This window comes from Amycolatopsis sp. NPDC104587, from assembly GCF_055583645.1.
The window spans coordinates 192,281-302,144 of sequence record NZ_JBVJNO010000006.1 but is presented as its reverse complement, the minus strand read 5'-3'; the positions used below and the strand labels follow the sequence as shown (position 1 = coordinate 302,144).

General features: G+C 70.8%; 124 protein-coding genes. 31 read left to right on the top strand and 93 right to left on the bottom strand.

All coding sequences use genetic code 11. The features are described 5' to 3' along the window. Positions 1-14: 14 nt before the first annotated feature. Complete coding sequence (locus ACZ61C_RS20275) at positions 15-923, top strand: DMT family transporter (RefSeq protein ID WP_465308825.1); 909 nt, start codon at positions 15-17, stop codon at positions 921-923. Here ACZ61C_RS20275 and ACZ61C_RS20270 read toward each other — a convergent pair. After that, positions 920-1,600 (bottom strand): response regulator, encoded by a 681-nt coding sequence (locus tag ACZ61C_RS20270; protein WP_465308823.1) that lies wholly within the window; start codon positions 1,598-1,600, stop codon positions 920-922. The genes ACZ61C_RS20275 and ACZ61C_RS20270 overlap by 4 nt on opposite strands. A gap of 7 nt (positions 1,601-1,607) precedes the next feature. Further along, a complete protein-coding gene (locus ACZ61C_RS20265) occupies positions 1,608-2,918 on the bottom strand; it encodes a PspC domain-containing protein (protein ID WP_465308821.1) in 1,311 nt (436 codons plus the stop codon). 126 nt (positions 2,919-3,044) lie between these two features. On the opposite strand from ACZ61C_RS20265, the gene ACZ61C_RS20260 reads away from it, so the two are divergent. Continuing rightward, positions 3,045-4,331 (top strand): PspC domain-containing protein, encoded by a 1,287-nt coding sequence (locus tag ACZ61C_RS20260; RefSeq protein ID WP_465308819.1) that lies wholly within the window; start codon positions 3,045-3,047, stop codon positions 4,329-4,331. After that, positions 4,324-4,563 (top strand): hypothetical protein, encoded by a 240-nt coding sequence (locus tag ACZ61C_RS20255; RefSeq protein WP_465308817.1) that lies wholly within the window; start codon positions 4,324-4,326, stop codon positions 4,561-4,563. Before ACZ61C_RS20260 ends, ACZ61C_RS20255 begins: the two co-directional genes overlap by 8 nt. Positions 4,564-4,629: 66 nt before the next feature. On the opposite strand, the gene guaA is transcribed toward ACZ61C_RS20255, so the two are convergent. Further along, positions 4,630-6,186, bottom strand: coding sequence for a glutamine-hydrolyzing GMP synthase (gene guaA, locus ACZ61C_RS20250; RefSeq protein ID WP_465308815.1), 1,557 nt, complete (start codon positions 6,184-6,186; stop codon positions 4,630-4,632). 124 nt (positions 6,187-6,310) lie between these two features. Here guaA and ACZ61C_RS20245 point away from each other — a divergent pair, with 124 nt between their 5' ends. Further along, entirely contained in the window at positions 6,311-6,862 is a 552-nt protein-coding gene (locus ACZ61C_RS20245; RefSeq protein WP_465308813.1) for a DinB family protein, read from the top strand. A 102-nt stretch (positions 6,863-6,964) separates the two neighbouring features. Then, a complete protein-coding gene (locus ACZ61C_RS20240) occupies positions 6,965-7,378 on the top strand; it encodes a hypothetical protein (RefSeq protein WP_465308811.1) in 414 nt (137 codons plus the stop codon). Between the two features lie 30 nt (positions 7,379-7,408). On the opposite strand, the gene ACZ61C_RS20235 is transcribed toward ACZ61C_RS20240, so the two are convergent. Continuing rightward, a complete protein-coding gene (locus ACZ61C_RS20235) occupies positions 7,409-8,011 on the bottom strand; it encodes a rhomboid family intramembrane serine protease (RefSeq protein ID WP_465308809.1) in 603 nt (200 codons plus the stop codon). A 66-nt stretch (positions 8,012-8,077) separates the two neighbouring features. On the opposite strand from ACZ61C_RS20235, the gene ACZ61C_RS20230 reads away from it, so the two are divergent. Together ACZ61C_RS20230 and ACZ61C_RS20225 are read left to right on the top strand one after the other, a co-directional pair. Next, a complete protein-coding gene (locus tag ACZ61C_RS20230; protein WP_465308807.1) occupies positions 8,078-9,112 on the top strand; it encodes a zinc-dependent alcohol dehydrogenase family protein in 1,035 nt (344 codons plus the stop codon). A 55-nt stretch (positions 9,113-9,167) separates the two neighbouring features. Continuing rightward, positions 9,168-10,613, top strand: a complete 1,446-nt coding sequence (locus tag ACZ61C_RS20225; RefSeq protein ID WP_465308805.1) for an aldehyde dehydrogenase family protein — start codon at positions 9,168-9,170, stop codon at positions 10,611-10,613. Here the strand turns inward: ACZ61C_RS20225 and ACZ61C_RS20220 are convergent. From ACZ61C_RS20220 to ACZ61C_RS20210, 3 genes are all read right to left on the bottom strand, one after another. Beyond that, the gene (locus ACZ61C_RS20220) at positions 10,610-12,130 is read right to left on the bottom strand and encodes an FAD-binding oxidoreductase (protein WP_465308803.1); all 1,521 of its coding nucleotides are present in this window, start codon (positions 12,128-12,130) and stop codon (positions 10,610-10,612) included. The genes ACZ61C_RS20225 and ACZ61C_RS20220 overlap by 4 nt on opposite strands. Before the next feature lie 127 nt (positions 12,131-12,257). After that, positions 12,258-12,968, bottom strand: a complete 711-nt coding sequence (locus ACZ61C_RS20215; RefSeq protein WP_465308801.1) for a maleylpyruvate isomerase N-terminal domain-containing protein — start codon at positions 12,966-12,968, stop codon at positions 12,258-12,260. Between the two features lie 10 nt (positions 12,969-12,978). Beyond that, positions 12,979-14,691, bottom strand: a complete 1,713-nt coding sequence (locus tag ACZ61C_RS20210) for an FAD-dependent oxidoreductase (RefSeq protein WP_465308799.1) — start codon at positions 14,689-14,691, stop codon at positions 12,979-12,981. 163 nt (positions 14,692-14,854) lie between these two features. Between ACZ61C_RS20210 and ACZ61C_RS20205 the strand changes: the two genes are divergently transcribed. Further along, positions 14,855-15,046: a DUF397 domain-containing protein gene (locus tag ACZ61C_RS20205; RefSeq protein ID WP_465308797.1), complete on the top strand. Its 192-nt coding sequence runs from the start codon at positions 14,855-14,857 to the stop codon at positions 15,044-15,046. Between the two features lie 24 nt (positions 15,047-15,070). Here the strand turns inward: ACZ61C_RS20205 and ACZ61C_RS20200 are convergent, their stop codons facing one another. The 7 genes from ACZ61C_RS20200 to guaB form a co-directional block, all read right to left on the bottom strand. Beyond that, positions 15,071-15,691, bottom strand: coding sequence for a DUF3558 domain-containing protein (locus tag ACZ61C_RS20200; protein ID WP_465308795.1), 621 nt, complete (start codon positions 15,689-15,691; stop codon positions 15,071-15,073). Then, entirely contained in the window at positions 15,691-16,098 is a 408-nt protein-coding gene (locus ACZ61C_RS20195; RefSeq protein WP_465308793.1) for a hypothetical protein, read from the bottom strand. The genes ACZ61C_RS20200 and ACZ61C_RS20195 overlap by 1 nt, the downstream gene beginning before the upstream one ends. A 56-nt stretch (positions 16,099-16,154) precedes the next feature. Next, entirely contained in the window at positions 16,155-17,288 is a 1,134-nt protein-coding gene (locus ACZ61C_RS20190; protein WP_465308791.1) for a GuaB3 family IMP dehydrogenase-related protein, read from the bottom strand. A 45-nt stretch (positions 17,289-17,333) separates the two neighbouring features. Further along, the gene (locus ACZ61C_RS20185; RefSeq protein ID WP_465308789.1) at positions 17,334-17,522 is read right to left on the bottom strand and encodes a hypothetical protein; all 189 of its coding nucleotides are present in this window, start codon (positions 17,520-17,522) and stop codon (positions 17,334-17,336) included. Position 17,523: 1 nt separating this feature from the next. Further along, complete coding sequence (locus ACZ61C_RS20180; protein WP_465308787.1) at positions 17,524-18,051, bottom strand: hypothetical protein; 528 nt, start codon at positions 18,049-18,051, stop codon at positions 17,524-17,526. 74 nt (positions 18,052-18,125) lie between these two features. Further along, a complete protein-coding gene (locus ACZ61C_RS20175; protein ID WP_465308785.1) occupies positions 18,126-18,572 on the bottom strand; it encodes a DUF3574 domain-containing protein in 447 nt (148 codons plus the stop codon). Positions 18,573-18,623: 51 nt separating this feature from the next. Further along, on the bottom strand, positions 18,624-20,135 hold the full coding sequence (gene guaB / locus ACZ61C_RS20170) for an IMP dehydrogenase (RefSeq protein ID WP_465308783.1): 1,512 nt from the start codon (positions 20,133-20,135) through the stop codon (positions 18,624-18,626). Between the two features lie 148 nt (positions 20,136-20,283). On the opposite strand from guaB, the gene ACZ61C_RS20165 reads away from it, so the two are divergent. After that, positions 20,284-20,679, top strand: coding sequence for a DUF5319 domain-containing protein (locus tag ACZ61C_RS20165; RefSeq protein WP_465308781.1), 396 nt, complete (start codon positions 20,284-20,286; stop codon positions 20,677-20,679). A 52-nt stretch (positions 20,680-20,731) separates the two neighbouring features. Here the strand turns inward: ACZ61C_RS20165 and ACZ61C_RS20160 are convergent, their stop codons facing one another. From ACZ61C_RS20160 to ACZ61C_RS20140, 5 genes are all read right to left on the bottom strand, one after another. Beyond that, entirely contained in the window at positions 20,732-21,673 is a 942-nt protein-coding gene (locus ACZ61C_RS20160) for an anti-sigma-D factor RsdA (RefSeq protein WP_465308780.1), read from the bottom strand. After that, the gene (locus ACZ61C_RS20155; RefSeq protein WP_026468912.1) at positions 21,674-22,246 is read right to left on the bottom strand and encodes a sigma-70 family RNA polymerase sigma factor; all 573 of its coding nucleotides are present in this window, start codon (positions 22,244-22,246) and stop codon (positions 21,674-21,676) included. A 385-nt stretch (positions 22,247-22,631) separates the two neighbouring features. Beyond that, on the bottom strand, positions 22,632-23,228 hold the full coding sequence (locus ACZ61C_RS20150) for a response regulator transcription factor (protein ID WP_003073605.1): 597 nt from the start codon (positions 23,226-23,228) through the stop codon (positions 22,632-22,634). A gap of 131 nt (positions 23,229-23,359) precedes the next feature. Beyond that, positions 23,360-24,220: a hypothetical protein gene (locus ACZ61C_RS20145; protein ID WP_465308777.1), complete on the bottom strand. Its 861-nt coding sequence runs from the start codon at positions 24,218-24,220 to the stop codon at positions 23,360-23,362. A 61-nt stretch (positions 24,221-24,281) separates the two neighbouring features. After that, positions 24,282-25,226 (bottom strand): MerR family transcriptional regulator, encoded by a 945-nt coding sequence (locus ACZ61C_RS20140; RefSeq protein ID WP_465308775.1) that lies wholly within the window; start codon positions 25,224-25,226, stop codon positions 24,282-24,284. A gap of 191 nt (positions 25,227-25,417) precedes the next feature. On the opposite strand from ACZ61C_RS20140, the gene ACZ61C_RS20135 reads away from it, so the two are divergent. Further along, the gene (locus tag ACZ61C_RS20135; protein WP_026468909.1) at positions 25,418-25,738 is read left to right on the top strand and encodes a WhiB family transcriptional regulator; all 321 of its coding nucleotides are present in this window, start codon (positions 25,418-25,420) and stop codon (positions 25,736-25,738) included. A gap of 114 nt (positions 25,739-25,852) precedes the next feature. On the opposite strand, the gene groL is transcribed toward ACZ61C_RS20135, so the two are convergent. Further along, positions 25,853-27,466, bottom strand: coding sequence for a chaperonin GroEL (gene groL, locus ACZ61C_RS20130; RefSeq protein ID WP_465308773.1), 1,614 nt, complete (start codon positions 27,464-27,466; stop codon positions 25,853-25,855). A gap of 98 nt (positions 27,467-27,564) precedes the next feature. Next, positions 27,565-27,858, bottom strand: coding sequence for a co-chaperone GroES (gene groES, locus ACZ61C_RS20125; RefSeq protein WP_004559922.1), 294 nt, complete (start codon positions 27,856-27,858; stop codon positions 27,565-27,567). A 260-nt stretch (positions 27,859-28,118) separates the two neighbouring features. Between groES and ACZ61C_RS20120 the strand changes: the two genes are divergently transcribed. Beyond that, positions 28,119-29,984, top strand: coding sequence for an N-acetylmuramoyl-L-alanine amidase (locus ACZ61C_RS20120; protein WP_465308771.1), 1,866 nt, complete (start codon positions 28,119-28,121; stop codon positions 29,982-29,984). Positions 29,985-30,003: 19 nt separating this feature from the next. Here the strand turns inward: ACZ61C_RS20120 and ACZ61C_RS20115 are convergent, their stop codons facing one another. Beyond that, on the bottom strand, positions 30,004-31,380 hold the full coding sequence (locus ACZ61C_RS20115) for a glycosyltransferase (protein WP_465308769.1): 1,377 nt from the start codon (positions 31,378-31,380) through the stop codon (positions 30,004-30,006). Further along, a complete protein-coding gene (gene xrtP, locus ACZ61C_RS20110; protein WP_465308767.1) occupies positions 31,377-31,916 on the bottom strand; it encodes an exosortase P in 540 nt (179 codons plus the stop codon). Before xrtP ends, ACZ61C_RS20115 begins: the two co-directional genes overlap by 4 nt. Before the next feature lie 331 nt (positions 31,917-32,247). Between xrtP and ACZ61C_RS20105 the strand changes: the two genes are divergently transcribed. The 3 genes from ACZ61C_RS20105 to wecB all read left to right on the top strand — a co-directional run bounded on the left by ACZ61C_RS20105 (position 32,248) and on the right by wecB (position 34,450). Continuing rightward, entirely contained in the window at positions 32,248-33,012 is a 765-nt protein-coding gene (locus tag ACZ61C_RS20105) for a choice-of-anchor P family protein (protein ID WP_465308765.1), read from the top strand. Positions 33,013-33,023: 11 nt separating this feature from the next. Beyond that, on the top strand, positions 33,024-33,203 hold the full coding sequence (locus ACZ61C_RS20100) for an LPXTG cell wall anchor domain-containing protein (protein ID WP_465308763.1): 180 nt from the start codon (positions 33,024-33,026) through the stop codon (positions 33,201-33,203). Positions 33,204-33,298: 95 nt separating this feature from the next. Next, the gene (gene wecB / locus ACZ61C_RS20095; protein WP_465309421.1) at positions 33,299-34,450 is read left to right on the top strand and encodes a non-hydrolyzing UDP-N-acetylglucosamine 2-epimerase; all 1,152 of its coding nucleotides are present in this window, start codon (positions 33,299-33,301) and stop codon (positions 34,448-34,450) included. 151 nt (positions 34,451-34,601) lie between these two features. On the opposite strand, the gene tsaD is transcribed toward wecB, so the two are convergent. The 3 genes from tsaD to tsaB are packed head-to-tail and all read right to left on the bottom strand — an operon-like array spanning position 34,602 to position 36,789. Next, positions 34,602-35,648, bottom strand: a complete 1,047-nt coding sequence (gene tsaD, locus ACZ61C_RS20090) for a tRNA (adenosine(37)-N6)-threonylcarbamoyltransferase complex transferase subunit TsaD (RefSeq protein WP_465308761.1) — start codon at positions 35,646-35,648, stop codon at positions 34,602-34,604. Then, on the bottom strand, positions 35,648-36,127 hold the full coding sequence (rimI, locus tag ACZ61C_RS20085; RefSeq protein ID WP_465308759.1) for a ribosomal protein S18-alanine N-acetyltransferase: 480 nt from the start codon (positions 36,125-36,127) through the stop codon (positions 35,648-35,650). Before rimI ends, tsaD begins: the two co-directional genes overlap by 1 nt. Next, on the bottom strand, positions 36,124-36,789 hold the full coding sequence (gene tsaB, locus ACZ61C_RS20080) for a tRNA (adenosine(37)-N6)-threonylcarbamoyltransferase complex dimerization subunit type 1 TsaB (protein WP_465308757.1): 666 nt from the start codon (positions 36,787-36,789) through the stop codon (positions 36,124-36,126). The genes rimI and tsaB overlap by 4 nt, the downstream gene beginning before the upstream one ends. A 201-nt stretch (positions 36,790-36,990) precedes the next feature. Here tsaB and ACZ61C_RS20075 point away from each other — a divergent pair, with 201 nt between their 5' ends. Genes ACZ61C_RS20075 through ACZ61C_RS20065 form a run of 3 tightly spaced genes read left to right on the top strand, consistent with a single transcriptional unit; the run spans position 36,991 to position 40,754 of the window. Next, positions 36,991-38,415, top strand: coding sequence for an acyl-CoA synthetase (locus tag ACZ61C_RS20075; RefSeq protein ID WP_465308755.1), 1,425 nt, complete (start codon positions 36,991-36,993; stop codon positions 38,413-38,415). Continuing rightward, positions 38,408-39,736 carry a carboxyl transferase domain-containing protein gene (locus ACZ61C_RS20070; RefSeq protein WP_465308753.1) on the top strand — a complete coding sequence of 443 codons (1,329 nt, stop codon included), beginning with the start codon at positions 38,408-38,410 and terminating at the stop codon, positions 39,734-39,736. The genes ACZ61C_RS20075 and ACZ61C_RS20070 overlap by 8 nt, the downstream gene beginning before the upstream one ends. Positions 39,737-39,791: 55 nt before the next feature. Then, positions 39,792-40,754: a serine hydrolase gene (locus ACZ61C_RS20065; RefSeq protein ID WP_465309419.1), complete on the top strand. Its 963-nt coding sequence runs from the start codon at positions 39,792-39,794 to the stop codon at positions 40,752-40,754. A 53-nt stretch (positions 40,755-40,807) separates the two neighbouring features. Here the strand turns inward: ACZ61C_RS20065 and tsaE are convergent, their stop codons facing one another. From tsaE to glmS, 8 genes are all read right to left on the bottom strand, one after another. Next, positions 40,808-41,266: a tRNA (adenosine(37)-N6)-threonylcarbamoyltransferase complex ATPase subunit type 1 TsaE gene (gene tsaE / locus ACZ61C_RS20060; RefSeq protein ID WP_465309417.1), complete on the bottom strand. Its 459-nt coding sequence runs from the start codon at positions 41,264-41,266 to the stop codon at positions 40,808-40,810. 2 nt (positions 41,267-41,268) lie between these two features. Next, on the bottom strand, positions 41,269-42,366 hold the full coding sequence (locus tag ACZ61C_RS20055; RefSeq protein WP_465308751.1) for an alpha/beta fold hydrolase: 1,098 nt from the start codon (positions 42,364-42,366) through the stop codon (positions 41,269-41,271). Next, positions 42,363-43,493 (bottom strand): alanine racemase, encoded by a 1,131-nt coding sequence (gene alr / locus ACZ61C_RS20050; RefSeq protein WP_465308749.1) that lies wholly within the window; start codon positions 43,491-43,493, stop codon positions 42,363-42,365. Before alr ends, ACZ61C_RS20055 begins: the two co-directional genes overlap by 4 nt. A gap of 29 nt (positions 43,494-43,522) precedes the next feature. Next, the gene (locus ACZ61C_RS20045; RefSeq protein WP_465308747.1) at positions 43,523-44,611 is read right to left on the bottom strand and encodes an ABC transporter ATP-binding protein; all 1,089 of its coding nucleotides are present in this window, start codon (positions 44,609-44,611) and stop codon (positions 43,523-43,525) included. 3 nt (positions 44,612-44,614) lie between these two features. Further along, entirely contained in the window at positions 44,615-46,045 is a 1,431-nt protein-coding gene (gene xylB / locus ACZ61C_RS20040) for a xylulokinase (protein ID WP_465308745.1), read from the bottom strand. Continuing rightward, positions 46,035-46,868: a DeoR/GlpR family DNA-binding transcription regulator gene (locus ACZ61C_RS20035; RefSeq protein ID WP_465308743.1), complete on the bottom strand. Its 834-nt coding sequence runs from the start codon at positions 46,866-46,868 to the stop codon at positions 46,035-46,037. The genes xylB and ACZ61C_RS20035 overlap by 11 nt, the downstream gene beginning before the upstream one ends. An 83-nt stretch (positions 46,869-46,951) precedes the next feature. After that, positions 46,952-48,388 carry an NAD(P)H-hydrate dehydratase gene (locus tag ACZ61C_RS20030; protein ID WP_465308741.1) on the bottom strand — a complete coding sequence of 479 codons (1,437 nt, stop codon included), beginning with the start codon at positions 48,386-48,388 and terminating at the stop codon, positions 46,952-46,954. A gap of 23 nt (positions 48,389-48,411) precedes the next feature. After that, positions 48,412-50,274 (bottom strand): glutamine--fructose-6-phosphate transaminase (isomerizing), encoded by a 1,863-nt coding sequence (gene glmS / locus ACZ61C_RS20025; RefSeq protein ID WP_465308739.1) that lies wholly within the window; start codon positions 50,272-50,274, stop codon positions 48,412-48,414. Positions 50,275-50,623: 349 nt separating this feature from the next. Here glmS and ACZ61C_RS20020 point away from each other — a divergent pair, with 349 nt between their 5' ends. Beyond that, entirely contained in the window at positions 50,624-51,448 is an 825-nt protein-coding gene (locus ACZ61C_RS20020) for a dienelactone hydrolase family protein (protein ID WP_465308737.1), read from the top strand. Positions 51,449-51,490: 42 nt separating this feature from the next. Here ACZ61C_RS20020 and ACZ61C_RS20015 read toward each other — a convergent pair whose 3' ends face one another. The 5 genes from ACZ61C_RS20015 to ACZ61C_RS19995 form a co-directional block, all read right to left on the bottom strand. After that, positions 51,491-51,949: a hypothetical protein gene (locus ACZ61C_RS20015; protein WP_465308735.1), complete on the bottom strand. Its 459-nt coding sequence runs from the start codon at positions 51,947-51,949 to the stop codon at positions 51,491-51,493. A gap of 19 nt (positions 51,950-51,968) precedes the next feature. Continuing rightward, positions 51,969-54,524, bottom strand: coding sequence for a WXG100 family type VII secretion target (locus ACZ61C_RS20010; RefSeq protein ID WP_465308733.1), 2,556 nt, complete (start codon positions 54,522-54,524; stop codon positions 51,969-51,971). Next, positions 54,524-54,835 carry a hypothetical protein gene (locus ACZ61C_RS20005; protein WP_465308731.1) on the bottom strand — a complete coding sequence of 104 codons (312 nt, stop codon included), beginning with the start codon at positions 54,833-54,835 and terminating at the stop codon, positions 54,524-54,526. The genes ACZ61C_RS20010 and ACZ61C_RS20005 overlap by 1 nt, the downstream gene beginning before the upstream one ends. Before the next feature lie 143 nt (positions 54,836-54,978). Further along, positions 54,979-55,236: an acyl carrier protein gene (locus tag ACZ61C_RS20000; protein WP_465308729.1), complete on the bottom strand. Its 258-nt coding sequence runs from the start codon at positions 55,234-55,236 to the stop codon at positions 54,979-54,981. Further along, positions 55,229-56,776 carry a fatty acyl-AMP ligase gene (locus tag ACZ61C_RS19995; RefSeq protein WP_465308727.1) on the bottom strand — a complete coding sequence of 516 codons (1,548 nt, stop codon included), beginning with the start codon at positions 56,774-56,776 and terminating at the stop codon, positions 55,229-55,231. Before ACZ61C_RS19995 ends, ACZ61C_RS20000 begins: the two co-directional genes overlap by 8 nt. A gap of 30 nt (positions 56,777-56,806) precedes the next feature. Here ACZ61C_RS19995 and ACZ61C_RS19990 point away from each other — a divergent pair, with 30 nt between their 5' ends. Then, positions 56,807-57,685 (top strand): cytochrome P450 family protein, encoded by an 879-nt coding sequence (locus tag ACZ61C_RS19990; RefSeq protein ID WP_465308726.1) that lies wholly within the window; start codon positions 56,807-56,809, stop codon positions 57,683-57,685. Positions 57,686-57,716: 31 nt separating this feature from the next. Here ACZ61C_RS19990 and glmM read toward each other — a convergent pair whose 3' ends face one another. From glmM to rplM, 3 genes are all read right to left on the bottom strand, one after another. Continuing rightward, complete coding sequence (gene glmM, locus ACZ61C_RS19985) at positions 57,717-59,051, bottom strand: phosphoglucosamine mutase (protein ID WP_465308724.1); 1,335 nt, start codon at positions 59,049-59,051, stop codon at positions 57,717-57,719. Positions 59,052-59,230: 179 nt separating this feature from the next. Beyond that, positions 59,231-59,746, bottom strand: a complete 516-nt coding sequence (gene rpsI / locus ACZ61C_RS19980) for a 30S ribosomal protein S9 (RefSeq protein ID WP_465308722.1) — start codon at positions 59,744-59,746, stop codon at positions 59,231-59,233. A gap of 14 nt (positions 59,747-59,760) precedes the next feature. Further along, complete coding sequence (gene rplM / locus ACZ61C_RS19975) at positions 59,761-60,213, bottom strand: 50S ribosomal protein L13 (protein WP_465308720.1); 453 nt, start codon at positions 60,211-60,213, stop codon at positions 59,761-59,763. Positions 60,214-60,472: 259 nt separating this feature from the next. On the opposite strand from rplM, the gene ACZ61C_RS19970 reads away from it, so the two are divergent. After that, complete coding sequence (locus tag ACZ61C_RS19970) at positions 60,473-61,366, top strand: hypothetical protein (protein WP_465308718.1); 894 nt, start codon at positions 60,473-60,475, stop codon at positions 61,364-61,366. Positions 61,367-61,388: 22 nt separating this feature from the next. Next, the gene (locus tag ACZ61C_RS19965; protein ID WP_465308716.1) at positions 61,389-62,069 is read left to right on the top strand and encodes a DUF4333 domain-containing protein; all 681 of its coding nucleotides are present in this window, start codon (positions 61,389-61,391) and stop codon (positions 62,067-62,069) included. Positions 62,070-62,213: 144 nt separating this feature from the next. Here the strand turns inward: ACZ61C_RS19965 and ACZ61C_RS19960 are convergent, their stop codons facing one another. From ACZ61C_RS19960 to eccCa, 5 genes are all read right to left on the bottom strand, one after another. Beyond that, entirely contained in the window at positions 62,214-62,507 is a 294-nt protein-coding gene (locus ACZ61C_RS19960) for a WXG100 family type VII secretion target (RefSeq protein WP_465308714.1), read from the bottom strand. A gap of 61 nt (positions 62,508-62,568) precedes the next feature. Then, complete coding sequence (locus tag ACZ61C_RS19955) at positions 62,569-62,886, bottom strand: WXG100 family type VII secretion target (protein ID WP_465308712.1); 318 nt, start codon at positions 62,884-62,886, stop codon at positions 62,569-62,571. 252 nt (positions 62,887-63,138) lie between these two features. Next, positions 63,139-63,492, bottom strand: coding sequence for a hypothetical protein (locus ACZ61C_RS19950; protein WP_465308710.1), 354 nt, complete (start codon positions 63,490-63,492; stop codon positions 63,139-63,141). Between the two features lie 14 nt (positions 63,493-63,506). Beyond that, positions 63,507-65,525, bottom strand: coding sequence for a type VII secretion-associated protein (locus tag ACZ61C_RS19945; protein ID WP_465308708.1), 2,019 nt, complete (start codon positions 65,523-65,525; stop codon positions 63,507-63,509). Positions 65,526-65,731: 206 nt separating this feature from the next. Next, the gene (gene eccCa, locus ACZ61C_RS19940; protein WP_465308706.1) at positions 65,732-69,748 is read right to left on the bottom strand and encodes a type VII secretion protein EccCa; all 4,017 of its coding nucleotides are present in this window, start codon (positions 69,746-69,748) and stop codon (positions 65,732-65,734) included. Between the two features lie 314 nt (positions 69,749-70,062). On the opposite strand from eccCa, the gene eccD reads away from it, so the two are divergent. Together eccD and ACZ61C_RS19930 are read left to right on the top strand one after the other, a co-directional pair. Beyond that, on the top strand, positions 70,063-71,427 hold the full coding sequence (eccD, locus tag ACZ61C_RS19935; RefSeq protein ID WP_465308704.1) for a type VII secretion integral membrane protein EccD: 1,365 nt from the start codon (positions 70,063-70,065) through the stop codon (positions 71,425-71,427). 20 nt (positions 71,428-71,447) lie between these two features. Then, entirely contained in the window at positions 71,448-73,070 is a 1,623-nt protein-coding gene (locus ACZ61C_RS19930) for a S8 family serine peptidase (RefSeq protein ID WP_465308702.1), read from the top strand. A 7-nt stretch (positions 73,071-73,077) separates the two neighbouring features. Here the strand turns inward: ACZ61C_RS19930 and ACZ61C_RS19925 are convergent, their stop codons facing one another. The 3 genes from ACZ61C_RS19925 to eccB all read right to left on the bottom strand — a co-directional run bounded on the left by ACZ61C_RS19925 (position 73,078) and on the right by eccB (position 76,209). Next, positions 73,078-74,187 (bottom strand): WXG100 family type VII secretion target, encoded by a 1,110-nt coding sequence (locus ACZ61C_RS19925; RefSeq protein ID WP_465309415.1) that lies wholly within the window; start codon positions 74,185-74,187, stop codon positions 73,078-73,080. Continuing rightward, positions 74,187-74,504, bottom strand: a complete 318-nt coding sequence (locus ACZ61C_RS19920) for a hypothetical protein (RefSeq protein ID WP_465308700.1) — start codon at positions 74,502-74,504, stop codon at positions 74,187-74,189. Before ACZ61C_RS19920 ends, ACZ61C_RS19925 begins: the two co-directional genes overlap by 1 nt. Before the next feature lie 67 nt (positions 74,505-74,571). After that, positions 74,572-76,209, bottom strand: coding sequence for a type VII secretion protein EccB (gene eccB / locus ACZ61C_RS19915; protein ID WP_465308698.1), 1,638 nt, complete (start codon positions 76,207-76,209; stop codon positions 74,572-74,574). A gap of 257 nt (positions 76,210-76,466) precedes the next feature. Here eccB and ACZ61C_RS19910 point away from each other — a divergent pair, with 257 nt between their 5' ends. From ACZ61C_RS19910 to ACZ61C_RS19900, 3 genes are read left to right on the top strand one after another with little or no spacing between them, the layout of a single operon-like run. Further along, complete coding sequence (locus tag ACZ61C_RS19910) at positions 76,467-76,820, top strand: hypothetical protein (protein ID WP_465308696.1); 354 nt, start codon at positions 76,467-76,469, stop codon at positions 76,818-76,820. Positions 76,821-76,837: 17 nt separating this feature from the next. Further along, complete coding sequence (gene eccE, locus ACZ61C_RS19905) at positions 76,838-78,019, top strand: type VII secretion protein EccE (RefSeq protein WP_465309413.1); 1,182 nt, start codon at positions 76,838-76,840, stop codon at positions 78,017-78,019. Beyond that, complete coding sequence (locus tag ACZ61C_RS19900) at positions 78,016-78,735, top strand: hypothetical protein (protein ID WP_465308694.1); 720 nt, start codon at positions 78,016-78,018, stop codon at positions 78,733-78,735. Before eccE ends, ACZ61C_RS19900 begins: the two co-directional genes overlap by 4 nt. Positions 78,736-78,767: 32 nt before the next feature. Here ACZ61C_RS19900 and truA read toward each other — a convergent pair whose 3' ends face one another. The 39 genes from truA to ACZ61C_RS19705 form a co-directional block, all read right to left on the bottom strand. Further along, on the bottom strand, positions 78,768-79,607 hold the full coding sequence (truA, locus tag ACZ61C_RS19895; protein WP_465309411.1) for a tRNA pseudouridine(38-40) synthase TruA: 840 nt from the start codon (positions 79,605-79,607) through the stop codon (positions 78,768-78,770). 65 nt (positions 79,608-79,672) lie between these two features. Further along, on the bottom strand, positions 79,673-80,344 hold the full coding sequence (gene rplQ / locus ACZ61C_RS19890) for a 50S ribosomal protein L17, sunset domain variant (protein WP_465308692.1): 672 nt from the start codon (positions 80,342-80,344) through the stop codon (positions 79,673-79,675). A gap of 41 nt (positions 80,345-80,385) precedes the next feature. Continuing rightward, on the bottom strand, positions 80,386-81,456 hold the full coding sequence (locus ACZ61C_RS19885; RefSeq protein WP_004558887.1) for a DNA-directed RNA polymerase subunit alpha: 1,071 nt from the start codon (positions 81,454-81,456) through the stop codon (positions 80,386-80,388). Positions 81,457-81,547: 91 nt separating this feature from the next. Then, complete coding sequence (gene rpsD / locus ACZ61C_RS19880; protein ID WP_285482339.1) at positions 81,548-82,153, bottom strand: 30S ribosomal protein S4; 606 nt, start codon at positions 82,151-82,153, stop codon at positions 81,548-81,550. A gap of 23 nt (positions 82,154-82,176) precedes the next feature. After that, positions 82,177-82,584: a 30S ribosomal protein S11 gene (rpsK, locus tag ACZ61C_RS19875; RefSeq protein ID WP_004558885.1), complete on the bottom strand. Its 408-nt coding sequence runs from the start codon at positions 82,582-82,584 to the stop codon at positions 82,177-82,179. Between the two features lie 18 nt (positions 82,585-82,602). Beyond that, positions 82,603-82,788, bottom strand: a complete 186-nt coding sequence (locus tag ACZ61C_RS19870; protein WP_020643221.1) for a hypothetical protein — start codon at positions 82,786-82,788, stop codon at positions 82,603-82,605. Further along, positions 82,785-83,165, bottom strand: coding sequence for a 30S ribosomal protein S13 (gene rpsM / locus ACZ61C_RS19865; RefSeq protein WP_004558883.1), 381 nt, complete (start codon positions 83,163-83,165; stop codon positions 82,785-82,787). The genes ACZ61C_RS19870 and rpsM overlap by 4 nt, the downstream gene beginning before the upstream one ends. A gap of 295 nt (positions 83,166-83,460) precedes the next feature. Beyond that, positions 83,461-83,574 carry a 50S ribosomal protein L36 gene (gene rpmJ / locus ACZ61C_RS19860; RefSeq protein WP_004558882.1) on the bottom strand — a complete coding sequence of 38 codons (114 nt, stop codon included), beginning with the start codon at positions 83,572-83,574 and terminating at the stop codon, positions 83,461-83,463. 34 nt (positions 83,575-83,608) lie between these two features. Next, positions 83,609-83,830: a translation initiation factor IF-1 gene (infA, locus tag ACZ61C_RS19855; protein ID WP_004558881.1), complete on the bottom strand. Its 222-nt coding sequence runs from the start codon at positions 83,828-83,830 to the stop codon at positions 83,609-83,611. A gap of 263 nt (positions 83,831-84,093) precedes the next feature. After that, complete coding sequence (gene map, locus ACZ61C_RS19850; RefSeq protein ID WP_465308689.1) at positions 84,094-84,870, bottom strand: type I methionyl aminopeptidase; 777 nt, start codon at positions 84,868-84,870, stop codon at positions 84,094-84,096. A 44-nt stretch (positions 84,871-84,914) separates the two neighbouring features. Continuing rightward, on the bottom strand, positions 84,915-85,469 hold the full coding sequence (locus ACZ61C_RS19845; RefSeq protein WP_465308687.1) for an adenylate kinase: 555 nt from the start codon (positions 85,467-85,469) through the stop codon (positions 84,915-84,917). Next, positions 85,466-86,773, bottom strand: coding sequence for a preprotein translocase subunit SecY (gene secY / locus ACZ61C_RS19840; RefSeq protein WP_465308685.1), 1,308 nt, complete (start codon positions 86,771-86,773; stop codon positions 85,466-85,468). Before secY ends, ACZ61C_RS19845 begins: the two co-directional genes overlap by 4 nt. 593 nt (positions 86,774-87,366) lie before the next feature. Next, the gene (locus ACZ61C_RS19835; RefSeq protein ID WP_465308683.1) at positions 87,367-88,080 is read right to left on the bottom strand and encodes a hypothetical protein; all 714 of its coding nucleotides are present in this window, start codon (positions 88,078-88,080) and stop codon (positions 87,367-87,369) included. Positions 88,081-88,737: 657 nt separating this feature from the next. Next, the gene (rplO, locus tag ACZ61C_RS19830; RefSeq protein ID WP_465308681.1) at positions 88,738-89,184 is read right to left on the bottom strand and encodes a 50S ribosomal protein L15; all 447 of its coding nucleotides are present in this window, start codon (positions 89,182-89,184) and stop codon (positions 88,738-88,740) included. Then, entirely contained in the window at positions 89,181-89,366 is a 186-nt protein-coding gene (rpmD, locus tag ACZ61C_RS19825; protein ID WP_020643215.1) for a 50S ribosomal protein L30, read from the bottom strand. Before rpmD ends, rplO begins: the two co-directional genes overlap by 4 nt. A 1-nt stretch (position 89,367) precedes the next feature. Then, a complete protein-coding gene (gene rpsE, locus ACZ61C_RS19820) occupies positions 89,368-90,015 on the bottom strand; it encodes a 30S ribosomal protein S5 (protein WP_465308679.1) in 648 nt (215 codons plus the stop codon). A 31-nt stretch (positions 90,016-90,046) separates the two neighbouring features. Beyond that, positions 90,047-90,445: a 50S ribosomal protein L18 gene (rplR, locus tag ACZ61C_RS19815; RefSeq protein ID WP_465308677.1), complete on the bottom strand. Its 399-nt coding sequence runs from the start codon at positions 90,443-90,445 to the stop codon at positions 90,047-90,049. A 2-nt stretch (positions 90,446-90,447) separates the two neighbouring features. Then, positions 90,448-90,987 carry a 50S ribosomal protein L6 gene (gene rplF, locus ACZ61C_RS19810; RefSeq protein ID WP_465308675.1) on the bottom strand — a complete coding sequence of 180 codons (540 nt, stop codon included), beginning with the start codon at positions 90,985-90,987 and terminating at the stop codon, positions 90,448-90,450. A gap of 16 nt (positions 90,988-91,003) precedes the next feature. Continuing rightward, positions 91,004-91,402 carry a 30S ribosomal protein S8 gene (rpsH, locus tag ACZ61C_RS19805; RefSeq protein WP_155548873.1) on the bottom strand — a complete coding sequence of 133 codons (399 nt, stop codon included), beginning with the start codon at positions 91,400-91,402 and terminating at the stop codon, positions 91,004-91,006. A 94-nt stretch (positions 91,403-91,496) separates the two neighbouring features. Next, positions 91,497-91,682 carry a type Z 30S ribosomal protein S14 gene (locus ACZ61C_RS19800; protein WP_004558870.1) on the bottom strand — a complete coding sequence of 62 codons (186 nt, stop codon included), beginning with the start codon at positions 91,680-91,682 and terminating at the stop codon, positions 91,497-91,499. Positions 91,683-91,686: 4 nt separating this feature from the next. Then, entirely contained in the window at positions 91,687-92,250 is a 564-nt protein-coding gene (gene rplE / locus ACZ61C_RS19795) for a 50S ribosomal protein L5 (protein WP_465308672.1), read from the bottom strand. Then, positions 92,250-92,564 (bottom strand): 50S ribosomal protein L24, encoded by a 315-nt coding sequence (gene rplX / locus ACZ61C_RS19790; RefSeq protein WP_086675498.1) that lies wholly within the window; start codon positions 92,562-92,564, stop codon positions 92,250-92,252. Before rplX ends, rplE begins: the two co-directional genes overlap by 1 nt. After that, the gene (rplN, locus tag ACZ61C_RS19785) at positions 92,564-92,932 is read right to left on the bottom strand and encodes a 50S ribosomal protein L14 (protein ID WP_004558867.1); all 369 of its coding nucleotides are present in this window, start codon (positions 92,930-92,932) and stop codon (positions 92,564-92,566) included. Before rplN ends, rplX begins: the two co-directional genes overlap by 1 nt. Before the next feature lie 80 nt (positions 92,933-93,012). After that, a complete protein-coding gene (gene rpsQ / locus ACZ61C_RS19780) occupies positions 93,013-93,291 on the bottom strand; it encodes a 30S ribosomal protein S17 (RefSeq protein ID WP_086675499.1) in 279 nt (92 codons plus the stop codon). Continuing rightward, complete coding sequence (rpmC, locus tag ACZ61C_RS19775) at positions 93,288-93,533, bottom strand: 50S ribosomal protein L29 (protein ID WP_086675500.1); 246 nt, start codon at positions 93,531-93,533, stop codon at positions 93,288-93,290. The genes rpsQ and rpmC overlap by 4 nt, the downstream gene beginning before the upstream one ends. Next, entirely contained in the window at positions 93,533-93,952 is a 420-nt protein-coding gene (gene rplP, locus ACZ61C_RS19770; RefSeq protein WP_004558864.1) for a 50S ribosomal protein L16, read from the bottom strand. The genes rpmC and rplP overlap by 1 nt, the downstream gene beginning before the upstream one ends. A 3-nt stretch (positions 93,953-93,955) precedes the next feature. Then, positions 93,956-94,777, bottom strand: coding sequence for a 30S ribosomal protein S3 (gene rpsC, locus ACZ61C_RS19765; RefSeq protein ID WP_395920633.1), 822 nt, complete (start codon positions 94,775-94,777; stop codon positions 93,956-93,958). After that, on the bottom strand, positions 94,777-95,196 hold the full coding sequence (rplV, locus tag ACZ61C_RS19760; RefSeq protein WP_086675501.1) for a 50S ribosomal protein L22: 420 nt from the start codon (positions 95,194-95,196) through the stop codon (positions 94,777-94,779). The genes rpsC and rplV overlap by 1 nt, the downstream gene beginning before the upstream one ends. A 29-nt stretch (positions 95,197-95,225) precedes the next feature. Beyond that, positions 95,226-95,507: a 30S ribosomal protein S19 gene (gene rpsS, locus ACZ61C_RS19755; protein WP_003102083.1), complete on the bottom strand. Its 282-nt coding sequence runs from the start codon at positions 95,505-95,507 to the stop codon at positions 95,226-95,228. A gap of 18 nt (positions 95,508-95,525) precedes the next feature. Next, positions 95,526-96,362 carry a 50S ribosomal protein L2 gene (gene rplB, locus ACZ61C_RS19750; protein WP_465308668.1) on the bottom strand — a complete coding sequence of 279 codons (837 nt, stop codon included), beginning with the start codon at positions 96,360-96,362 and terminating at the stop codon, positions 95,526-95,528. Between the two features lie 15 nt (positions 96,363-96,377). Further along, a complete protein-coding gene (gene rplW / locus ACZ61C_RS19745; RefSeq protein ID WP_003102087.1) occupies positions 96,378-96,689 on the bottom strand; it encodes a 50S ribosomal protein L23 in 312 nt (103 codons plus the stop codon). After that, entirely contained in the window at positions 96,686-97,375 is a 690-nt protein-coding gene (rplD, locus tag ACZ61C_RS19740) for a 50S ribosomal protein L4 (protein WP_465308666.1), read from the bottom strand. Before rplD ends, rplW begins: the two co-directional genes overlap by 4 nt. After that, a complete protein-coding gene (gene rplC / locus ACZ61C_RS19735; RefSeq protein WP_465308664.1) occupies positions 97,372-98,028 on the bottom strand; it encodes a 50S ribosomal protein L3 in 657 nt (218 codons plus the stop codon). Before rplC ends, rplD begins: the two co-directional genes overlap by 4 nt. A 33-nt stretch (positions 98,029-98,061) precedes the next feature. Further along, a complete protein-coding gene (gene rpsJ, locus ACZ61C_RS19730; protein WP_003102098.1) occupies positions 98,062-98,367 on the bottom strand; it encodes a 30S ribosomal protein S10 in 306 nt (101 codons plus the stop codon). 406 nt (positions 98,368-98,773) lie between these two features. Continuing rightward, positions 98,774-99,967, bottom strand: coding sequence for an elongation factor Tu (tuf, locus tag ACZ61C_RS19725; protein ID WP_465308662.1), 1,194 nt, complete (start codon positions 99,965-99,967; stop codon positions 98,774-98,776). 132 nt (positions 99,968-100,099) lie between these two features. Further along, the gene (gene fusA / locus ACZ61C_RS19720) at positions 100,100-102,199 is read right to left on the bottom strand and encodes an elongation factor G (protein WP_465308660.1); all 2,100 of its coding nucleotides are present in this window, start codon (positions 102,197-102,199) and stop codon (positions 100,100-100,102) included. Between the two features lie 63 nt (positions 102,200-102,262). After that, positions 102,263-102,733, bottom strand: a complete 471-nt coding sequence (gene rpsG, locus ACZ61C_RS19715) for a 30S ribosomal protein S7 (protein WP_003102106.1) — start codon at positions 102,731-102,733, stop codon at positions 102,263-102,265. After that, the gene (gene rpsL / locus ACZ61C_RS19710) at positions 102,733-103,107 is read right to left on the bottom strand and encodes a 30S ribosomal protein S12 (RefSeq protein WP_003102113.1); all 375 of its coding nucleotides are present in this window, start codon (positions 103,105-103,107) and stop codon (positions 102,733-102,735) included. Before rpsL ends, rpsG begins: the two co-directional genes overlap by 1 nt. Before the next feature lie 451 nt (positions 103,108-103,558). After that, positions 103,559-103,714 carry a hypothetical protein gene (locus tag ACZ61C_RS19705; protein ID WP_286000134.1) on the bottom strand — a complete coding sequence of 52 codons (156 nt, stop codon included), beginning with the start codon at positions 103,712-103,714 and terminating at the stop codon, positions 103,559-103,561. 166 nt (positions 103,715-103,880) lie between these two features. Here ACZ61C_RS19705 and ACZ61C_RS19700 point away from each other — a divergent pair, with 166 nt between their 5' ends. The 4 genes from ACZ61C_RS19700 to ACZ61C_RS19685 are packed head-to-tail and all read left to right on the top strand — an operon-like array spanning position 103,881 to position 106,630. Then, positions 103,881-104,429, top strand: coding sequence for a YbaB/EbfC family nucleoid-associated protein (locus tag ACZ61C_RS19700; protein ID WP_465308658.1), 549 nt, complete (start codon positions 103,881-103,883; stop codon positions 104,427-104,429). Continuing rightward, positions 104,429-104,776, top strand: coding sequence for a hypothetical protein (locus ACZ61C_RS19695; RefSeq protein ID WP_465308656.1), 348 nt, complete (start codon positions 104,429-104,431; stop codon positions 104,774-104,776). The genes ACZ61C_RS19700 and ACZ61C_RS19695 overlap by 1 nt, the downstream gene beginning before the upstream one ends. A gap of 10 nt (positions 104,777-104,786) precedes the next feature. Further along, positions 104,787-106,013: a hypothetical protein gene (locus ACZ61C_RS19690; RefSeq protein WP_465308654.1), complete on the top strand. Its 1,227-nt coding sequence runs from the start codon at positions 104,787-104,789 to the stop codon at positions 106,011-106,013. Between the two features lie 2 nt (positions 106,014-106,015). Continuing rightward, entirely contained in the window at positions 106,016-106,630 is a 615-nt protein-coding gene (locus ACZ61C_RS19685) for a hypothetical protein (protein WP_465308652.1), read from the top strand. 1 nt (position 106,631) lies between these two features. Here the strand turns inward: ACZ61C_RS19685 and ACZ61C_RS19680 are convergent, their stop codons facing one another. Beyond that, positions 106,632-106,856 carry a hypothetical protein gene (locus tag ACZ61C_RS19680; RefSeq protein ID WP_465308650.1) on the bottom strand — a complete coding sequence of 75 codons (225 nt, stop codon included), beginning with the start codon at positions 106,854-106,856 and terminating at the stop codon, positions 106,632-106,634. Positions 106,857-106,914: 58 nt separating this feature from the next. Here ACZ61C_RS19680 and ACZ61C_RS19675 point away from each other — a divergent pair, with 58 nt between their 5' ends. After that, positions 106,915-107,394 (top strand): GNAT family N-acetyltransferase, encoded by a 480-nt coding sequence (locus ACZ61C_RS19675; RefSeq protein ID WP_465308648.1) that lies wholly within the window; start codon positions 106,915-106,917, stop codon positions 107,392-107,394. A 168-nt stretch (positions 107,395-107,562) separates the two neighbouring features. Here the strand turns inward: ACZ61C_RS19675 and ACZ61C_RS19670 are convergent, their stop codons facing one another. Genes ACZ61C_RS19670 through ACZ61C_RS19660 form a run of 3 tightly spaced genes read right to left on the bottom strand, consistent with a single transcriptional unit; the run spans position 107,563 to position 109,728 of the window. Next, positions 107,563-107,793: a hypothetical protein gene (locus ACZ61C_RS19670; protein ID WP_465308646.1), complete on the bottom strand. Its 231-nt coding sequence runs from the start codon at positions 107,791-107,793 to the stop codon at positions 107,563-107,565. A gap of 16 nt (positions 107,794-107,809) precedes the next feature. Then, positions 107,810-108,016 carry a hypothetical protein gene (locus ACZ61C_RS19665; protein WP_465308644.1) on the bottom strand — a complete coding sequence of 69 codons (207 nt, stop codon included), beginning with the start codon at positions 108,014-108,016 and terminating at the stop codon, positions 107,810-107,812. 26 nt (positions 108,017-108,042) lie between these two features. Next, positions 108,043-109,728, bottom strand: coding sequence for a hypothetical protein (locus ACZ61C_RS19660; protein WP_465308642.1), 1,686 nt, complete (start codon positions 109,726-109,728; stop codon positions 108,043-108,045). Positions 109,729-109,864 lie beyond the last annotated feature (136 nt).

Below are 109,864 nucleotides of genomic sequence, written 5' to 3'. Positions count from 1 at the left end.
AAGGAGGACATGGGGTGGGCGAGACGAAGACCCTGCTCAGGATCGCCGCGCTGGCGCTGATGTGGGGTTCGAGCTTCTTTTGGATCAAGCTGGGGCTGGGGATGTTCTCGCCGGTGCAGCTCGTGCTGGCGCGGCTCGTGCTCGGCGCGGCGATGCTGCTGGTGCTGTGCCGCCTGCAGCGGGCGCGCCTCCCGCGCGACCGGCGGCTGTGGGGGCACCTGACGGTCGCGGCGTTCTTCCACAACGCGCTGCCGTTCCTGCTGTTCGCGGTCGGTGAGACGACCGTCGACTCCGGGATCACCGGCGTGCTGAACTCGACCACCCCGCTGTGGGTGCTGCTCGCGGCGCCGATGATGGGGACGTCGTCGCGGATGACCGGGACGCGGCTGGCGGGGCTCCTGGTGGGGCTCGGCGGGATCCTGCTGATCTTCGCGCCGTGGCAGGCGTCGGGCCTGCTGAGCTGGGGCGCGCTGGCCTGCCTCGCGGCGGCGGCGAGCTACGGCTTCGCGTTCGTCTACGAGGGCAAGTACCTGTCGGCGACGTCGACGTCGCCGTACGCGCTCTCGGCCGGGCAGATGCTGCTGGCCAGCGGGTTCCTGCTGCTGGCACTGCCGGCGGGCGGGTTCACGCCGGTGCACTTCCAGCTCGGGCCGCTGCTGGCGATCCTGGTCCTCGGCATCGGCTCGACCGGCATCGCGTTCGCGCTGAACTACCAGCTGCTGGCGAGCGAAGGCGCGGTCGCGGCCTCGGTCGTCGGGTACCTGCTGCCGGTGGTCTCGGTGCTGCTGGGCGCGGTGTTCCTCGGTGAGCAGCTGAACGCGCGGGTGATCGCGGGCATGGTGGTCGTGCTCGGCGGGGTCGCGCTGACCCGGCTGCAGAAGACGGCGGTCACGGCGCCGCCGCTGGTGGAGGAGCGCGTCTAGACGAGACGGCGGTCGGAGGCCCAGCGGGAGAGCTCGTAGCGGTTCGAAAGCTGGGTCTTCCGCAGCACGCTCGACACGTGCGTCTCGACGGTCTTCACCGAGATGAACAGCTCCGACGCGATCTCCTTGTACGCGTACCCGCGCGCCAGCAGGCGCAGGACGTCGCGCTCGCGCGGCGTCAGCAGGTCGAGCTCCGGGTCGTTGATCGGGGCCGAGCCCGGGCGGTCGGCGAACGCGTCCAGCACGAACCCGGCCAGCCGCGGGGAGAACACCGCGTCGCCGTCCGAGACGCGGACCACCGCGCGGACCAGCTCCTTCGACGAGATCGTCTTCGTCACGTAGCCGCGCGCACCGGCGCGGATGACCGCGATGACGTCCTCCGCCGCGTCGGACACCGAGAGTGCCAGGAACACGACGTCCGGCAGCTCGGGGCGGACGCGGCGCAGCACCTCGGCGCCGCCGCCGTCGGGCATGTGGACGTCGAGCAGCACCACCTGGGGCTTCGTCCGGGCGATCCCGGCGACCGCCTCGGCGACCGAACCGGCCTCGCCGACCACGCGGACCTCGTCGGTGATCGAGTCGAGCTCGGTGCGGACCCCGGCGCGGAACAGCGCGTGGTCGTCGACGAGGAACACCTTGACCGGTTCGCGCTGGGTGTCAGTCACGACTTCGAGCATAGCCGCCTCACGCTGCCCCCTTGCCCGCTTTCACCGGCATGGCGAGCTGCACTTCGGTGCCCTCCCCCGGCGCGGTGCGCACCTTGCACGTGCCGCCGTGGCGGGTCATCCGCCCGCGGATCGAGTCGGCGAGGCCGTGGCGGTCGTCCGGGACCAGGTCGGGGTCGAAGCCCTTGCCGCGGTCGCGGACGAACACCGTGACCGACGTCGGCTCGACCTCGGCGAAGACGCTGACCTCCTCGACCCCGGCGTGCTTGGCGGCGTTGACGATCGCCTCCCGCGCGGCCTGGACCAGCGCGACCAGGGACTCGTCCAGCTCTGCGTCGCCGACGACCACCTGGCCGACTGAGATCGCGAAGGTGTCTTCGACCTCGCCGCACGCCGTCGCGAGCGCTTCGGACAGCTGCCCGGCGGCCTGGGTCTCCTCGGCCTTCTCGACGGGCTTGCCGTAGCCGTTGGGGCCGTAGAGCCAGCCGCGCAGCTCGCGTTCCTGGCTGCGGGCCAGCCGCGCGACCTCGCGCGGCTGCTCGCTCTGCTTCTGGATCAGCGCGAGCGTCTGCAGGACGGAGTCGTGCAGGTGCGCGGCGATCTCGGCGCGTTCGTCGGTGCGGATGCGGGCCTTGCGCTCGTCGGAGAGGTCGCGGACCAGCCGCAGCCAGAACGGCACGGTCAGCACGGCGACCCCGATGAGCGTCGCGATGACGGCGATGAGCGCGAACTGGACCTGGTCGAGGGTGCCGCTGCGCAGCACGACGACGGTGATGCCGGTGATCACCAGCGCGACGCCGGCGACGATCCGGATCGCGGCCGACCAGCCGCCACCCCCGAGGAACGCGCCCGCGAAGCCGTCCTTCGCGCCGACCCGCCAGCGGCGGCGCTGCGACTCGTCGGCCTCCCGCCAGACGACGGCGAGACCGAGCATCGCGACCGCCAGCGGCACGGCGACCCAGCCGCTGATGAACCCGGTGAGCGTCCCGCTGGCGACGGCGAGACCGACGCCCAGCGCGATCAGGCCGAACGCCTGCTGGCGCTCCTTCGGCTTGGGCTCTTCCGCGGCTTCTTCGGACTGCTGCTGGACGAACACCCAGAGCAGGCCGTAGGCGAGCAGGCCGGCGCCGTTGAGCGCGGCCAGCAGCGCGAACGCCGTGCGCACCCAGAGGACCGGCACGCCGAGGTGGTCGGCGAGACCACCGGCGACCCCGGCGATCGCGCGGCCGGACCGGCGCCGGAACATCTTGGGCGCGGCCTGGCCGGCCGGGACCACCGGCTGTTCGGCGGTGACCTTTTCGAGGGACTCCTGCACGTGACCCATCGTCACACGCGGGCACGAGGGGTTCCATCGGGGAAACCCCTGAACCGCCGCTGACCCCGGGAACCCGGCTCCGGGAAACCTCAGGGACCATCCCGGATGTCCCCGCGGACGCCGTCCAGCAGACTTTTCGGCATGAGTGGTGCGAGCGAAACGCGGTCGTCGAACGCCTTGAACGGCTTCGAAGAGACCGTCAAGGACTTCTGGGCCAGCCGGCCGCGGCGGCCGCACGCCGGGCGCAAGGTCGCCGGTGTCGCCGCGGGGATCGGCCACCGGTACGGCATCGACCCGGTCGTGGTGCGGATCGCGCTGGTGGTCGCGACGATCTTCGGTGGTTTCGGGCTGACCTTCTACCTGCTGGCCTGGCTGTTCCTGCCGGGTGAGAGCGACGACGTGTCCGGCTTCGAAGGCCTGATCGGCCGGGGCCGCTCGTCGGTGTCGCCGGCGTTCGCCGCGGTGCTGGCGATCCTCACCGTCGCGAGCGCCGGGGGCACGTTCAGCTCCACCTGGTTCGACGGCGGCGGGCTGATCGGTTTTGCGCTCATCGCCACCGCTCTCTATCTGCTGCACCGCAACCGCGGCCACCTCAACCGGCCCGCGCCGGTCGTCGCGCGGTCGCGGTCCGGGGCCTTCACCGGGAACGGAGCCTTCACCATGACCGACACCGCGACCGCCGAGGCGAAGTCGCCGGCGCAGGGCTGGGACCCCCTCGCCGCCGACCCGGCCGGCTGGGACCTGCCCGAGGCGCCTGCTGCGCACGAACCGCCGCCGCCCGTGCCGCCGCCGTCCTACCAGCGCCCGGAGCGGCGCCGGAACTCGAAGGTGGGCTCGGTGACCTTCGCGCTCGCCGTGCTGACCGCCGGCGGCGGCGTGCTGGCGAACCTCAACGGCGCGGGCTGGTTCTCCGCGCAGCACGTCATCGGCCTGGTGCTCGGGGTGGTCGGGATCGGCCTGGTCACCGGCGCCTTCGTCCGGGGCGGGCGCGGCCTGATCGGGCTCGCGGTGCCGCTGGCGATCGCCGGGATGATCCTGACGACCGCGCCGTTCCAGAACTTCGACGTCCGCGGCGGGGTCGGCGACCTCAACGAGACACCGCGCGCGGTGACCGAGCTGAAGCCGCTCTACCAGCACGCGGCAGGCGACATCGACCTCGACCTGACCAAGCTGCCGGCCGGGCTGCCGATCACCACCAACGTGGTCAACGGCGCGGGCGACACCACCATCACCGTGCCGGCGACGGCGGACGTCACCTACGACTGCCACACCGGCGCGGGCAAGACCGAGTGCTTCGGCCGCTCGACCGACGGCATCAGCCAGGAGACGCTGTCCGGGACCGACAACGGCGCCGACGGCGCCGGCGGCCAGAAGATCACCCTGCACGTGTCGAACAGTGTGGGCAACGTGGAGGTGCGGCGTGACTGACCAGAGCCCTTACGCCTACGACAACCCGGCCGAGAGCCGGCCCGCCAAGCGCGGCGGTCTGGACGTCTTCACCCTGATCGTCGGGGTCGCGACGCTGCTGATCTCCGCCTACGTCCTCTCGGACGGCGCGAGCTGGCTGCCGCACTTCGACTTCCGCTGGGTGGTCGCGGGCGGCGCGGTGTTCGTGGGGCTGCTGCTCCTCGGCGCGTCGTTCGGCAAACGCCGGCGCTAGAACCGAAAACCACCACTCTCTCGAGGCCCTGGATCCCACGCCAGGGCCTCGAGTCCTGTCTAGGCCTTACTCCCACTCGATGGTGCCCGGCGGCTTGGACGTCACGTCCAGGACCACCCGGTTGACCTCCGCCACCTCGTTGGTGATGCGGGTGGAGATCCGCTCGAGGACGTCGTAGGGCAGGCGCGTCCAGTCCGCGGTCATCGCGTCTTCCGACGACACCGGGCGCAGCACCACCGGGTGACCGTAGGTCCGGCCGTCACCCTGGACGCCGACACTGCGGACGTCGGCGAGCAGCACCACCGGGCACTGCCAGATGCTGCGGTCGAGCCCGGCCGCCGTCAGCTCCTCGCGGGCGATCAGGTCGGCCGAGCGCAGGGTCTCGAGGCGTTCGGCGTCGACCGCGCCGATGATGCGGATGCCCAGGCCGGGGCCGGGGAACGGCTGGCGCTGGACGATCGTCTCCGGCAGCCCCAGCTCCAGGCCGACGCGCCGGACCTCGTCCTTGAACAGCAGCCGCAGCGGCTCGACCAGCTCGAACTGCAGGTCGTCCGGCAGGCCGCCGACGTTGTGGTGGCTCTTGATGTTGGCCGTGCCCTCGCCGCCGCCGGACTCGACGACGTCCGGGTACAGCGTGCCCTGGACCAGGAAGCGGTAGTCGCCCTTCGCCTTGAGGTCGCGCTCGGCCTGCTCGAAGACGCGGATGAACTCGCGGCCGATGATCTTGCGCTTCTGCTCCGGGTCGGTGACACCGGCGAGCGCGTCGAGGAACCGCTCGCGCGCGTCGATGGTGACGAGGTTGACCCCGGTGGCGGCGACGAAGTCGCGCTCGACCTGGGTGCGCTCCCCCGCCCGCAGCAGGCCGTGGTCGACGAACACGCAGGTCAGCCGGTCGCCGATGGCGCGCTGGACGAGCGCGGCCGCGACGGCCGAGTCGACCCCGCCGGAGAGGCCGCAGATCGCGCGGCCGTCGCCGATCTGGTCGCTGATCCGCCGGACCTGCTCCTCGACGATCGACGACGTCGTCCACTGCGGCTTGATGCCGGCGATGTCGTGCAGGAACCGGCGCAGCACCTCCTGGCCGTGCGGCGAGTGCGCGACCTCCGGGTGGTACTGGACACCGGCGAAGCGGCGCTCGACGTCTTCGAAGCCGGCGACCTCGGCGCCGTCGGAGGACGCGGTGACGACCGAACCCTCCGGGGCCTTGGTGACGCTGTCGTTGTGGCTCATCCACGCGGGCTGGTGCGCGGGCAGGCCGGCGTGCAGGACTCCGCCGTCGCCGGTCACGCGGACCTCGGTGCGGCCGAACTCGCGGACGCCGGTCGGCTCGACGACGCCGCCGAGCGCGCTGGCGAGCAGCTGGTGGCCATAGCAGATGCCGAAGATCGGGACGCCCGCTTCGGTGAGCTTCGGGTCCATGCCCGGGGCGCCTTCGGCGTACACGCTGGAGGGGCCGCCGGAGAGGATGATGGCCGCGGGGTTCTTCGCGAGCAGCTCCTCGACGGACGCGCTGTGCGGGACGACCTCCGAGTAGATCTGCGCCTCCCGGACGCGCCGGGCGATCAGCTGCGCGTACTGCGCCCCGAAGTCCACGACGAGAACCGGACCGGTGGGGTTGGGCACCTGAGGACCTCCTGGCAGCGGCGGGATTCCCCTTCATCGTCCCAGGTGGGCCGGGTCACCCGGGTCCCGGCCCCGGTTGCGAACGAGGACAGCGGCTGTCCGCGACGGGTCCTACGGTCACGGTATGGCTGTGAACTGGACGAAGGAACTGACCGACCAGCTCGACTTCCACTGGACGGTGCACACCCGACCGAAGCTCGACGGCCTCACCGACGACGAGTACTTCTGGGAGCCGGTCCCGGACTGCTGGACGGTGCGGCCCCGGAAGTCGGACGACGAGTTCGGCACGGGCCCGTTCACCATCGACTTCGCCTTCCCGGAGCCGGTCCCGCCGCCGGTCACGACGATCGCGTGGCGGCTCAGTCACATCCTGGTCGGCGTCCTCGGCATGCGGACGGCGTCGCACTTCGGCGGCCCGCCGATGAGCTACGACGACTACCCGTACCCGGGCACGGCGGCGGAGGCGATGGCCCTGCTGGACGAGTACTACGCCCGGTGGCTCGAAGGCGTGCGCTCACTCGACGACGAAGGCCTCGCGCGGGCGTGCGGACCGGCGGAGGGCCCGTACGCGAAGGAGCCGATGGCGACGCTGGTCCTGCACATCACCCGCGAGATGATCCACCACTGCGCCGAGCTGCTCCTGCTGCGCGACCTCTACCGCGCCCAGTCGGTGTAACACCGAGTCACGATCAGTCCGACTCACGGGATGAGGCCTGACCAAGGCCGACTGCCGCCGAGGGGACCGTGGATGCTCTACCGACTCTGCCCTCCTGGCCGCGTGACCTGGTGCGACGTGCCCGGGTACGCGGTCTGCCGCGCCGACGACCAGCCGCTGCCGGACTGGGAACGGCTGTCCTGGCTGCCCGCCGAAGCGCGTGCGTTCAGCAACGACCTGCTGCGGATCGCCGTGCGCTACGGCGTGCGGTCGGACCGCGGGATCGTCCTCGACGCCCGGCACACCGTGGACCTGGGCCGCGCCGACGAGCTGCGCTGCGACCTGATCGCGGCCGGCCACGCCCGGACGGGCGCCGGCGCGCGGGTGGCCGTCGAGGCGGACCTCCGGGCCTGGGAACGCACCGAGGCGGCGGCCCGCGCGGCCGAGGAGGACCTCGCCGAGCTGCTCGCGGTGCCGGTGCAGCCCCACCTGGTCGAGCACTGGCACCGCCTCGGCGGCCACCCCACCCGCCCTTGACGTCACTTTCCCCGTGAAAGTGATCCGGTGTCACGACCTCCGGTTTGGGGCGCTGGTGGGTGAACGGCGCGGGAGGAGCACCAGGCCGAGGGCCACGCCGAGCAGGCAGGGCAGGCCGTGGTTGTCGTGCAGGACCGTGTCGACGACGGCCAGCACCGGCGCGGCCCACGCCCACACCCGCAGCCGCGTCGGCAGCACGATCCCGCGCCGGCCCGCGGTCAGGAGCACCGTCGTCAGGCCGCCGACGAGCCCGGCCACGCACATCGAGTTGCCCGCGCCGACCGGGTTGAGCCAGACGTAGCTCATGACCTGGCCGAACAGACCGCAGCCGAAGTAGAGCACCAGCCACGCGACCCGGCCGAAGACGCGCTCCGCGAGGAACCCGGCCACCGCGAGCGCGACCAGGTTGAAGACCAAGCCGGACACCCAGCCGTCTTGGAAGAACATGCCCGTGACCAGGCGGTACCACTGGCCGTCGTTGATGCGGGCCGCGTCACGGACGACTGCGTCGTACAGCGGCCGGTGGACCAGCTGCGCGATGCCGCACGCCAGCGTGACCGCGAAGACCACCACCGTCAGGAGCGGGGTCCGGTTCCCGGTGAACAGGTCGCGGGGTGCGGTACGCGCCGTCATGGACGAAAATCTAGGCGCGCCACCGGCGTCGCACCCCCGACGTTTGTCACGAAGAAAGGCCCTGCCATGCGAGCGACAGTCATCTACGGCGCCGGCGACGTACGGGTCGAGACCGTCCCGGACCCGAAGCTGGCGGAGCCGACCGACGTCGTCCTGCGGGTCGTGCGGTCCTGCATCTGCGGCAGCGACCTCTGGCCGTACGCCGACATGCCGCCCCGCGAGCACGGCCGCCGCATCGGGCACGAGTTCCTCGGGATCGTCGAGGAGACCGGCGCCGAGGTCACCACGGTGAAGAAGGGCGACCTCGCCGTCGCGCCGTTCGTCTGGTCCGACAACACCTGCGAGTTCTGCCGCGAAGGCCTCCAGACGTCGTGCCTGCACGGCGGCGGCTGGGGCGCGAAGGGCGTCGACGGCGGCCAGGGTGAGGCCGTGCGCGTCCCGCAGGCCGACGGCACCCTCGTCAAGCTCCCGCACACCGAGGACGACGACCTGCTCGCGTCGATGCTCACGCTGTCGGACGTCTTTTCGACCGGGCACCACGCCGCCACGAAGGCGCGGGTCAGCGAGGGCCAGAACGTCACGGTCATCGGCGACGGCGCGGTCGGCCTCTCCGCCGTGCTCGCCGCGAAGCGCCTCGGCGCCGACCGGATCGTCCTGATGGGACGCCACCAGGCACGCACCGACCTCGGCCGCGAGTTCGGCGCGACCGACGTCGTCGCCGAGCGCGGGGACGAAGGCATCGAGAAGGTCCGCGAGCTGACCGGCGGCCAGGGCACGCACGCCGTCCTCGAATGCGTCGGCACGAAGGGCGCCTTCGAGATGGGCGTCGGGGTCGTGCGCCCGGGCGGCGCGGTCAGCCGGGTCGGGCTGCCGCAGTACGAAGAGGGCCCGATCGGCGTGTCCGTGTTCCGGCGCAACGTCACCGTCACCGGCGGGGTCGCGCCCGCGCGGCACTACATCCCCGAGCTGCTGCCGGACGTCCTCGAGGGCAAGTTCCAGCCCGGCCGGGTGTTCGACCGGACCATCGACGTCGAGGGCGTGCCGGACGGCTACCGCGCGATGGCGGACCGCGAGGCGCTGAAGGTGCTCATCAAGCCGTGACCCGTCCGGGTGGGGGTCCCACGCCCGGTCCGCCACCCGGATTACGTTGGTACACATGGACATGATCACCCCCGAGCCGCGCCCCGCCTGGATCGCCGGCCGCCCCGAGCCGGGCGCCACCACCCTCGTTGTGCACCACCCGTACGACGGCAGCGAGGTCGCCACGGTCGCCGTGCCCGGGCCGGAGCAGGTCGAGCGCGCGGTGGCCGCCGCGGTCGCCGTCGCCCGTGAGCTCCGCGGCACCCCCGCGCACGTCCGCGCGGGCGCGCTCGACCACGTCTCGCGCACGCTCGCCGCGCGGGCCGAGGAGATCGCCGAGGTGATAACGGCGGAGAACGGCAAGCCGCTCAAGTGGGCCGAGGCCGAGGTCAACCGCGCGGTGTCGGTGTTCCGCATCGCCGCCGAGGAGGCCCGCCGCTTCACCGGGGACGTCCAGCGGCTGGACACGGACCCCGCGGGCGAGGCGCGGCTGGCGCTGACCCGGCGGGTCCCGCGCGGGCCGGTGCTCGGCATCGCGCCCTTCAACTTCCCGCTGAACCTGGTGGCGCACAAGGTCGCGCCGGCACTGGCGATCGGGACGCCGATCATCGTCAAGCCCGCGCCGCGGACCCCGCTCTCGGCGCTGGTCCTCGGGGAGATCCTGGCCGAGACGGACCTGCCGGAAGGCGCGTTCTCCGTGCTGCCGCTGGGAAACGAGGAGACGCAGGCCCTCGTCGCCGACCCGCGGCTGCCGGTGGTGTCCTTCACCGGGTCCGGGCCGGTCGGCTGGTCGCTGAAGGACGCCGCGCCGCGCAAGCACGTCGTGCTCGAGCTCGGCGGCAACGCGGCCGCCGTCGTCCTGCGGGACTGGCCGGACCCCGAAGGCGCCGCGCACCGCATCGCGACCTTCGGCAACTACCAGGCGGGGCAGTCCTGCATCGCCGTGCAGCGCGTGATCGTCGACGCCGCCGTCGCGGACGAGTTCGTGCCCGCGCTGCTGGAAGCCGTGGAGGCGCAGCGGACCGGTGACCCGTACGACCGCGCCACCGACGTCGGCCCGGTGGTCGACGAAGCCGCCGCCGAGCGGATCATCGCGTGGGTCGACGAAGCCGTCGAGGCGGGCGCGAAGGTGCTCACCGGCGGCACCCGCGACGGCGCAACCGTCGCGCCGACCCTGCTCACCGACGTCCCGGCGGGCACGAAGGCCTGGGACGAGGAGATCTTCGGGCCGGTGCTCGCGGTGTCCGTTGTGGACGGTGTGGACGCGGCCTTCCGGTCGGTCAACGAATCCGCGTACGGGCTGCAGGCCGGCGTGTTCACCGCCGACGTCCAGCTGGCGTTCCACGCCTCGGCCGAGCTGGAGGTCGGCGGCGTGATCATCGGCGACGTCCCGTCCTACCGCGCCGACCAGATGCCCTACGGCGGCGTCAAGGGTTCCGGCGTCGGCCGCGAAGGGGTGCTCGCCGCGATGCACGACCTCACCGAGGAGCGCGTCACGGTGTTCACCGGCATCGACCTCTAGATCTGGACGCTCTGCCCGAACCGGAAGACGTTCAAGGGGTCGTACTTCTTGCCGACGTCCCCGAGCCGCTTCACGTTGTCGCCGTAGTAGGCGGTCTTCCAGTCGGGCAGAGCCGGGTCGATGTAGTTGACGTACCCGCCGCCCGCGCCGGCCGCGTTGAGGCCCGCGACGACGTCGGCGACCGACTGGGCCGCCTTCGCCCGCGTCTTCGCCGTCGCCTGTGTGTAGACCTGCACGCTCGCCAGCGCGTCGCGGTGCCAGAACGCCGTCGCGTCCTTCGCCGGTTCGCCGACCTTCCCACCGAGGCCGTCGATGAGCAGGTCGGTGCCGGTGCGGCCGTCGGCGACCGCGACGATCTTCGCGGCGTCGACCGGGGCCGTGATGATCCGCGACGACCCGAGGAAGGTCTGGCGGGCCGAGCTGCCCTCGAAGTACTTCATCGCGCCGAGGTAGTCGAGGCTCTTCACGGTCCGCTGGGTCGGGCGCGCGCCGGAGTTGGTGGTCAGGTTGTTCAGCAGCGTGTTCAGCCCGGAGGCGTTGCCGACGTAACAGCCGCCGACCCGGCACTGCACCGGCGAGCCGCCCGAGAGCACCAGGTTCGCCCAGAGCTCCGGCGGCATCGCGGGCAGCCACTGCTGCCACGCGGCGAGCACGTCGGCGCCGGAGCCGGCCGGGAAGCGCAGCGAGAACACCGTGAGGTTCGGCGCCGGATCGGTGTCGAAGGTGAACTCGGTGACGATGCCGAAGTTGCCGCCGCCCCCGCCGCGCAGCGCCCAGAACAGGTCCGGCTCGGACGTCGCGGACGCCGTCAGCAGCTTGCCGTCGGCCGTGACGACCTGGGCCGAGCTCAGGTGGTCGCAGGTCAGGCCGTACTTGCGGGCGAGCACGCCGATGCCGCCGCCGAGGGTCAGCCCGGCGATCCCGACCGTCGGGCAGGACCCGGCGGGCAGCGCGCGCCCGGCGCCGCCGAGCGCGGCGTAGACGTCCTTGAGCTTCGCGCCGGCGCCGATCACCGCCTTGGTGCCCTGGATGTCCACTTTGTTCAGCGCGGCCAGGTCGACGACCAGCCCTCCCTCGGGCGCCGAGTAACCGGCGTAGCTGTGGCCGCCGCTGCGCGCGGCGATGGTCACGCGGCCCGCGGCGGCCTGGACGGCCGCCTGGACGTCCTGCGGTGTCGACGCCGTCACCACGGCGACCGGGTTGTTGCCGTCGAAGAGCGGGTTGAAGGCGCGCTTGGCGGTGTCGTAGGTGTCGTCGCCCGGCCGCAGCAGGCTGCCGGTCAGCTTGCTGCGCAGGTCGTCCCAGTTCGGCGGGCCGGTGGGCAGCCGCGTCGAGGGCGGCGCGGAGCTGGTCGGCGCGGACGTCGCGCTCGAGGCCACGGGCGAGGTGGGGCCGCCCGGCCCGCACGCGGCGGCGACGGCGCCGGCGGCCGACACCCCCGCGACCCGCAGGAACGTCCTCCGGTCCAGGTCCATACGGTGGGGGACGTGCGGCCGTCCGGCGGGTTGCCCGGTCATCGGGCCGGCCTGCTCACGTTGTCCACATCGGACTCCTCGCTGCCGGGGACGCCCAGTCTAGGTCGGCGGGCCGTCGTCAACATCTCGACCGGCCCTACGACCTACACGGCGGCGGCGCGGGCGGCGTTCAGGACCAGGCGGGGATCCGCGGCACGGCACCGTCCAACGCGGACCCGTCGGTGCGGCCGCTGAGCCAGGCCAGCAGCTGGCCGGCGGTCCCGGAGACGGTCGCACCCGGCGCGGCGCCCATCGTCCACTCCCCGGTGCCCTCGGCGACCAGGCGAAGCGCGGGCAGGTGCGCGCCGCGCGAGGTGATGGCGTGCTGGACGACGTCCTCGGCGAGCGGGCCGAGCAGGCCGAGCACGCGGTCGAGGTCGTACCCGCGATCGAGGTCGGCGAGGTGGATGGTCAGCTCGGACAGCCGCATCCGTGCGACGACGGCCCCGGTGACGGGCGCCCCCTGCCGGTTGCGGGCCTCCCGCGCCCAGCCGTCGTCCGGCATCGCGGCGGCGTACTTCTCGAACCGCGCGGCCGAGGCGACGAAGTCGGCGAGGAGGTCGGCGGCCCCGTGCCGGGAGGAGGCCTCGATGTCGGTTTCGCGCGCTTCGGCGCTGGCGTACATCTGCGTCTCGACCCCGGTGTTCGCCCAGACGAGCAGGTTCCGCAGGCCATCGGCGTTCCGGGCGACGTGGGCGAGAACATGCGCCCGCGTCCAGTCCGGCAACGCACTGGGCGCGCGCAGCTCGGGTTCCCCGAGGCCACCGATGGCCCGGGCCCATTCGTCGTCGAGCTTCCGTACCCCGCCGAGCAGCGCGTGCGCCTTCTCGAATGCCGTCACGGCCTCGAGTCTAGGAGGTCCGGCGCAGGGCGGCGGGCGCGTCGGCCGGAACCGCCGGGTTCTTCGGGGCGATCGGCGCCAACCGGACATACGACGCGTCCTGCGCGGGGCGTTCGTCCGTCTCGCCCTTGTTCGGCCAGAACGAGAACGCCCGCTCGGCCTGGGCCGTGATCGTCAACGACGGGTTCACGCCCAGGTTCGCCGTGATCGCCGCGCCGTCGACCACCGACAGGCCCGGGTAGCCGAACACCCGGTGGTACGGGTCGATCACGCCCTCCTCGGCCGTCGCGCCGATCGGGACGCCGCCGATGAAGTGGGCCGTCAGGGGGATGTCGAAGATCTCGCCCCACGTGCCGCCCGCGAGGCCGCCGATGCGCTCGGCCGTGCGCTCGTTCGCCTCGTGGCCCGCCGGGATGAAGCTCGGGTTCGGCTCGCCGTGGCCCTGCTTCGACGTGTACTTGCGCCGGCCGAACAGCCCGCGCCGCGTGTACGTCGTGATCGAGTTGTCCAGGCTCTGCATCACCAGCAGGATCACCGTGCGCTCGCTCCAGCGGTAGCCGTTGAGCAGCTTCGCCGTCTGGACCGGGTGCTTGACCATGAAGCTGACCGCCTGCCGCCAGCGCGGCACCGGCGACGCGCCGTCCGTGGCGATCGTCTGCAGCAGGCTCATCGCGTTGCTGCCCTTGCCGTAGCGGACCGGCTCGATGTGGGTGTTCTCGTCCGGGTGGATCGACGACGTGATCGCGACACCGCGGCTGAAGTTCCGGCTCTCGTCGACGTCGGTCCGGGCCGCGCCGATGATCGCCTCGGAGTTCGTCCGGGTCAGCTCGCCGAGCCGGCGCGAAAGCGCGGGCAGCGTGCCGGTGTCCTTGAGCTTGTGCAGCAGGTTCTGGGTGCCCCAGGTGCCGGCGGCGAAGACGACCTTCCCGGCGGTGATCGTCGTCCGGAAGCGCCGGGACGTCGTGCCCGTCTTCTTCAGGTCGACTTCGTACCCGCCCTCGACCGGCCGCACAGACGTCACCGTTGTCAGCGGGATGACCTTCGCGCCATCCTGCTCCGCGAGGTAGAGGTAGTTCTTAACCAGCGTGTTCTTCGCGCCGACGCGGCAGCCGGTCATGCACGAGCCGCACTCGGTGCAGCCGGTCCGCTCGGGGCCCGCGCCGCCGAAGTAGGGGTCTTTCTCTCGCTCGCCGGGCTTGCCGAAGTAGACGCCGACGGGCGTCGCGTGGAAGGAGCCGGCGACGCCCATGTCCTTCGCGACGTCGCGCATCACGACGTCCGACGGCGTGATGGTCGGGTTCGTGACCACGCCGAGCATGCGGCTGGCCTGGTCGTAGTGCGGCGCGAGCTCGGACTCCCAGTCCGTGATGTGCGACCACTGGCGGTCGGCGTAGAACGGCTTCAGCGGCCGGTACAGCGTGTTCGCGTAGACGAGCGACCCGCCGCCGACGCCCGCGCCCGCCAGCACCATGACGTCGTTGAGCATGTGGATGCGCTGGATGCCGTAACAGCCGACCTGCGGCGCCCAGAGGTAGCGCTTGAGGTCCCAGGACCTCTTCGCGAACTCGTCGTCGGCGAACCTCCGACCGGCCTCGACGACGGCTACCCGGTAGCCCTTCTCGGTGAGCCGCAGCGCCGCGACGCTGCCGCCGAACCCCGACCCCACCACGACGACGTCGTAGTCGGGTTCGCCTGCACTGGTGGTGGTGTTACTGGCAGTCACACCTTGAGCGTAACCCGGGGTTCCCGTCCTGACCAGAGGTAAGTTACTGGCCAGTCACCCTTCCGGACGCATCTTCCGGGGCTTTTGTGGGTAATTATCGAAGTGCTCGATGTCCACGTCGGCGAGACCCGTCGGCGGGACACGATTTCCGGGAGGGACCGAGATGGGCCCCCAGCAGCTCACCGGTTGGCGCAAGTCGAGCCACAGCCACTTCGAGGAGAACGCCTGCGTCGAGATCGGCGCCGGCCCCGGCGTGGTCGGGGTGCGGGACACCAAGCAGCCGGCGCCCCGCCCGATCCTCGTCTACTCCGAAGAGGCTTTCGGCGCGTTCCTCGCGCACGTCACCGGGCAGTAGTCCACTCGGCCGGGAGCTGACCCGTCAGCTCCCGGCCTTCGCGTTGGCCAGCACCATCGCTGTGACCTGACGCGCGGCCTCACAGGGGTCGCTCTTGCCGATGTTCTTTTCAGAGCGATCAACGCTGATGTCGATGGTTTGCGTGTCACTGGTCCCCACAGCGACCATGCATTCTTCCCCCTTGATTCTCGGGTCCTCAAGGCCGTAGGTGGCCAGCGGGTACCCATCAACGGGCTCCAGCGGTTCGACGAAGGGGTAGACGTTGCCCTTCGCTTTGTAAACTCGGGTCAGGCCACGCTTGTCCAACTTGCCAAAAATTACACCGACACCGGCCCTTCCGGGCGCTTCCCAGTTACAGGTCGGACCGGCGGGGGCGTCGGGCTCCGGTTTCGTCTCCACCTGTGAACCGAGCAATCCGGCGACCTGATCCGCCGTCAAGGCCCCACACGGCGCCTGCTCGAGCCTCGTGATGTCGATCGGATTCACCACCCTCGGCACCCCCGGACCAGGCACTTCGTCCGCAGTCGCAGAGGACGACGGAGCACTCGACACCGATGAAGCCGGAACCGGGGTACCCCCGTTCGTGGTGCCGCAAGCGCCTAGCGCCAGCAACGCGGCGCACAGCGGAACGATCACGCGGCGCATCACAGACTGCCTCCAGTCTCGCCGATCTCGGCGCGATGAGCGTCTTCTGTGGCAGCGTACTTACCCAATGCAGCCCGGAACTTGTCTGCCATCGCCCGGCAATGCTTCTCACGCGCAGTCAACGTCTCAAGCAATGCTCTACCAGAATCCCGAATTTGCTTGGCGTTACCTTCGCTGGCGTACTCCAGTCCCGGCGCCTGAGCGCTGGCAATGTAGAACGCCTGCCTGAGATCTTCCTTGAACTCGTCGGCGAGGTCGTCCCATTCCTTGGCCAGCTCACGGAGCGTCGCCTCGTCGTAGGCGAACCCGGCACCCGGACCGGCCGGCTCCCCATACGAACCCGCCACCGGAACACCGTTCGGCCCCCGCAATGACCAATCCGCACCCGGGTCGTACACGGAACCCATTGTCGCCCTCCCCGGCCACGCAGTGTTCTACGTCAGACACTCTGTGTCGTATAACACTAGCGGCGGACGGTGAGCCCCACCCGCTGGAACTCCTTGAGGTCCGAGTAACCCGTCTTCGCCATCGCACGGCGGAGCGCCCCGAAGAGGTTCACGACGCCTTCCGCGTCGGACGACGGCCCGAACAGCAGGGTCTTGAGGTCGACGGCGTAGTCCGGCCCGGCCGCCACGCGCGAGCGCGGCAGGGACGGGTGCGCGGCCGCCGCCGTCCAGTAGAGGCCCTGGCCGGGCGCGTCCGACGCGGCGGCCAGCGGGGAGCCCAGCATCACGGCGTCCGCGCCGCACGCGATGGCCTTCGCGATGTCACCCGAGGTCGTCATGCCGCCGTCGGCCAGCACGTGCACGTAGCGGCCGCCGGTCTCGTCGAGGTAGTCGCGGCGGGCGGCCGCGGCGTCGATGATCGCCGTGGCCATCGGGACGCCGATGCCGAGCACGCGGTCGGTGCTCGTCACGCCCGGCGTGTACCCGTGGCCGACGATGACGCCGGCCGCGCCGGTGCGCATGAGGTGCATCGCCGTGCGGTAGTCGCTGACGCCGCCGGCGATCACCGGCACGTCGAGACGGCCGATGAAGTCCTTGAGGTTCAGCGGCTCCGCGTCGCGCACCACGTGCTCGGCGGAGATGATCGTGCCCTGCACGACCAGGATCTCGACCCCGGCCGCGATCAGGTCCGGGGTCAGCTCGGCGGCGTGCTGCGGGCTGACGCGCGCGGCCACCGTGACGCCGGACTCGCGGACGGTTTTGATCGCCTCGGTCAGCAGGTCGAGCCGGATCGGCGCGGCGTGCAGCTCCTGCAGCACCCGCCCGACCGCCGTCGGGTCCTCGAGGTCCTCGGCCGCGCGGACCAGCTGGAAGATGGCGTCCTCGACGTTCGGGTGCCGCGCCCAGAGCCCTTCGGCGTTGAGCACGCCCAGCCCGCCCAGCTCGCCGACGGCGACCGCGGTGCCGGGCGAGACGATCGCGTCGGTCGGGTGCGTGACGAGCGGCAGGTCGAAGCGGTAGGCATCGATCTGCCAGGAGGTGGACACCACTGAAGACGACCGGGTCCGCCGTGACGGCACGATCTCGACGTCGTCGAGGTCATACGCCCGCCGCGCGGTGCGGCCCATCCCGATCTCGACCAGGTCCCGCACGTGAAGCCTCCTCCGACGACGACAATCTGCCGTGCCCCATTGTCGCTAGTCCGCGTGGGTGACCCGCGCACGGGGGTTAGAACAGCAGCAACAGCCCTTCTCGGAGGCCTCGGCCTCGAAGTCCGCGGCGCCGAGGGCACCGAGGACAGCGACCAGGCGGGCGAGCTCGGCGAAGGTGAGCCCCGCTCCGGCGGCGACGCCCCACACCGCCGGTGCGGCCAGGCTGCCGGGCACCTCACACCCGCACGAAGACGACCACGGGCGCCAGCAGCGCGCCGAGGGCGAGCGCCAGCCAGGTGGCCAGTGGTGGATACACATTCAGCCGGACCGCGCCGAAGTACACCGCGCCCAGTGCGAACAGCGAGGCGACGATCAGCAGCACCGGCCGGATCACGCCCGGCCGGAGGTCGATCACGCCGCCGCCGGCGCGGAGGTACGCGATGCTGCCGTCGGCCGTCGAGACGTCGAGCGCGACCGGCTGACCCGTGGGCAGGTCGAGGTCGGGGCCGACCGCCGTCACGCGGTAGAGGTGGTTGCCGGCGTCGACCGCGATCGTGTGGCTGACCGCGTCCTCGTCGCCGCCGACCGGGAGCGCGCCCTGCTCGTGGGACACGATGTGCCCCTCGACGCGGTAGGTGGGCGCGTCACGGCCGGCGAGCACCTGGCACATCAGGCAGACGATGCCGCCGAGGAAGAGCGAGATGATCGCGACGGCCGTGAAGAACACCGTGCGCAGCACGCGCGTGAAGCGGCTGACCGTCATGCCGTTCAGTGCACACCAAAGTGGCCACGCAAGGCGATAGGCCGATTACCGTAAGCACTCTAGGTCACGAAAACTCAGAAAGAGACCTTCTCCACTGAGTCCGAACGCAGTACGGACTCCTGGTGGAACTGCTTTTTGTAGTCAGCGCGCAGCCCTTCGATCTCCCGCTCGGCGTCGCGGTCGGCGAACGGGTAGAGCAGTACGACCACATGGGTGTGTTCCCGGACGATCGTCCCGGACCCGCCGCGCCACTGGCCGCTGCCGTCGAGGCGGGTGAAGCCGTCCGGGAACGCCGGGGTGATCTCCCGGTCGGAGAAGGCGGCGAACTCGCGGTCGGTCACCTCGGTGCCGTCCGGCTTGCCGGTGCCGAAGTAGAGGTCGGTGCGCTTCCAGATCTCGCCCGGCGGCTGCTGGACCTGCGGGGCCGGGGCGTCCGACGCCGAGGCCGCCACCCCGCCGCCGAGTCCGAGCAGCGCCGCCGCGAGGGCCGTGGTCGCGAGTGTCCGCTTGGAGAGGGTCATGGGCCGAGTTTCACGGCCCATGACCCACCGCGGAACGAGCGAAAGGGCGGACTAACGCGTCGTGTAGTTCGGGGCCTCGACGGTCATCGTGATGTCGTGCGGGTGGCTCTCCTTCAGCCCGGCCGCGGTGATCCGGACCAGCTGCGCGTCCTGCAGCTCGGCGATCGTGTTCGCGCCCGCGTAGCCCATGCCTGAGCGGAGGCCGCCGACGAGCTGGTGCACGACGTTGGCCAGCGGCCCGCGGAACGGGATCCGGCCTTCGATGCCTTCCGGGACCAGCTTGTCCTCGCTCAGCACGTCGTCCTGGGCGTAGCGGTCCTTCGAGTACGACTTCGCCTGGCCTCGCGACTGCATCGCGCCGAGCGAGCCCATGCCGCGGTAGACCTTGAACTGCTTGCCGTTGACCAGGATCAGGTCACCGGGCGACTCCGCGGTGCCGGCCAGCAGGCTGCCCAGCATCACGGTGGACGCGCCGGACGCGATCGCCTTCGCGATGTCGCCGGAGTACTGGATGCCGCCGTCGCCGATCACCGGGACACCCGCCGGGCGGCACGCCTGGTCGGCCTCGAAGATCGCGGAGATCTGCGGGACGCCGACCCCCGCGACGATCCGGGTGGTGCAGATCGAGCCCGGGCCCACACCGACCTTGACGCCGTCCGCGCCCGCGTCGACCAGCGCCTGCGCGCCCGCCCGGGTCGCGACGTTGCCGCCGACGATGTCGACGGCGTCGCCCAGCTCCTTCTTGAGCAGCGAGACGGTCTCGACGACCGCGCGGGAGTGCCCGTGCGCGGTGTCGACCATCAGGACGTCGACGCCCGCGTCGGCCAGCGCCATCGCGCGCTTGTGGCCGTCCGGGCCGACGCCGACCGCGGCGCCGACGATCAGGCGGCCGTCCGGGTCCTTCGTCGCCTTCGGGTACTGCTCGGTCTTCACGAAGTCCTTGACCGTGATCAGCCCGCGCAGCTTGCCCGCGCCGTCGACGATCGGCAGCTTCTCGATCTTGTGCCGGCGCAGCAGGCCGAGCGCGGCGTCCGCGGACACCCCGACCTGCGCGGTGACCAGCGGCGCCTTCGTCATGACCTCGGACACCGGGCGGCTGTGGTCGACCTCGAACCGCATGTCGCGGTTGGTGATGATGCCCACCAGCGCGCCGGACGCGTCGGCCACCGGTACCCCGGAGATGCGGAACTTCGCGCACAGCGCGTCGACCTCGGCCAGCGTCGCGTCGGGCGAGCAGGTGACCGGGTCGGTGACCATGCCCGCCTCGGACCGCTTCACCACCTCGACGGCGGCGGCCTGCTCGTCGATCGGGAGGTTGCGCTGGAGCACGCCGATGCCGCCCTGGCGGGCCATGGCGATCGCCATCCGCGCCTCGGTGACGGTGTCCATGGCGGCGGAGACCAGCGGGATGCCGAGGGTGATGTTCCGGGTCAGCCGCGTGCTGGTGTCCACCGCACTGGGCACGACGTCGGATTCGGCCGGCAGCAGCAGCACGTCGTCGAAGGTCAAGCCGAGCATGGCGAACTTGGCCGGCATGGGGGTGGTGATGCCGTCGCTGGTCATAGCGGGTGAAGGGCCTTCCTGGCGCGGGGTGAGCGGGGTCGCCGTGTTCGACCGAAGATCAACTGGCGACTCGGAGCCTTCCCCTCATGATATCCGTCGTCACGCCCTGCCCCGGGCGGTGGGCGAGGCGCCGGGAGCGCCCGGTACCGTGCAGGCCGTGGCGCATGATGTATTGCCTCCAGACCCGTTCGCGGACGACCCGGACGACCCGGCCCGCGCCTTCGGTGACGACGAGGACCGGCTCGACGAGCCGATCAGCGACCAAGAACGCACCGAGCTGCTGGCCGACCTCTCGGATCTGGCCGTCTACCAGGCGCTCCTCGAGCCTCGCGGGGTCCGCGGGATCGTCGTCGACTGCGGTGAGTGCGACGAACCGCACTACCACGACTGGCACCTGCTGCGGGCCAGCCTGGAGCAGCTGCTGGCCGACGGGCGGATGCGGCCGCACGAGCCGGCCTTCGACCCGAACCCCGGCGACTACGTGAGCTGGGACTACTGCCGCGGCTTCGCCGACGGCGTCACGGCCAACGAAAGCGCCTACTGACTCCACCAAAAAGCCCTGGTGAGCTTGCTCACCAGGGCTTTTTGGTGGGTTCTTACTGGCCTTCGCCGACGCTCTGGCCACCGACCGAGGACTCGCTGCGGCCGGTGTTCGTGCCGGGGTCGTTGCCGCTCGCGGCCGTGCTGGTCGGCGGCGGCTCGGTGGTCGGCGGCGGCAGCGTGGTGGTCGGCGGCGGGGGCGTCGGGGTCGGCGTCCCGCTGCCCGGCAGGCTGGTCGTGCCGCTGCCACTGCCGGGGATGGACGTCGCCGAGCCGGCCGGCGGCACCTGCGACGACGTGGCGCCGCCCGGCGGCACCTGCGGCGAAGAGGTCTGGATCGGGCCCTGGACCGGCGCTTCCGGGTTCTGGAGCTGGGCGGCGAGCTGCCGGTGCTGCTCCAGCAGCTGGTCGCGGTTGTCTTCGTCGCTGACCTGCGACAGCGCGGCCTGCGCGGCGTCGAGGGCTTCGCGGGCGGCGTCGAGGTTGCCGCCGGCGATGGCCAGGTTGGCCTTCTCGAGGTCGAGCTTCGCGTTCGCGGCCGCTTCGACCGAGCGCGTGTGATCGGAGTAGAGGACCTTCGCGAGACCCCAGAGGGTGTCGCCGGGTTGCGCGGAGCGCGCGGCCAGCCCGGTCCCGGTGAACGCGATCGCCAGCACGGCGGCGGCGACGGCTACGGGGACGAGCAGCCTGCGGCGGCGTCCGCTCGAAGAATGCCGCCTCGCGAGAGCGGCGGTGTTGACGGTCCGCACGGCGGTGTCGACGTCGACGAGTTCGGCCAGAGGCTCACTGTCGATGTCTCTTCGCCACGCGACCAGCAACGCGTTGAGCTCCTGGTCGCCGAGACCGTCGGCCAGCGCCGGGTCGGACCCGCCGAGCGCGTCGAGCAATGCGTCGTCGGCTTGCACCGCCGACAGATCGGCGGCGAACTCCGCCTCCGACGACGACAGGCCACTGCCGAAGACGTCGTCCGGGTCGTAGCTCTTCTCAGGACCGGTCACTCAGATCACCTCCTCCGCGGCCAGGACCTTTCTCAGCCGCGCGAGGGCACGGTGCTGGGCGACGCGGACCGCGCCGGGCGTCGAGCCGACCGCGTCCGCGGTCTCCTCCGCCGACAGGCCGACCACCACGCGCAACACCACGATCTCCCGCTGCTTGTCCGGCAGCACCTGCAACAACTGGGACATCCGCTCGTTGAGCTCACCTTGCAGCGCCCGCTGCTCGGGACCGACCCCGCCTTCGACCTCGTCGGGGATCTCGGCCACCGGTTCGGCTCGGTTGCGCGCCGCCGCGCGGTGCGCGTCGGCCACCTTGTGCTGGGCGATCCCGTAGACGAACGCCAGGAACGGGCGGCCTTGGTCGCGGTACGAGGGCAATGCCGTTAGCACCGCGAGACACACCTCCTGCGCAACGTCGTCCGCCGAAGCGAAGGATCGCTCCTGCCTGCCAACCCGGGCGCGGCAATACCGCACTACCAGTGGACGGATAGCAGCCAGCAGCCGCTCCACTGCCTGGGGATCTCCCTCGACAGCAGCGGCGACCGGTTCATCCAGTCCATCCCCCACATTGGCCATCGCAGACAACAGTCCCAGTGTTACGTGTAGGCGTGCAAAGAGTCCGGTTCGTGGTTGCCCTGCACCGCGCGCCGGTGACCGTTACCGTACCTGCGGCCGGCAACGAGGCGACGCGCGCGGTGTTCCCCGGCGCGCCGCGGCTGCCGAAGCCGCAAAAATGCGGGTCGTCCTGCGGAGCCGCGGTCGACTTCGTCGTTCAACGAGCGAGCGGCGTCGCAGGTACGAGGTTCGCCGGGTGCCGAGGCTGAGAACCGCCGTGAGGCTGCCCCAGCGGGCGCCGGAGTGTGATGGGGACCACACAGGTACGGGCCAGGGCGGGTGCGCCCTGGCCCGAGTCACCTGTATTCCGGCCGTGTCAGGAACGAGGAGAGTGCCGTGGGACGGGTCAGCTGACCAGGCCGCGGCGGAAGCCGTGCGCCACGGCCTGCGCGCGGTCGCGCACGCCGAGCTTGCGGAACAGCCGCCGGGCGTGGGTCTTGACCGTGTCCTCGGACAGGTACAGCTCGCGGCCGATCTGGCCGTTGCTCTTGCCCTGGCTCATCCCGCGGAGCACCTGAAGCTCGCGCTCGGTCAGCTGGACGCCCGGGTCGGACGGCTGACGGGGCGCGGGCACCGAGGTGCTCGCGAGGGTGTGGGCCAGCGCGGCGACCAGCTCCGGCCGGGACGCGTCCCAGCGGAGGTAGCCACGGGCGCCGCCGGCGATGGCGGCGGCGATGCTGCCCGCGTCGTCGGGGGCGCCGAAGACGATGACGTTCGCCTGGGGGTTCGCGGAGACGAGCCGCCGAGTGGCTTCGACACCTGTCGGGACCGCGCGTTGCGTCCCGACCAGCACGACGTCGACGGGCTGACGGGAGTACCGGGCCAGCAGCTCGTCACCGTGCGCTACGCAGTCGATGCGACTGACCCCAGGGACCGCGGACATCACTCGGGTGAGCCCTTCACGGACACTGCGTCGGTCATCGCAGATCAAGACCGTCGTCACGGGGTTTCCTTCCTGCAGCCGGGTGACATTCCACTTCCCCTATCGGACGCTTTAGCCCGAACCTTGACACGATCCGGTGGCTTTTTTTGAAACTTCTTAGCCCGGATGCCGGAACACCCCATTCCGACGGCTCAACCACCCGGGGCGGGCACCCATGGGGATTCCCCCGCGATCCTCCTCCCGCAAGGATCTGCGCTTCGTAACACTGCGTGCAACACCTGGGCGGCTCTGAATCGATACTCCTCGGCGTGTCCTGGGCGCAGATCGGCCGCGACGAGGGCCGCGGGCCACAAAAGTGAAAGCAGTTCGCATTCCTCGGCGGTCGCCATTGCCTTTCCGACAAGGTCGTCCGAAATGTTCCGGTGATCGGGGGCGCCGGCCGCCCGCAGGGCGACTGCCAGCACAATCCCGGATTTCACGGCGTGCCGCCGCGCACCACGGGCCTGCGCGGTTTCGAAAGCGCGTTCGGCATGGGGCACGGCGTCGGCGCCCTGACCTGCGGCGAGCTCGATTTCGGCGCCGACCCACCCGCCCCGGACGCGGGTTCGCCAGCGGTCGTCCTCGGCTCCGGCCCTGGCGGCGAGCCGCCTCGCGGCTTGGAGGCGCCCGAGGGCGAGGTTGTCGGCGGCGAGGCCGAGGTAGGCGTCCGCTCTGGCTCCCCGGGCGTCGAGGCCGTCGGGGTCGGGGGGCGTGTCGAGGCCGGCGGCCTTCGCGAGGGCTTCGCCGTCGAGGGCGCGGGCCTGCCGGTGGCCGCCCAGCTGCCGCCGGTGCGCGCCGAGGGTGCTGGCGGCCAGCGAGGACAGGAGGGGGTCGCGGTGCCGCCGGAGAGCCACCAGGAGCGTCGCAGCGGCGGCGTAGCGGCCGTGGGCGCCGAGGACGATCGCGGCGAGCAGGGGGGCTTTGGGGGTGTCGTTGCCGCCGGTTCGGAGGGCGGCCGGGTCGGGCAGCGGGTCACTCCCGAAGGCTGCGGTCCGGAGGGCGGGTTCGTGCACCCGTCCTTTCTAGCGGTTCCCACCGACAGAATCATGATCGAACTCGCCGGGCGAACCGAGCTCAGTGGCGTCCGCCGACGAGGACGTGCTCGATGCGGTCCGCCGCTCCCGGCAGGTCCGTCAGCAGCTCCACCTTGTCCGGCAGCCCCGCCGGATCCCACCCCGGCCCGCACGCGAACAGCCGGCTCCGCTGCCGCCCGCGCGAAACCCGCGCGAACAGCCGAGTGTCCGCCACCCCCCGCCGGTGGGCCCACAGCACGACCGCCGCCGGCGCACTCCTCCGGACCGCCACCGCCAGCACCTCCGCCGGCAACGCCACCCCGAACAGCTGCGCCCCGATCCGCCGGCCCGCCAAGGACGCCGCCAGTGCGTACATCGGCATCGTGTCGCGCTCCTCCGGGACGCACCCCAGCAGCACCGGGCGAGTGTTGCGAGGCTCGTCGAGGACCGGGGTCGCGCGGACCAGCGCCGCGAAGACGCACTCGGCCAGCAGGTACTCCACCTCCGCTCCCGCGCTCGCGCCTCGCCAGCGGGCGCCCAGCGCCGAGAGCACCGGCTCGACCACGCCCGTCCACGCCGGCAGGACGCCGAGCTCGGCGATCGTGTCCGCGAGCATGCGCTGGACCGCACCCACGTCCATCGCGAGCGCCGCCGTGCTCAGGCGGCGGGCCAGGCGGGAGCGGACCTCGAGGCCGTCGTCGGCGCCGGGCACTCCCGGGGGCTCGTCGGGCTCCTCCGGCTGGGGCGGGCCGGACCGCGGCATCTGCTCCAGCGCGTAGCGGGCGGCCTCGGCCGTCGATGCGCCGCTGAGGAGCGCGCGTTGCATGAGTTCCAGACGGCCGATGTCAGAAGTTCCGTAGCGGCGGTGCCGGCCGTCGGTGTGGCGGCTGGGGCCGAGCCCGTAGCGCCGGTCCCAAGTTCTGAGGGTGGACGGCGCGACCCCGAGCCGGCGGGCGACCGAGGCCACCGGCAGGGTGGGTTCTTCGGTACCCGACCCAGCTCCCACGAGCCTCAATATCCAGGCACTCAGCGCAGTCGGCAACCGGAGGCGAAACCCCAGCTCACACATCCGGGGGATGCCTAACGGCTGAATCGAACCGAATCGCTTGAACAACTATTGGCGCGCTTCTAACGTTACCGCCGTTGCACCGAATGGAGTATCGGCACCACAGCAGAGCAGCTAGCGGCATCGACCGAATGACGGAGGCGGTCAGGATGGCAGACACGCGCAGGCTCCCAGGACCCAACGCCGACATGTGGGACTGGCAGCTCGAGGGGTCGTGCCGGGGGATGGACAGCGCGTCCTTCTTTCACCCGGACGGCGAGCGCGGCCCGGCGCGGGCACGGCGGGAGGCCAGGGCTAAGGCGGTCTGCCTGAGCTGCCCCGTCCTGGAGATGTGCCGCAGCCACGCGCTGGCGGTGCACGAGCCCTACGGCATCTGGGGCGGCCTCTCGGAGTCCGAGCGGGAGCACCTCATCAAGTCCGACAAACGCGCGCTCAGCATGTCCGGCGGCTGAGCGGCCCCACAGACATCGAAGGGCGGCACCGGGTGGGGTGCCGCCCTTCGTGCTGTCCGGACACGGGAACGGGGCGGCACTCCCGAGGGAGTACCGCCCCGCTTCCGTCGAAAATCAGTGCGAGTGGCCGTGGCCCGCCGCGGCGGGCTCTTCCTCGGCCGGCTTCTCGACGACCGACGACTCCGTCGTCAGCACGAGACGCGCGATCGAGGCGGCGTTCGCCACCGCGGACCGGGTCACCTTGACCGGGTCGACGATGCCGGCGGCCAGCAGGTCGGTCAGCTCGCCGGTCGCGGCGTTGAAGCCGTGGCCCCAGCTCTGCTCCCGGACCTTGTTGACGATGACCGCGCCCTCGTGGCCCGCGTTGGTCGCGATCCAGAACAGCGGGGCGGACAGCGCGTCGCGCACGATGCGGACACCGGTCGCTTCGTCGCCCTCGAGGCCGAGGCCGTCTTCGAGCTCCTTGACCGCGTGCACCAGCGCCGAACCGCCGCCGGGCAGGATGCCCTCCTCGACGGCCGCCTTGGTCGAAGCCACGGCGTCCTCGATGCGGTGCTTGCGCTCGTTCAGCTCGGTCTCGGTGGCCGCGCCGACCTTGATGACCGCGACGCCGCCGCCGAGCTTCGCGAGCCGCTCCTGCAGCTTCTCGCGGTCCCAGTCGGAGTCGGTCGTCTCGATCTCCTTGCGGATCTGCGCGACCCGCCCGGCGATGGCGTCCTTGGTGCCGTCACCGTCGACGATCGTGGTGTCGTCCTTGGTGACGACGATCCGGCGGGCCTTGCCCAGCGCGCCGAGGTCGACGTCGGCCAGCTTGCGGCCGATCTCCGCGGAGATGACCTCGCCACCGGTGACGACCGCGAGGTCGTCCAGGAACGCCTTGCGGCGGTCGCCGAAGAACGGCGCCTTGACCGCGACGGCGGTGATGGTCTTGCGCAGCGAGTTCACCACGAGGGTGGACAGCGCTTCGCCGTCGACGTCCTCGGCGATGATGAGCAGCGGCTTCTTGGCCTCGACGACCTTCTCGAGCACCGGCAGCAGCTCGGCCAGCGACGAGACCTTCTCGCGGACGAGCAGGATGTAGGCGTCCTCGAGGATCGCCTTCTGCTCCTCCGGGTTGGTCGCGAAGTGCGCCGAGAGGAAGCCCTTGTCGAACTGGACACCCTCGGTGATCACCAGCTCGGTCGCCAGGGTCGACGACTCCTCGATGGTGATGACGCCGTCTTCGCCGACCTTCTCGACGGCTTCGCCGAGCAGGGCGCCGATGTTGGCGTCGCGGGAGGTCACGGTGCCGACCTGGGCGATGCTCTCGCGGCCCTTGACCGGGGTGGCCTTGCTCTTGAGGATCTCGACGACCTTCTCCGCGGCGGCCTCGATGCCGCGGCCGATCGAGGTCGGGTTGGCGCCGGCCGCGACGTTGCGCAGGCCGACCTTCACCAGCGACTGCGCGAGCACGGTCGCGGTCGTGGTGCCGTCCCCGGCGACGTCGTTGGTCTTGGTGGCGACGCTCTTGGCGAGCTGCGCGCCGAGGTTCTCGAACGGGTCGTCGAGGTCGATCTCACGCGCGACGGTCACGCCGTCGAGGGTGATGGTCGGGCCGCCGAACTTCTTGTCGAGCACGACGTGGCGACCACGCGGGCCGAGGGTGACCTTGACCGCGTCGGCGAGCTTGTTCACCCCGCGCTCGAGCGCGCGACGAGCGTCCTCGTCGAAACTGATCTGCTTGGGCATAGCGTTTTCCGCTTACCTTTCGGTGGGTCCAGAACGCAAGAACGCCCCGCTCCCCGGCGTTGTGCGGGGCCCGGGGCGTCATGCGCTGCGAGCGGACGTCAGTTGATGACGGCCAGCACGTCGCGGGCGGACAGGATGAGGTAGTCCTCACCGTTGTACTTGACCTCGGTGCCGCCGTACTTGGAGTAGATGACGACGTCGCCGACGTTCACGTCCAGCGGGACGCGGTTGCCCTTGTCGTCGATCCGGCCCGGGCCCACGGCCAGAACCTTGCCCTCCTGGGGCTTCTCCTTGGCGGTGTCGGGGATGACGAGGCCGGAAGCGGTCGTCTCCTCGGCCTCGCTCGTCTGGACAACGATCTTGTCCTCGAGCGGCTTGATGTTCACGCTCACCGGGTTGACCTCCACGGTCGTCGAAAGCGTTGGCAGGATGTGGTTACGGCTCTACCACCCCCGCCGTCGCGGGTGCCGGGGCTGTCGGGCCGTGCGATTAGCACTCTAGCCACGGGAGTGCCAGCCGTGCAACCAGGGTCTGCCCGATCGACTGGCCCCGACCCGCGCCGTTCACGCATCGGCAGGTCAGCGGCCCCTTTACCCCCAGCGTGAGTTTCTGGTTAGGTTCTCACCACCTGGCACCTGAACCCTGGGGGTTTATGCCCATGTCCCTCCCGAGATCCGCAGCGCTCATCGCCGCGGCCACCCTCCTCACCGGCCTCGCGGCAACACCCGCGCACGCCGACACCACCAGCCGACGCCAACACGACTTCACGGCGGCCGCGAAGGAGTTCGGCGTCCCCGAGAACGTCCTCCTCGGCGTCTCCTACCTGGAGTCCCGCTGGGACACGAACGCGGGCACACCCAGCGCCGCCGCCGGCTACGGCCCGATGCACCTCACGGACGTGCGCGAAGCGGGAGTGGCGACCAGCCACCACGACGAGGGCGCCGAGGACCCGCGAGGCGACGACGCGCGCCCGGCACTGCACCCACAGGCCGGGCCCGCCGCCCCGCCCCAAGGCCTGCAGACCATCGACGAAGCCGCTCAGCTCACCGGGCAAAAGGCCGAGACGCTACGGACCGACCCCACGGAGAACATCCGCGGCGGAGCCGCCCTCCTCGCGAAGTACCACGCCGCGAAGCCCGACTGGTACGACGCGGTCGCGCAGTACAGCGGCTCCACCGGCGACGCCGCCCAGACGTTCGCCGACGAGGTCTTCGACACCATCAAGACCGGCATGAGCCGCACCACCGACGACGGCCAGCAGGTCACCCTCGCCGCGACGCCGGACGCCGCCACGAGGCAGCACCCCGGGAACCCGGCGGACGTCGAGTGCCCCCGGACCGTCACCTGCGAGTCCGTCCCGGCCCCCTACCAGGAGCTGCCGAACGACGACTACGGCAACCACGACCTCGCCAACCGCCCGGTCAGCCAGAAGATCGACCACATCGTCATCCACGACACCGAGGGCTACTGGGACAGCGTCCTCAAGCTCGCCCAGGACCCGACGTACGTGAGCTGGCACTACACCGTCCGCTCGAACGACGGCCTGATCGCGCAGCACGTGCCGACCAAGGACGTCGCCTGGCACGCCGGGAACTGGTACGTCAACGCGAAGTCCATCGGCGTCGAGCACGAGGGCTTCGCCGCGAAGGGCACCTGGTACACCGAGGCGATGTACCGCTCGAGCGCGAAGCTCGTCGGTTACCTCGCGCGCAAGTACGACATCCCGCTGGACCGGGCGCACATCATCGGCCACGACAACGTGCCGGGCACGATCCCGTCGACGATCGCGGGCATGCACTGGGACCCGGGCCCCTACTGGGACTGGTCGCACTACTTCGACCTGCTGGGCGCGCCGCTCGGCGGGTTCGGGCTGCCCGGCTCGTCGCTGGTCACCATCAAGCCGGACTTCGCGAAGAACCAGCCGATCTTCACCGGCTGCGACACCGCCGGAACGCCCTGCGCCGCCCGGGGTTCCGAGGCCGTCGTGCTGCACTCGGAGCCCAGTGAGACGTCGCCGCTGCTCGTCGACGTCGGCCTGCACCCGAAGGGCACGGCGTCGACCATGGACGTCGCCGACGTCGGCAGCCGGGCCGCGACCGGGCAGCAGTACGCTGTGGCCGAGGTCCGTGGTGACTGGACGGCGATCTGGTACCTCGGCCAGAAGGGCTGGTTCCACAACCCCCGGAACGCCCGCGTCGCCAAGCCCGCGATCGGCTGGGTCGTCACGCCGAAGCCGGGCCTCGCGACGGTGCCCGTCTACGGCCGCGCCTACCCCGAGCCCGAGGCCTACCCGGCGAACCTCACGCCGCAGGCCATCACGCCGCTGCCGTACACGCTGGCAGCCGGGCAGAAGTACTCCTCGGCCGGCACGGTCGGCTCGGAGTACTACTCGGCGACCACGTTCGACGCGGCCGACCACGTGGTCGTGAAGGGCAAGCTCCGGTACGTCCAGATCCAGTTCGGGCACCGGATCGCGTTCGTCAAGGCGGACGACGTCCGGATCGTCCCGGCGTTCTGACCGCGGGCGGAGGTCGCGCTCACGCGTCGAGCGCGACCTTCGCCCCCGCGGCCTGTTCGGTGTTGCGGCGCGTCTTCGCCCAGCCGTTGCGGCCGCGGACCAGCCGGAACAAGGCCCGCCACGACGTCACGTAGAACGTGTAGATGTACGCCGCGTAGGCGAAGCCCAGCCCGATCCCGCGCAGGATGTTCTTGCTGCGCAAGCACTTCAGCTGGTAGACCGGGCCCCAGACGAGGAACGGCAGCAGCCCGAACGAGCCGTAGATGGCGAAGAGGATCCACGCACCGCCGGTGAACCACGTCCACATCTGCGCGGGGTCGCCCGCGGTGCTCACCACCAGCAGGACGAACGGGATCGGGTACAGCAGCGAGCCGAGCAGCTGCAGCCACGGCTGGGCGAGGTAGTACATCATCTCCGCCGCGCCGAGCGTGCTGACGTGCGGCGAGTCCCAGATCCGCCGCAGGTACCGCGCGCACTGCATGGTGCCCTGGCCCCACCTCGTGCGCTGCACCAGGAACCGCCGCAGGCTGTACAGACCTTCCTGCGCCACGTGGGAATCCGGCGTGAACCCGGTCCGCCAGCCCTCGGTGAGCAGGTGCACGCCCAGCTCGAAGTCCTCGAGCAGCGAACCGCGCCACGGCTCTTCGCCCGGGCCGGCGATGGAGTCGAGCGCGGTGAGGCGGGTGAACTGGCCGTTGCCGCCCATGGAGATCGTGCCGGTGAAGCCGCGGGACGTCTGGATCGCCGCGATCGCCGTCCGGAACTCCAGGTCCTGCAGCTGGGCGAGCTTGAGGCCGAACCACCGCCCGACCGGGTTGCGTGACGGCGGCGGTGTCCCGACGTTGCTCATGCGGACGTCGAGCTGGACCGCGCCGATCTCCGCGTCGCCGAAGAGGTGGTCCGCCGCGCAGACCTCCAGGCAGTTCGGGGCCGGGCGGCCGTCGGCGTCCACGACCACCACGACGACGTCGTCGCGGGTCGCGTCCGGGCCCATCCAGTCGTTCAACGCCCGGTAGGCGGCGTTGAGGGCGTCACCCTTGCCGGTGCGGGCTTCGGGACGGACGCGCGGCACGAGGTGCAGGTACGGGTCGTAGCCGCCGTGGCGCCGCCACAGCATCCGGACGACGCGGGCGGTGCGGTCGTCGGAGTCGTCGTCGACGACCCAGACGTGCGCCTTGCGGAACGTCGTGCGCAGGTAGCGCACGGTCTCGCGGATGACGGTCTGCTCGTCGCGGCAGGGCACGAAGAAGTGCCACGTGAAGTCCGCCGGGTCGCCGACCGGGCCGGGCTTGCGGCGCAGGTACGGGACCACGATCACCACGACGTAGACGAGGAACGCCACGCTCATCGTGAGCGCGAACGCCTGGGTGACGGCCAGCAGGACCTGGACGCTCATGCCTTCTTCTTCCGCGTAGCCAGCCAGACGAACAGGACGAGCGAGACCGCGCCGCCGAACACGCTGACCATCGAGCCGAGCAGCGTGTGGCCCCAGTAGTACCCCTCGTCGGTGCCGTACCCGTGCACCAGCCCGACGATGGTGAGAATGCGCAGCTGGTTCACCAGCACGACGACGAGCGCGGAAATGCCGAGGGAAAAGAAGAGACGTTTCGCATTGGCCGGCCGGAAGTACAGCATCGCCATCGTCACAACGAGCAGTGGCAGCAAAAGGAACGCGGAAGAACATTCCGGGGTCATTCTCAACCCGAACGGAGTAGCGCTGCCCAACCCAAAGTAAACGGACTCCCGATCCGGGGCCACATAAACACCCGATGTAGTGATGACGTCGAGGATCGCACCGGCGAGCCGCACTTCCAGTTCCCGGTAGAACCGCTCGGCCAGCACCACCGCCGCCCCCGCGGCGGCCAGCGCACTCAGCGCGACGACCAGCGGAAACCGCGTTGTACCTGGGTTCGGAGCGCTCGCTACGGCCACGACGTTCCTCTCGGTGTCGATTCTCGGATCAAGCTGCGGACCCCGGGCGAGCGTAAGACACAACCCGCCTGTTGTTCCACCCGGAGGTGTGGTTTAGCCGCCCTTTCGGCAGAAATGACTGCCGACTTGCTAGGCCGTCCGGGTGATTCGCCGACGACCTGGGGAAACTTCGCCGGGGAATACCCGATCCGGTGATTCGGGAAATTTTGTGTGCTATTCGAGCCACCGTTCGCGATAGTCGATTCGCGTGCCGAGTCGAGGCAAACCGGTTGATCCGCGCCGCCGTCACGCGAATCTCCAGGGAAACCCAGCGAATTCGGAGGATCAGTTGATGAAGAGCTCCCTCGTGCGCCGCGGCGGCCTGCTCGCCGCGGTCGCGGCGAGCGTTGTGCTCGCCGGCGCGACCCCCGCTTCGGCGGCGCCCGGCGACGGATCCGCGTACGGCGTCAAGGTCGACGTGACGCTGCTCGGCCAGCCCGCGGTGCACGTGGGGCCGCTCGCGGCCGCCAGCACCGCCGGGCCGACGACCAGCACGTTGGCGAGCGCGACCGCGCCCGGCATCCTCACCGCCGGCGTGATCAAGACCGAGGCCACGCGCGACGAGAACTCCGGCGCCGTGACGGCGAAGGCCACCACGGCCGACGTCGGCCTGCCGCTGCTCAAGGTGCTCGGCACCGTCGGGGTCAAGACCGTCGAAGCCGTCTGCACCGCCACCCAGGAAGGCGTCAAGGGCAGCAGCACGCTGGCCGACGCGAAGCTGGGCAGCATCGGCGCGGTCGACGCCAACCCGGCGCCGAACACGCAGGTCAAGGTCGCGCTCGCGGGCATCAACATCGCGACGGTCATCCTCAACGAGCAGATCCCGAACAAGGACGGCAGCCTCACGGTCAACGCCCTCCACGTGAAGCTGCTCGGCGGGGTCGTCGGCTCGCTCGGCTCCGGGGACGTGATCGTGTCGTCGGCGACCTGCGGCCCGGCCGCGCCGCCGATGCCGCTGGCCTCCGGCCCCGGCCTGTGGATCGGGCTCGGCCTGCTCGGCGCGATCGCCGTGCCGGTCGGGACGCGCATCTACCGCCGCCGCGCGGCCCAGGCCTGAGCGAGGTCCGGATGTACAAGATGCCGGGCGCGGGCGTCGGCGTGGCCGGTGGCGGGGTGGGCACCCTCGCCGCCACCGGCGCCGACGTCGGGTGGTGGCTGGCCGTCGGGCTGCTGCTGGTCCTGCTCGGGACCGTCGCGCTGATCGCCGTCCACCGCCGCAACCGCCGCCTCTCCCGGGCGCGGGAGTGAGCTGGGGCCGCCGGCGTGTGCCCCTCGCACGCCGGCGGCCGCCGCGGTCAGGAATTTCCGGGAGACTGGACTATGTGGAGAAGGGGCACCGCGAGGTGGATGTGATGTTGCTGGCCGGGACGCGCCCGGAAGCCCTCAAGCTCGCGCCCTTGGCCCTGGCGCTGGAGGAGCACCCGGCGCTGCGGCCGGTCCTGGTCCACAGCGGCCAGCACACGGGCATGGTCGAGCAGGCGCTGGCGCCGTTCGGCCTGGTCGTGGACGCCTGGCTGGACGTGCCGCCGCGCGTCACCGGCGGTCAGGCGGAGCTCGTCGCGGGGCTGCTGCCCGCGCTCGACGACGTCCTGCGCCGGCACGCGCCGGCCGCGCTCGTCGTCCAGGGCGACACGACGACGGCGCTCGCCGGCGCGCTCGCCGCGTTCTGGCTGGGCATCCCGGTGGTGCACCTGGAAGCCGGGCTGCGCACGCACGACCTCACGGCGCCGTTCCCGGAGGAGGGCGCGCGGCAGATGGTGTCGCGGCTGGCCGCGCTGCACCTGGCCCCGACCCTGGGCGCGGCGGCCGCGTTGCGCTCGGAAGGCGTTGCGCGGCAACGAATCGCGGTCACGGGCAACACGGTCGTCGACGCGGTGCTGGAGATCGCGGCACGCGACCTCCCGGCGCGTGACACGGCACTGGCGCTACTGGAGATGGAGATCGCGGAGGCGGGCGAACGGCTGGTGCTCGTCACGTCGCACCGGCGCGAGTCGTGGGGCGAGCCGCTGGAGCGGACGCTGGCCGCGGTGCAGCTGATCGTCGCCGAGCACCCGGACGTGCAGGTGCTGTTCCCGGCGCACCCGAACCCGCAGGTCCGCGGCCAGGTGGAGGCCGCACTGGACGGCGTCCCGCGAGTGACGGTGACGGACCCGCTGGAGTACCCGGACCTGGTGCGCGCGCTGCGCCTGGCATCGCTGGTGCTGACGGACTCGGGCGGCATCCAGGAGGAGGCGCCGACGTTCGGCACCCCGGTCCTGGTCCTGCGCGACGTCACCGAGCGCGTGGAGGTCGTGGAGGCGGGGTGCGCGTGGCTGGTCGGCACGGACACGGCCCGCATCGCAGACACGGCGGCCCGCCTGCTGACCGGCGAGCTACGCCCGGCGCAGGTCGGAAACCCGTACGGCGAGGGAGATGCGGCGGCGTTGGCAGTCGCGGCGATCGAGGAACTGCTGGGTGTCGGCACCCCGGCCCACAAACACGCCGCGGCTTCCTGAAACGCGCCCCGGCAGAAACGGGACCCAGACCCCCCGCAACCCCGATCCGAAGCCAGAACACGGCCGGCGACGCCGGGTCAAGGCATCTTTCCCGCCTTGACGCGGCGCCGCCGGCCGTAGTCACAATGGGCGAGCGGGGTGGCGGACGAGCCTAAAGCGAGACCACCGAAACCGGCAACGCCGGATTCGCACTGAAGTCCAGAGCAGCCGTCGGACGCTTAGCCGCCACCACATGCGCACCAAGGGCCGCGATCATCGCCCCGTTGTCCGTGCACAGCCGCGGCCGCGGCACGCGCAGCTCGATCCCGGCCGCCGCACAACGCTCGGCCGCCAGCGAAGACAACCGCGAGTTCGCCGCCACCCCGCCGGAAATGACGATCGTGCCGATTCCCTGCTCCTTCGCCGCGCGGATCGCCTTCATCGTCAGCACATCCGCGACGGCTTCCTGGAACGACGCAGCGACGTCGTCCACCGGGATCTCCTCGCCACGCCGCACGGCGCCTTCGACCCAGCGCGCCACCGACGTCTTCAAGCCGGAGAACGAGAAGTCGTTCTTCGCGTCGCGCGGGCCGGTCATGCCACGCGGGAACGCGATCGCCGCCGGGTCGCCGTTCTTCGCCGCCTTGTCGATCGGCGGCCCGCCCGGGTAAGGCAGGCCGAGCACGCGCGCGACCTTGTCGTACGCCTCACCCGCCGCGTCGTCCACAGTGGACCCCAGCTCAGTGATCGACGACGCGATGTCGTCGACGCGCAGCAGCTGCGTGTGCCCGCCGGAAACCAGCAGCGCCAGGCACGGCGTGGGCAACGGCCCGTGCTGCAGCGTGTCCACCGCGATGTGCCCGGCCAGGTGGTTGACGCCGTAGAGGGGCACGTCCAGCGCCGTCGCGTACGCCTTCGCCGCGGAGACGCCGACGAGCAGCGCGCCCGCCAGGCCCGGCCCGGCCGTCACCGCAATGGCGTCCACATCGGACAGTGCGAGCCCGGCTTTCTCGAAGGCGCGTTCAGTCGTCGGGACCATCGCTTCGAGGTGCGCGCGGCTGGCGACCTCGGGAACCACGCCGCCGAAGCGCGCGTGCTGCTCGACGCTGGAGGCGACCTCGTCGGCGAGCAGCTCCACCGCGCCGTCGTCGTGCAGGCGGACCAGGCCGACGCCGGTCTCGTCGCACGAGCTCTCGATGCCCATGATGATGCGTGACATCAGCCCGCCACCTCGTCTCGCGTCCGCGCCGGGCGGACCATCGTGTACGCGTCGGCGCCGGAAGGCTGGTAGTAGCGTTTCCGGATGCCGAGCCGTTCGAAGCCGTGGCTCTCGTACAGCGCGAGGGCCGAGTTGTTGTCCGTGCGGACCTCGAGGAACACCGGCGCCTCGAACTCGTCGGCGCGCTCCAGCAGCGCCCGCAGCAGCGCCTTGCCGATGCCCTGGCGCTGGTGCTCCGGCGCGACGCCGATGGTGTGCACGGTCGCCTCGTACTCACCGCGGCGGCGCCCGACGACGGCCAGCCCGGCGTACCCGAGCAGCTCGTCCCCCTCGTCCGGGCGCGCGGCGAGGTAGAAGTTGCCCAGGTCCAGCTCGGAGTGGAAGGCGCGGGAGCTCCACGGGTCGTCGCCGGGGAAGAGGATCTTCTCGATCTCGACGCACCGGGCGATGTCCCGTCGGCGCAGCGGCTCGAGTCTCACGGCGTGGTCACCCGCTTCGGCGCCGTCGGCTCGGCGGCGTCGGGACGGCGCAGGTAGAGCGGAGTCAGCGGCGCGGGGGTTTCCTTCGCCAGCAACGCGCTCCGAGCGGCCTTCACCAGCCCGGCGGGCGACGGGAAGCGCGGCTCGACCGGCCGGACGTCGAGCGCGGCGGCGTACAGCACCGCGCCGTCGCCGGCCGCGACCTTGACGTCGGTCTCGAGGTCGGCCGGGCGCTGCACGTGCGGGCCGTCGGTCCGCTCCCCCGCGGCGTCGTAGGCGGCCCAGTAGACCTCGCGGCGGCGCGCGTCGGTGAGGACGAGGAAAGCGCCCTCTCCCGCGGCGACGTCGGCGGCCAGCGCGTCGAGGCTGCACACGGGGTACACCGGGATGCCGAGGGCGTGCCCGAACGCGGCGGCGGTCGCCATCCCGGCCCGCAGGCCGGTGAACGGGCCGGGCCCGACCCCGACGACGATCGCATCGAGGTCCTTGAGGGACACTCCCGCGGCTTCGGCGGCGGCCAGCGCGTGCGGGGTGATCAGCTCGCCGTGGGCTCGGGGGTCGACCGTGACGCGGTCACCGCGCGTCTCGACCCCGCTGTCGTCCACCGTGACGACGCCCGCGGTCACGGCCGGGGTCGAGGTATCGATCGCCAGTACCAACACGGTGAGCAAGCGTACGACCTGCGTCTTCCACGGCTTGCTGCAGGGGACTGATCCGCACGGTGCTGCGCCGTTTGTTACCAAGTCAACCGCAGTCACGGCGGATATCGGCGCCTCGCGCTCATCGGTTGCGGAACGTATCCGCCTACTTTTCGGCCGACTTGGTAACGTGCCAGACGAGTCCGACACTGGGAGGTCCCCGCGGTGCCCGACCCGTTGTTCCCCACCCTCACGTCAGGTTCGGGCAAAGAGGCCCTCCGCTTCGGCGAACAGGCCTTGACCTACGCGGAACTCGCCGCGGTCGCCGGGAGTCTCGCCGCCGGGCTTCCCCGTGGCCGGGTCGCGGTCTGGGCGACGCCGACCCTCCACACGAGCGTCGCCGTGGTCGCGGCTCTGCTCGCCGGTGTTCCCGCGGTGCCCGTCAACCCGAAGATCGGTGAACGCGAGCTGGCGCACATCGTCGCCGACAGCGAGCCGGAGCTGGTGCTGGCCGAGCCGGGTGCCGAGCTGCCCGAAGGCCTGGCCGGGCTGCCGCGCCGGGACATCCCGCTGACCGGGTCCGCCGCCGGTCTCGCCGAAGAGCCGGACGCCGAGGCGCCCGCGCTGATCGTCTACACCTCGGGCACCACCGGCCCGCCGAAGGGTGTTGTTCTCCCCCGCCGCTCGATCGCCACCACGCTCGACGCCCTCGAGGACGCCTGGGGCTGGACCTCCGGCGACGTCCTCGTGCACGCCCTGCCACTGTTCCACGTGCACGGCCTGATCCTCGGCATCCTCGGCCCGCTGCGTCGCGGCGGCTCGGTGCGCCACCTCGGCCGGTTCTCCACCGACGGCGTCGCCCGTGAGCTGTCCGCGGGCGCGACGATGCTGTTCGGCGTCCCGACGATGTACCACCGGATCGCCGGTGAGGTCGGCGCGGACCCCGCCCTGGCGGAGGCGCTGCGCAAGGCGAGGCTGCTCGTCTCCGGGTCCGCGGCCCTGCCGGTGCACGACCACCAGCGGATCACCGCGGCGACCGGCCAGCAGGTCGTCGAGCGCTACGGCATGACCGAGACGCTGATGAACACGAGCGTCCGCGCGGACGGCGAGCGCAAGCCCGGCACCGTCGGCGTCCCGCTGCGCGGCGTCGAGCTCCGGCTGGTCGGCGACACCGGGGAGACGATCGACGACACCGACAACGTCGGCGAGATCCAGGTGCGCGGGCCTAACCTGTTCACCGAGTACCTCAACCGCCCGGACGCGACCGAAGCCGCGTTCGACGGCGGTTGGTTCCGCACCGGCGACATGGCGACCCGCGACTCCGACGGGTACGTGCAGATCGTCGGGCGCAAGGCGACGGACCTGATCAAGAGCGGCGGGTACAAGATCGGTGCCGGGGAGATCGAGAACGCGCTGCTCGAACACCCCGGTGTCGCGGAAGCGGCCGTTACGGGTGAGCCGGACGACGACCTCGGCGAGCGGATCGTCGCGTGGATCGTGCCGTCGGGCGAGCCGCCGACGGCCGAGGAGCTCGCCGACCACGTCGCCCGGCTGCTCTCGCCGCACAAACGGCCGCGGGTCGTCCGGTACCTGGACGCGTTGCCGCGCAACGACATGGGCAAGGTCATGAAGCGGGCGCTCGGTGCCTAGGCGTCCGGCGCGCGAAGTCGTCGAGGCGATTTCGAGCGGCTTCGAGGAGTTCACGACGCCGTTGCGCGACGAGCCGGCCGACGGTCCGATCGCGTGGCCCGGCTACCGCTACGCCCGCGCCGCGGCCGAAGAGCGCACCGGCGAGCGGGAGTCGGTCGTCTGCGGGACGGCGAAGATCGGCAACGTCGAGGCCGTGCTGATCGCGTTCGAGTTCGGCTTCCTGGGCGGCTCGCTCGGCCAGCGCACCGGCGACCGGATCGAGGCGGCGTTCGCGCACGCCCGCGACGCACGGCTGCCGGTGGTTTCGCTGATTTCGACCGGCGGCAGCCGCATGCAGCAGGGGATGCGCGCGTTGATGCAGCTCCAGCGGGTCGCGCGCGCGGCGGCGCTGACGCGGTCGTCGGGGATCCCGCAGGTCTCGGTGCTGCGCGACCCGACCACCGGCGGCGGCTGGGCGACGCTCGGCGCGGGCGCCGACGTCATCCTCGCGCTGCCCGAGGCCCAGGTCGGCTTCGCGGGCTCGCGGGTGCGTCCACCGGGCTCGCCGGAGGCGTACACGGCCGAAACGAAGTACGAATGGGGTCAGGTCGACGCGCTCGTCTCCCCGGACGAGCTCGGCGCGGTCCTGGAACGGTGGCTGCGGCTGTTGACCGCGCGCTCCTCGGCGGCCGCTCCGCCGCCTTCGGCGCTACGAGCGGCTTCACTGCCTTCGACGGGCTGGGAAGCGGTCGAGGCGGCCCGTTCGCCGCGACGGGCCCGGGCGGTGGAGTACCTCGACGCGTACTTCGACTGGCGCGAAGACATCAGCGGCGACCGCTGCGGCGGCGTCGACCCGGGTGTCGCGTGCGGCTTCGGCTGGCGCGACGGCCGGACGATCGCCTACGCCGCCCAGTGCGGCACCCCGACGTCACCAGCGGGCTTCCGGACGGCGGCCCGTCTGGTGGACCTGGCGTCCCGGCTGGCGATCCCGGTGCTGACGCTGGTCGACACCCCGGGCGCGGCCAACGACGCGGCCGCGGAACAGGCGGGAGCGGGCGGCGCGATCGCGGCGATGTTCGAGGCGGTCGCGACGGCGTCGGTCCCGGTGACAACGCTGGTGATCGGCGAAGGCGGCTCCGGCGGAGCGCTGGCGTTCGCGGCCCAGGGGTCGACGTGGGTGGCGCCGGACGCGTACTTCTCGGTGACATCCCCGGAAGCCGCGGCAGCGATCTTGAAGCGGCCGGCTTCGGAGGTGCCCGACATCGCGAACCAGCTGCACCTGCGCCCCCAGGACCTGGTGGACCTGGGAGTGGCCCGGGCGGTCGTGCCGCCGGCGGGGTGATTCGTGGTTGGATCTTGCGATGGGGTACCGACTCAACAGGCGGGCGGCGTTCGGTTTGGGAACCGCCGTCGCCGCTGGAAGCATTCTGGCCGGCTCTCCCGCGTACGCGCAGGAGGCAGACATCGAGGCCAGCCCGGCCACACCGGACCGGGCCAGGCAGAAAGTGAAGCGCGTCTACGACACCGAGGCCGCTGAGGCGGGCGGCATCTGGAACTCCTACATCAGCGTGGCCGACCAGGTGGCCGTCGACGTGGCGTCCGACGAGATCGTCGAGGCGTACAGCGTCAACAAGGTGGCCGTCGCGGTCACCTTGATGGACAAGATCGACCGTGGTCTGCTCACGCTGGACCAGCAGGTCCAGGTGCCGGCGGACATCGTCGTGCCGGGCGGTGACGGCATCATCATCCTGGACAAGGCGTACCCGAGCGCGTTCACGCTGGGCCACGTCCTGTCGCTGTTCCTCACCGTTTCGGACGACACGTGCGTCCGGCTGGTGGGGCTCGTGGTCCCGGCGGCCGAGATCAACCAGATCCTGGTGGCCAAGGGCTTCCCCAAGACCCAGGTCACGCCGGTGGCCAACCCGAACCGCTACTTCCTCGGCCAAACCACTCCGCGCGAGACGCACGACTTGCTGAAGGCGCTGGTCGCGGGCACTTTGCTGAGCCCGGCGTCGACGGAGTACCTGCTGTCCATCCTGCGGTCGCAGGTGGCGTTCACCGACGGTGTCCGCCGTGAGATGTCGTCCGTCGACCGGGCGAGGATCGCCACTAAGGCGGGCTGGCTGAACGACGGCCGCAACGAGGCGGGCATCATGTTCGACGCCGCGGGCAAGCCGGTGGTGATCTACTCGATGTTCGCGCACGGCCAGGCGAACCCGGAGGACTTCGGGGCCACGCACCCGGTCCGGCAGGCCACCGCCAAGATGGGGCCGAAGTTCCTGCGCGCGGTCGACAAGATCGCGGGCGCCGGCACCAGGACCTTCCGGGCACCGGCCTACCAGCAGTACAACGGCGGCTGAGAGCTGCTACCGCGGTCGTGAGTGGCAATTCGGGTTAGAACCCCAATTACCACTCACGACAGCTTGGCGAGCTCCGGAGTCCGGTCGGCCCAGGTGCCGTGCGGTTCCAGGGTCACCTCGCGGACGTCGTCCTCGCGGCGGTCAAGGCGCACCACCAGGTAGTCCTCCGACAAGCGTTCCGCCGACCCCTCGCCCCACTCGACGACGATCGCCGAGCGCTCCAGGTCCGTGTCGAGGTCGAGGTCGTCGAGCTGGGACAGGTCGCCGCCCAGGCGGTACGCGTCGACGTGCACCAGCGGGACTCCCGCGGCCCCCGCCGGGTGGACGCGGGCCAGCACGAACGTCGGGCTGCTCACCCGGCCGCCGACGCCGAGGCCGGCCGCGATGCCGCGCGTGAGCGTCGTCTTGCCCGCGCCGAGCGGGCCGGCCAGGAGCACCAGGTCACCGGCGCGCAGGGACTCACCGAGCACCTGCCCGAAGTCCATCGTTTCTTCGGGCGTCGGGAACACCATGGTCAACGGGGCCACCACCAGTTTCGCTGAGTCGAGGTTTCGCCGTCCACACCGGAACAGCGTTGCAGGAGATCGATCAGATGGCTGTTCACCAGCTCGGGCTGCTCGAGCTGCACCATGTGCCCGGCGCCGCGCACCCGCACCAGCTCGGCGTCCGGCAGCTCGGAGGCGATCCGCTCGGCGTGCGCGAACGGCGTGAAGCGGTCCGAATCACCGCCGATGACCAGCACTTCCGCGTGCTTCAGCCCGGCCAGCGCGGCGTAGCGGTTGTGGCTGCCGAGCGTGTCGACGAAGTTGACGAGCCCCTTCACCGGGGTCACTTCGAGCATCTCGAGCATGAAGTCGACGAGCCTCGGCGCGACGTCGCGGCTGCCGAACGCCAGCCGCCGCACCGCTTGGCGCGTCAGCTGCCCGCCGGCCGCGCGCACGAACTCGACCAGCCCGGGCTGCCAGCCCGCGAGACCGCCGGCGGCGCGCGTCAGCGGGTTGTACTTCGAGAGCAGCGAACGCGGCAACCCGCGTGCGCCCACTTCGCCCGCCGCGGTCGCGATGAACGCGACACCCGCGACGCGGTTTTCGAAGAGCGAAGGGAACTCCGCGGCCAGCTCCATGATCACCATGCCGCCCATCGAGTGCCCCATCAGCACGATGGGCCCCTCCGGCACCACGGACCGCAGCACCACGTCCAGGTCGCGCGCCAGTTGCTCGATGGTCGACGTCTCCGCCGAAGCCGCGCCGGAAAGGCCGTGGCTGCGGTGGTCGTAGTACACCTGACGCACCCGTGGCAGCCGAAGCGACGCGAGGTCGCGACGCTGGAAATGCCAGCAGCGCCGCGAAAGCGCGAAGCCGTGCACCCCCACGACGGTCAGTTCGGGCTTGCCGCCGTCCTCCGGGTCGATCTCCTCGACCGAAAGCGGCGTGCCGTCGTCGGCCGCGACCGTGGACGTGCGGTCCGGCTTCAGCTCCCCCAGCGGCTCGTCCACGTACGGATCCTCACTGTGCCGCCGCTGCTGCGCGGCGACGATAGCGGCGGCGGCGGTCCCGGTGGCGAGGGCCCCGACCCCGCCGGCGATGGCCAGCAGTCGACGTGAGGGTGTCACGAGCGCTCTCCCGGATACCGGCGCCGCACCCGCGGGCGGTACATCGAGGTGACGATCTCGTAGTCGATGGTGCCCAGCTTGTCGGCCCATTCGCGGGCCGTCGGCTCGCCGCGCGTCCCGGCGCCGAACAGGACGACCTCGTCGCCGACGGCCGGTTCGAAGTCACCGCAGTCCACGACCAGCTGGTCCATGCAGACGCGCCCGGCCACCGGCCGCCGCTGCCCGCCGAGCCAGACGTCCATCCGGCCGGACAGCGACCGCGGCACGCCGTCGGCGTACCCGGCCGGCACCAGCGCGAGGTTCGTGTCGCGCGCCGCGGTCCAGGTGTGCCCGTAGGACACCGACTCCCCGGCTTCGACCCGCTTGACCAGCGCGACCGCCGACCGGAACGTCATGGCCGGGCGCAGGTCCTCGGCCTGCGGCACCGGGTTGAGCCCGTACATCGCGATGCCCGGCCGGACGACGTCGAAGTGCAGGTCCGGCCGCGTCAACAGGGCCGCCGAGTTCGCCAGGTGCCGCTTCGGGTCGAGCCCGGCGGCACGCGCGACGTCGTAGGCCTCGGCGAAGCGCTTCGCCTGCGCGTCGATGGAGGGGTGGCCCGGCTCGTCCGCGCACGCGAGGTGGGACCAGATCGCGACGACCTCGACCCGCGGCTCGGCGGCCGCCGCTTCGACCAGCTCGGCCCAGCGGGCGGGCGGGCAGCCGTTGCGTGAGAGCCCGGTGTCGATTTTGAGGTGCACACGAGCCTGAATACCCGCGGGGACGGCGGCCGCGATGCGACGTAGCTCACCCAGCGAGCTGGCGGCGAGGTCGACGCCGGCCTCGATGCCCGCCGCGAAGTCGACCTCCGGGACGTCCAGCCAGCTGAACAGCCGCGTCGTGATCCCGCCTTCGCGGAGGGCGAGAGCCTCTTCGAGGGAGCACGTGCCGAGCCAGCTCGCGCCGGCCTCGACCGCGGCGCGCGCCACCGGCAGCGCGCCGTGGCCGTAGGCGTCGGCCTTCACCACGGCCATCACCTCGCTGCCGGGCGCGCGGGCGCCCAGCAGGGTGAGGTTGTGGCGGATGGCGTCGAGGTCGATGTCGACCTGGGCCCGCGGGCTGCGCTCATGGGAAGAACTGGAAGGCATAACGCCCTCCAGTTTCCCATGACCCGAGGTCAGGGCAGGCGCAGCCCGGACGTGGCGGAGAACACGTGCAGCTCGTCGGCGCGGATCCGCAGGTTGAGCGTGTCGCCCATGGCAGGCGGCGTGCGCGGGTCGACCCGGGCGACGACGTTCGACTTGTTGTCGGCGGCGTCGGTCTCGGCGAGCTTGCCGTAGACGTAGGCGTCCGAGCCGAGCTCCTCGACCAGCTCCACCTTGATCGGCAGGGTGCCGTCACCGGTGGCGACCTCGAGGGCCTCCGGCCGGAAGCCGAGGGTCACGGTGTCGCCGTCGGCCGCGGCGATGGTCTCGCGGGTCAGCGGCACGCGCGCGCCACCGACCTCGGCGCCGTCCGCCGTCAGCTTCGCGGTGACGAGGTTCATCGCGGGCGAGCCGATGAACCCGGCGACAAAAGCGTTCGCGGGTCGGTCGTACAGCGCGCGCGGGGTGTCGCACTGCATGAGCAGGCCGTCCGACAGCACGGCGACGCGGTCACCCATCGTCATAGCCTCGACCTGGTCGTGCGTGACGTACACGGTCGTGACGCCGAGGCGGCGCTGCAGCGCGGCGATCTGCGTACGCGTCGAGACACGCAGCTTCGCGTCGAGGTTCGACAGCGGCTCGTCCATCAGGAAGACCTGCGGCTCGCGCACGATCGCGCGGCCCATCGCGACGCGCTGGCGCTGACCACCGGAGAGCGCCTTCGGCTTGCGGTCGAGGTACTGCTCGATGTCCAGCAGCTTCGCGGCCTCGAGGACCTTCTGCTTGATCTCGGACGCGGGGCGGCCGGCGATCTTCAGCGCGAAGCCCATGTTCTGCGCGACCGTCATGTGCGGGTACAGCGCGTAGTTCTGGAACACCATCGCGATGTCGCGCGAGCGCGGCGGCAGCTGCGTGACGTCGCGGTCGCCGATCCAGACGGCGCCGTCGTCGATGTCCTCGAGGCCGGCGAGCATGCGCAGGCTGGTCGACTTGCCGCAGCCGGACGGGCCGACCAGCACCAGGAACTCACCGTCGGAGATCTCCAGGTCCAGCGCGTCGACCGCGGGGCGCTCGGAACCCGGGTAACGCCGGGTCGCCTTGTCGTAGGTGATGGAAGCCATCGGTCAGTCCTCTCCGAAAGTCCGCCGGACCCCGTAAGCCGCTTCGCGGGCTTCGAGGTGGCGCTGCTGGATCCGGTGGCCCTCGGCGCGCTGCGCCTCGGTCGGCTCGTCCAGCTCGAGCCGCGTCTGAGTGTTTTCCTGCCAGGACGGGGGTTCCGCACTGGAAGCCAGGGCCCAGGCCGCCTGCCGCGCCGCGCCGACGGCGACGTACTCGGCGACTTCGGGCAGCTGCACGGGCACGCCGAACACGAGCGGCGCGATCGCCTGGACTGCCCGCGACTGCGCGCCCCCGCCGATCAGCAGCACCCGGCGGACGTCGAGACCGTGCGCGCGGACGGCGTCGAGACCGGCGGCCAGGCCGCACAGCATGCCTTCGACGGCGCTGCGCGCGAGGTTCTCCGGTGTCATGTTCGCCCGGGTCAGGCCGGTCAGCGAACCGGTGGCGTCCGGCAGGTTCGGGGTGCGCTCGCCGTCCAGGTAGGGCAGGAAGGTGAGGCCGCCGGCGCCGGGCTCGGCCCGCAGGGCGAGCCGGTCGAACTCGCTCAGCGTCGCGCCGAGCATCGCGGCGGTCGAGGTGAGCACGCGGGCCGCGTTGAGGGTGCAGGCCAGCGGGAGGAAGCGGCCGGTGGCGTCGGCGAACCCGGCGACCTCGCCGGTCGCGTCGGCCGCGCCGGTCTCCGCGACGCCGAACACGGTGCCGCTGGTGCCGAGCGACACGACGACGTCACCGGGCTGGAGCTCGAGGGCCAGTGCGGCGGCCATGTTGTCGCCGGTGCCGGCGGACACGAGCACGCCGTTCGCCGTGGGGCCGGCGGTGTCGGCCGGGCCGAGCACGGTCGGCAGCTCCGGCGTCCGGCCGCCGAAGGCGTGGGTCAGGACATCGAGGCGGTAGGCGTTGTCGGACGGCGAGAAGTAGCCGGTGCCGGACGCGTCACCGCGGTCGGTGACCGGGTCGCCGCCGGTGAGCTTCCAGGTCAGCCAGTCGTGCGGCAGCATGACCCGGGCGACGCGGTCGGCGAGCTTCGGCTCGTGGTCGGCCAGCCAGCGCAGCTTCGTGACCGTGAAGCTCGCGACCGGCACCGAGCCGACGGACTTGGCCCAGACCGACGGCCCGCCGAGCTCGGTGATCAGGTCGAGGGCCGACTGCGCCGAGCGCGTGTCGTTCCAGAGCAGCGCGGGCCGGACGACCTCGTTGTCCTCGTCGAGGGTGACCATGCCGTGCTGCTGGCCGCCGACCCCGATGGCCTGGACGTCGTCGAGCAGGCCCGTGGTCGCCTCCTGGAACGCCCCCCACCAGGCGGCGGGGTCGACCTCGGTGCCGTCCGGGTGCGGCGCGCGGCCGCTCCGGACGATCTCGCCGGTGCGCGCGTCGCACACGACGACCTTGGACGACTGCGTGGACGAATCGATGCCGGCCACCAGCTCAGCTGTCATAGGGCTGACCCTCCTCGACGTGTTCGACGATCTCGATCGTGGTGCCCGCGTTGAGCGCGGCCTCGATCTCCTCGGTCGGCGTGGTCTCCCCGGTGATGAGCAGGTCGTAGTCCCCGACGTCGCCGTGCGCGTAGGTCGCGGTGCGGCCGAACTTCGAGTGGTCGACCACGAGGACGGTCCGGTTGGCGACCTTCAGCGCGGCCTTCTTGAGCTCGGCGTAGTCGCGGTCCGGGTGGTAGAGCCGCCCGACGGCGACCGCCGTGACCGACACGAACGAGACGTCGGCGCGGATGGAGTCGAGCAGGCCGAGCACCTCGGGCCCGGCGCAGGAGTCGTACTCCGGCGAGTAGCGCCCGCCCGCGAGGACGACGTCGGTCTTCGGGCCGAGCAGCCGCGCGGCGTGCAGCGAGTTGGTGACGACGGTGAGGGCGTCGATCTCGGCCAGGCGCTTGACCAGCGGCAGGAGGGTGGTGGAGTCGTCGACGAAGACGGTCTGCCCGGGCTGGACGTGGTTCGCGGCGGCTTCGCCGAGGGCCTCTTTCTCACCGTGGTGAAGGGTGTCGCGGAAGCGGGCGGCGGTCTCGATGGTGAGCGCCGGGTAGGCCTCGACCTTGCCGCGGAGCTTGCGCAGGAGCCGGCGTTCGGCCAGGTCGTCGAGGTCGCGGTGGATGGTCATCAGGCTGACGCGGAACTTCGTCGTCAGGTCGTCGATGCGGACTTCGCCCTGCTCGATGACGTGGTCGAGGATGTCCTGCCGCCGCTGCTCGACCACGGCATCGGACGGCCGGGTCTTCCGGTCTCCAGGTGCTGTGCCGCCGCTCACACGGCATTCTTACCAGATTTATCGCCCGGAGTTAACAGGCAACTCGATAACTCTGTCGCCGCACTTTCACGTGAAAGTGCGGGTCAGGATGTGAGGGAGCGGATCGCGCGGATCGCTTCCGGGATCGCGTGGACCAGGGCCGAGGACGACGTCGGGGCGTTCTGGGCCGCGATCGCGCCCGCCAGGGAGTGCACGTGGGCCGCCGTCGCCGCGGCCAGCCATGGGTCCAAGCCTGCCGCCAGCAGCGAGCCGAGCAGGCCCGACAGGACGTCGCCTGAACCCGGGGTCGCCAGCCACGCGCCGTGGGGCTTGTTGACCGCCACGCGGCCGTCCGGGGCCGCCACCACCGTGACGTGCCCCTTCAGCAGCACCACCGCGTTGTACTTCTTCGCCGCTTCGCGCGCCGCCGTCACGCGGTCCGGCCCCGGCCTGCGGCCCATCAACCGCTCGTACTCGCCCGCGTGCGGGGTCAGGACCAGCGGCGTGTCCGGGTCGCGGGCGTCGAGGACCTCGGGTGACTTCGCGATGATCGTCGTCGCGTCGGCGTCCGCGCACACCGGCAAGCCCTGGCCGAGCACGTACCGGACGACGTCGCGGCCTTCCGAGCCGATGCCGATGCCCGGGCCGACCGCCCACGCCTGCACGCGGCCGGCGTCCGCGACCGTGCCCGTCGCGATGACCTCCGGCCACTGCGCCCGGACAACGTCCGCCGCGTGGCCCGCGTAGCGGACCATCCCCGCCGTCGCGCGGACCGCCGAACCCGCCGTCAGGACCGCCGCGCCCGGATACGTCGCCGAGCCCGCCGCGACGCCGACGACGCCCTGGCTGTACTTGTCGTCGTCGGGCCCGGGCACCGGCCAGGCCGCGGCGATGTCGGTGATGTCCAGCCGCTGCAGCGAAGGGTCGGCCAGCTCGAGGCCGATGTCGACCAGCACGACCTCGCCGCACCACGACGGCGCCAGCACGTGCACCGGCTTGAGCGCGCCGAACGTCACCGTCCGGGTCGCGCGGACCGCCGGGCCGTCGACCGCGCCGGTGTCCGGGTCGACACCGCTGGGCAGGTCGACCGCCACGATCGGCGCTTCCACCAGCGAAACCAGCCGGGCCGCGTCCGGGCGGAGGGAACCGGACGCCGAGATGCCGACGATCCCGTCGACCACGACGTCCGCCCGGGAAATCCACTGTGGACCGTCCTCGGCGGACACCACCCGCCCCTTGGCCCGGCGCAACGCCCTGAGCCCGGCTTCGTGCGCCCGCGAGCCCAGCAGGACGGCCGTGACGGCGACTCCGCGCCGCCGCAGGAAAGCCCCCGCCCAGAGCGCGTCACCGCCGTTGTCGCCGGAGCCCACGAGCAGCACGACCCGGCGACCCGAGACGCCGCCGGTGTGGTCTTCGAGCAGGTCCGCGATCTGCACCGCGAGCCCGAACGACGCCCGCCGCATCAGCTCGCCTTCCGGCGTGACGGCGAACGCCCGCGCCTCCGCCTCGCGAATCCGTTCCGTGGTCCAGATTCCCTGCACGGCGGCGACCCTTCTACGCTGTGTTATTCCACAGTGACGGACTTCGCCAGGTTACGCGGCTTGTCGACGTCGTACCCGCGGGCGCGGGCGATCTCCGCGGCCAGCACCTGCAGCGGCACGGTGGACACGAGCGGCTGCAGCAGCGTCGGCACCGCGGGGACCTCGATCAGCTCGTCCGCGAACGGCCGCACCGTCTCGTCACCCTCTTCGGCGATCACGATCGTGCGGGCGCCGCGGGCCTGGATCTCGCTGATGTTCGACACGAGCTTCGAGTGCAGCACCGCGCGTCCCTTGGGTGACGGCATCACGACGACGACCGGCAGGCCCTCTTCGATCAGCGCGATCGGGCCGTGCTTGAGCTCGCCGGCCGCGAAGCCCTCGGCGTGCATGTACGCGAGCTCCTTGAGCTTCAGCGCGCCTTCGAGGGCGACCGGGAACCCGACGTGGCGGCCGAGGAACAGCACCGCCTTCGAGTCCGCGATGCGGCGGCCGAGGTCGCGGACCTGGTCCACAGTGGACAGTACCTTCTGGACGGCCGCGGGCATGGCCTCGAGCTCGGCGAACTCGCGCGCGACCTCGTCCGGGTACTTCGTGCCGCGGGCCTGCGCCAGTGCCAGGCCGACCAAGTAGTTCGCCGCGATCTGGGCGAGGAACGCCTTGGTCGAGGCGACGCCGATCTCGGGGCCGGCGTGGGTGTAGAGAACCGCGTCGGACTCGCGTGGGATCTGCGCGCCGTTGGTGTTGCAGACGGCCAGGACGCGCGCCTTCTGCTCACGCGCGTGCCGGACGGCTTCGAGCGTGTCCGCCGTCTCGCCGGACTGCGACACGGCGACGACCAGCGTCGCGCGGTCGAGCACCGGGTCGCGGTAGCGGAACTCGCTGGCCAGCTCGACCTCGACCGGGAGGCGGCACCAGTGCTCGATGGCGTACTTGGCGACCAGCCCGGAGTGGTAGGCCGAACCGCACGCGACGACGAAGACCTTGTCGACGTCACGGAGGTCCTGGTCGGAGATGCGTTGCTCGTCGAGGATGATCCGGCCGTTGTCGAAGTGCCCGCGAAGGGTGTTCGCCAGCGCCTCCGGCTGCTCCTCGATCTCCTTGAGCATGAAGTACTCGTGGCCGCCCTTTTCGGCGGCGCTCAGGTCCCAGTCGACGGTGAACGGCTTCGCCTGGGCGGCGTCGCCGTGGAAGTCGGTGACCTCGTAGCCCTCGCGGGTGATCACGACGAGCTGGTCCTGGCCCAGCTCGACGGCCTCGCGGGTGTGCTCGATGAACGCCGAGACGTCGGAGGCGACGAAGTGCTCCCCCTCCCCCACGCCGACGACCAGCGGCGACGACCGCCGCGCGGCGACGATGGTGTCCGGGTGGTCGGCGTGCGTCACGACGAGCGTGAAGGCGCCTTCGAGCCGCCGGCAGACCCCGGCGACGCTCGCGACGAAGTCCCCCCTGGTGTCCCCGTCGGCGTAGGCGCGCGCGATCAGGTGCGCGGCGGTCTCGCTGTCGGTGTCGCTGGTCATCTCGACACCGTCGGCCTCGAGCTCCGCGCGGAGGGCGGCGAAGTTCTCGATGATGCCGTTGTGCACGACGGCGACCCGCTGGGAGGTGTCCCGGTGCGGGTGCGAGTTCCGGTCGACCGGCGCGCCGTGGGTGGCCCAGCGGGTGTGCCCCATGCCGGCGGTGCCGCCGAAGCTGTCCCGGCCGACCTTGTCGAGCTCGGCCTCCAGGTTGGCCAGCCGGCCCGCCTTGCGCTCGACGGTCAGCTCGCCGGCGCCGTCCAGCACCGCGACACCGGCCGAGTCGTAACCGCGGTACTCCATGCGCCGGAGCCCGCCGAGGACGACGTCCAGAGCCGGGCGGTGCCCGACGTATCCCACGATTCCACACACGCGGACAAGCCTAACGAGGGATTTTGGGTGAGTTGACGGGGTCTGTGAACCGGTCCTGACCTGCGTGGACGCTGGTGGACGTGGTCCGGACCAATGCCGTTTCACCCACACGTGGGGCTTTGTTGCCCGCCACCCCGACGCCTGATTGTGACTACGGACGGCAGCGCCGCGTCAAGGCGGGAAAGATGCCTTGACCCGTCGCTACCGTCCGTGTTCTGGCTTTGGATCGGGGTGGGGGGAGGGGTCTGGGTGGAGTGCCGGTCCTGCTTTCGCCTTCCGGTCTCATTGCTTTGCGCCCGCCGGGGCGGCGAGCGAGCCGTCGGAAGGGGCGCGCAGTAGGGTTCGCGTTATGGCCAGCAAGCCCAAGCAGCTGCTCGCGGAGTTGACGCACCCGGGTCCGCATGAGGTCCTGCGGGGCGATCTTGCCCTGGTCGGGCTGCCCGGGGTGGTCTTCACGCCGCGCTCCGGTCTCGGGTTGCCCGCCGTTGCCTTTGGGCACGGGTGGCTGCAGCCTCCCCATCGGTACCGGCAGCTTCTCCACCACCTCGCCAGCTGGGGCATCGTTGCCGCCGCTCCGGCCACCCAGCGCGGCCCGCTGCCGTCGCACCGGCTGCTCGCCGCCGACCTCCTGACCACCCTCGACGTCGTCACCACCGTGCGGCTGGGGCCGGACGGCATCAGCGTCGATCCGGCCAAGCTCGGGCTCGCCGGGCACTCGACCGGGGGTGGCTCCGCCGTCCTCGCCGCGGCGCAGGACGCTCAGGCCGAGACGCCGCGGATCAAGGCCGTTGCCACCATCGCCGCCGCGCAAACGCTTCCGCCGGCCACCGAGTCGGCCAAGGCCATCACCGTGCCCGGGCTGCACCTGGCCGCCGAGGAAGACCTCGTTGCTCCCAAGATCGCGCACGCCGAGGCGATCACCGATGCCTGGGGCGGCGAAGACGTCCAGCTCCGGACCCTCGGCAAAGCGACGCACCTGGGGGTCACCGAGGGCAAGCACTGGTCGCAGCTGGTCATGCACGGCAAGCCGCACCGGGGCACCCAGCGGCTCACCCGCGCGCTGTTCACGGCCTTCTTCCTGACCCACCTCACCGGCACCGACAAGTACCGGTCCCTGCTCGACGCGGACGTCAAGCGCGCCCCGATCGAGCGGGAAGAAGAGCCCGCCCACTGACGCGCGAAAGGCCCGGCCGAAGCCGGGCCTTTCGACGGAACCTCAGACCAGCCAGCTCGTGCTGGAGAAGTCGTCCTCGTCCTCCACCGGACGCGCGTGCCGCCCTCGCCGCGGCTGCTCCGCGACCGGGGGCGCCGGCGGCGGTTCCGGGGCCGGCTCCGGGCGGGGCGGCGCCGCGCTGGGTGCCGAGTAGCCGGCGAAGCTGCTGGTCGGCTCGGTCTCCTCGTCGTGGACGCCGAACTCCATCAGCGACTCGCGGTTCTTGTCGGCCAGCGCCTTCTCCGTGGCCCAGCCGCCCGCGCTCTGCTTGCGCTTGTTGAGCTCGTCCATGTGCTCGGCGTACTTCTGCGCGGCGGCCATCTCCTGCTTCAGCCCCTCGCGCGCCTGCGCCTCGGCCTCCGCGACCCGGCGTTCGCGCAGCCCCCGCTGCTCGTCCTGCTCCCGCGCCGCGGCGTCCATTGTGGACACCGCCGCGCGGTACCGGTCTTCGGCGCTGCTCATCGGCCCTCCTCAGCCCTCGTCACCGGTCGTACCGGATCGAGCGGTCACCCTCGTCGTCCAGCGAGCCGCTGATGCGGCCCTTCGCGCCGCTCGTCTCGAAGACGTTGCCCTCGACGCGGTACTGGCTGGCCCCGCGCTGCTGGTCGCCACCGCCGCCCCCGCCCGGCGCGCCACCCATGCCGCCCATCATCCCGCCCATGCCCCCCATGCCGCTCATCCCGCTGGCGGAGCTCGCGGCGGCCTGGTGCGCGCCCGGGTCGACCGGGGTCGCGCCGAGCCCGCCGCCGTCGGACATCGGGACCGCCGCGTCACTGGCGCCCGACTGGGACCCCGGGTCCAGCGACACCGCGCCGGCGAAGTCCGCCGAGCCGCCGCCGGTGACCGCGGAGCCGAAGTCGCTCGCGCCGGCCGTCGACGTCGCATCGGCGCCGGCCCCGCCACCGCCGGCGCCCGCGTCGGCCGTCGCGACCGCCGGTTCCGCGCCGGCGGAGCCACCGAAGTCACCGGAGAAGTCCTGCCCGCCCGGCGTGCTGAACCCACCGCCGCCGCCGCCCGAAGCGGACGCGGCCTCGCTGTGCGTGAAGCCCGGGTCCGGGTTGGGCGGCGCCGGGTCCTTCGTCAGCGGCGACTCGGCGTCCGTGTCGTGGTGGACGGCGGAGCCGTTGCCGGTCGACGAGGCGTCCTTCTCGGTGCCCGGTGCCGGGTCGTTCTTCAGGTCGCCGGCCTTGGGGTCGTCCTTCTCGTCGAGCGTGTACGTCGTCGGCTCGCCCTTGCCGTCGTCGACGGTGACGATCGTGGGGCCGTCCGGGCCCTCCGGCCGCTCGGCCGTGATCTCGAGGTTGCCGTCCTTGATGTGGATCTTGCCGTCCGGGCCCGGCTTGTAGGAGCCGTCGGCCGAGGGCTGCCCGTCCTTCCCCGGCTGCTGGCTGCCCTGCGGGCCGAAGCTGCCGTCCTTGGCGGCGTCGGCGCCCTTGCCGTCGGCGTCCTTGGCCGCGTCGGCCTTGTCGTCGTCACCCCAGTCGAGGTGGTAGTCCTTCTTGTTGCCGTGGCCGTCGTCCACGGAGATGTCCTGCTTGCCCTCCTTGTCGGGCTCGGACATCTCGATCGTGTTGTCGCCCTTCTTCACCGACACGGTGTCGGTGTCGTCGGTGTCCTTGATGGCCTCGCCGGTCGTCGGGTCGATCGGGTACGGCTTGCCGGTGTCCGGGTCGACCTCGAGGGGCTGCCCGGTGATCGGGTTCTTGCCGTCCTCGGGCTTCGCCGGGTCCTCGGCCTTGGGCGGCTCCGCGGTCGCCGACGGCGTCGTGGCCCCGCCGCCGCCCGTGCTGCCCCCGCCGCCGGTCGAACCGCCGCCCCCGGTGGACCCGCCGCCGCCGGTGTCGCCGCCGTTGCCGTTGTGCGTGTCACCGCCGCCGGTGTCGTCGCCGCCCTTGCCGTCGCTCTTGGCCTCGGTCAGCTGGTTGCGGTAGCCGTCCATGAACCGCGCGAGCGCGCCGAACTGCTGGTCGATCGTGTCCTTGGCGGACTTGCAGGAGCCGTCGAACGCCTTGATCAGGCTCTGGAACTCGGTCGTGAACGCGCCGTCGCGCCAGTAGCGGCAGACCTGGCGGCCGTAGTCCTTGTTCTCGTCGTTGAAGCCGCAGTCGTCGTTCTGCAGGCGCTCGGCGAGGTTGGTCTGGTTGCCGTTCTTCGCGTTCACCGCGTCGACCCAGCCGGCGACCTTCATGAAGTCGTCGAACTCTTCGGTCTCGCCGTTCGCGATCTTGAGGACGTCGCGGGCCATGTTGATGTCGGCCTGCGCGATCGTCGTGCGGTGCAGCGCGAGGACCTCGTCGACCTTCTTCTTGACAGCGTCGTAGACGTGCGTCACGGTCTCCGGGATCAGCTTCGCGGCGCCGTCGATCTGCTGCGACAGCTCCTTGGCGTGCGGCTTGATCGTCTCGTCGTACTTGATCTCGGCCGCGTTCGCGCCCTTGCCCTTCCACTCCCCGAAGAGGGTCTGGAGCTCGGTGTCGCTCTTGGCCAGCGTGTCCTCGACGACCTTGTGCGCCTTGCCGAGGTCGTCGGCCTCGGTGAGGAACTTCTGGAACTGGATCCCGCGGTTCTCGTGGAACTTGTCCTTGAGGTCCTTCTGCGCGTCGAGCTGGCCGGTGCCGCCCTTGATCTTGTTCCAGATGTCGTTGGTCCACAGCACCAGGAAGTCGACGGTGACGTTGCCCTGGTCGAGCATTTCGTCCGAGCTCTTCGCGCCGGCCCCCAGCGTCGGCGCGGCGATTCCGTCGAGGTTCTTCTTCGCGTCGTTCTTGCGATTGGTCTCGCGCTGCTGTTCCTGGCCCTTGGCGGCCGATTCCTGCTTCGCGCGGGCGACGATCTCGTCGGTGTCGTCGTTCTCGAGAACGCGGTAACCGTCGTTGTCGCCGTCGGAGTAACCCTCGACATACTCCTTCGCGTACCTTTCTTCTTCGTCGTTGAAGTTGAAGGTGTTGCGGTCGTACTCCTCCATGAGCTCTTGCTTCGTCGCCATGGAGACGTTCGGGTCGTCGAGGACCTTCTTGATTTCCGCCCAGTCGGCCATTACTTGCTCCCCGCCGACTTCGCCGTCGAGCTGGCGTTCTGTTCCTGAGCGGTGTACTTCGAACCGGCGGTGCCGATGCCGCTGCCGAGGTTCATGAGCGCGTTCGACAGCCCGGTCATGCCGGCGCCGATCTCGTCGATCCCGGACTTGTACTTCGGGAAGCCCTCACCGTGGACGCGCCCGAAGTCCGCTTGCGCGATTTCGGTCGGCGCGACCTTCTTGGCTTCCGCGGCCGGGTCGTCGGCGGCGTCGTTGAGGCGGATCTGCGCCCGCGTCATCGCCTCCGAACTCGCTTCGTAACCGTTTGGCATGGTCGGCTTTCCCCCTTCGATCCACGGCCCCTGTTCCGGGTGTCAAGACTGTGACGCACCCGGTCGCGATTCGGTGCCGTCGCAGATGCACACAGAGTCTAGCGTTCGGCCGCCCGCCCGACCTGGGCTTCGGCGAAGAGCACTCACCCGGTGGGGCGCTGCGCCGCGATCGACTCGGAAACCACTTCGGCGACCCCGCGGACGTCGACGAGCCGGTCGAGCTCGTCCAGGTCGACCGAGACGCCGAAGCGCACCTCGACCCGCGCGAGCAGCTGGACGCGCTGCCGGGACGTCATGCCGATGTCGTCGAACGGCGTGGTGTCGGTCAGCTGCCCGGGCTCGAGCTGCAGGGCGGTGCCGACGATCTTCCGGATCTCCTCGGCGAGGGCGGCGTCATCCATGGCGCCCATTCTCGCCCCACCAGCGGTCGCGGGCGGCGGCGCGGGACACCTTGCCGCTGGAGGTCCGCGGCACCGCGCCGGGCCGGACCAGCCACAGGGCGCGCAGCGGGAGGTCGTGGCCGGCCGACACCGCGCGCCGCACGGCCGTCGCGACCGCCTCGTCGTCCGGCGTGGCACACCCGGCCACCACCGCGACGCCCTCGCCGTGGCCGTCTTCGACGGCGAACGCGGCGACCCGGCCGGCGCGGACCGCCGGGTGGGCGGCCTCGACGGTCGCCTCGATGTCCTGGGGGTAGTGGTTGCGGCCGTCCACGATGATCAGGTCCTTGCGCCGGCCGGTGACGTAGAGCAGGCCGTCGTGGACGAAGCCGAGGTCGCCGGTGCGGAGCCAGCCGTCCTCGGTGAAGGTCTCGCCGCGGTCCGGCCGGCCCCAGTATCCGTCGGCGACGTTGGGACCCGCCACCCAGATCTCTTTGTCGACAATGCGGACGCGCTGACCGTACGGACGGCCCACCGAGACCAGCTCGCCGTGGTCGAAATCCGTGACGGTCGGGCCCTCGTCCCCCGCGCTCGCGACGAACACCGTCGCCTCGGCCAGCCCGTAACACGGCTTGAGGGCGGCCCGCGGCAGCCCGAACGGCGCGAAGGCGCGGTGAAAGGCGTCGAGGCTGGCCGCGCGGACCGGCTCGCTGCCGTTGAGCACCGCGTTGACGTGCGAAAGGTCGACGTCCCCCAGCTCCCCCGCCGCCTCGGCGGCCAGGTCGAAGGCGAAGTTCGGCGCCGCGGTGATCGCGCCGGGGTGCTCGGCGAGCAGCCGAACCCAGCGCAGCGGGTCGCGCACGAACTCCATCGGTGTGCAGAACACCGAGTGCGCGCCGAGGAAGACGGGCGTGCCGATCAGCAGGACGAGCCCCATGTCGTGGAAGAACGGCACCCAGCCGGCCAGGTGGGTCGACGCGTCGGCGTGGTAACACTCGGTCGTCTGCCAGCAGGCGGCCACGAGCGCGCGGTGCGAGATCACCGCGCCGGCCGGGCGGCGCGTGGAACCCGACGTGTACTGCAGGTAGGCCGGGTCGGTCATCGCCACGTCAGCGGGCGGCTCGGTGGTGTCCGGCTCGATGTCCTCGACGGCCAGTGCGCTGCCCGGCGGGATCTTGTCCAGCAGGTTCTTCGAGGTCAGGCAGGCCGCCGGGGTGGCGTCCGCGAAGGCCGACTCGATCCGCGCGCGGCCGGTCCGCCCGGTCGGGACCGACAGCGGAACGGCGACGCGCCCCGCGTAGAGCGTGCCGAGGAACGCGATGACGTAGTCCAGGTCCTGGCGGGCGACGATCGCCACCCGGTCGCCGGGCCGGGTCGTGCGCCGCAGCTCGCGGGCGACCCCGCGGACCCGGTCGAGCAGCCGCGGCCAGCTCAGCGTGTGGTCGACGGGTCCCGGGTACGTGCGGCAGGTGAACGCGGGCCGGTCGGTGGCCGCGTTGCGGAGCAGGTGGGCCGTGAACGGCGTGCTCAGGACCTCGTCCGGGACGTCTGCGGGCGGCACGGCCCCATCCTGCCCTACCGTGGGCAGGCGATGGACGAGTTCGAGCGGCACGGGATCCGGGTGGTCTCCGGTCGCGACGCGTGTGTGCACGCCCTGCGTTCCCCCGACCTGACCTCCGACCCCGGCGGCGGCTCACCGAGCGTCCTGCTGCGCGACGGCGAAGGCCACACGCGGGTGCGCGGAGTCCTGCGGGAGATCATCGCCGGGCTCGAGCCGCTGCCGGAGTCGCTGCGCGCGTCCATCGAGACGGTCGTGAGCGAGCTCGGGACGTCGTTCGACCTGGTGCGCGACTTCGCCCGGCCGATCGCGGGCGCCGTCACGGCGGCGGTGCTGGGGGTGCCGCTCGACGACGTCTTCCTGGACCACCTGGAACGGACGACGGCGAACCTCGACGTCCTCGGCGGCGCCGACCGGGCGGCCCAGGCGTCGGCATTCCGGCTGTCGGTGCAGCTCAGCCGGGCCACCGCCGGGCCGGGCGGGCTGACGGCGTTGCGGGCGGCGCACGCGGCCGGGCGGATCGACGACGACGAGCTCGCCATCAACCCGGTCGTCCTGGCCCACGCGGCCTACGAGAACTCGCTGAACTTCCTGGCCTGCGCCGGGCTGGAGCTGGCTTCTTCGCACCCGCGCGGTGTGCGTGACCTGGTCACCACGATCTGCCCGGCCCGGTACGTCCTGCGCTTCGGCCCGGACGGGCCGGTGGCCGTCTCACTGGCCGACGGCCTGCCGTTCGGCCTCGGGCGGCACGCGTGCCCGGGCTCCGGCGTCGCGGTGGCCGAGGGTGAGATCGCGCTCGGCGCGCTGGCGAAGCTCTTGAGCGGCGGGTGCCGGGTGGGCGACGTCCAGTGGAAGACCCACCCGGTGTTCCACGGCCTGGTCTCGGCGCAAGTTGTCGTGAGTGGCAATTAGGGTTCTAACCCGAATTACCACTCACGACGGGTTACGAGACGGCTGAGACGACGCCGGCCAGGCGGTCGGCCGCCGCCTGCGCCGTGGCCTGGGCCGGGGCCTCCACCATCACACGGACCAGCTGCTCGGTCCCGGACGGCCGCAGCAGCACCCGGCCCTCCTCGCCCAGCTCGGCCTCGACCTCGTCGACGGCGTCGCGGACCTCGGTCGAGCCGGCCACCGCCGCCTTGTCCGCGACCGGGACGTTCACCAGCACCTGCGGCAGGCGGTTCATCACGGCCGCCAGGTCGGCGAGGGACTTGCCCGTCTCGGCCATGCGGCTCATCAGGCGCAGCGCGGTGAGCAGGCCGTCACCCGTGGTGGCGTGCGCCGGCAGGACGACGTGGCCGGACTGCTCGCCGCCGAGGGCGAAGCCGCTGGCGCGGAGCTCCTCGAGGACGTAGCGGTCACCGACCGCCGTCGTGACGACGTTGATGCTGTGGGCCTTCATGGCCAGGTGCAGGCCGAGGTTGCTCATCACGGTCGCGACCAGCGTGTCCTTGTGCAGCTCACCGGACTCGGCCAGCGCCAGGGCCAGCACCGCCATGATCTGGTCGCCGTCCACGAGCTCGCCCGCGGAGTCGACGGCCACGCAGCGGTCGGCGTCGCCGTCGTGGGCGATGCCGAGGTCGGCGCCGTGCTCGACGACCGCCTTGCGCAGCTTCTCGGGGTGGTTCGAGCCGCAGTGGTCGTTGATGTTGACGCCGTCCGGCTCGGCGAACAGCGCGACGACCTCGGCCCCCGCCCGGCGGTAGATCTCGGGGGCGGCGGCCGACGACGCGCCGTTCGCGCAGTCGACGACGATCTTCAGCCCGGCCAGCGAGTGCGGCGTCGCAGCGAGGAGGTGGGTGGCGTAGCGGTCGAGGGCGTCGTCGACGTCGTGGACGCGGCCGACGCCGGTGCCGGTCGGGCGGACCTTGCCGTCGGCCAGGCCGGCTTCGATCTCGTCCTCGATGCCGTCGGGGAGCTTGTGCCCGCCCGCGGCGAAGAGCTTGATGCCGTTGTCGGGCATCGGGTTGTGCGACGCGGAGATCATCACACCGAGGTCGGCCTCGAGCGAGCCGACCAGGTACGCGACAGCCGGCGTCGGCAGCACGCCGACGCGGAGCACGTCGGCCCCGGCGGAGGTGAGGCCCGCCACGACGGCGGCCTCGAGCATCTCACCGCTGGCGCGCGGGTCGCGGCCGACCACCGCGACCGGCCGGTGCGAGCGGTCGTGCGCGGCCAGCACGCGGGCGGCGCTGGCCGCCACCGCCAGCGCCAGCTCCGGCGTCAGCTCGGCGTTGGCCAGGCCACGGACCCCGTCGGTACCGAACAGGCGTGCCATCGATGGACCTCCTCAGTGCGGTTACGACAGTGCAACCACCACGACAACGTAGCGGCCCTCCCGGGCCGCGCTACCCCTGGATGTCGCTCCGGACCCCGGAAACGACACAGTCTGTGAAAACGCCGAAGCGCCCATCCGATGGACGGATGGGCGCTCCGGTGGTTGCGCCAGGGGCGCGATCAGCGCTTGCTGTACTGCGGGGCCTTGCGGGCCTTCTTGAGGCCGTACTTCTTCCGCTCCGTGGCGCGCGCGTCACGGGTGAGGAAGCCGGCCTTCTTGAGGGCCGGGCGGTCGTCGGCGTCGACCTCGATGAGCGCACGGGCGATCGCGAGGCGCAGCGCGCCCGCCTGGCCCGAGACGCCGCCACCGTGGAGGTTGGCGAAGATGTCGAACGAGTCCGGCTTCTCGACCAGGACCAGCGGCTCACGGATGAGCTGCTGGTGCACCTTGTTCGGGAAGTACTCCTCGAGGGTGCGGCCGTTGAGCTTGAACTCGCCGGTGCCCGGGACGACGCGCACGCGGACGACGGCTTCCTTGCGGCGGCCGACGGTCTGCGCGTTGCCGCCGGCGGCGCGCGAGGGACGCGGGGCGGCCTCGGACTCGCTGGTGGCGACGGGGGTCTCGCTGGTCGCGACGGCGCCGGTCTCGGTCGCCTCGGTCGTGACCTCGGCGGTCTCGGTCTCGGTGCTGGTCACAGACTGTTCCTCACTCACTGCGCGACCTGCGCGATCTTGGTGATCTCGCGCACCTGCGGCTGCTGCGCGGTGTGCGGGTGCTGCGGGCCGGCGTAGACCTTCAGCTTCTTCGCCTGGGCGCGGCCGAGCTTGTTCTTCGGCAGCATGCCCTTGACGACCTTCTCGAGAAGGTGTTCGGGCTTGGAGTCGAGCAGCTCGCCGAACGAGCGCTTCCGCAGACCGCCCGGGTAACCGCTGTGCCGGTACGCGAACTTCTGCTCGCGCTTGTTTCCGGTGAGCGCGACCTTCTCGGCGTTGACGATGATGACGAAGTCACCGGTGTCCACGTGCGGGGCGTAGGTCGGCTTGTGCTTGCCGCGCAGCAGCGTGGCGACCTCGGTCGCGAGCCGGCCGAGCACGACATCCTCGGCGTCGATCACGTGCCAGGCACGAGTGACGTCGCCGGGCTTGGGGCTGTACGTGGGCAAGGGTCTACCTCGTCGTCAACATTGCGTGTGGGTTCTGTGCGGGCCTAGCGCTGATGCGCCGCAACGCACAACGACATATGAAGATACCCCCACGTCCGCCGCGGCCACGCATCGGGGGTGGGTCCAGGGGCCGGAACAGTCCCGGCCCGCAGCGACTGTACCCGGTTTTCCGGCCGAAGTGCCTGCACTCGCCGCCTCGACACGCGAGGATGAGACGATCCGGGCGACACGGTGCTTTCCATCGGAGCGGGGGACGGCGATGAGCAGACGACCGACGGCGATCTTCGTCCTGGCGGCCGTCCTGGCCCTGGTCAGCGCGTGCGGCACGGCCAAGGCCGGCACGGCGCTGCCGAAGGGCGACGACGCGGCGGACTACGTCGGCGGCAAGTTCGAGCAGGTCATCGGCAAGCTCGGCGACGCCATCACCGACACGCGCGACGTCACCAACTCGCTCGACGCCTACTTCAAGTTCGACGACAAGTGGATCCACAGCACGGTGACGTCGGCCCGCACCGGCAGCCCGGAGAACCGCGTCGTGCGGCACCGGTCGCAGAAGAACCCCGACGAGATCATCGACACATACACCCCCGCGGACGGCGCGGTCGAGTACACCTACCTCGGCCCGATGTACGTGAACGCGGGCGTCTCGCCGACGGCGTGGGTGTCGATGCCGAAGCCGGAGGCCGGGCTGATCCTGCCGTGCGCCTGGGGCGGGGTGCTGACGCCGTGCCGGATGGCGGACTCGACCGTCGAGGCCTACAAGGCCGACAAGCGCGCGGTCCGCGGGGCGAAGAGCCTCGGCGACGGGAAGACCGCGCTGACGGTCAACGTGCCGTTCGAGATCTTCGTCAAGGACAAGGTCGAGATCCTGCCGCAGAGCATCGTCGGCCAGGTGGGCCCGGAGCTGAAGAAGGCGATGGTGCCGACGACGATCACGCTGAACCCGGACGGCAGCCTCGCCTCGTTCGCGATGGAGGCCAAGTTCGCCGGCGACGGCCACCAGCTCGAGCTCAAGTACGACTTCCGGTTCACCGGCAAGGCGAGCCTGCAGGACATGCCCAAGCTGCCGGACCCGGCGCAGATCACGGTGCTGCCCGACCGCGCGGCCATGGACGAGTTCTACCGCCGGCTCGGCGAAGCGCAGGGCCAGTGACCACGACCCGAGGTGAACACCGATGACCCAGCCGCCCGACCCGCGGCAGCCCCAGTGGTGGCAGCCGCCGGCGAACCCGCAGCAGCCGAACGCGCCGGCGTGGCAGCCGGAGCAGCAGCCGACCGGCCAGCACGCCGGCCAGTGGCAGCAGAACCCCGAGCCGCCCACCGGCTCGTACACGGGCCAGTGGAACCCGGCCCAGCCCGGCACGACCGGGTCGTTTTCCGGGCCGTGGCAGCCGAACGCCACTCCCGGCGGCGGCTGGCCGGCCCAGCCGGGGACACCGCCCGGCGGCGGTCCGGCGCAGGGGCAGCAGCAGTACGGCGGCGGGTTCCAGCCGACGCAGTACGGCGGCCTGGGCGCGTTCACGCCGGAGCCGGCCCGGAAGCCGAAGTCGAAGAAGCCGTTGCTGATCGCGGGGATCGCGGTCGTGGTGCTGGTGCTCGGCGGCGGCGCGGCGTGGCTGCTGGGCGCGTTCCGCGGCGACGTGCTCGACCAGCAGTCCCTTGAGGACGGTGTGGTGAAGGTCCTCAACGAGAACTACGGCGAGCCGGACGTGAAGAACGCGCAGTGCCCTTCGGACCAGGCCGCTCGCAACGGGACGACGTTCGACTGCACGGTGCAGATCGGCGGCCAGGAGAAGAAGGTGACGGTGCGGGTGCTGAACGACCGGCCGGAGTACGAGGTCGGCGCGCCGCACTGAGTTTTTGTTGCGGGTGAAGCGGAAGCGATCGAGCAGAACATGCAGCCCGCGGCACCCGCGTCCGCACTTCCCCGCCGCACCAACGAAAACGGCGGGCCCTGCACCGAAGTGCGGGCCCGCCGGTGTGTTTCCGGGGCTAGCGGCTCAGAACAGGCCTTCGACGGCGTTGTCCGTGGCCTGGTAGCCGTCGGCGATCTGCGGGAGGGCGGCGGCGATCTGGGCCAGAACCTGCTTGAGGTCCTCGAACTTCTGGTCCCAGGTGCGCTGGGCCGCGTCGTAGGACTCCTTGGCCGAACCGGTCCACGTGGTGACCAGCGGCTTGAGGTCGTCCTTCAGGCGGTCGAACGCCTGCTGCAGCTCGCCACCGGTGCTGTTGCAGTCATCGGCGGCCGCGTGGATGGTGGCATAATTGACGACAATGCCGGCGTCGCTGGGCATATTCGCTCCTTCGGTGCTGAGAAAGTTTTGGTGTACGGGAAGAAAAGTTCAGGGGTGAAGCTCAGCCGAGCGCTTCGAAGCCCTTGTTCAGGGCGCCGATGGTCTCCTGCTGCTGCTGCTCGGAACGCGCGTACTTCGAACCGGCCTCGCGGAGCAGGTCGGCGATGCGCTGCAGCGCCTGGTTCATCTGGCGCGCGTCGTCGTCGAACCGCATCATCACGTGGTCGAACGCCTTCTGCGCCTCGCCCTTCCACCCGGCGCGGGTGGCCTCGATGCGGTCGCGGAGCGTCGCGAGGTTCTGGTCCATGCCGGTGCGGACCTCGGTCACGCGGCCTTCGGCTTCGGTGAACTGCTGCGGTGTTCCCTGGAATCCACTCATGGTGGAACCCCCTTCGTAAGTGTTGTCGTCCGTACCGGGCTTGTTCGTTTGTACGGCCCTACGACGCAGACATTGCCATGTCCGGTTCCCCCTTGTCGTGGTTTGCCGGCAAGTAGTTGCTTGCGGGAACGCTCGCGTCCGGAACCGGTCGCCGCCGGTATTGGCCGCGTGCCACGACACGGCGATGCGTCACCCGGAAATGCGCTTCCTACCAGGGGAGTTAGCACACGCACAGCGATCACTCGCCGAGGATCAGCGATCCCGATTCATGATTCGCATCTGGGAAAAGTCCTCCTCGTCGTCACCCGTTCGAGGGGGCCGGGCGGGAGATTGCGAACGCGAAGGAACCGAATCGGCGGGATCGGGAACCGGAACGGACAGTCCCCGGGCGCGGCGGAACCGTTCGGCGGCGGCGCGCAGCGTGCCCGGAGTCGGGTCGCCGGACTTCACGCCGCGGCCGCTTTGCTTGAGCAATTCGACGTTTTCGCTGTGGTGACGCCGGTTGCGCGCCACGGCGTTCCCCGCGACGCGCCGGGCGTGCGTCACCGCGTCCTGGCCGATCCGTTTGAAGGACGCCGCGGCGCTTTCGAATTCCTCGGACGGCACCGCGCGCCCTCCTCTCAGTTCACGATTTCGGCGGTGCGCACGGCCTGCGTGCACGCCGCGTCGACCCGGCCCTTCAGCTGGTCCGTGGCGTACTGGCAGCCGACGTGGACGCGGACCCGGCCCTTCGCCACGACGTACCAGTCGACCTGGATGTCGGGGCGGTCCGGCTTGACCTGGTGGTAGAAGATCACCGTCCGGCCCGCGTACGACGCGCTCGGGTTGTACGCGCTGTACTGCTGCCGCGAGTCGGTCTCCACACCCCGCCGGAGCTCGTCCGCGAGCTTCTGCGGGTCGGCGGTCGCGTCGTAGTCCATGACGTACTCCTGCGCGACCAGGAGGTCGTTGCCGTCGCGGGACTCCTGCGGATGGATCACGACCTGGCGCTCGGCGACGCGGTCGTCGGTCTGGACCCAGTCCTCGGGTGCGACGAACTTGAAGTCGTACTGCGAGAGCGTCCGGCCGCTTTCGGGCTGGGCGCCCGAGTCGCTGAACACGAAGATCCCCCCGACGACGAGCGCGGCCACGACGACCACCGCGCCCGCGACGATCCCCCACAGCTTCCGGCGGCTCTTCTTCTCCGGCGCCGCGGAGGAGCCGCCGGGGCGGTTGCCGCCCGGGGCGGGCTGCCCCGCGGGCGGGGTCCACGGCGGCCGGGCGACCGGCTGGCCGTGCGGTGGTGACGGCGGCGGGCCCCCGCGGTTCGGGAACCCGTTGGCGGCCGGCGGGCCCGGTGTGCGCGGCGGCGCCGGACGTTGGCCGGCGTCGGCCGGGCGCGGGGCGGCGTCACCGGGCCGGACGACTTCGGTGCGCTGCGCCGCCGGGCCGAGGGCGCCGCCCGGGACCGCGCCCAGCCGGGCCATCGCCTCGCCGGGGAGCGCGCCGGTGCGGTCCGGGTCCACGAGCACGGCCCGCAGCGCGCCGCGCGCGACGACCGTCTCGGGCTGGTCCAGGCTCGTCGGCACGACGCCGGTGCGTTCGTGCACCAGGCGCGAGATCATCGGGATCCGGCTCGACCCGCCGACCAGGAAGATCGCTGTGAGCTGCTTCGGGCGCAGGCCCGCGTCGCCGATCGCCGCGACCGTCAGCTCCACCGCGCGCCCGAGCGGGGCCGTGATCAGCCGCTCCAGGTCCTCGCGGGTGACGTGCGCGTCGGCGAACGGCGGCGGCATCGGCACGTCGGTGTAGGCGTGCCGGGAGAGGGTTTCCTTCGCGCCGCGCACGTCCTGGCGCAGCACCCGGCGGCGGCGCCGGTCGACCAGCTCACGCCCTTCGACGAGCTGGCGCCACGCGTCCTGGTCGGCCCCCGCCACGAGCGCGCCGACGTGCTCCAGCAGCGCCTGGTCGATGTCCGCGCCGCCGAACGCCGGGTCACCGCGGGTCGCGAGCACCTGGAAGCCGCCGCGCTGGGGACGCCCGGAGCGGTCGCGGGCGGGGTCCGGCGGGAGCCGGCGGACCACACTGACGTCGACCGTGCCGCCGCCGAGGTCCAGCACCGCGAGTGCGTCCCCCGGGCGGCCGCTGAACTCCACGGTGCGGTCGTTGGTGACGTCCTGCGGCGCGAACGTCGCCGCGTGGTAGACCGCCGCGGCGACCGGCTCCGGCACCAGCGCGACCTCGCGCGCCAGCCCGCCCGCGGCCTGCCGCAGCAGCCGGGTGCGGATGGCGCCCCAGTCCGCGGGGTGGGTCAGCACGAGCAGGTCGACCTCGGCCTCGCCGGCGAGACGGCGCGCTTCGGCGACCGCCCGGCCCAGGACCGCGTGCACGACGTCGGTGACCCGCAGGACGCTGTCGCCGAGCAGCAGCTCACCCTCGTCGATCCGGCGTTTCGGGTTCGGCTCGTAGCGCGACGGGTCGACGGCCGCCTGCCGCTCGGCCTCCTGGCCGACGAACAGCGTGCCGTCCGCCGCCGCGAACACCGCCGAGGACATCAGCGGCTGGCCGTCGATCACCACGACCTGCGGATCGCGCCCGTTCACCGAAGCGACAACGCAGGTGCTCGACGTCCCGAAGTCCACCGCAACCCGGACCGTCACCAGCAGCTCCCGAAACAGTTCTTGTCGCGTTCCCCCGCGCCCGGCCGACGGGGCGATCCCTCGCGGAGGAACCTACCCTTCGCCACCGGGCGTTCCGCGGGGCGTTCCCGATCCGGCCAAAAGAAGGCCGCCGCCCCGCGGAACGTAACCGTTCCGCGAAACCGTTCGGCCGTGACTGTGGTCGGATCGGGAACAAACAACACAGCTCAGTCGGGGTTGATCCACGACACCTGCATGAGCTGCTTGCCGTACTTCCGGGTCAGCATCATGCCCCGGCCCGGCGGCATCGCGCTCGCCTTGATGTTGCCGACCAGCGCACCCTCGTCGCGGGAGCCGTTCATGACCATGCCCGGCGCCGCGATCTCCTTGAGCTTGCCGATGATCGGGTCGTACATCGCCTTCGACGCGCCACCGGTGCGTCGCACGACCACCAGGTGCAGGCCGACGTCCTTGGCCTGGGGCAGGAAGTCGGAGATCTTGCGCAGCGGGTTGTTCGTCGACGTCGCCACCAGGTCGTAGTCGTCGACCAGGACGAACAACTCCGGGCCCTTCCACCACGAACGGGTCTTCAGCTGCTCCTGCGTGACGTCCGGGCCGGGCAGGCGCCGGGTCATCGAGTTGAAGACGTCGCTGACCATGCTCTCCAGCTGCGCGGCCGACACCGCGTACCCCAGCAGCGAGTCACCCTGGACGAACCCGAGCATCGTGCGCCGGTAGTCGACCAGCAGGATCAGCGCCTCCTTCGCGGAGTAGCGCTCGGAAATGCCCCGGGCGATCTGCCGCAGCAGGTTCGTCTTGCCCGACTCGCCGTCGGCGAACGCGTAGAAGTGCGGCTCGGCGTTGAAGTCGAGGTAGATCGGCTGCAGGTCCTCTTCGTTGACGCCGATCGGGATCAGCTTCGAGTCCCGGACCTGGTCGAGCTTGAGCACCTCGTCGTAGGTGATCATCTCCGGCAGCAGCCGGACCTGCGGCGCGATCCGGCCGCGCCAGGCGCCCTTGACCTTCGCGACCGCGTCGGCCACGCCGGAGGCGATCGTCTCCGGGTCGCTCGAGCCGTCGATCCGCGGGAGGCCGCCCAGCAGGTGCAGCTTCTCCCGCGTCAGGCCCCGGCCCGGCCGCCCGGCCGGGATGTTCACCGCGACCCGGCGGTCGATGTCGGACTCGGTCGGGTCACCCAGGCGCAGCTCGAACCGGGTGCCGATCATGTCCTTGATCGCCGGGCGGATGTCCGCCCACCGGTTGGCGGCGATGACGACGTGCACGCCGTAGGACAGACCCTGCGTGGCCAGCCGGGTGATCGTCGTTTCCAGCTCTTCGAAGTCGTCGCGCAGCGCGCGCCAGTTGTCCACGATCAGGAACGCGTCCCCGAACGGGTCCTGGTCCGCGCGGATCTCGCCGCGGCGCTTGCGGTTGCGGAACTCGGTCATCGAGTCGATGCCCATCGCCCCGAACCGGCCTTCGCGCTCGGTCAGCAACGTGGTCAGCTCGGCCACGATCCGGCGCGCCTTGTCCGGCTCCCGCCGCGCCACGGCCACACCGCCGACGTGCGGCAGGTCGGCCAGACCGGCCAAGGTGCCACCACCGAGGTCCAGGCAGTAGAACTGTGCCTCTTCCGGGGTGTGGGTCAGCGCCATCGACATGATCAGCGTCCGCAGCATCGTCGACTTGCCCGACTGCGGACCGCCGACGATCACGCCGTGCCCGGACGCGCCGGAGAAGTCCGCCCACAGCGGGTCACGGCGCTGCTCGTACGGCCGGTCGATGATGCCCAGCGGCACCTGCAGCCGTCCGTTGCCGAAGAAGCCGACCGGAGACAGGCCGCGGTCGTCGGTCGGGTTCAGGTTCGGCAGCAGCGTGTCGAGCGAGCTCGGGTCCTTCAACGGCGGCAGCCACACCTCGTGCGCCGGCGGGCCCTGCCCGATCAGCCGCGAGACGATGACGTCCAGCTCGCTGGGCTCGACGGCCTCTTCGGACTGCCGCTCCTCGACCTTCGGCGCCGCCTCGAGCAGCTCCGGTTCCGGCTCCTTCGGCAGCTCGACGAAGTCCGGGACGAACAGCTGCGGCCGCTTGTCCGCGCGGACCACGGTCGCCGCCGGGCCCGCCGCCTGGATGCCGGCCGGCCGGTACGGGCCCGAGACGTAGGACGCCTTGAACCGCACCAGCGTGGAGGTGTCGAACTTGAGGTACCCGCCGCCGGGCACCGACGGCAGCTCGAACGCGTCCGGCACGCCGATCGCGGCGCGGGACTCCGCCGCGGAGAACGTCTTCAGGCCGATCCGGTACGACAGGTGCGAGTCCAGGCCGCGCAGCTTGCCCTCTTCCAGGCGCTGCGAGGCGAGCAGCATGTGCATCTGCAGCGACCGGCCCAGCCGGCCGATGGCGACGAACAGGTCGATGAAGTCCGGCTTCGCCGCCAGCAGCTCGGAGAACTCGTCGCAGACGATGAACAGGGCGGGCAGCGGGTCGAGGTCCGCGCCGTTCTCACGGGCTTTCTCGTATTCCCAGACGTTCTTGAAGTTACCGCCGTTCTTCAGCGCCTCCTGGCGCCGGTTCATCTCGCCGGCCAGCGCGTCCTTCATGCGGTCGACCAGCGTGACTTCGTCGGCGAGGTTGGTGATGACCGCGGAGACGTGCGGCGCCTTGTCGAGGCCGAGGAAGGTCGCGCCACCCTTGAAGTCGACGAGGACGAAGTTGAGCGTCGACGACGAGTGCGTCGCCAGCATGCCCAGCACCAGCGTGCGGAGGAACTCCGACTTGCCGGAACCGGTCGCACCGATGCACAGGCCGTGCGGGCCCATGCCTTCGGCGGCGGCTTCCTTGATGTCCAGCTCGACCGGCTGCCCGTACTCACCGACCCCGAACGGGACGCGGTAGCGGTCACGGATCGGGCGGGGCCGCCACGCCTGCTGGACGTCGAAGGTCATCGGGTCGCCCGGGATGCCGAGCAGCTCCAGCAGCGACGGGTTGGACAGCAGCGGCTCTTCGTCGCTGACGTCCTGCCCCGCCGCGCCACCGACGCGGTAGGGCGAGATGAGCCGCGCCAGCGACTCGGTCTCGACCAGGCTCAGGGTGTCCGGGCGGCCGAACCACTCGACCCCGCCGGCGCTGCGCGCGCCGAGCCGGTCGGCCTCCACGACCAGCCGGAGGCCACGGCGGGCGGCGAGGTTGCCGATGGAGTCGGAGAGGTCGATCAGCGTGACGCCGACCAGGCCCTCTTCGAGGATGATCTGCTCTTCGCGGGTGACCTCGGCGTCGTCGACGATGATCACGACGTGCGGCTGGTCCGGCGCCGGGGTGGCGTTGCGGGAGAAGCGCTGGCGGTCACGCAGCTCTTCGTCGAGCCAGTTTTCGATCTGGGCCAGCGAACCGGCCATCATGCGGAGCTGGCCGATGCCGTCCGACAGCGTGGGGTGCTGGGCGTGCGGCAGCCACTTCGCCCACTCCCACTCCTCCTTCGCGCGGCCCGCGGTGGCGACCGCGATCAGCACGTCGTCCGGGCTGTGGAAGGTGACCATCTGCGCGAGCATCGCGCGGGTCAGGCCGCGGGTCAGGGCGCGGTCGCCCTGCATGCTCACCGCGGCGAACCCGCGGAGCGTGATCTGGGTGGGAAGGTCCGGCACGATCGAGTGCGCGCGCACGAACCGGCGCAGCGCGAGGGTGGCGATCGGCTCCAGCTCGTCGACCGGCCCGGTCTGCGGCGGGACCAGCCGCGTCGCGAGGCGGTGCGAGCTGCGCCCGACGCGCAGGTGCAGGAAGTCCTGGTCGTTCTGGCGGCGCTCCCACATCCGGCGGCTGGCGGCCAGCGACCAGAGGGACTGGGGGTCGGGGTGGACCCACTCGAGCGCGGCGCGCTGGTCGACCATCGCCTCGCGGGCGCGGTCGCGCATCTGGCCCAGGTACCGGAGGTAGTCCTTGCGGTCTTCGTCCATCTCGGCGCGCTTGGCGCCACCGCCCTTGCCGCCCCCGCCGCCGGCCATCATCCCGAGCGTGCCGACGACCATCATGCCGCCCATGGCCATCATCATCGGGTTCCGGTTGCTGGCCTGGAACATGAAGACCATCATCCCGAGCGACGCGACGATCATGACGATCGGCAGCGCCTTCATGACGATGTTGCCGGGGATGACACGCGGCACCTCGGGCGGCGGCTCGAGGTGCACCTCACCGCCCGGCGGGCGCGGTGCCGCCAGCCGCGGCGACTTCTTGAACTGCAGCGTGCTCATCGAAGGACCCCTCTTCAAACTCGACGATGGCGGCCACCGTTTTAGTGCACAAGGTGCGCGGACAACCTATCGAACGTCCCGGCGGAATTCCGGCGGATGCCGGATCCGTCTGCCGGGCCCGCCCTGACCTCGCCTGACGAGTGTAGGGCCCGCCACCGACAGTAATGCCGGGCTCCGGCCGCCGACCAGCGGATGACGGTGAATTTCGGACGTTCGGTGATGTCCGCGCCCGGGTCCGGTATAAGTTCCCCCGGGAGCAGTCTCATCAGAGCGGGGGCAGTGCAGTGGCTACGGGCACGACAGTTTTCAGCAGGGTGACGGTCGTCGCGCCTTCGACCCGGATCGACGTGGCGCTGCCCGCCGACGTCGCGGTGGCCGACCTCCTCCCGATGCTGCTGGACATGGCGAAGGAGTCGTCGCCGGACGGCGGCGCCCGCCACGGCGGCTGGGCGCTGGCGAAGCTCGGTGACGCCCCGCTCGACCCGAGCCGCACGCTGGCTTCGCTCGGCGTCGTCGACGGTGAGCTGCTGCAGCTGCGCAAGCGCAACGAGAACCCGCCGCCGCCGCTCTACGACGACGTCGTCGACGCGATCGCGGAGTCCTCCCCGGACAGCTTCCGGCCCTGGACCAAGGAAACGGCGAACCGCTTCGGGCACGTCGCAGGCGGGCTGGCGCTGGTCGCCGCCGCCATCGCGCTGTTCATGAGCGGGTCGTTCTACGGCGGCAGCGCGCTCGGCGCGGCCATCGCCGGCGGCATCGGCGCGATCGCGTGCGTCGCGGTCGGCGCGACGCTCGCCAAGGCCTACCAGGCGGAGGCGACCGGGGTGCTGATCGCCGCGGCCGGCGGCCTGCCGCTGGCGTTCGTGAGCGGCTTCTACATCGTGCCCGGGTTGTCCCTGCGGGCGAACCTGCTGCTCGGCGCGGTCCTCGTGATCATCGTCGCCTCGGTCTGCATCATGGTCATCGGCGCCGGCATCACGACGTTCATCGCGGCCGCGACCGCGGGCACCTTCGGCGCGCTGGCCTTCCTCTTCGGCACGCTCGTCGCGCACCCGGGCGCCGGCATCGCGGCCGGCACGGTCGCCGTCGCCCTCGCCTGCATCTCGGTCCTGCCGCGCGCCACGATCTGGCTCGCGAAGCTGCCGCTCCCGCACGTCCCGGGCAGCGCGGAGGAGCTCAAGGAGGACTCGGGTTTCCCCGACTACCGGGCGATCGAGCGCCGCACGGCGATCGCGCACAACTACATGACCGGCCTGATGATCGGCTGCGGCGCCACGGTCGCGGTGGCCGCGATCATCGCCGCCACCGCGCCCGGCGCGTTCGGGATCATCCTGGGTGTCGTCGCGAGCCTCGTCCTGATGCTGCGCGCCCGCGCGTACGCGAACGGCAGCCAGGCGATCGCGCTGCTCACCACGGGCCTGGTGTCGGCGACCGGGATCGCCGCCGGCTGGCTGGTTTCGGCGAGCGCCCAGAACCGCCTGCTCTACGTCTTCGGGGTGCTGGTCCTGCTCGCCGCGGGCGCGCTCGTGGTCGGCGTGATCTTCCCGAACCAGCGCTTCTCGCCGCCGCTGCGGCGCACCGTGGAGATCATCGAAGCGCTCTGCATCGCTTCGGTGCTGCCGCTCGCCCTGGGTGTGATGGACCTTTACACCACCCTGCGGCACCTGAACTTCAAGTGACCGGATCGGGTGACTCTCGGATGGTGGTAGGACGGCGTTTCGGCGCCACTCGGCGCACCACGACCGCGGTGCTGGCCGGCACGCTCGGCGTGCTGGCCCCGCTGGGCGCCGCGGCCCCGGTCGCGGCCCAGACGACACCGGCCGACGGCTACTTCGCGAGCCCGCCCCCGGTGGACATGAGCAAGCTGATCCCCGACTCGCGTCAGCCGGACAAAAAGTACAAGCCGTCGAAGGGGTGCGTCCAGCGCAGCACCCTCGGCCAGAACATCGTGCTGAAGAACCGGCCGTGGGGGCAGGACTACCTGCAGATCTCGGCGGCCCAGGCCATCGTCAAGGCGGCCACCGGCGGCATCGGCACGGGCGTCCGGGTCGCCGTCGTCGACACCGGCGTGACGCGGCACCCGTGGTTGCAGGACCGGATCAAGTCGGGCGGCGAGTACGTCGCGAAGCCGGCCAACGGCCAGCCGGACGGGCTCGAGGACTGCGACGGCCACGGCACCGAGGTCGCCGGGATCATCGCGGGCAAGCCGGACAACCCGGAGGTCGGGTTCACCGGTGTCGCACCGGACGCGACGATCGTGTCCTACCGCCAGCTGAGCGAGAACTACGAGCCCGACACGTCGACCACCACGCCGCCCGCGAGCAACACCGCCGGCGGCACGCCGTCATCGAGCACCAACCCGCCTTCCGGGAGCGAGACCTCGCTTCCGCCCTCCGGCGGTGGTGGCGGCAGCGGTGAGGGGGACCAGACGTCGCCCGGGCAGACGAACGGCGGGCGCCAGCTGGAAAAGGCCGGCACCGCGGGCACCCTGAAGACGCTGGCCGAGATCATCCACGGCATCGCCGAGCGGGGCGAGGCCGACATCATCAACATGTCGGTCGACAACTGCCGGGCGGCCACCGGCGGGATCACCGACGGCGAGCAGCAGGTCCAGGCAGCCGCGCACTTCGCGGCGGAGAAGGGCGTCGTGATCATCGCCGCCGCGGGCAACGCGACGGACACCTGCCCGCAGAACGACCAGCCGGACGCGAAGCGACCCAAGACGATCGTGACTCCGCCGTGGTTCGCCGACGACGTGCTGTCCGTCGGCGCGATCGACGAGAACGGCGGTGTGGCGCCGTTCAGCGTCCACGGGCCCTGGGTCGGCGTCGCCGCGCCCGGGACCAAGATCACTTCCCTGGACCCCGCCGAGGGGTCGGACGGGCTGGCCAACCTGACGTTCGAGAGCGGCGACAAGGCCAGCGAAATCCAGGGAACGAGCTTCGCCGCGCCGTACGTCGCCGGGCTGGCGGCGCTGGTCAAGGCCAAGTTCACGAACCTCGACGGCCGGGGCATCGTCAACCGGATCAAGCAGACCGCGCAGCACCCGGCCGCCGCGGGCGGTCGTGACAACTTCGTCGGCTACGGGGTGATCGACCCGGTGGCGGCGCTGACGGCGAGCCTGCCGTCGGAGGTGGGCGGCCTGGCGCCGATCCCGCCGCCGCAGCAGGCCCAGCTCCCGCCGGCCAACGACCGCGACTCGACCCCGATGATCGTGGCGCTCGCCGGCACCGGCGGCGGCGTCGCGGCGCTGCTGATCACCCTGTTCGTGATGCGCACCATCCGCCGCAACCGGCCCGAGGAAGCCGCTTCCCGGCGCTGATCCGGCGTCACGATGCCGGGGGTTTCTTCGGCTTCGGGGCGTTTTCGTCTTCGCCGATCACCGGGGGCGCCACCAAGCCCGGCTCCCCCAGCAGTTCCGACGACTTCACGATCGGCCGGTTCTTCGACGGGCGGCGGCCGCCCTGGCCGCCGCCGAACGAGCCGAAGCCCATCATCGGCATCATCGGCATGCCCGACGCATTCTGGTGCGCCGCACTGTCTTCGGCCGGCTGGGACGGCGGCGCGGCGGCGGGCTGTGCCGCGTCCGGGGTGCCCGCGCCCGTGTGCTTGGGCTCCGCCGGGTCGCCGTCTCCGCTCGCCGACGACGGTGTCGTCGGCTCGTCGGCCGAGGACGGTGTCGTCGCATCGGCCGAAGAAGGCGAACCGCCGGCGGACGCGGTGTCCTCGTGCAGCGCGAAGCGCTCCTCGGGGTACCGGTGCGCGATCTCGATGCTGCGCGCCGTCGCGTCGGGATCGTCGACGCCGTCACACAGCCGGTCGAACGCCTCGAGGACGTCCCGCGCCGTCTCGTAGAGCCCCTTCGCCGACTCCTGCGTCTCCCGCAGCTGGGTCCGCGCCCGGTTGGCGCCGCCGCTCGGCAGCGTCATCGTTTCGGAGATCAGGTCCGCGGCGTCGATCAGGACCTCGACGAGGTCGACGACGACGTGGCGGAGCGTCGTCACGAGTTCGTCGAGCGCGCCGGCGAGGACGGTCAGCGCCTCCTGGAGGTCACCGCCCGCCGCGCCGATCTCCCTGATGTACGCCACGAACGCGTCGGCGTCCCGGCCCTCCCAGCCGCCGTCGAGCCGGCCGAGGCCCTCGTCGAGACGGGTAGACACCTCGGCCGCGGCGCTCGCCGCCCGGCGCAGCCGTCCCGCCTCGGCGCCGAGGTCGGCCCAGCGGCCGACCAGCGGGCGGAAGTACGTCTCGACGGGGTCGACCAGCCCGAGCTGGTGCGAGACGTCGGTGACGTACGCCAGGTACGGCTCGGCCGTGGCGGCGATCTCGGCGCCGTCCGCGTCCGGGGCGAAAGCCACGACGGGCACGGCCGGCGCCGCAGTGGCCGGCTTGGCCAGCGGGTGCGGGATCGAGTCCGTGGCTTCCGGTTCGGCGAACATCATCCGGCCTCACCGGCCCGCTTGATCAGTTCAGCGGCTTCCGCGTCCTGCCCGCTGTGGCGGACCGTGACGTGCCGCAGCGCCTCCGCGGCCGACTTCAGCGCCTCGGCGCCGTCGGTCAGCTGACGCCGCAGCGCACCGGCCGCGCGGCCGTACGACTCACCGAGCCCGATCCGCGCCCCCAGCGGGCCGTAGGACTCACCGGAAACGCCTTCGCCCCCCACGTCGGCCGCGGCCGCATGGAGGTCGTCAGCGGCCTCTTCAGCCGTCCGGGCGTACTCGGCGACGACCACGCCGTCCATCCTCAAGCCGGCCATGGCATCTCTCCGCTCGCCAGAAGATCCGTCGGGCGTAGGACGTCCGCCGCCGCCCGACGGTTCCGCCTCAGCCGCCCGCCTGCGCGGCCGGGGCCGGGAACGAACCGGCGTTCGGGTCGATCGGCACCGAGTCGAACTGCTTGAGGACGTCCTGGGTGTTCAGCGAAGCCCCGGTCGGCAGCAGGCCGATGATCGACTCGGGGGCGGGCTGCCGGTTGGTCAAGCCGATCGCGTCCGCGGTCGCGGCGTCCGGGACGCTGTAGCGGATGCCGCGGTCGGAGATCAGCTGGATCGTGCCCTTGCCGAAGCTGGCCTGGCCGGTCGCGGACTGGACCACCGCGCCGAAGCCGGGCTGGAGGTAGAACCCGTTGATCGGCACGCGGTTCGGGCCCGGCGTGGTGACCTTCGTCGTCGCGAACTTCGGGCCGTGGCTGTTCTGCCCCGGCAGCAGGGTGTCGATGTAGACGGAGGTGTGGCCGTCGCGGTTGGCGCCGTCACCGACGACGGACCAGCCGAGGCAGGCGACCGCCGAGTTCTTCGTCGCGTCGAGGACCGTCGGGACCGAACGCGGGAACGAGTCGACCGGGATGTAGTCGGCGTCGCCGGACCGCAGCACGCGGATGCCGGACAGCTTGTCGAGCCCGAGGGTGCGCAGCGAGCTCGCGCTGCCGTGCTTCGCGACGCGCACGACGTCGGCGACCGCCTGCGACACCTGCTGGATGCCGTTCGTGGTGATGGCCCAGTACTGCGGCTGGACGCCCGTGGGCTGCGTGGCGAAGACGTCACCCGCCACCAGCCCGTCGAGGTCGGCCGGGGCCGGGCCGTCCGGGATCTGCGGCGGGGTCAGGCGCGGCACCTCGGGGATGGCGTTCAGCAGGCCCGGCGTGATCTTCCGCGGCTTCTGGTTCAGCAGCTGCAGGGCGGTCGAGACCGAGTTGTGCGAGTCGCTGGTGTCGATCTCGGCGCGGACGGTGTTGGCGTTCGGGCGGTTCTGCGTGCTCGGCAGGCGGTAGATCAGGTAGGTCTTGCCGTTGTCCGCCTTCGCCAGCAGCGCCTCCTTCTCCCCCAGCTCGGTGCCGAGGCCGCTCGGGGCGACGCCGCCGAAGACGGACGTCTCGGTCTTGCCGATGTCCGGGTTCGGCTGCGTCGGGTCCAGCAGAACCTGGTCGCACACCGCCCAGTTGGGGGTGATCCGCTGGGACTCCGTCGGAATCAGCTGCGGCCCGTCCGGAATCCCGGTCAGTTTTCCGCGCGGAATGTCCCTCAGCTGATCGTCGGAAACGACCGTGGGGTTCTTCACAGCCGCGGTGCTCGCCGCGGCCGGAGCGGCCGGCGCGGCGCCGGGGCTGTTGCCCGCGCTCGACTGCTTCTGCTGAGCGAGCAGAAGCAGCCTCGCGGACGCGAGGTTGAACGTCGGGACGAGCGTCTTCGGGTTGCCCATCACCACGTAGACCGTGCCGGACTGCTCGCCGATGACGATGTTGCCGGCCTCGGGCACCGACGGCGCCGGGCTGAGCAGGGCCAAGACGACGAACACGATCGCGACGAGGGCGCCGAGCACGACCCCCACGATCGTGGCCCGCGTGTGGGTGCGCATCGGGTCGTGCAACATCACGGCGTCCCGCCGGACCAGTGCCGACTGCATCCGGCGCAGGACGAACTTGTAGGCCTGAACCTGAGACTTAGTCGTCGGTGTTGATGGCATTCTCGACCTACAGTCCTCCCCGTCGCGGTACGGTTCCGCAGGATAGCCGTACGGGGACCGTCTGGTGTGGGGTTTCTACCAACTCAAGCTAGGGTCGGACACCCCGGGGACCCGGCTTCCGGGTACGCAGTGAACTCGAGGGGAAGAGAAAGCGCGGATGTCCGTCACCAACCCTCCACGTCCGCCTGGCCCGCCTGGGCCCCCGCCGCCCGGGCAGGGACGCCCCGGCCCGCCGCCGCCGCGGCCCGGGAGACCCGGTGGCCCTGGTGGAGTGCCGGGCGGTCCTGGCGGCCCCGGTGGCGGTCCTGGTGGGCCCGGTGGGGTTCCCGTTGGTCCCGGCATGCCTCCGCGCGGACCCGGTGGCCCCGGCCCCGGTCCCGGCGGCCCGGGTTCCGGTGGACCTCGTCCCGGTGGCCCGGGTGGACCCGGTGGGCCTGGCGGCCCCGGTGGGCCCGGCGGCCCGGGTGGACCTGGCGGTCCCGGCGGACCTGGTGGCCCGGGTGGACCCGGCGGTCCTCAGGGACCCGGCGCCGGTGACTCCGACGGCCCATCCGCCCCGGCCGCCGCGACACGGCTGGCCCCGCCCGCCCGGCGCCGCTCCTCGGGCGTGAACCTCGGCCCGCTGCCGGTGGCGAACCTCGTGGTGCTCGAGGTAGGCCTGGCGGTCGGGCTCGTGCTGCTCGCGATCGACATGTCGCTGAAGTACGTCGGGATCGGCATCCTCGCCTTCGCGCTCATCGTCGCCCTGCTGCGCTGGCGCGGCCGCTGGTTCACCCAGTGGGTCGGGCTGACGACGCGCTACTCCTTCCGCTCCCACGACCGCGTCGCGGAGCCGCTGCCGCCGAGCACCGTCGAGGAGCTGGCCGCCGAAGAGACCACCGTCACGGGCCCGGACGACGCCCGCGTGAACCTCCTTCGCATCGCGGTGCCGGACCTCGTCGTCGCGCACGGTGTCGACCACGAGCGCCAGCAGGTCGGGCTCGCCTGGAACGACGGCACCTGGACGGCGGTGCTGCTGGTCGAGCCGACCCCGGCGCTGATCACCCAGGCCGGCGGCGCGCCGAGCCTGCCGCTGGCGGCGCTCGCGCCCTGCCTCGAAGACCGCGGCGTGATCCTCGACGCGATCCAGATGATCTGGCACTGCTACCCGGGCAGCGCGGCGCTGCCGTCGGACTCACCGGCGTTGAGCTCCTACATGGAGGTGCTCGGCCCGCTGCCCGCGGCGGCGCGGCGGACGACGTGGGTCGCGATCCGGCTCGCCCCGAAGCGCTGCCCGGCGGCGATCCGCGAGCGTGGCGGCGGTGTGGTCGGCGCCCACCGCGCGCTGATCGGCGCGCTGTCCCGCGTGCGCAACGCGCTGGAGTCGCAGGGCGTGCCGACCCGGCCGCTCGACCCGGACGAGCTGCTGCGGGCGAGCATTTCGGCCGCGGAGCTGACTTCCGTCGCCGGCTCGCCGAACAAGGTGACGCTGCAGGAACGGTGGTCCGGCGTGACCGCGGCCGGCATCGGCCACGCGAGCTACGCGATCACCGGCTGGCCGAAGGGCAAGATCAGCGGCAGCCTGGACGCGCTGACGAGCGTCCGCGCGCTGTCGGCGACGCTCGCGATGTCGATCTCGCCGGCGTCCGACGAGGGCAAGATCGGCCTGCGCGGGGTGGTCCGGCTGAGCGCGCGCAACCCGCGTGAGCTCGACGCCGCCGACCAGCGGCTGCACGGGCTGTCCGAGCGGCTGGGAGTGGACCTGACGCCGCTGCGCGGGCTGCAGGTCTCCGCGTTCGCCGCGACGTTGCCGATCGGAGGCACAGCATGAGTACCCGCGTCCGTGACGCCGGGCAGAACGTCGGTGTGGCGCCGGAGTTCACCGTGGACCCCGCGATGCTCGACGCGATCAGCCCTTCGGGTGACCGCGGCGGCATCGTGCTCGGCTCGGGCCTGAAGGGCGAGCCGCTGACGATCTCGGCGCTGCGCTCGACACCGACCCGCATCGTGCTCGTGGGCGGGCTGTACCTGGCCCGCCAGGTCGCGATGCGCGCGATGGCGGTCGGCGCGTGGGTCGTGGTGGCGACCGGGCGCCCGACGGAGTGGCAGGTGCTCTCCCGCGCGGCCGGCACCCGCGACGGCCGGCCGTCACCGCTGGTGCAGATCCGCCGGCTGTCCCCGGTCGAGCTGCCGCGGCCGTCGGAGGACGCGCCGCTGCTGGTGGTCACCGACGGCGGCCCGACCCCGCAGGACCTGTTCCCGCCCCGCTCGCCCTGGCAGACGACGATCTACGTGCTCCCGTACCTGCACCCGCAGGCGGGCGCGACGGCCAACGCGGCGGACCTGGTGCTGATGCAGCGCCTCCCGGCGGGCCAGGCCGAGCTGGCGGCCCGCATCTGGCGGCTGCCGCCCCAGATGATGCGCCAGCTGACGACGTTGAAGGACGACCAGGTGGTGGCACTGGGCCGCAACCTGTGGCGTCCGCTGAGGCTCGTGACGACGGGCAAGGAGCAGCAGCTCCTGGGCCCGGTCCGCCGCGGCGACTGAGCTGTCGCCCATGAAGGGCACCTTGATGGCTTTCAGGCGTCGGGCTGGGAGGCGGTGCGGACGTTCCGCGTCTGCTCCGCCCGGGCCGCCAGCTCGGCGTCCGGCGGGTAATCGACGGCCGTCAGTGTGAGGCCGTGAGCGGGCGCCACGGCGCTGTCGCGCACCCCGCTCGCCAGCACGTCCGAGGGCCAGTCACGCCCTCGGCGGCCGTCGCCGACCAGGAGCAACGCTCCCACCAGGCTGCGGACCATCGAGTGGCAGAACGCGTCCGCCGAGACCGCGACCTCCAGCAGGTGCTCGTCCACCCGGCGCCACTCCAGGCGCTGCAGCTCGCGGATCGTCGTGCCCGTGTCGCGCTGCTTGCAGTACGCCGCGAAGTCCTGCAGCCCCAGCAACGCCGAAGCGGCGTCGTTCATCGCGTCCGTCGACAGTGGACGGTTCCAGGCCAGCGTGTCGTGGCGGCGCAACGGGTCCACGCCCCACGGCGCGTCCGAGACGCGGTAGCGGTAGTGACGGCGGATCGCCGAGAACCGGGCGTCGAAGCCCTCGGGCGCGATCCGGGCGCCGAGCACCCGCACGTCGCCCGGCAGGAGGCGGTTCCAGCGGCCGGTCATCCGGGTCAGGTCCGGGATTCCCTCCGGGGAAACGGGAATCCGCCCGGAAGGACCCGAGAGCGGGACGACGTCGACGTGCACCACCTGGCCGCTCGCGTGCACCCCGGCGTCCGTGCGGCCCGCCACGACCACGGACTTCGGCACGGACGCTCCGGGCGGCTGCCGCTGCAACGCCTCCTCCAGGAGGCCCTGGACGGTCCGCCGGCCCGGCTGGCGGGCCCAGCCCGAGAAGTCCGTGCCGTCGTAGGAGACGTCCAGACGCAGACGAACGAGCCCGCCGTCCCCAGCGGGGAGGGCGGGCTCGTCCGGAACGGCTTCCGTCGTCAGGACTCGTCGTCCTGCTGCGACGGCGGCAGCGAGAAGCCCGCGGCTTCGGCAGCCTCGGCGGAGGCGAACCACACCTCGGCCTTGGTCTGCTCGTAGTACGGGCTTTCCTCGGTGTGGTAGTACTTCGACTCGTCGTTGCCCTTGATCGGGAAGCCCTCGGGCTGCGTCCCGTCCTCGAGCGCGGCGTGGCTGCCCTCACCGTAGGGAGCCTCGGTAGCGGCTTCCTCGGTGGCCGGGGCCTCGACGGCGGCCGGCTTCTCGTCCTTGGCGAACTTGGTCTTGCGCGCGCGCTCGGCCTCGCTCGTCACGGTCTTCTCGTTCACCAGCTCGATGACCGCCATCTTGGCGTTGTCGCCCTTGCGCGGCATCGTCTTGGTGATCCGGGTGTAGCCGCCCGGCCGCTCCGCGAAGTGCGGACCGATCTCGGCGAACAGCTTGTGGACGACGTCCTTGTCACGGACGACGCGCTGAACCTGACGGCGGTTGTGCAGGTCGCCCCGCTTCGCCTTCGAGATCAGCTTCTCGGCCAGCGGACGGACCCGCTTCGCCTTCGCCTCGGTCGTCGTGATCTTGCCGTGCTCGAACAGCTGCGTGGCCAGGTTGGCCAGGATCAGCCGCTCGTGCGCGGACGACCCGCCGAGCCGGGCTCCCTTGGTAGGGGTGGGCATTGGTTCTCCTCGTTCAGCTCACAGCGTCCAGGCTCAGCGCCTCAGAGCTGCTCGGTCTCTGCGTAGTCCTGGCCATCGTCGTGGCCGTCCGAAATCCCGTCGGCGATGCCACCGACACCCTCCGACCAGCCTTCACCGTCGTAGCTGGCGGCCGCCGCGGTCGGGTCGAACCCGGGCGGGCTGTCCTTCAGCGCGAGGCCGAGGCCGACGAGCTTCAGCTTGACCTCGTCGATCGACTTGGCGCCGAAGTTGCGGATGTCGAGCAGGTCCGCCTCGCTGCGCGAGACGAGCTCGCCCACCGTGTGGATGCCCTCGCGCTTGAGGCAGTTGTACGACCGGACGGTGAGGTCCAGGTCCTCGATCGGCATCGCGTAGGCGGCGATGGTGTCCGCTTCCTGCGGCGACGGGCCGATCTCGATGCCCTCGGCGTCGACGTTCAGCTCGCGGGCGAGACCGAACAGCTCCACCAGCGTCTTGCCGGCCGACGCGACCGCGTCGCGCGGCGTGATCGACGGCTTGGTCTCGACGTCAAGGATCAGCTTGTCGAAGTCGGTGCGCTGCTCGACACGGGTGGCCTCGACCTTGTAGGTCACCTTGAGCACCGGCGAGTAGATCGAGTCGACCGGGATCCGGCCGATCTCCGCGCCCGCCTGCTTGTTCTGCAGGGCCGGAACGTAACCGCGGCCGCGCTCGACGACGAGCTCGATCTCGAGCTTGCCCTTGCCGTTCAGCGACGCGATGTGCAGGTCCGGGTTGTGCACGGTGACACCCGCCGGCGGCACGATGTCGGCCGCCGTGACCTCACCGGGGCCCTGCTTGCGCAGGTACATGGTGACCGGCTCGTCCTCTTCCGAGGACACCACGAGCTCCTTGAGGTTCAGGATGATGTCGGTGACGTCTTCCTTCACCCCGGGAACGGTGGTGAACTCGTGCAGCACGCCGTCGATGCGGATGCTCGTCACGGCCGCGCCCGGGATGGACGACAGCAGCGTGCGCCGCAGCGAGTTGCCGAGCGTGTAGCCGAAGCCGGGCTCCAGCGGTTCGATGGTGAACCGGGAGCGGGTCTCGTTGACCGTCTCTTCGCCGAGAGCCGGCCGCTGGGAAATCAGCATTTCTTCCTAATTCCTTTCCAGACGACGCCCGCCATATGACGTCGAAGGGATGGCGCGGCGGCGGCGCACCAGGCGCCGCCGCCGATCAAAACTACTTCGAGTAAAGCTCGACGATCAGCTGTTCCTGAACCGGAACGTCGATCTGCGCACGCTCCGGCAGCTGGTGGACCAGCACGCGGAGGTTGGACTGGACGACCTGCAGCCACGCCGGGATCGGGCGGTCGCCGTAGGACTCCTTCGCCACGACGAAGGGCAGCATCGCGAACGACTTCGGCCGCACGTCGATGATGTCCCACTTCGAGACCTGGAAGGACGGGACGTTGACCTTGACGCCGTTGACCAGGAAGTGGCCGTGGCTCACCAGCTGACGCGCCTGACGGCGGGTGCGGGCGATGCCGGCGCGGTAGATCACGTTGTCCAGGCGGGACTCGAGGATCTGCAGCAGGTTCTCACCGGTCTTACCCGGACGCCGGACGGCTTCCTTGTAGTACCGGACGAACTGACGCTCGAGAACGCCGTAGGTGTAGCGAGCCTTCTGCTTCTCCTGCGACTGCAGGAGGTACTCGGACTCCTTGATGCGCCCGCGGCCGTGCTGGCCCGGCGGGTAGGGGCGACGCTCGAAAGCCTGGTCGCCGCCGATGAGGTCAACCTTGAGGCGACGCGAAATACGCGTCGCGGGGCCGGTGTAACGAGCCATTTCTTCTTACTCCTCCCCGTTCCTCAGACCCGGCGCCGCTTGGGCGGGCGGCAGCCGTTGTGAGGCTGCGGGGTCACGTCCTGGATGGTGCCGACCTCGAGGCCGGCCGCCTGCAGCGAGCGGATCGCCGTCTCGCGGCCCGAACCCGGGCCCTTCACGAAGACGTCGACCTTCTTCATGCCGTGCTCGGCGGCCTTGCGGGCAGCGTTCTCGGCGGCCATCTGCGCGGCGAACGGGGTGGACTTGCGCGAGCCCTTGAAGCCCACGTGACCACTCGACGCCCACGCGATCACGGCACCGGTCGGGTCCGTGATCGAGACGATGGTGTTGTTGAAGGTGCTCTTGATGTGCGCGTGACCGTGCGCGACATTCTTCTTTTCCTTGCGGCGGACCTTCTTGGCCCCGGCCGCAGTACGAGACTTCGGTGGCATGTTCTGAGGGTTCTCCTGTTAGCGCGCGTTCTCTTGGTGAGCGGCGACCGCTTCGGCCTGGCCGCGCCGGATGATCGAACCGGCGTCGGTGTACAGGTTGCGGAGCGCCATCGGGCGGGCGTAGAGCGCCTTGGGCGAGACACAAGCCGAGCCGCGGCGCTGGGCGCCGCCCATCTGCACGACCTTCTTGCCCTGGACGCTCACTTCTTGCCAGCCTTCTTCTTGCCGGCGACCGTCTTCTTCGGACCCTTGCGGGTACGGGCGTTGGTCTTCGTGCGCTGACCGCGGACGGGCAGTCCGCGACGCCAGCGAAGGCCCTCGTAGCACCCGATCTCGATCTTCCGACGGATGTCGGCGTTCACCTCGCGGCGAAGGTCACCCTCGACCTTGAAGTTCTCTTCGATGTACGTACGCAGCTTCGCGAGGTCGTCATCGCTGAGGTCTTTGACGCGGGTGTCCGCGTTGAGCTCGGCAGCCTTGATGAGCTGCTTCGAGCGGGTACGGCCGATGCCGTAGATGTACGTAAGCGCGATCTCCAACCGCTTCTCGCGGGGGAGGTCTACGCCAGCGAGTCGTGCCATTGGCGCTGATGCTCCTTCATTGAATTCGTCTTCAGGTCTGCTCCCCGTCCGGTTCCGGGACCGACTCGCCTGTCGTGCCCTCGGCTTGCGCCTCGGGTGTCCCAGCCCCGGCCTGAAGTCCGGGGGTGAACCGGGCCACTCGCGTGGCCCGGCAGGTGCGGGGAGGGTGTGTAGCCGTCAATCCACTCTGGTCGAGTGCGAGGTGAACCTTATTCTGCCGTCGGCCGGCGCGAAGGTGACCACAGGCAGGTGACCTGCGGCGTAGCGCCGTCCTAACCAAAATAAGGTTCAGCGATCAGCCCTGCCGCTGCTTGTGCCGCAGGTTCTCGCAGATCACCATGATCCGGCCGTGACGGCGGATCACCTTGCACTTGTCGCAGATCTTCTTGACGCTCGGCTGGACCTTCACGTCTTCTGCTCTCCTGCTTCCGAACTGCTCGTGATCACTTGTAGCGGTAGACGATGCGACCACGAGAGAGGTCGTAGGGCGAAAGCTCCACGACGACCCTGTCCTCCGGCAGGATGCGGATGTAGTGCTGCCGCATCTTGCCGCTGATGTGTGCCAGGACCTTGTGACCGTTCTCCAACTCGACGCGGAACATCGCGTTGGGGAGCGGCTCGACTACGCGGCCTTCGACCTCGATGGCCCCGTCTTTCTTCGCCATGTCCTCCGCATTTCCTTTGTCGGCATTGCCTGTCGCCACACCTGATCAACTCGAGCGCAGTGCTGGGTTGGGCGTTGCGTGGCACACTGGTGCCCAGGTCCCATGATCGTGAATTCACGAGCGCGCAGGATCCGGGCGCGATAAGTGCGCCGACTTGACAGTGTACGCAACCCGTGTCGCGACCCCCAAACCGGGGGTGACCATGCTAGGAGAACGTGCAGGTGGACGTGACCGCGATCACCACGAGTGGGTGAATGCGCAGGTCAGGAGTCCTCAGGCGCGGTGAGCACCCACGGGCCGTCTTCGGTGATCGCGACGGTGTGCTCCCAGTGGGCCGCGCGGGAGCCGTCGGCCGTGACGACCGTCCAGCCGTCGTCCAGCTCGCGGGTCTCCCCGCCGCCGCCGGTCAGCATCGGCTCGATCGCCAGCGCCATGCCGGGCTTCAGCCGCGGGCCCTTGCCGGGCTTGCCGATGTTCGGCAGGAACGGGTCCATGTGCATCTGGCGCCCGATGCCGTGGCCGCCGTACTCGACGATCATCCCGTACTCGACGCCGTCGTCCCGGCCCGCGCGCTCGGCGGCGGACTGGACGGCGTAGGAGATGTCGGTGAGCCGGCCGCCGGCGCTGACCGCCTCGATGCCGGCCCACATCGCCGCCTCGGTCGCCGCGGAGAGCGCCAGGTCCGTGCCCGAGACGTCGCCGATGGCCAGCGTGACGGCGGAGTCGCCGTGCCAGCCCTCGAGGATCGCCCCGCAGTCGACGGAGATGATGTCGCCGTCGGCGAGCACCTGGGTCTTCGCCGGGATGCCGTGCACGATCTGCTCGTTCACCGACGCGCAGATCGACGCCGGGAAGCCGTGGTAACCCTTGAACGACGGCACCGCGCCGACGTCCCGGATGGTCTGCTCGGCCAGCTCGTCGAGCTCGGCGGTGCTGACCCCCGGCTTCGCGATGGCGCGGACCGCCGCCAGCGTGCGGGCCACGACGAGCCCGGCGGCGCGCATGGCCTCCAGCTCACCGGGGGTCTTGACCTCGATCATGCGCCCACGCCGGAGCACTTGCAGAACACGCAACCCTCCGAGATTCACGTGCGGTCGCGCAGCGCTTTCAGCACCCGGCCGGAGATCTCTTCGACACTGCCGACCCCGTCGACGGTCACCAGGATGTCGGCGTAGTACTCGAGCAGCGGCGCGGTGTCCGACACGTAGATCTGCTGACGGCGGCGGATGACCTCTTCGGTGTCGTCCGCGCGGCCGCGCGACATGAGGCGCCCGACCACGACGTCCTCCGGCACCTGCAGCTGGATCACGGCGTCGAGCGCGAGGTCCGACTCGCCCAGGATCTCGCCGAGGACCTCGGCCTGCTTGGTGTTGCGGGGGAAGCCGTCGAGCAGGAAGCCGGCCTTCGCGTCCGGCTCGGCGAGCCGCTCGCGGACCATCTCGTTCGTCACCGAGTCGGGCACGAGCTCGCCCGAGTCCAGGTAGCGCCTGGCCTCCTGGCCGAGCGGGGTCTCCTGGCCGACGTGGGCGCGGAAGAGGTCGCCGGTCGAGATGTGCGGGATCCGCAACTGCTCGGACAGCGCCACCGCCTGCGTACCTTTGCCCGCGCCGGGCGGACCCACGAGAACCAGCCGCGTCACTTCAAGAACCCTTCGTAGTTGCGCTGCATCAGCTGGCTTTCGATCTGCTTCACGGTGTCGAGCCCGACACCGACCATGATCAGCACAGCCGTGCCACCGAACGGGAAGTTCTGGTTGTTCCCGCTACCGGTCACCGACAGGAAGAAGTTCGGGAGGATCGCGATGATGCCCAGGTACAGCGAGCCCGGCAGGGTGATCCGGCCGAGCACGAAGCTCAGGTACTCCGCGGTCGGGCGGCCCGGGCGGATGCCCGGGATGAACCCGCCGAACTTCTTCATCTCGTCGGCACGCTCGTCCACGTTGAACGTGATCGTGATGTAGAAGTACGTGAAGAAGATGATCAGCGCGAAGTACAGCGCGATGTGCACCCAGCTGGACTGGTTCACGACGTAGTTCTTGATGAAGACCTGCCAGCCGGAGTTGGCGTTCTGGTCCCCGACGAGGCGGCTGATCAGGTCCGGCAGGTACAGCAGGGAAGACGCGAAGATGACCGGGATGACGCCGGCCTGGTTCACCTTGATCGGCAGGTAGGTCGACGTGCCGCCGTACATCCGGCGGCCGATCATGCGCTTGGCGTACTGCACCGGGATCCGGCGCTGCCCCTGCTCGACGAAGATGACGCTGGCGATGATCACCAGGCCGAACACGCAGACGATCGTCAGGCCGAGGCCACCGGCGTTGCTGAGGATGTTGCCGCCCTCGACCGGGATGCGCGCCGCGATGTTCAGGAAGATCAGGACGGACATGCCGTTGCCGACGCCGCGCTCGGTGATCAGCTCGCCCAGCCACATCATGACGGCGGTGCCCGCGGTCATGGTGATGACGATGATCGCCAGCGAGTAGACGCTGTTGTCCGGGATGATCGGCGAGTCGCAGTCCGGGAAGAGCTGCTTGCGGTCCGCGAGCGCGACCACGCCGGTGGCCTGCAGGATCGCCAGCGCGACCGTCAGGTACCGGGTGTACTGGGTCAGCTTGCCCTGGCCGGACTGGCCTTCCTTCTTCAGCTCCTCGAACCGCGGGATGACCACGGTCAGCAGCTGGATGATGATGCTCGCCGTGATGTACGGCATGATGCCGGTCGAGAAGAGCGACAGCTGGAGCAGCGCACCACCGCTGAACAGGTTCAGCAGCTGGTAGACGCCCTCCTGCTGCGCCTGGGAGCTACATGCCTGGACGGCACCGTACGAGATCCCGGGGGCCGGAATGGTCGCACCGATTCGGTAGACCGCGACGATGGCTAGCGTGAACAGGATCTTCTTGCGTAGATCCGGCGTCGCGAGAGCCGAGCGGAAGGCGCTGAGCACGCGGGGGACCTCCTCGGCGTCGTCGGCTGTCCTAACCGACGATCGGCTTGGCCGGCACGGGGGCCGGCAGGAACACACAGCACTACTGGCAGGCAAGCCAGGAACGCTTCGGGGCACACTCGTCCCGAAGCGTGTCGCCGACTCTAACAGCTTCACAGGGCGTGTCCGCAGTCCGTGTGCGTTTTCCGTACCAAGGTTGCTCCGGCGGGTTGATCCACATCGGCGGGACGGCCGTAACCCTTGACACATTCCCCTGTGAGGGGACCGAATCCGGGGCTCAGGACCACGTCGCCGCGGCGTCCGCGGCGGGCCGCGCGCACCGGTTCGGCTCTCCCGGTGAAGCCCGCGACGTCGAGAGTCGTGACCTGCGGTGATGCCCGGTTCGGTGCCGCCGGGTTCCCGGCGGGCTTCGCGCCTCCCGGAAGCGGACCACCGCAGACCTGGAGCAGGCGGTTTTCGATGATCGTCCGCACGGTCGCGGCCGCGGCCGTCCGGTCGCGGCGGCCGTGATCAACAGTGTGCGAGCGACGGGGCGTCGGCGAACACCGTGCGTCATGTCCGGGCCGGTTGTTCGCCCCTGGCGTAAGGCGCCGTCAGCGCTGGTCGTCGCCCTCCGGCTCGGGCGGCAGGACCGTGATGGCGACCCCGGAGGGCGGGGTCGGGGTGTCGGCGTAGGCGAGCTCGGGGTCGTCCCAGCCGTCGTCGGTGGTGTGCCGCCAGAGCGGCAGGTAGGCGACGACCGCCGCGGCGGCGGCCAGCACGGTCGCGAGGACCAGCAGCCACATGCCGGCCGCGGTGACGATGTCCGGGGCCTCGTCTTCGAAGATGGCGGTCCATTCGAACCGGCTCATCCCGACGGTGATGACGACGCCGGCGGTGAAGACGGCCCCGAGGGCGACCAGCGGCCGGCCGCGCCGAGGGCGCGAGAAGGCGGTGAAAGCGGCGACGGCCAGCACGACGATCGCGATGATCAGCGGAACCCCGAGGGGCGCGCCCACCCGCTCGGCGGCCTCCTGCCCGGAGACCTCGATGCGGCTGCCCCAGACGTCTTGGGTGAGCGTGAGCTGGGTTTCGAAGGAGCGGCTGCGCGAGCCGACCTGCTGCTGGACCCGGAAGAGCGGCAGGAAGAGCCCCCAGAGGGTCAGGAGGGCGGCGAGGGTGGTCAGGACGGCCGGGAGGAGGCGGAGGAACCCGGGAGGGGCTTCCGGGGCTTCTTCGCCCTGGACGGCTTGAGCGGCTTCGGCGGCCGGTGGGGGTGGTTGTGCGGGCAGGCCGGGCAGCTGGGCGACCGGGAAGGGCGCTGGCATCGGCGCTGGTCCGGAAGGCTGTGGCGGACCGGCCGGGAAGTACACCGGCTCCCCCGGCGGCGGTGTGTCGGCGGAGTGCGCGGCATCGGCGGGGAAGGCCGGTGGTTCTGGTGCCGGAGGGCGTGGGGCTTCGACCGGGAAGCTGAGCGGGGACGCCTGCGGCTCCGAGGGGCCTGCCGCCTCGACCGGGAAGCTCAGGGGAGACGCCGCGGCGGGATCCCCGATCCCCGCCTGCTGTGCCTCGACCGTGAAGGCGAGCGGCGCCCCCTCGCCAGGCCGCGAGGCATCGGCCGCGAAGGCCGAAGGCGGCACATCCGCAGGCCGAGAACCATCAGCCGACCGCGACCCACTCCCGGGGAAGCCCAACGGCTCCCGCACCGAAGCCTCGACCGGGAACCGCAAGGGCTCCCCCGCCGGGACGCTCGGCACTGCTCCCGCGCCCGGCTCCACGCCCTCGGGCCGCGGGGCCTCCACCGGGAAGCTCAACGGGGATTCGGCTTCGGCCGGCCGGTCCGGCGGGTCCTGCGACGATCTGTCCACCTGATGATCCTCCGTCCGGATCATCCGCACGGCAAGGAACCTGTCCGGTCCAGGCACCGGAAAAACGCCGAAGGCCCGCCTGGCGGCTGCCAGACGGGCCTTCGGACCGAGCTTCGCTCAGTTGGTGGTGGCGGAGCCACCGGCCGCTTCGAGCTTCTCCTTGGCGGAGCCGGAGAAGCCGTCGGCGGTCACGTCGAGCTTGATGCCGTCGACGTCACCGTTGCCGAGCACCTTGACGAGCTTGCCCTTGCGGACGAGACCGGCCGCGACCAGCTCCTCGGCGCCGACCTTGCCGCCCTTCGGGAAGAGGCGGGCGATGTCGCCCACGTTCACCGGCTGGTACTCGGTGCGGAAGCGGTTCTTGAAGCCGCGAAGCTTCGGGAGCCGCATGTGGATGGGCATCTGCCCACCCTCGAACCCGGCGGGCACGTTCTTCCGGGCCTTGGTGCCCTTCGTACCGCGACCGGCCGTCTTGCCCTTCGAGCCCTCACCACGGCCGACGCGGATCTTGTCGGTCTTGGCGCCCGGGGCCGGGCGCAGGTGGTGGATCTTGATGGCCGTCATGCCTGGACCTCCTCGACCTCCACCAGGTGGCGGACGGTGTGGATCAGGCCGCGCACCTGGGGGGTGTCTTCACGCACGACGCTCTGGCGGATCTTGCGCAGCCCGAGGGTGCGCAGCGACTCGCGGTGAGCGTGCTTCGTGCCGATCTTGCTCTTGACCTGGGTGACCTTGAGCTGAGTCATGTCAGACCCCCTGGCCCGCGCGCTGGCGCAGCATCCGGGCCGGAGCGACGTCCTCGAGCGGGAGACCGCGGCGGGCCGCGACCTCTTCGGGACGCTGCAGACCCTTCAGGGCCGCCACGGTCGCGTGCACGATGTTGATCGCGTTGTCGGAGCCGAGCGACTTCGACAGCACGTCGTGGACGCCCGCGCACTCCAGCACCGCGCGCACCGGGCCACCGGCGATGACGCCGGTACCGGCGGACGCCGGACGGAGCAGCACGACACCGGCGGCCTCCTCACCCTGGATCGGGTGGGGGATGGTGCCGCCGACGCGGGGAACCTTGAAGAAGTTCTTCTTGGCTTCCTCGACGCCCTTGGCGATGGCCGCGGGAACTTCCTTGGCCTTGCCGTAGCCGACGCCGACCTGACCGTCACCGTCACCGACGACGACGAGGGCGGTGAAGCTGAAGCGACGACCACCCTTGACGACCTTGGCGACGCGGTTGATCGTCACGACCTTCTCGAGGTGCGGGGTCTTGTCCTGGCCGGCCCCGCCACGGCCGCTGTCGCGCCGGTCCCGGCCGCCACCGCGACGGTCATTGCGGTCGTTGCCGCCCTGTCCGCCCGGTCCGCCCTGGCCGCCGCCGAATTGCCGCGTACGTCCCGGCATCAGGCTTTCCTTCCCTTAACGAGCATCTGCATCAGAACTCCAACCCCGCCTCACGGGCGGCGTCGGCGAGCGCGGCGATGCGGCCGTGGTAGGCGTTGCCGCCACGGTCGAACACCACAGCCGAGATCCCGGCGTTCTTGGCACGCTCGGCGACGAGGGCCCCGACCTTGGCGGCCTTGGCCTTCTTGTCGCCTTCGAACGTCCGGAGGTCCGCCTCGAGGGTGGACGCCGACACCAGCGTGTGGCCGGCCAGGTCGTCGATGACCTGCACGGCGATGTGCCGCGAGGACCGCTTGACGACCAGGCGCGGACGCTGCTCGGTGCCGGAGACCTTCTTGCGGAGCCGGAAGTGCCGACGGGCCTTCGCGACGCGGCGGCGGGTCGAGATGTCCTTGCCCACCGGCTTGCGCTTCGTAGTCGTGTCGCTCATGATCACTTACCCGTCTTTCCGACCTTGCGGCGGATCTTCTCACCCTCGTAGCGCAGGCCCTTGCCCTTGTACGGGTCCGGGCGCCGCAGCTTGCGGATGACGGCCGAGATCTGGCCGACCTTCTGCTTGTCGATGCCGGAGACCGAGAACCGGGTCGGGGTCTCCACCTTGAAGGTGATGCCTTCCGGGGCCTCGATCTTCACCGGGTGCGAGTAGCCGAGGGCGAACTCGAGGTCCGAGCCCTTGGCCTGCACGCGGTAACCGACACCGTGGATCTCGAGCTTCTTCTCGTAGCCGGCGGTGACGCCCACCACGAGGTTGTTCACGAGCGTGCGGGTGAGGCCGTGCATGGCCTTGCTGTAGCGCTCGTCGTCCGGGCGCTTGACCAGCAGGGTGCCGTCCTCGTCGCGCTCGACCGTGATCGGCTCGGCGATGGTGTGTTCCAGGGTCCCCTTGGGGCCCTTGACGCTGATGTGCTGACCGTTGATGGTCACCTCGACCCCGGAGGGGACGGCGACCGGCAGCTTTCCGATGCGTGACATGTCTGTGCCCCCTTCCTTACCAGACGTAGGCGAGGACTTCGCCGCCCACGCTGTTGCGCTTGGCCTGACGGTCCGTCTGCAGCCCCGAAGACGTCGAGATGATCGCGACGCCGAGGCCACCGAGAACGGACGGCAGTTCGGTCGATTTTGCGTAGACCCGCAGACCGGGCTTGGAGACGCGCCGGAGGCCGGCGATGCTCCGCTCGCGGTTGGGGCCGTACTTGAGCTCGACGATCAGGTTCTTGTGCTTCTCGCCCGGCTCGTCGCGGTAGCTCGCGATGTAACCCTCGCGCTTGAGGATCTCCGCGATGTTCGCCTTGAGCTTCGAGTGGGGAAGCACGACCTCGTCGTGGTACGCCGAGTTCGCGTTACGCAGACGGGTCAAGAAGTCTGCGATGGGGTCGGTCATCGTCATGGTGACCTGTCAACCTTTCTCGCCCTGGTTCCCCGCCACCCCGGAGTTCGGGGTGGCAGGGCCTGTGGCGAACTGGAGTTATAGAAAAACGCTCTTACCAGCTGGACTTGCGGACACCGGGCAGCTCGCCCGCGTGCGCCATCTCGCGAAGGCAGATCCGGCAGAGCCCGAACTTGCGGAACACGGCGTGCGGACGGCCGCACCGCTGGCAGCGGGTGTAGGCGCGCACGGCGAACTTCGGCTTCTTCGCGGCCTTGTGGACCAGGGCTTTCTTGGCCATCGGCTCAGTTCTCCTTGAACGGGAAGCCGAGCTTGCGCAGCAGCGCCCGGCCCTCGTCGTCGGTCGTGGCGGTCGTGACGACGGTGACGTCCATGCCGCGCGGGCGGTCGATGGAGTCGGGGTCGATCTCGTGGAACATCGACTGCTCGTTGAGACCGAACGTGTAGTTGCCGTGGCCGTCGAACTGCTTGGGCGAAAGCCCGCGGAAGTCGCGGATACGCGGCAGCGCGATGGTCAGCAGCCGGTCGAGGAACTCCCACATCCGGTCGCCGCGCAGCGTGACGCGCGCGCCGATCGGCTGACCCTCGCGCAGCTTGAACTGCGCGATGGACTTGCGGGCCTTCCGGACCTCGGGCTTCTGGCCGGTGATCAGGGAGAGGTCCTTGACCGCACCCTCGATCAGCTTGCTGTCACGGGCGGCGTCACCGACACCCATGTTCACGACGACCTTCACGACGCCCGGGATCTGGTGGACGTTGGCGAAGGAGAACTCCGCCTGCAGCTGGCCCTTGATCTCGTCGCGGTAGCGCACCTTGAGGCGCGGCGCGACCTTCTCTGCGGTGGTCATCAGATGTCCTTACCGTTCCGGCGCGAGATCCGGACCTTCTTGCCGTCCTCGCCGATGCGGTAACCCACCCGGGACGGCTTGCCGTCCGAGTCGACGACCATCACGTTCGAGACGTGGATGGGCGCCTCCTGCGTGACGATGCCACCGGACTGCGCGCCGCGCTGGGTCTGGGTGATCCGCGTGTGCTTCTTGATCCGGTTCACGCCCTCGACCAGCACGCGGTCGCGCTCGGGGTAAGCCTGGATGACCTTGCCCTTGGCGCCCTTGTCCTTGCCGGCGATGACGACGACCGTGTCGCCCTTCTTCACCTTCATCACAGCACCTCCGGCGCGAGCGAAATGATCTTCATGAACTTTCGGTCGCGCAGCTCGCGGCCCACCGGGCCGAAGATGCGGGTGCCCCGGGGCTCGTTGTCGTTCTTGATGAGCACGGCGGCGTTCTCGTCGAACCGGATGTAGGAACCGTCCGGACGACGACGCTCCTTGACCGTGCGGACGATGACGGCCTTGACGACGTCGCCCTTCTTCACCCCGGCAGCCGGGATGGCGTCCTTCACGGTGGCGACGATGATGTCGCCGATACCGGCGTAGCGCCGCCCGGAACCACCGAGAACCCGGATGCAGAGGATTTCCTTCGCACCCGTGTTGTCGGCTACCCGAAGCCGCGACTCCTGCTGGATCACGTCAACTCCTGTATGTCGCGCCGGTTCTCGCCCCGACGAGCGAGCCTTGCGGAACTAAGAACTCTCTGAAAGAGCCCTGCTTACTTGGCCTTCTCCACGATCTGCACCAGGCGCCAGCGCTTCGTCGCCGACAGCGGGCGGGTCTCCATCAGGGTGACCCGGTCGCCCACGCCCGCCTCGTTGTTCTCGTCGTGCACCTTGACCTTGGTGGTGCTGCGGAGAACCTTCGAGTAACGGGGGTGCTTCTTGCGGTCCTCGAGCTCGACCACGATCGTCTTGTTCATCTTGTCCGAGACCACGTAGCCCTCGCGGACCTTGCGGTCGTTCCGGGCCGGCGTCTCGGTGGTGGGCTCGCTCATGCGGCACCTTCACTCTCGGCGTCGGGGGCAACGGACAGGCCGAGTTCGCGCTCGCGCATGACCGTGTAGATCCGCGCGATGTCCGTGCGGACGGTGCGCAGACGGCGGTTGTTGTCGAGCTGCCCGGTCGCCATCTGGAAGCGGAGGTTGAAGAGCTCCTCCTTGTATTCCTTCAGACGCAGGACGAGCTCTTCCGCGGTGAGCTCACGCAGCTCCGATGCCAGGGCACCAGCGTTCGCCATCAGAACTCACCACCTTCACGGGTCACGATGCGGCACTTCATGGGCAGCTTGTGGATCGCGCGGCGGAGCGCCTCGCGGGCGGTCTCCTCGTTCGGGAACGAGATCTCGAACATCACGCGGCCCGGCTTCACGTTGGCGATCCACCACTCGGGCGAACCCTTACCGGAACCCATGCGGGTCTCGGCCGGCTTCTTCGTCAGCGGGCGGTCCGGGTAGATGGTCGTCCACACCTTGCCACCACGCTTGATGTGACGCGTCATGGCGATACGAGCGGACTCGATCTGCCGGTTCGTCACGTAGCTGTGCTCAAGCGCCTGGATGCCGTACTCGCCGAAGCTGACCTTCGTGCCACCCTTGGCGGCGCCGTGGCGCTTCGGGGAGTGCTGCTTCCGGTGCTTGACCCTGCGCGGGATGAGCACGTCTCAGCCCTCCGTCTTTTCTGCGGTCTCGGTGGCCGGGGCCGCCTCGGTCGTGGCGGCAGCGGCGGCGCGACCGGCTTCGGTCGAGGTGGCGGTCGTGCCCGAGGCGCCGGAACGACGCGGACGGGACGGCCGGTCACTGCGCTCGCGACGCGGCGCGCGCTCGGCGGCGTCACGCGCTTCGCGGGCCTTCAGGCCACCGACGAGCTCACCCTTGTAGATCCACACCTTCACGCCGATGCGACCGAACGTCGTCTTGGCCTCGAAGAAGCCGTAGTCGATGTCGGCGCGCAGCGTGTGCAGCGGGACCCGGCCGTCGCGGTAGTGCTCGGAGCGGGACATCTCGGCGCCGCCGAGACGACCGCCGCACTGCACGCGGATGCCCTTGACCTGCGGCGAACGCATGGAGGTCTGGATCGCCTTCCGCATCGCGCGGCGGAACGCCACGCGGTTGGAAAGCTGCTCCGCGACCGCCTGGGCGACCAGCTGGGCGTCGGCCTCGGGGTTCTTGACCTCGAGGATGTTCAGCTGGACCTGCTTCTTGGTCAGCTTCTCCAGCGCGCCGCGGATCCGGTCGGCCTCCGCGCCGCGGCGGCCGATGACGATGCCCGGCCGGGCGGTGTGGATGTCGACGCGGACGCGGTCACGGGTGCGCTCGATCTCGACCTTGGAGATGCCGGCGCGCTCCATGCCGGTGGAGAGCAGCTTGCGGATCTTGACGTCCTCGGCCACGTACTCCGCGTACTGCTTGTCGGCGTACCAGCGCGACTTCCAGTCCGTGGTGATACCCAGGCGGAAACCGTGCGGGTTGATCTTCTGGCCCACTACCGGCCACCTGCCTTCTTCTTGCTCTGAGCCTTCTGCGCTACGGCCGGACGCGACTCCACCTCGACGGTGATGTGGCTGGTCCGCTTGCGGATCCGGTACGCGCGGCCCTGGGCCCGCGGCCGGATGCGCTTGAGGGTCGGGCCCTCGTCCGCGTACGCGTTCTTGACCCAGAGCGTCTCCGGGTCCAGCTGAAGGTTGTTCTCGGCGTTGGCCACGGCGCTGGCGAGCACCTTCGCGACCGGCTCGCTGGCCGCCTGCGGGGCGAACCGGAGCACGGCCAAGGCGTCGGCGGCGCTACGTCCCTTGATGAGCTCGATCACCCGGCGCACCTTGGTCGGCGAGTCCCGGACGAAGCGAGCCCGCGCGTACGCCGTAGGCAGTTCAGCCTCGGTCGTCACGTCGTTCTGGGCGTTCATCGCTACTTCCTGTCTGGTTTCGTGCCCGCTCAGCGGCGGCGCGACTTGCGGTCGTCCTTGATGTGACCCTTGAAGGTCCGCGTCGGGGCGAACTCGCCCAGCTTGTGACCCACCATGGCCTCGGTGACGAACACCGGGACGTGCTTGCGGCCGTCGTGCACGGCGATCGTGTGACCCAGGAAGTCCGGGATGATCGTCGAGCGGCGCGACCAGGTCTTGATCACGGTCTTCTTGCCCGATTCGTTCAGCGCGTCCACCTTCTTGAGCAGGTGGTCGTCCACGAACGGGCCCTTCTTGAGGCTACGTGGCATGTTGTTCTACCTCCCTGCTCAGCGCTTGTTCTTGCCGGTACGCCGGCGGCGGACGATGAGGGCGTCGCTCGGCTTGCGCCGGCGCGTACGACCTTCGGGCTTGCCGTTCGGGTTGACGGGGTGACGACCACCGGACGTCTTGCCCTCGCCACCACCGTGCGGGTGGTCGACCGGGTTCATGACGACACCACGGACCGTGGGGCGCTTGCCGCGCCAGCGGTTGCGGCCGGCCTTGCCCCAGTTGATGTTGGCGTGCTCGGAGTTGCCGACCTCGCCGACCGTGGCGCGGTTGCGCACGTCCACGTTGCGGATCTCACCCGAGGGGAGACGCAGCTGGGCGTACGGACCGTCCTTGGCGACGAGCTGCACCTTCGCTCCCGCGGACCGCGCCATCTTCGCGCCGCCGCCGGGGCGGAGCTCGATCGCGTGGATCACGGTGCCCACCGGGATGTTGCGCAGCGGCAGGTTGTTGCCCGGCTTGATGTCGGCCCGGGGGCCGTTCTCGACGGTGTCGCCCTGCTTCAGCTTCTCCGGCGCGATGATGTAGCGCTTCTCGCCGTCGGCGTAGTGCAGCAGCGCGATGCGAGCGGACCGGTTGGGGTCGTACTCGATGTGCGCGACCTTGGCGGGAACGCCGTCCTTGTCGTTGCGACGGAAGTCGATGACGCGGTAAGCGCGCTTGTGGCCGCCACCCTTGTGCCGGGTGGTGATCTTGCCGGACGAGTTGCGCCCGCCCGAACCGCTCAGCGGACGAAGCAGCGACTTCTCCGGAGTGGAGCGGGTGATCTCGGCGAAGTCCGAGACGCTCGAACCGCGACGACCCGGGGTCGTCGGCTTGTACTTGCGGATGCCCATTGTCAGCTCAGTCCTTTACGCGGTGGGTCCGCCGAAGATCTCGATCGCCTTGCTCTCGGGCGAAAGAGTCACGATGGCGCGCTTGGTGTCCTTGCGCTTGCCGAAGCCCGCGCGAGTCCGCTTCCGCTTGCCCTGGCGGTTGGCCGTGTTGACGCTGACCACCTTGACGCCGAACACCTTCTCGACCGCGATCTTGATCTGGGTCTTGTTGGCGTCCGGGCGGACGATGAACGTGTACTTGTGGTCCTCGAGCAGCCCGTAGGACTTCTCGGAGATGACCGGCGCGAGCAGGATGTCGCGGGGGTCCGGAATGGCGACCGAACTCACTTCTCGTCACTCCCTTCCGTGACCTCGCCCGACCGCGCGGAGGCCTTGACGGCCTTGCCACGGACGGGGCCGGCGACAAACACGTCGTACGCGGCCTTGGTGAACACGACGTCGTCGTTGACCAGCACGTCGTAGGTGTTGAGCTGGTCGGCCCAGAGGATGTGCACCTCGGGCAGGTTCCGCAGGGAAACCCAGCTCAGCTCGTCGTCCCGGTGCAGCACCACGAGCACGCGCTTCGCCTGCGTCACCGCGGCGAGAACGGTCTTGGCGGCCTTGGTGGACGGCTTCTCACCGGTCACCAGCTCGGTGACGATGTGCAGCTGGCCGGCGCGGGCCCGGTCGGAGAGGGCGCCACGCAGAGCGGCAGCCTTCATCTTCTTCGGGGTGCGCTGGGTGTAGTCGCGCGGCGTGGGGCCGTGCACGACGCCACCGCCGGCGAACTGCGGCGCGCGGGTCGAACCCTGGCGGGCACGGCCGGTGCCCTTCTGGCGGTACGGCTTCTTGCCGCCACCGCGAACCTCACCACGGGTCTTCGTGTCGTGCGTGCCCTGGCGCGCGGCGGCCAGCTGGCCGATCACGACCTGGTGCATGAGCGCGACATTGGCCTGCACGTCGAAGATCTCCTCGGGGAGGTCCACGGTGCCGTCGGCTTTACCGGCCGGGGTCTTCAGCTCGACGTTCGTCATTCGGAGTTACCACCCTTCGCGGCGCTGCGCACGAACAGCAGGCCGCCCTTGGGACCGGGCACAGCGCCCTTGATCAGCAGCAGGCCGTCTTCGGCACGCACCGCGTGCACGGTCAGGTTCTGCGTGGTGACCCGGTCGTTGCCCATCCGGCCCGCCATGCGCAGGCCCTTGAAGACGCGGCCGGGGGTGGCGCAGCCACCGATGGAGCCCGGCTTGCGGTGCACGGCCTGGGCACCGTGGCTCGCGCCCTGGCCCTTGAAGCCGTGGCGCTTCATGACACCGGCGTAGCCCTTGCCCTTGCTGGTACCGGTCACGTCGACCTCGACGCCGGCGGCGAACACCTCGGCGGTGATCTCCTGGCCGACCTCGTAGGTCTCGGCGTCGGTGGTACGCAGCTCCGCGAGGAAGCGCCGCGGGGTCACGCCCGCCTTGTCGTAGTGCCCGGTGCGCGGCTTGTTCACCTTGCGCGGGTCGACCGCGCCGAACGCCAGCTGCACGGCCACGTAGCCGTCCTTCTCCTGCGTCCGAACCTGGGTGACCACGTTCGGACCGGCCTTCACGACGGTGACCGGGACAACCCGGTTCTGCTCGTCGAAGACCTGGGTCATGCCGAGCTTGGTGCCCAGGATGCCCTTCATCTGCCTGTCAGACATGAGTCTCTTATCTCCGCCGCTCGCCAGCCGCTGCTACTGAATGTTGACGTCGACGCTCGCCGGCAGGTCGATGCGCATGAGCGCGTCGACCGTCTTCGGCGTCGGGTCGAGGATGTCGATCAGACGCTTGTGCGTGCGCATCTCGAAGTGCTCGCGCGAGTCCTTGTACTTGTGCGGCGAGCGGATGACGCAGTAAACGTTCTTCTCGGTGGGCAGCGGCACCGGCCCGACGACCCGGGCGCCGGTGCGCGTGACCGTTTCCACGATCTTGCGCGCCGAGGTGTCGATCGCCTCGTGGTCGTAGGCCTTGAGCCGGATGCGGATCTTCTGTCCCGCCATGGTGGCTGCTCGTTCCTTGTCGTCTCGTGCCGCTATCTCACAAACCCCGCCGCGGTGTCTCCACTTTGGCCTGGGTTTCCGCAGTTCAACGGCCCTGTCCCCGGTCCACGCGGTCGGGCGTGTCGCGCCCGACGCACAGACGGATCCCGCGGGATCGTCGTCTTGCCTGGTCTTCCTCAACGTGAGGAGGCGATGAGCCGGCTGCGCTTTTGCAAGAACACCGTCTCACTGCCTTTGCCCGCTCGCCTACCCGAAGGAAGAGGCTCGGCGGACCGTGGCCACTCATACCGAGGCGGCCGGACCCTTGAAGGGTCGGCCGCCCCAGGACGAGCAACCTGAATAGTGTCGCACACGTGATTTGACGCCCCTGACCCGGGGGTGTATTGCCCCCGGGCGGGCGCCTAAATCACTTGATGATCTTGGTGACCTGACCCGCACCGACGGTGCGGCCACCCTCGCGGATGGCGAAGCGCAGGTTCACGTCCATCGCGACCGGCTGGATCAGCGCGACCGAGATGTCGGTGTTGTCGCCCGGCATGACCATCTCGGTGCCCTCGGGGAGGGTCACGACGCCGGTCACGTCGGTGGTGCGGAAGTAGAACTGCGGGCGGTAGTTGTTGAAGAACGGGGTGTGACGGCCACCCTCGTCCTTCGACAGGATGTAGACCCGGCCCTCGAAGTCGGTGTGCGGGGTGGTGGTGCCCGGCTTCACGACGACCTGGCCGCGCTCGACGTCCTCGCGCTTGATGCCGCGGACGAGGAGGCCGACGTTGTCGCCCGCCTGGCCCTGGTCCAGCAGCTTGCGGAACATCTCGACACCGGTGACGGTGGTCTTGGTCGACTTCTCCTTGATGCCGACGATCTCGACCTCTTCGTTCACGTTGACCACACCGCGCTCGATGCGGCCGGTGACGACCGTGCCGCGACCGGTGATCGTGAAGACGTCTTCGATCGGCATGAGGAACGGCTTGTCGAGCTCGCGCACCGGGTCCGGCACGTTGTCGTCGACCGCGGTCATCAGCTCGAGAACGGCCTCGCCCCACTTGGCGTCGCCCTCGAGAGCCTTGAGGCCCGAGACGCGCACGACCGGAGCGTCGTCGCCGGGGAACTCCTGCGAGGACAGCAGCTCGCGGACCTCGAGCTCGACGAGCTCCAGGATCTCCTCGTCGTCGACCATGTCGGCCTTGTTCAGCGCGACCACGATGTAGGGCACGCCGACCTGGCGGGCGAGCAGCACGTGCTCACGGGTCTGCGGCATCGGGCCGTCGGTCGCCGCGACCACGAGGATCGCGCCGTCCATCTGAGCGGCACCGGTGATCATGTTCTTGATGTAGTCCGCGTGACCGGGGGCGTCCACGTGGGCGTAGTGACGCTTCTCGGTCTGGTACTCGACGTGCGAGATGTTGATCGTGATGCCGCGCTGCTTCTCTTCCGGCGCGTTGTCGATCTGGTCGAACGCGCGGGACTCGTTCAGCTCCGGCCACTTGTCGTGCAGAACCTTGGTGATCGCCGCGGTCAGAGTGGTCTTACCGTGGTCGACGTGACCGATGGTCCCGATGTTGACGTGCGGCTTGCTCCGCTCGAACTTCGCCTTCGCCACTGGAATGTCCTCCTGGACTGATTTCGCTTTGTGCTCGGGGGCCGGCGTGGCTGCCGACCCCCGAATGTTCCTTACGTCGGTGCTAGCGGACGTTCAGGAGAGTCCCTTAATGCCCGCGCGCGGTGAGGGGTTTTACTCCCCCGTCGCCTTCGCGATGATTTCCTTCGCGACGTTCGCGGGAACCTCGGCGTAGGAGTCGAACACCATGGAGTAGTTCGCCCGGCCCTGGGTGCGGGACCGCAGGTCGCCGACGTAGCCGAACATCTCCGACAGCGGGACCAGCGCCTTCACGACGCGGGTGCCCGACCGCTCCTCCATGGCCTGGATCTGACCACGGCGGGAGTTGAGGTCACCGATGACATCGCCCATGTAGTCCTCGGGCGTGGTCACCTCGACCGCCATCATCGGCTCCAGGATCACCGGGCCGGCCTTCTTCGCGGCTTCCTTCATCGCCATGGAACCGGCGATCTTGAACGCCATCTCCGAAGAGTCGACCTCGTGGTACGCACCGTCCAACAGGGTGAACTTCAACCCGACGAGCGGGTAGCCGGCCAGGACGCCGTACTGCATCGCGTCCTGCGCGCCCGCGTCCACCGACGGGATGTACTCCCGCGGCACGCGACCACCGGTCACCTTGTTGTCGAACTCGTAGAGCGCGCCGTCGGTGCGCTCGAGCGGCTCCAGCTTCACGATGACCTTCGCGAACTGGCCGGAACCACCGGTCTGCTTCTTGTGGACGTAGTCCAGCTTGTCGACCGTCTTCTTGATCGTCTCGCGGTAGGCGACCTGCGGCTTGCCGATGTTCGCCTCGACCTTGTAGTCGGACTTCATCCGGTTCACCAGCACCTCGAGGTGCAGCTCGCCCATGCCCGCGATGATCGTCTGGCCGGTGTCCTCGTCCAGCTTGACCTGGAACGTCGGGTCCTCTTCGGCCAGCTTCTGGATCGCCAGGGACAGCTTCTCCTGGTCGGCCTTCGTCTTCGGCTCGATCGCGACCCGGATTACCGGCTCGGGGAACGTCATCGACTCCAGCACGATCGGGTTCTGCGGGTCCGCCAGGGTGTCACCCGTGGTGGTGTCCTTCAGCCCGATGACCGCGTAGATGTGGCCGACCTGGGCGTCGTCGACCGGGTTCTCCTTGTTGGAGTGCATCTGGAAGATCTTCCCGATGCGCTCCTTGCGCTCCTTGGTCGCGTTGATGACCTGAGCGCCGGCGGCGACCTTGCCCGAGTACACCCGGATGTAGGTCAGCTTGCCGAAGAACGGGTGCGCGGCGATCTTGAACGCGAGCGCGGCGAACGGCTCGTCGACCGAGGCCGACCGCGTCGCCGGGGTCTCGCCGTCGGTCAGCGTGCCCTCGACCGCCGGCATGTCCAGCGGCGACGGCAGGTAGTCGATGACCGCGTCGAGCATGGGCTGGACGCCCTTGTTCTTGAACGCGGAACCGGCCAGCACCGGGAAGACATCGCGGGTGATGGTGAGCTTGCGGATACCGGACTTGATCTCGGCCTCCGTCAGCTCCTCACCCTCGAGGAACTTCTCCATCAGCGCGTCGTCGGCCTCGGCGACGGTCTCGACGAGCTTCTCGCGGTACTCCGCGGCCAGCTCGGCCAGCTCGGCCGGGATCTCCTCGACGGAGTAGTCCTCGCCCTTCTGGACCTCGCCGCGCCAGGTCAGCGCCTTCATGCGGACCAGGTCGACAACGCCTTCGAAGTCGTTCTCGGCGCCGATCGGCAGCTGGATGACCAGCGGGCGGACGCCGAGGCGCTCCACGATGGTCTTCACGGTGTAGTAGAAGTCCGCGCCCAGCTTGTCCATCTTGTTGACGAAGCAGATGCGCGGGACGTCGTACTTGTCCGCCTGCCGCCAGACCTGCTCGGACTGCGGCTCGACGCCCTCCTTGCCGTCGAAGACGGCGACCGCACCGTCGAGCACCCGCAGGTTGCGCTCCACCTCGACGGTGAAGTCGACGTGCCCGGGGGTGTCGATGATGTTGATCTGGTGGTCGTCCCAGAAGGTGGTGGTCGCAGCCGAGGTGATGGTGATACCCCGCTTCTGCTCCTCCTCCATCCAGTCCATCGTGGCGGCGCCGTCGTGGACTTCACCGATCTTGTAGTTGACCCCGGTGTAGAACAGGATCCGCTCGGTGGTGGTGGTCTTGCCGGCGTCGATGTGGGCCATGATGCCGATGTTGCGGACCTTGTTCAGGTCGGTCAGCACTTCACGTGCCACGAGAGTGTTCCCCTGTTCTCAAGCTTGGGGCCCGGCATGGCTTGGTCGACAGCCGGGCGATGATCACCAGCGGTAGTGTGCGAAGGCCCGGTTGGACTCGGCCATCTTGTGCGTGTCTTCGCGACGCTTCACGGAGGCACCGAGGCCGTTGGAAGCGTCCAGGAGCTCGTTCTGCAGGCGCTCGATCATCGTCTTCTCGCGGCGAGCCTGCGAGAAGGAGACCAGCCAGCGCAGCGCCAGGGTGGTGGAGCGGCCCGGCTTGACCTCGATCGGCACCTGGTAGGTGGCGCCACCGACGCGGCGGCTCTTCACCTCGATGGTGGGCTTCACGTTGTCGAGGGCGCGCTTCAGCGTGACGACCGGGTCGGTGCCCGTCTTCTCGCGAGCGCCTTCGAGCGCGCCGTACACGATGCGCTCGGCCAGGGACCGCTTCCCGTCCTTCAGCACCTTGTTCACCAGCTGGGTGACCAGCGGGGAGGCGTAGACGGGGTCGGAGATCAGCGGCCGCTTCGGGGCCGGACCCTTGCGGGGCATTAGCTCTTCTCCTTCTTCGCGCCGTACCGGCTGCGCGCCTGCTTGCGGTTCTTGACACCCTGCGTGTCGAGGGAACCGCGGATGATCTTGTAACGGACACCCGGAAGGTCCTTCACACGACCACCGCGCACGAGCACCATCGAGTGCTCCTGCAGGTTGTGGCCCTCACCGGGGATGTAGGCGGTGACCTCGATGCCGCTGGTCAGCTTCACACGCGCGACCTTGCGCAGCGCCGAGTTCGGCTTCTTGGGGGTCGTGGTGTACACGCGAGTGCACACGCCACGCCGCTGCGGGCTCCCCTTGAGGGCCGCGGTCTTCTGCTTGGCAGCCTTGTCCTGGCGGCCCTTGCGGACCAGCTGCTGGATCGTGGGCAATGGACCAGCTTCCTGTCGTGATCTGCTTCTTCGTGTCTTCACCGGCCCCCGCGGTCGGGCGTGTCGGCCCGCGTCACGGTCTGACGACCGGTAACTTCCCGGAGGGATTTTCCGTCGGAACCCCGACCTGCCGAAGCCGGTGACCGGGTGCCTGAGCACCCCGCCCATGCCGCACGGCACGCGGAGCGGCCCGACGCCTGCCGGGCACGGTCTCCAAAGATACCCGCCGGGGTTCGGGACGAACGCGGCGGGGGGTCGGAAGAGCGGCGAACCTCCAGCGTACCGCTGAACGCCGCCCCCGCGCGGGACATTCCACCGGGCGGCGGACAACCGGACGGGCACGACCGGAGACCGGTCGCCTCCTCTTCAACACAGCGCCGCCGTCCGTCATTCCCGCGGCGGACCAGGCCGGTCCGCGCACCCGGGCGGGCGCGCGAGCCGGCCCCGTGAATCAGTCTTCGTCGGGCTTCGCGTGGTCCGGCTTGCCCGGGTTCGGGTCGCGCGAGAGGTCGATCAGCGGGTGCACCCCGGCTCCCTCGGGCGCAGCGTGGCTGCCGGTCGACTTCGGTTCTTCGTCGGGCCGCTCGGCCCCTTCGCTGCTGCTCATCACGCACTCCTAGCGCTCTTCCCCGTGCTTCCCCTTGCGGGCGCAACCTACCCATTACCCGGTCGGGTGACGCAGCGGGATCGGATCGTCCGTTCCGTGCGTCACACTGTCGCCGAGGGGTCACGATGGGTGGGCCAGGCACCGGGCGAGCGGAGGGGAACAGGGCATGTCGGCCGAGTTCGAGCAGCTGGTGACCGAGTACGAGCGGTTCCAGGCGAGCGTGCGGAACGTCGACGACCGGTTCGCCGGCCTCGGCGCGATGCGGCAGCAGCTGACCGACCTCCAGGCGAGAGTCTCCTCACCGGACGGCGGCGTGACGGTCGTCACCGGGCCCGGCGGGGCGGTCCTGGACGTCAAGTTCACCGACGCCGCGCTCACCAAGGGCGCGCAGGCGCTGTCCGCGACCGTGCTGGCGACGCTGCGGGAAGCCGTCGGCGAGGCGGCCCGGCGGCAGGCGGTGATCGTCCAGGAGGCCATGGGCGACGACCTCGGCCTGGTCGACCAGGTCCTCGAGACCCAGGCCGCGGCGTTCGGAACCACCGTCGAGGAAATGCGGTCGAAGCTCGCGGAGGAAACCCCGAAGCCGCCCGCCCCGCCCGAGGACTTCTCGGAACAGCGGGTGCTGCGCCAGGCGGACGCCCCGGCCCCGCCCCCCGCGCCGCCCGCAAGCGCGGGTGACAGCTTCCTCCGGAACCTGTTCGACGAGGAGGACTGATGCCCGACGGAGCCGGCGGTTACCAGGTCGAGGTGGACGCGCTGCACAAGTACGTCGGTGACCTGGGCAAGTACCAGGACCAGGGCGCCAAGATCACCGAGAAGGTGAGCCAGTCCGACGTCGGCGACAAGTCGTGGGGCGTCGTCGGCATCTTCACCAAGGGCGGCTACGACGACACCCTGCGCGAGCTGCGGGAGCTGCTCGGGTCGCTCGCGGACGGGCTGACCTCGGCGCAGGCGAAGCTCACCGACGCGGCGAACGTCTACCAAGGCGTCGAAGACGACCACAAGACCTTCTTCGGCCAGATCGAGGTCCTCCTCGACGGCCCCGGCAAGAACCAGCACTGAGGGGACGGACATGGCAGAGGTGGCGGACGTCGCGAGCGGGATCACCGTCAAGTCCGACGATCCGAACACTGTGCTCGGGGTCAACGTCGACAACGCCGTCAAGGCGACGCCGTTCCTCGGCAGCGCGGTCACCGTCGGCAAGGACGCCGTCTCGGTGAAGAAGGCCGTGTTCGCGCCGCAGAAGGACGGCGCGGACATCACGCTGGCGCTGGGCGCCATCGCGACCGACACGGCGGGCTTCATCCAGTCGAGCTCGAGCACCATCACCGACATCGCGACCGACCCGCTCGGCTGGCTGGTCGGGCAGGGCCTCAACTTTCTCATCTCCGCCGTCCAGCCGATCCAGGACTCGATCCACTTCGTCAGCGGTGACGGCCCGGCGCTGGGCGTCGCGGCGGAGAACTTCGGGGCGATCGCGACCGGGCTGGACCAGCTGGCCCAGAACTTCGCCGACGTGACCGAAGACGCGCTGAAGAACTGGCAGGGTGACGCGGGCAACGCGGCGAAGACGGCGCTCGGCGAGTTCGGCCACGGCATCGAAGGCGTCGCCGGGAAGTCCGGTGACCTCGCGAAGATGCTGCAGCTCAACAGCATGCTGATGAGCTTCGTCGAGGACCTGGTCAAGGCGATCCTGACCGAGTTCGTCACCTGGCTGATCCTGTTGTGGGTGCCGGCGCTGGCGGCCGCGGTGCCGACCTGCGGCGCCTCGCTCTCGGCCGCGGCGCCGGTGTCCGAGGTCAAGGCGGCCGAGACCACCGCGAAGACCACGCAGAAGGTGTCGAAGCTGCGTCAGCTCCTGCAGAAGGTGCTCGACTGGCTGAAGAAGCTGCAGGCGAAGCTCGCGGAGACGAAGCTCGGCAAGTCGCTCACGAAGATCGCGCAGGAGAACGAGGGCAAGGACCTCCTGCAGAAAGCCGCCGGGGACAAGGGTTTCATCGGCAAACGCTGGGCGAAGGCGTTCGAGAACCCGGTCCTCGACGCCGCCGGCAAGGTCGACTACCAGAAGACGATGCTCAAGGCCGGCGCGACCGAAGCCCTGAAGAAGGGCGGCGAAGCGGCGGTCAAGGGCGTGCTCGGGTACAACCCGGCCAACCCCGGGGACAACCCGGCGAAGACGGTGAACGACCACCTCGGCAAGCTCAACAGCCACGTCAAGAACGCGAAGAAGACGAGCGACTACGACGGGACGGGCCGCGACCAGCCGATCGACGAGACCCGGGAAGACCTGGACTTCTGACGGTGGAGACGCTCTTCACGATCGGCCTGCTCGTCGTGGTGGCCGCGATCGCCGCCGCGGTCTGGTGGCGGTCGCACAAGAAGTTCGTCGCGAGCCGCGAGGAGCACTGGTTCAAGGCGTTCGCGGCCGAGCGCGGCGGAACGTTCCACAGCGGCTCCGGCGGCGGCCCGGCGCCGGCGTTCGGCGTGGTGCACCCGACCGGGCGGCCGCTGGCGGACTGGCCGCAGGAGACCTGGGTCGGCTTCCGCGCCGGCGACCGCGCGGCGATCGCGATCGACACCCAGGAGCCGTACCGGCACTTCGACGACCACACCTACTTCCGCGACGTCCACGTCACGCAGGTCCAGGTGCCGCCGAGCCCGGAGCTGCGGATCGTGCCGGGCGGGACGGTGTCCATGCCGACCCTGCCGCCGGACTCGCGGCTGGAAGCGGAGGTGGCCCGCTGGCTCGCGGCGAACCCGCGGTTCGCGCGGCGGGACGTCGTCGTCGAGCACGGCGCCGCGCGCACCTGGGGCCAGGGCTGCGCGACCCGGGAGAACGTCCTCGCCGAGGCCGGTTACCTCGCCGAGCTGGCCGACGCCCTGCCCGCGGCGCTGTGGGAGCATTCACCGCGCTGAGTCAGCGCCGCCGGGTGGTCAGGTGGGTGAGGCCCGCCGAGAGCGCGAACACCAGGCCGAGGCCGACGATGTACGGCCCGGCCAGCAGGGCGAACCCGGCGCCGATGTTGGCGTCCGGCTGGTCGGACGTCGCCCGGAAGCCGATCGCGCCCACCGACAGCAGGACCGCGCCCACCGTGATCAGCAGGACGGCCACCACCGTGAGGCGCTTCGTGACAGTCGTCATGTCCTCATGGTGCCCGGGACCGGGCGAATTCGCTGGACAGCGTCCCCAGGATGGGGGCGTGGAGTGGACCATCACCGAAGTGCCCGTCGAGCACCCGGACGCCGTCGCGGTCATGCGCGAGTACATGGACGAAATCGCGTCGCGGTACTACGGCCGGCCGATCACCGAAGCCGAGCTGACGCGGTACGTGGCCGAGGAGCCCGGCACCGACCTGGCCGCCCCGACCGGGGCGTTCCTGCTCGGCCGCTGGGACGGCGTCCTCGCCGGCTGCGTCGGCACCCGCGTGGTCGCGCCGGGGACCACCGAGCTGACCAAGATGTACGTCAAGCCCGCCCACCGCGGCACGGGCGCCGCGCCGCGGCTGGTGGCGGCGGCCGAAGCGGCGGCCCGGCGGCTCGGGTCGTCGCTCATGCGGCTCGACACCCGCCACGACCTCGTCGAGGCCCGCACGCTCTACACGAAGACCGGGTACGCCGAGGTCGAGCCCTTCAACAACGGGCAGTTCGCCGAGCACTGGTTCGCGAAGGCGCTCAGCTGAGCCGTCCGGTGCACGGGCGAGCTCCTTCCGCCGCCGCCGGCGACGACGGCGGGGAACCGTTGTCGCCCAGGATGAAGCTGCCCGCGACGGCCGCCGCGATCGCGATCGCCGCGATGCCGAACCTACCGACGAGAACGGCGGCCCCTCGGGCGAGGGGCCGCCGACGGGTCAGAAGGAGGGCAGGAGCTTGCCCGGCACACCGTTCACCGACTGGATCAGGCCGAGCACCGGCACACCCAGCGGCGCGAACGTCCAGATGTTGTTCAGGCCGCTGGTGTCAGGCTCGTCGACCACCACCACCCCGGGGGTGCCGGCGGCGAGGGCGGGCGCGGCCGCGCCGAACAGGGCGGCGCCGGCGAGGAGGGCGGCACCGGCCGCGCGGACGAGGTTCTTCTTCATGGTTTTGCCTTCCGGTTCAGGAAACTGCGGTGATGAGGTCGAAGACGGGCGCGAGCAGGCCGACCGGCTGACCGACCGGCCCGAGCACACCGCCGAGGTCGACACCGGGCACGAGCCAGACCGAGCCGTCGGTCGGGTCGGCACTCGCTACCCCGGCGGCGAGGCCGGTGAACACCGCCGCCGCGGCGAGCGGCAGCAGGACGCGGGCAGCTGGACGTTTCATGCGTTTTCCTTTCCTTCACAGGGTTTTCAGCGCAGAACCGACGTGATCGGCACGATGGTTCCGTCGGGCACCCACTGGCCCGCGTAGTCGCGGTCCATCACCATCCCGGTGGCGTGGGGTTCGGTCGGGTCCATCGGCATGGCGTTGACCTGGGCGGCGGCGAAGATCTGCACGTCGTGGGCGGCGTCGTCGGCGCCCCGCCAGGTCCGGAAGCCGCCGAGGGTCGGGCTTTCGCCGCCGAAGCGGTCGCCGACCGCGACGGCGTACCCGACCGCGGTCGCTTCCCGCGGGTCGAACCGCAGCGGCAGGGACGCGCTCGCCACGGCGCTGACGATCGGCCCGTTCAGCAGCCACGGCGCGAGGTAGAGCCCGTACTGGTGGGTGGGCTCCAGACGCTGCAGCTCCGCCGCGCGGGTCATCGCCGTGTAGCCGGCGGCCCAGCCGGAGACGACGACGAGCGCGGTGTCGGGCCCGGCGTCCGGCCGCACGGCCAGCCCGGTCCGCGCCGCCGTCTCGCGCACCAGCTTCGCCGCCGCGACGCCGCGCGGGGAGTCGTCCTCGACGAGCGTGAGCGCCGACGGTTTCCGCCCGGCGAGGAACTCGACGAGCTTGACCAGCGCACCGCCGTCTTCCGGGGTCAGCGTGTCGGACGGGCACGACGTCAGCACGTCGGCGCGGCCGGCGACCAGGCCGCCGAGCGCCGCGCCCGCGCACTCCGGCGCGTCGGCGTCGCCGATCGACGGGCCGGGGCTCTCCCCCGCGTCGACCCCGACGACCGTCGTGGTGTCCCCGCGGCGGATTTCGAGGTCACTGCGGCCGGGCGGCAGGTCGACGTCGGCCCAGGTGCCTTCGGCTCCGGGCCGGGCGACGGCCTTCGTGACCAGGCCGCCGCGGACCCCGGCGGAGAGGTCGTCCCCGGCGCTCGCCGGGAAGTGGACGAGGTTGTGCCCCGGCCGTTGCGGGCTGACCAGCACCGGGAACCCCGGCTCGGCGGCCAGCAGCGGCACCCCCGGGACGGGCAGCGGCGGTGGCGCCGGGATCGCGCCGAGCGCGGTCCACGCGAGGAACCCCAGCGCGACCCCGGCCACGCCGAACCGGTACGCGCGGCCCTTGACCAGCCCGGCGAGCACGCTCACCACCACCGGCAGGACCACGACGGCGAGGAGCGCCAGCCCGAAGAGCGTCGTGAAGAGCCGCCGGTCGAAACCGAGGCCGGACACGCCGAACCGCACCGCACCCGCCAGGACCAGCAGGCCACCGAGGGTGAGGGCCAGCGGGCCCGGCCGGATCGACGACGTCGGGACCGGCCCGTGCAGCGCGAAGCCGAACCACACGGCGGCGCCGGCGACGAACACCGTGTCGATCGCGAACTCGATGCCGGTGCCGCCGAGCGAGGTCTCCAGCACGACGAGCGCCAGCAGCGCGGCCGACGTCCAGCGGGCGGCCCGCGGGAAGACCGGCACCGCCACCGCGAGCACGACGTGGACCGCCAGCGCGACGACGTTGACGTCGACCGCGAACGACGACACCACGGCGAGCAGCGCCGACACCCCGCCGAGGACGTACAGCGTGCGCTGTGGCCGCTGCCCCGGCGGGCGCAGCAGGCCGCCGCCGGCGAGGAACGCCGTCGCGAGCAGCAACGCCAGCCGGAGCGCGAGCGCCAGAACGTCCACTGTGGATGAACCGGTCGGCGCGGCGTGGTCGTGTTCCATCAAGACTCCTCGGTGCAAGTTGTCGTGGGGGGGGGGGTGGGGGGGGGGGAGGGAGGCCAATTACACAAGAGTTAACTGTTGGTTGGGGGCGCCACAACCAAAAAACCGAAAAGGGGGCTTTTCTTTCCTACACCCC

Bases quoted from the DNA above. Each gene is read 5' to 3' on its own strand.
- ACZ61C_RS20270 (WP_465308823.1), bottom strand. From the start codon at position 1,600: ATGCTCGAAGTCGTGACTGACACCCAGCGCGAACCGGTCAAGGTGTTC.
- ACZ61C_RS20260 (WP_465308819.1), top strand. From the start codon at position 3,045: ATGAGTGGTGCGAGCGAAACGCGGTCGTCGAACGCCTTGAACGGCTTC.
- ACZ61C_RS20245 (WP_465308813.1), top strand. From the start codon at position 6,311: ATGGCTGTGAACTGGACGAAGGAACTGACCGACCAGCTCGACTTCCAC.
- ACZ61C_RS20235 (WP_465308809.1), bottom strand. From the start codon at position 8,011: ATGACGGCGCGTACCGCACCCCGCGACCTGTTCACCGGGAACCGGACC.
- ACZ61C_RS20230 (WP_465308807.1), top strand. From the start codon at position 8,078: ATGCGAGCGACAGTCATCTACGGCGCCGGCGACGTACGGGTCGAGACC.
- ACZ61C_RS20225 (WP_465308805.1), top strand. From the start codon at position 9,168: ATGGACATGATCACCCCCGAGCCGCGCCCCGCCTGGATCGCCGGCCGC.
- ACZ61C_RS20220 (WP_465308803.1), bottom strand. From the start codon at position 12,130: ATGACCGGGCAACCCGCCGGACGGCCGCACGTCCCCCACCGTATGGAC.
- ACZ61C_RS20205 (WP_465308797.1), top strand. From the start codon at position 14,855: ATGGGCCCCCAGCAGCTCACCGGTTGGCGCAAGTCGAGCCACAGCCAC.
- ACZ61C_RS20200 (WP_465308795.1), bottom strand. From the start codon at position 15,691: ATGCGCCGCGTGATCGTTCCGCTGTGCGCCGCGTTGCTGGCGCTAGGC.
- ACZ61C_RS20195 (WP_465308793.1), bottom strand. From the start codon at position 16,098: ATGGGTTCCGTGTACGACCCGGGTGCGGATTGGTCATTGCGGGGGCCG.
- ACZ61C_RS20180 (WP_465308787.1), bottom strand. From the start codon at position 18,051: ATGACGGTCAGCCGCTTCACGCGCGTGCTGCGCACGGTGTTCTTCACG.
- ACZ61C_RS20175 (WP_465308785.1), bottom strand. From the start codon at position 18,572: ATGACCCTCTCCAAGCGGACACTCGCGACCACGGCCCTCGCGGCGGCG.
- guaB (WP_465308783.1), bottom strand. From the start codon at position 20,135: ATGACCAGCGACGGCATCACCACCCCCATGCCGGCCAAGTTCGCCATG.
- ACZ61C_RS20155 (WP_026468912.1), bottom strand. From the start codon at position 22,246: ATGGCCAATGTGGGGGATGGACTGGATGAACCGGTCGCCGCTGCTGTC.
- ACZ61C_RS20135 (WP_026468909.1), top strand. From the start codon at position 25,418: ATGACGGAGGCGGTCAGGATGGCAGACACGCGCAGGCTCCCAGGACCC.
- groL (WP_465308773.1), bottom strand. From the start codon at position 27,466: ATGCCCAAGCAGATCAGTTTCGACGAGGACGCTCGTCGCGCGCTCGAG.
- ACZ61C_RS20120 (WP_465308771.1), top strand. From the start codon at position 28,119: ATGCCCATGTCCCTCCCGAGATCCGCAGCGCTCATCGCCGCGGCCACC.
- ACZ61C_RS20115 (WP_465308769.1), bottom strand. From the start codon at position 31,380: ATGAGCGTCCAGGTCCTGCTGGCCGTCACCCAGGCGTTCGCGCTCACG.
- ACZ61C_RS20105 (WP_465308765.1), top strand. From the start codon at position 32,248: ATGAAGAGCTCCCTCGTGCGCCGCGGCGGCCTGCTCGCCGCGGTCGCG.
- ACZ61C_RS20100 (WP_465308763.1), top strand. From the start codon at position 33,024: ATGTACAAGATGCCGGGCGCGGGCGTCGGCGTGGCCGGTGGCGGGGTG.
- tsaD (WP_465308761.1), bottom strand. From the start codon at position 35,648: ATGTCACGCATCATCATGGGCATCGAGAGCTCGTGCGACGAGACCGGC.
- tsaE (WP_465309417.1), bottom strand. From the start codon at position 41,266: ATGGTGTTCCCGACGCCCGAAGAAACGATGGACTTCGGGCAGGTGCTC.
- alr (WP_465308749.1), bottom strand. From the start codon at position 43,493: ATGCCTTCCAGTTCTTCCCATGAGCGCAGCCCGCGGGCCCAGGTCGAC.
- ACZ61C_RS20045 (WP_465308747.1), bottom strand. From the start codon at position 44,611: ATGGCTTCCATCACCTACGACAAGGCGACCCGGCGTTACCCGGGTTCC.
- xylB (WP_465308745.1), bottom strand. From the start codon at position 46,045: ATGACAGCTGAGCTGGTGGCCGGCATCGATTCGTCCACGCAGTCGTCC.
- ACZ61C_RS20020 (WP_465308737.1), top strand. From the start codon at position 50,624: ATGGCCAGCAAGCCCAAGCAGCTGCTCGCGGAGTTGACGCACCCGGGT.
- ACZ61C_RS20015 (WP_465308735.1), bottom strand. From the start codon at position 51,949: ATGAGCAGCGCCGAAGACCGGTACCGCGCGGCGGTGTCCACAATGGAC.
- ACZ61C_RS20010 (WP_465308733.1), bottom strand. From the start codon at position 54,524: ATGGCCGACTGGGCGGAAATCAAGAAGGTCCTCGACGACCCGAACGTC.
- ACZ61C_RS20005 (WP_465308731.1), bottom strand. From the start codon at position 54,835: ATGCCAAACGGTTACGAAGCGAGTTCGGAGGCGATGACGCGGGCGCAG.
- ACZ61C_RS20000 (WP_465308729.1), bottom strand. From the start codon at position 55,236: ATGGATGACGCCGCCCTCGCCGAGGAGATCCGGAAGATCGTCGGCACC.
- ACZ61C_RS19990 (WP_465308726.1), top strand. From the start codon at position 56,807: ATGGACGAGTTCGAGCGGCACGGGATCCGGGTGGTCTCCGGTCGCGAC.
- glmM (WP_465308724.1), bottom strand. From the start codon at position 59,051: ATGGCACGCCTGTTCGGTACCGACGGGGTCCGTGGCCTGGCCAACGCC.
- ACZ61C_RS19970 (WP_465308718.1), top strand. From the start codon at position 60,473: ATGAGCAGACGACCGACGGCGATCTTCGTCCTGGCGGCCGTCCTGGCC.
- ACZ61C_RS19965 (WP_465308716.1), top strand. From the start codon at position 61,389: ATGACCCAGCCGCCCGACCCGCGGCAGCCCCAGTGGTGGCAGCCGCCG.
- ACZ61C_RS19960 (WP_465308714.1), bottom strand. From the start codon at position 62,507: ATGCCCAGCGACGCCGGCATTGTCGTCAATTATGCCACCATCCACGCG.
- ACZ61C_RS19955 (WP_465308712.1), bottom strand. From the start codon at position 62,886: ATGAGTGGATTCCAGGGAACACCGCAGCAGTTCACCGAAGCCGAAGGC.
- eccCa (WP_465308706.1), bottom strand. From the start codon at position 69,748: ATGAGCACGCTGCAGTTCAAGAAGTCGCCGCGGCTGGCGGCACCGCGC.
- ACZ61C_RS19930 (WP_465308702.1), top strand. From the start codon at position 71,448: ATGGTGGTAGGACGGCGTTTCGGCGCCACTCGGCGCACCACGACCGCG.
- ACZ61C_RS19925 (WP_465309415.1), bottom strand. From the start codon at position 74,187: ATGTTCGCCGAACCGGAAGCCACGGACTCGATCCCGCACCCGCTGGCC.
- ACZ61C_RS19920 (WP_465308700.1), bottom strand. From the start codon at position 74,504: ATGGCCGGCTTGAGGATGGACGGCGTGGTCGTCGCCGAGTACGCCCGG.
- eccB (WP_465308698.1), bottom strand. From the start codon at position 76,209: ATGCCATCAACACCGACGACTAAGTCTCAGGTTCAGGCCTACAAGTTC.
- ACZ61C_RS19900 (WP_465308694.1), top strand. From the start codon at position 78,016: ATGAGTACCCGCGTCCGTGACGCCGGGCAGAACGTCGGTGTGGCGCCG.
- rplQ (WP_465308692.1), bottom strand. From the start codon at position 80,344: ATGCCCACCCCTACCAAGGGAGCCCGGCTCGGCGGGTCGTCCGCGCAC.
- ACZ61C_RS19885 (WP_004558887.1), bottom strand. From the start codon at position 81,456: ATGCTGATTTCCCAGCGGCCGGCTCTCGGCGAAGAGACGGTCAACGAG.
- rpsD (WP_285482339.1), bottom strand. From the start codon at position 82,153: ATGGCTCGTTACACCGGCCCCGCGACGCGTATTTCGCGTCGCCTCAAG.
- rpsK (WP_004558885.1), bottom strand. From the start codon at position 82,584: ATGCCACCGAAGTCTCGTACTGCGGCCGGGGCCAAGAAGGTCCGCCGC.
- rpsM (WP_004558883.1), bottom strand. From the start codon at position 83,165: ATGGCACGACTCGCTGGCGTAGACCTCCCCCGCGAGAAGCGGTTGGAG.
- infA (WP_004558881.1), bottom strand. From the start codon at position 83,830: ATGGCGAAGAAAGACGGGGCCATCGAGGTCGAAGGCCGCGTAGTCGAG.
- map (WP_465308689.1), bottom strand. From the start codon at position 84,870: ATGATCGAGGTCAAGACCCCCGGTGAGCTGGAGGCCATGCGCGCCGCC.
- ACZ61C_RS19835 (WP_465308683.1), bottom strand. From the start codon at position 88,080: ATGCCAGCGCCCTTCCCGGTCGCCCAGCTGCCCGGCCTGCCCGCACAA.
- rplO (WP_465308681.1), bottom strand. From the start codon at position 89,184: ATGACGGCCATCAAGATCCACCACCTGCGCCCGGCCCCGGGCGCCAAG.
- rpmD (WP_020643215.1), bottom strand. From the start codon at position 89,366: ATGACTCAGCTCAAGGTCACCCAGGTCAAGAGCAAGATCGGCACGAAG.
- rpsE (WP_465308679.1), bottom strand. From the start codon at position 90,015: ATGCCGGGACGTACGCGGCAATTCGGCGGCGGCCAGGGCGGACCGGGC.
- rplR (WP_465308677.1), bottom strand. From the start codon at position 90,445: ATGAGCGACACGACTACGAAGCGCAAGCCGGTGGGCAAGGACATCTCG.
- rplF (WP_465308675.1), bottom strand. From the start codon at position 90,987: ATGTCACGCATCGGAAAGCTGCCGGTCGCCGTCCCCTCCGGGGTCGAG.
- rpsH (WP_155548873.1), bottom strand. From the start codon at position 91,402: ATGACGATGACCGACCCCATCGCAGACTTCTTGACCCGTCTGCGTAAC.
- ACZ61C_RS19800 (WP_004558870.1), bottom strand. From the start codon at position 91,682: ATGGCCAAGAAAGCCCTGGTCCACAAGGCCGCGAAGAAGCCGAAGTTC.
- rplE (WP_465308672.1), bottom strand. From the start codon at position 92,250: ATGACCACCGCAGAGAAGGTCGCGCCGCGCCTCAAGGTGCGCTACCGC.
- rplX (WP_086675498.1), bottom strand. From the start codon at position 92,564: ATGAAGGTGAAGAAGGGCGACACGGTCGTCGTCATCGCCGGCAAGGAC.
- rpsQ (WP_086675499.1), bottom strand. From the start codon at position 93,291: ATGAGCGAGCCCACCACCGAGACGCCGGCCCGGAACGACCGCAAGGTC.
- rpmC (WP_086675500.1), bottom strand. From the start codon at position 93,533: ATGGCGAACGCTGGTGCCCTGGCATCGGAGCTGCGTGAGCTCACCGCG.
- rplV (WP_086675501.1), bottom strand. From the start codon at position 95,196: ATGAACGCCCAGAACGACGTGACGACCGAGGCTGAACTGCCTACGGCG.
- rpsS (WP_003102083.1), bottom strand. From the start codon at position 95,507: ATGCCACGTAGCCTCAAGAAGGGCCCGTTCGTGGACGACCACCTGCTC.
- rplB (WP_465308668.1), bottom strand. From the start codon at position 96,362: ATGGGCATCCGCAAGTACAAGCCGACGACCCCGGGTCGTCGCGGTTCG.
- rplD (WP_465308666.1), bottom strand. From the start codon at position 97,375: ATGACGAACGTCGAGCTGAAGACCCCGGCCGGTAAAGCCGACGGCACC.
- rplC (WP_465308664.1), bottom strand. From the start codon at position 98,028: ATGTCTGACAGGCAGATGAAGGGCATCCTGGGCACCAAGCTCGGCATG.
- rpsJ (WP_003102098.1), bottom strand. From the start codon at position 98,367: ATGGCGGGACAGAAGATCCGCATCCGGCTCAAGGCCTACGACCACGAG.
- rpsG (WP_003102106.1), bottom strand. From the start codon at position 102,733: ATGCCCCGCAAGGGTCCGGCCCCGAAGCGGCCGCTGATCTCCGACCCC.
- ACZ61C_RS19705 (WP_286000134.1), bottom strand. From the start codon at position 103,714: ATGAGCAGCAGCGAAGGGGCCGAGCGGCCCGACGAAGAACCGAAGTCG.
- ACZ61C_RS19700 (WP_465308658.1), top strand. From the start codon at position 103,881: ATGTCGGCCGAGTTCGAGCAGCTGGTGACCGAGTACGAGCGGTTCCAG.
- ACZ61C_RS19695 (WP_465308656.1), top strand. From the start codon at position 104,429: ATGCCCGACGGAGCCGGCGGTTACCAGGTCGAGGTGGACGCGCTGCAC.
- ACZ61C_RS19690 (WP_465308654.1), top strand. From the start codon at position 104,787: ATGGCAGAGGTGGCGGACGTCGCGAGCGGGATCACCGTCAAGTCCGAC.
- ACZ61C_RS19680 (WP_465308650.1), bottom strand. From the start codon at position 106,856: ATGACGACTGTCACGAAGCGCCTCACGGTGGTGGCCGTCCTGCTGATC.
- ACZ61C_RS19670 (WP_465308646.1), bottom strand. From the start codon at position 107,793: ATGAAGAAGAACCTCGTCCGCGCGGCCGGTGCCGCCCTCCTCGCCGGC.
- ACZ61C_RS19665 (WP_465308644.1), bottom strand. From the start codon at position 108,016: ATGAAACGTCCAGCTGCCCGCGTCCTGCTGCCGCTCGCCGCGGCGGCG.
- ACZ61C_RS19660 (WP_465308642.1), bottom strand. From the start codon at position 109,728: ATGGAACACGACCACGCCGCGCCGACCGGTTCATCCACAGTGGACGTT.